General features: G+C 72.8%; 101 protein-coding genes and 3 pseudogenes (2 of these 104 running past the window's edge). 55 read left to right on the forward strand and 49 right to left on the reverse strand.

All coding sequences use genetic code 11. The features are described from left to right. The 5 genes from ACFPZJ_RS32665 to ACFPZJ_RS32685 form a co-directional block, all read right to left on the reverse strand. Positions 1-1652: the 5' portion of an NHLP bacteriocin export ABC transporter permease/ATPase subunit gene (locus tag ACFPZJ_RS32665; protein ID WP_381029249.1), read on the reverse strand. It extends 1162 nt beyond the left edge of the window; 1652 of the gene's 2814 nt are visible here — the first part of the coding sequence; its start codon is at positions 1650-1652; its stop codon lies off the left edge, out of view. Between the two features lies 1 nt (position 1653). Further along, positions 1654-3876: an NHLP family bacteriocin export ABC transporter peptidase/permease/ATPase subunit gene (locus ACFPZJ_RS32670; RefSeq protein ID WP_381029252.1), complete on the reverse strand. Its 2223-nt coding sequence runs from the start codon at positions 3874-3876 to the stop codon at positions 1654-1656. Further along, positions 3873-4679 (reverse strand): biotin/lipoyl-containing protein, encoded by an 807-nt coding sequence (locus tag ACFPZJ_RS32675; protein ID WP_381029254.1) that lies wholly within the window; start codon positions 4677-4679, stop codon positions 3873-3875. Before ACFPZJ_RS32675 ends, ACFPZJ_RS32670 begins: the two co-directional genes overlap by 4 nt. A gap of 95 nt (positions 4680-4774) precedes the next feature. After that, positions 4775-4990 carry a type A2 lantipeptide gene (locus tag ACFPZJ_RS32680; protein WP_381029256.1) on the reverse strand — a complete coding sequence of 72 codons (216 nt, stop codon included), beginning with the start codon at positions 4988-4990 and terminating at the stop codon, positions 4775-4777. A gap of 455 nt (positions 4991-5445) precedes the next feature. Continuing rightward, positions 5446-5859 (reverse strand): PaaI family thioesterase, encoded by a 414-nt coding sequence (locus ACFPZJ_RS32685; protein ID WP_381029259.1) that lies wholly within the window; start codon positions 5857-5859, stop codon positions 5446-5448. 186 nt (positions 5860-6045) lie between these two features. Between ACFPZJ_RS32685 and ACFPZJ_RS32690 the strand changes: the two genes are divergently transcribed. Then, a complete protein-coding gene (locus ACFPZJ_RS32690) occupies positions 6046-7455 on the forward strand; it encodes a S1 family peptidase (RefSeq protein ID WP_381029261.1) in 1410 nt (469 codons plus the stop codon). A 219-nt stretch (positions 7456-7674) separates the two neighbouring features. Here the strand turns inward: ACFPZJ_RS32690 and ACFPZJ_RS32695 are convergent, their stop codons facing one another. Then, positions 7675-9861, reverse strand: a complete 2187-nt coding sequence (locus ACFPZJ_RS32695) for a SpoIIE family protein phosphatase (protein WP_381029592.1) — start codon at positions 9859-9861, stop codon at positions 7675-7677. A 231-nt stretch (positions 9862-10092) separates the two neighbouring features. On the opposite strand from ACFPZJ_RS32695, the pseudogene ACFPZJ_RS32700 reads away from it, so the two are divergent. Beyond that, a pseudogene (locus ACFPZJ_RS32700) lies at positions 10093-10713 on the forward strand (response regulator transcription factor); the annotation flags it as partial. Here the strand turns inward: ACFPZJ_RS32700 and ACFPZJ_RS32705 are convergent. The 4 genes from ACFPZJ_RS32705 to lanKC all read right to left on the reverse strand — a co-directional run bounded on the left by ACFPZJ_RS32705 (position 10636) and on the right by lanKC (position 17356). Further along, positions 10636-12540 (reverse strand): ATP-binding cassette domain-containing protein, encoded by a 1905-nt coding sequence (locus ACFPZJ_RS32705; protein WP_381029263.1) that lies wholly within the window; start codon positions 12538-12540, stop codon positions 10636-10638. The pseudogene ACFPZJ_RS32700 and the gene ACFPZJ_RS32705 overlap by 78 nt on opposite strands. Next, on the reverse strand, positions 12537-14366 hold the full coding sequence (locus ACFPZJ_RS32710) for an ATP-binding cassette domain-containing protein (protein ID WP_381029265.1): 1830 nt from the start codon (positions 14364-14366) through the stop codon (positions 12537-12539). Before ACFPZJ_RS32710 ends, ACFPZJ_RS32705 begins: the two co-directional genes overlap by 4 nt. 95 nt (positions 14367-14461) lie before the next feature. After that, on the reverse strand, positions 14462-14578 hold the full coding sequence (locus tag ACFPZJ_RS32715) for a SapB/AmfS family lanthipeptide (protein ID WP_381029268.1): 117 nt from the start codon (positions 14576-14578) through the stop codon (positions 14462-14464). A 165-nt stretch (positions 14579-14743) separates the two neighbouring features. Further along, on the reverse strand, positions 14744-17356 hold the full coding sequence (gene lanKC, locus ACFPZJ_RS32720; protein WP_381029271.1) for a class III lanthionine synthetase LanKC: 2613 nt from the start codon (positions 17354-17356) through the stop codon (positions 14744-14746). A gap of 184 nt (positions 17357-17540) precedes the next feature. Between lanKC and ACFPZJ_RS32725 the strand changes: the two genes are divergently transcribed. Beyond that, positions 17541-19991, forward strand: coding sequence for a SpoIIE family protein phosphatase (locus ACFPZJ_RS32725; RefSeq protein WP_381029274.1), 2451 nt, complete (start codon positions 17541-17543; stop codon positions 19989-19991). A 67-nt stretch (positions 19992-20058) separates the two neighbouring features. Here ACFPZJ_RS32725 and ACFPZJ_RS32730 read toward each other — a convergent pair whose 3' ends face one another. Next, a complete protein-coding gene (locus ACFPZJ_RS32730; RefSeq protein ID WP_381029277.1) occupies positions 20059-20754 on the reverse strand; it encodes a type 1 glutamine amidotransferase domain-containing protein in 696 nt (231 codons plus the stop codon). Between the two features lie 126 nt (positions 20755-20880). Between ACFPZJ_RS32730 and ACFPZJ_RS32735 the strand changes: the two genes are divergently transcribed. From ACFPZJ_RS32735 to ACFPZJ_RS32765, 7 genes are all read left to right on the forward strand, one after another. After that, positions 20881-21807 carry a LysR family transcriptional regulator gene (locus ACFPZJ_RS32735; RefSeq protein ID WP_381029280.1) on the forward strand — a complete coding sequence of 309 codons (927 nt, stop codon included), beginning with the start codon at positions 20881-20883 and terminating at the stop codon, positions 21805-21807. A 125-nt stretch (positions 21808-21932) separates the two neighbouring features. After that, positions 21933-22352, forward strand: a complete 420-nt coding sequence (locus ACFPZJ_RS32740) for a CBS domain-containing protein (protein ID WP_381029283.1) — start codon at positions 21933-21935, stop codon at positions 22350-22352. 348 nt (positions 22353-22700) lie between these two features. Then, positions 22701-22880, forward strand: a complete 180-nt coding sequence (locus tag ACFPZJ_RS32745) for a hypothetical protein (RefSeq protein ID WP_381029285.1) — start codon at positions 22701-22703, stop codon at positions 22878-22880. 85 nt (positions 22881-22965) lie between these two features. After that, on the forward strand, positions 22966-24033 hold the full coding sequence (locus ACFPZJ_RS32750; RefSeq protein ID WP_381029287.1) for a glucose-1-phosphate thymidylyltransferase: 1068 nt from the start codon (positions 22966-22968) through the stop codon (positions 24031-24033). Beyond that, a complete protein-coding gene (gene rfbB / locus ACFPZJ_RS32755; RefSeq protein WP_381029290.1) occupies positions 24030-25010 on the forward strand; it encodes a dTDP-glucose 4,6-dehydratase in 981 nt (326 codons plus the stop codon). Before ACFPZJ_RS32750 ends, rfbB begins: the two co-directional genes overlap by 4 nt. Further along, complete coding sequence (gene rfbD, locus ACFPZJ_RS32760) at positions 25007-25879, forward strand: dTDP-4-dehydrorhamnose reductase (RefSeq protein WP_381029292.1); 873 nt, start codon at positions 25007-25009, stop codon at positions 25877-25879. Before rfbB ends, rfbD begins: the two co-directional genes overlap by 4 nt. Next, complete coding sequence (locus tag ACFPZJ_RS32765) at positions 25876-26679, forward strand: class I SAM-dependent methyltransferase (RefSeq protein ID WP_381029294.1); 804 nt, start codon at positions 25876-25878, stop codon at positions 26677-26679. Before rfbD ends, ACFPZJ_RS32765 begins: the two co-directional genes overlap by 4 nt. 49 nt (positions 26680-26728) lie before the next feature. Here ACFPZJ_RS32765 and rfbC read toward each other — a convergent pair whose 3' ends face one another. The 3 genes and pseudogenes from rfbC to ACFPZJ_RS32780 all read right to left on the reverse strand — a co-directional run. After that, on the reverse strand, positions 26729-27337 hold the full coding sequence (rfbC, locus tag ACFPZJ_RS32770) for a dTDP-4-dehydrorhamnose 3,5-epimerase (RefSeq protein ID WP_381029297.1): 609 nt from the start codon (positions 27335-27337) through the stop codon (positions 26729-26731). 4 nt (positions 27338-27341) lie between these two features. Beyond that, the gene (locus ACFPZJ_RS32775) at positions 27342-29282 is read right to left on the reverse strand and encodes a glycosyltransferase family 2 protein (RefSeq protein ID WP_381029300.1); all 1941 of its coding nucleotides are present in this window, start codon (positions 29280-29282) and stop codon (positions 27342-27344) included. Positions 29283-29471: 189 nt separating this feature from the next. Next, positions 29472-30210, reverse strand: a pseudogene (locus tag ACFPZJ_RS32780) (TerD family protein); the annotation flags it as partial. Between the two features lie 66 nt (positions 30211-30276). Here ACFPZJ_RS32780 and ACFPZJ_RS32785 point away from each other — a divergent pair. After that, entirely contained in the window at positions 30277-30780 is a 504-nt protein-coding gene (locus ACFPZJ_RS32785) for a metallophosphoesterase family protein (protein WP_381029304.1), read from the forward strand. A 208-nt stretch (positions 30781-30988) separates the two neighbouring features. Here the strand turns inward: ACFPZJ_RS32785 and ACFPZJ_RS32790 are convergent, their stop codons facing one another. Next, a complete protein-coding gene (locus ACFPZJ_RS32790) occupies positions 30989-32113 on the reverse strand; it encodes an XdhC family protein (protein WP_381029306.1) in 1125 nt (374 codons plus the stop codon). A gap of 217 nt (positions 32114-32330) precedes the next feature. Between ACFPZJ_RS32790 and ACFPZJ_RS32795 the strand changes: the two genes are divergently transcribed. Both ACFPZJ_RS32795 and ACFPZJ_RS32800 read left to right on the forward strand, forming a co-directional pair. Further along, positions 32331-34319 carry a GTP-binding protein gene (locus ACFPZJ_RS32795; RefSeq protein ID WP_381029309.1) on the forward strand — a complete coding sequence of 663 codons (1989 nt, stop codon included), beginning with the start codon at positions 32331-32333 and terminating at the stop codon, positions 34317-34319. 58 nt (positions 34320-34377) lie between these two features. After that, positions 34378-36237 carry a cellulase family glycosylhydrolase gene (locus ACFPZJ_RS32800; RefSeq protein WP_381029311.1) on the forward strand — a complete coding sequence of 620 codons (1860 nt, stop codon included), beginning with the start codon at positions 34378-34380 and terminating at the stop codon, positions 36235-36237. Between the two features lie 3 nt (positions 36238-36240). Here ACFPZJ_RS32800 and ACFPZJ_RS32805 read toward each other — a convergent pair whose 3' ends face one another. Beyond that, on the reverse strand, positions 36241-37494 hold the full coding sequence (locus tag ACFPZJ_RS32805) for a YncE family protein (protein WP_381029314.1): 1254 nt from the start codon (positions 37492-37494) through the stop codon (positions 36241-36243). Between the two features lie 177 nt (positions 37495-37671). On the opposite strand from ACFPZJ_RS32805, the gene ACFPZJ_RS32810 reads away from it, so the two are divergent. After that, positions 37672-38337 (forward strand): TetR/AcrR family transcriptional regulator, encoded by a 666-nt coding sequence (locus ACFPZJ_RS32810; protein WP_381029316.1) that lies wholly within the window; start codon positions 37672-37674, stop codon positions 38335-38337. 201 nt (positions 38338-38538) lie between these two features. Here the strand turns inward: ACFPZJ_RS32810 and ACFPZJ_RS32815 are convergent, their stop codons facing one another. Together ACFPZJ_RS32815 and ACFPZJ_RS32820 are read right to left on the reverse strand one after the other, a co-directional pair. Next, positions 38539-38904, reverse strand: a complete 366-nt coding sequence (locus ACFPZJ_RS32815; protein ID WP_381029319.1) for a nuclear transport factor 2 family protein — start codon at positions 38902-38904, stop codon at positions 38539-38541. 113 nt (positions 38905-39017) lie between these two features. Beyond that, positions 39018-40772, reverse strand: a complete 1755-nt coding sequence (locus tag ACFPZJ_RS32820; RefSeq protein WP_381029322.1) for an ABC transporter ATP-binding protein — start codon at positions 40770-40772, stop codon at positions 39018-39020. A gap of 206 nt (positions 40773-40978) precedes the next feature. Here ACFPZJ_RS32820 and ACFPZJ_RS32825 point away from each other — a divergent pair, with 206 nt between their 5' ends. The 4 genes from ACFPZJ_RS32825 to ACFPZJ_RS32840 all read left to right on the forward strand — a co-directional run bounded on the left by ACFPZJ_RS32825 (position 40979) and on the right by ACFPZJ_RS32840 (position 44920). Next, positions 40979-42064, forward strand: a complete 1086-nt coding sequence (locus tag ACFPZJ_RS32825) for an S-(hydroxymethyl)mycothiol dehydrogenase (RefSeq protein WP_381029325.1) — start codon at positions 40979-40981, stop codon at positions 42062-42064. Continuing rightward, positions 42064-42693 (forward strand): MBL fold metallo-hydrolase, encoded by a 630-nt coding sequence (locus tag ACFPZJ_RS32830; RefSeq protein ID WP_381029327.1) that lies wholly within the window; start codon positions 42064-42066, stop codon positions 42691-42693. The genes ACFPZJ_RS32825 and ACFPZJ_RS32830 overlap by 1 nt, the downstream gene beginning before the upstream one ends. Before the next feature lie 86 nt (positions 42694-42779). Continuing rightward, positions 42780-43694, forward strand: a complete 915-nt coding sequence (locus ACFPZJ_RS32835) for an SDR family oxidoreductase (protein ID WP_381029329.1) — start codon at positions 42780-42782, stop codon at positions 43692-43694. A gap of 530 nt (positions 43695-44224) precedes the next feature. Beyond that, positions 44225-44920 (forward strand): L,D-transpeptidase family protein, encoded by a 696-nt coding sequence (locus ACFPZJ_RS32840; protein ID WP_381029332.1) that lies wholly within the window; start codon positions 44225-44227, stop codon positions 44918-44920. A 38-nt stretch (positions 44921-44958) separates the two neighbouring features. Here ACFPZJ_RS32840 and ACFPZJ_RS32845 read toward each other — a convergent pair whose 3' ends face one another. The 4 genes from ACFPZJ_RS32845 to ACFPZJ_RS32860 are packed head-to-tail and all read right to left on the reverse strand — an operon-like array spanning position 44959 to position 49429. Beyond that, positions 44959-46161, reverse strand: coding sequence for a Gfo/Idh/MocA family protein (locus tag ACFPZJ_RS32845; protein ID WP_381029595.1), 1203 nt, complete (start codon positions 46159-46161; stop codon positions 44959-44961). Positions 46162-46175: 14 nt separating this feature from the next. Next, positions 46176-47516: an ABC transporter substrate-binding protein gene (locus ACFPZJ_RS32850; protein ID WP_381029334.1), complete on the reverse strand. Its 1341-nt coding sequence runs from the start codon at positions 47514-47516 to the stop codon at positions 46176-46178. A 9-nt stretch (positions 47517-47525) separates the two neighbouring features. Then, positions 47526-48446 carry a carbohydrate ABC transporter permease gene (locus ACFPZJ_RS32855; protein WP_381029336.1) on the reverse strand — a complete coding sequence of 307 codons (921 nt, stop codon included), beginning with the start codon at positions 48444-48446 and terminating at the stop codon, positions 47526-47528. Between the two features lie 17 nt (positions 48447-48463). Beyond that, positions 48464-49429, reverse strand: a complete 966-nt coding sequence (locus tag ACFPZJ_RS32860) for a carbohydrate ABC transporter permease (RefSeq protein WP_381029339.1) — start codon at positions 49427-49429, stop codon at positions 48464-48466. A 165-nt stretch (positions 49430-49594) separates the two neighbouring features. Here ACFPZJ_RS32860 and ACFPZJ_RS32865 point away from each other — a divergent pair, with 165 nt between their 5' ends. From ACFPZJ_RS32865 to ACFPZJ_RS32875, 3 genes are all read left to right on the forward strand, one after another. After that, positions 49595-50755 (forward strand): ROK family transcriptional regulator, encoded by a 1161-nt coding sequence (locus ACFPZJ_RS32865; RefSeq protein ID WP_381029341.1) that lies wholly within the window; start codon positions 49595-49597, stop codon positions 50753-50755. Between the two features lie 112 nt (positions 50756-50867). Continuing rightward, on the forward strand, positions 50868-51041 hold the full coding sequence (locus ACFPZJ_RS32870; RefSeq protein ID WP_381029343.1) for a hypothetical protein: 174 nt from the start codon (positions 50868-50870) through the stop codon (positions 51039-51041). A gap of 56 nt (positions 51042-51097) precedes the next feature. Next, positions 51098-52027, forward strand: coding sequence for an EamA family transporter (locus tag ACFPZJ_RS32875; RefSeq protein ID WP_381029345.1), 930 nt, complete (start codon positions 51098-51100; stop codon positions 52025-52027). Positions 52028-52044: 17 nt separating this feature from the next. Here the strand turns inward: ACFPZJ_RS32875 and ACFPZJ_RS32880 are convergent, their stop codons facing one another. Then, the gene (locus ACFPZJ_RS32880) at positions 52045-53421 is read right to left on the reverse strand and encodes a S1 family peptidase (RefSeq protein ID WP_381029347.1); all 1377 of its coding nucleotides are present in this window, start codon (positions 53419-53421) and stop codon (positions 52045-52047) included. Between the two features lie 134 nt (positions 53422-53555). Further along, the gene (locus ACFPZJ_RS32885; protein WP_381029350.1) at positions 53556-54584 is read right to left on the reverse strand and encodes a hypothetical protein; all 1029 of its coding nucleotides are present in this window, start codon (positions 54582-54584) and stop codon (positions 53556-53558) included. Positions 54585-54608: 24 nt separating this feature from the next. Between ACFPZJ_RS32885 and ACFPZJ_RS32890 the strand changes: the two genes are divergently transcribed. The 3 genes from ACFPZJ_RS32890 (at position 54609) to ACFPZJ_RS32900 (ending at position 57639) form a co-directional block, all read left to right on the forward strand. After that, the gene (locus ACFPZJ_RS32890) at positions 54609-55793 is read left to right on the forward strand and encodes a MalY/PatB family protein (protein ID WP_381029353.1); all 1185 of its coding nucleotides are present in this window, start codon (positions 54609-54611) and stop codon (positions 55791-55793) included. A 53-nt stretch (positions 55794-55846) separates the two neighbouring features. After that, on the forward strand, positions 55847-56233 hold the full coding sequence (locus ACFPZJ_RS32895; RefSeq protein ID WP_381029356.1) for a PPOX class F420-dependent oxidoreductase: 387 nt from the start codon (positions 55847-55849) through the stop codon (positions 56231-56233). Between the two features lie 62 nt (positions 56234-56295). Further along, entirely contained in the window at positions 56296-57639 is a 1344-nt protein-coding gene (locus ACFPZJ_RS32900; RefSeq protein ID WP_381029358.1) for a Gfo/Idh/MocA family protein, read from the forward strand. A 7-nt stretch (positions 57640-57646) separates the two neighbouring features. Here the strand turns inward: ACFPZJ_RS32900 and ACFPZJ_RS32905 are convergent, their stop codons facing one another. Both ACFPZJ_RS32905 and ACFPZJ_RS32910 read right to left on the reverse strand, forming a co-directional pair. Beyond that, positions 57647-58060, reverse strand: a complete 414-nt coding sequence (locus ACFPZJ_RS32905; protein ID WP_381029360.1) for a Zn-ribbon domain-containing OB-fold protein — start codon at positions 58058-58060, stop codon at positions 57647-57649. 171 nt (positions 58061-58231) lie between these two features. Next, complete coding sequence (locus ACFPZJ_RS32910) at positions 58232-58969, reverse strand: TetR family transcriptional regulator (RefSeq protein WP_381029363.1); 738 nt, start codon at positions 58967-58969, stop codon at positions 58232-58234. A 179-nt stretch (positions 58970-59148) separates the two neighbouring features. Here ACFPZJ_RS32910 and ACFPZJ_RS32915 point away from each other — a divergent pair, with 179 nt between their 5' ends. Beyond that, positions 59149-59790 (forward strand): peptidoglycan-binding protein, encoded by a 642-nt coding sequence (locus ACFPZJ_RS32915; RefSeq protein WP_381029365.1) that lies wholly within the window; start codon positions 59149-59151, stop codon positions 59788-59790. Positions 59791-59917: 127 nt separating this feature from the next. Continuing rightward, the gene (locus ACFPZJ_RS32920; protein ID WP_381029368.1) at positions 59918-60406 is read left to right on the forward strand and encodes a flavin reductase family protein; all 489 of its coding nucleotides are present in this window, start codon (positions 59918-59920) and stop codon (positions 60404-60406) included. A 483-nt stretch (positions 60407-60889) separates the two neighbouring features. Here ACFPZJ_RS32920 and ACFPZJ_RS32925 read toward each other — a convergent pair whose 3' ends face one another. From ACFPZJ_RS32925 to ACFPZJ_RS32940, 4 genes are all read right to left on the reverse strand, one after another. Continuing rightward, the gene (locus ACFPZJ_RS32925; RefSeq protein ID WP_381029371.1) at positions 60890-63295 is read right to left on the reverse strand and encodes a SpoIIE family protein phosphatase; all 2406 of its coding nucleotides are present in this window, start codon (positions 63293-63295) and stop codon (positions 60890-60892) included. 250 nt (positions 63296-63545) lie between these two features. Further along, positions 63546-64112: an antibiotic biosynthesis monooxygenase gene (locus ACFPZJ_RS32930; RefSeq protein ID WP_381029373.1), complete on the reverse strand. Its 567-nt coding sequence runs from the start codon at positions 64110-64112 to the stop codon at positions 63546-63548. A 50-nt stretch (positions 64113-64162) separates the two neighbouring features. Then, complete coding sequence (locus ACFPZJ_RS32935) at positions 64163-64537, reverse strand: hypothetical protein (RefSeq protein ID WP_381029376.1); 375 nt, start codon at positions 64535-64537, stop codon at positions 64163-64165. A gap of 432 nt (positions 64538-64969) precedes the next feature. Further along, positions 64970-65887: a MurR/RpiR family transcriptional regulator gene (locus ACFPZJ_RS32940; protein ID WP_381029378.1), complete on the reverse strand. Its 918-nt coding sequence runs from the start codon at positions 65885-65887 to the stop codon at positions 64970-64972. Positions 65888-66085: 198 nt separating this feature from the next. On the opposite strand from ACFPZJ_RS32940, the gene ACFPZJ_RS32945 reads away from it, so the two are divergent. Together ACFPZJ_RS32945 and ACFPZJ_RS32950 are read left to right on the forward strand one after the other, a co-directional pair. After that, positions 66086-66259: a hypothetical protein gene (locus ACFPZJ_RS32945; RefSeq protein WP_381029380.1), complete on the forward strand. Its 174-nt coding sequence runs from the start codon at positions 66086-66088 to the stop codon at positions 66257-66259. 53 nt (positions 66260-66312) lie between these two features. Continuing rightward, a complete protein-coding gene (locus ACFPZJ_RS32950) occupies positions 66313-66714 on the forward strand; it encodes a DUF3662 domain-containing protein (protein WP_381029381.1) in 402 nt (133 codons plus the stop codon). 26 nt (positions 66715-66740) lie between these two features. Here the strand turns inward: ACFPZJ_RS32950 and ACFPZJ_RS32955 are convergent, their stop codons facing one another. The 3 genes from ACFPZJ_RS32955 to ACFPZJ_RS32965 all read right to left on the reverse strand — a co-directional run bounded on the left by ACFPZJ_RS32955 (position 66741) and on the right by ACFPZJ_RS32965 (position 71542). Beyond that, positions 66741-68429 (reverse strand): phospholipid carrier-dependent glycosyltransferase, encoded by a 1689-nt coding sequence (locus tag ACFPZJ_RS32955; RefSeq protein ID WP_381029383.1) that lies wholly within the window; start codon positions 68427-68429, stop codon positions 66741-66743. 92 nt (positions 68430-68521) lie between these two features. Continuing rightward, positions 68522-70450 (reverse strand): phosphatase PAP2 family protein, encoded by a 1929-nt coding sequence (locus ACFPZJ_RS32960; protein WP_381029386.1) that lies wholly within the window; start codon positions 70448-70450, stop codon positions 68522-68524. A 192-nt stretch (positions 70451-70642) separates the two neighbouring features. Continuing rightward, on the reverse strand, positions 70643-71542 hold the full coding sequence (locus ACFPZJ_RS32965; RefSeq protein ID WP_381029389.1) for an N-acetylglucosamine kinase: 900 nt from the start codon (positions 71540-71542) through the stop codon (positions 70643-70645). Positions 71543-71780: 238 nt separating this feature from the next. Here ACFPZJ_RS32965 and ACFPZJ_RS32970 point away from each other — a divergent pair, with 238 nt between their 5' ends. From ACFPZJ_RS32970 to ACFPZJ_RS32990, 5 genes are all read left to right on the forward strand, one after another. After that, positions 71781-72902, forward strand: a complete 1122-nt coding sequence (locus ACFPZJ_RS32970) for an ROK family protein (RefSeq protein ID WP_381029392.1) — start codon at positions 71781-71783, stop codon at positions 72900-72902. Between the two features lie 292 nt (positions 72903-73194). Further along, positions 73195-74526 (forward strand): ABC transporter substrate-binding protein, encoded by a 1332-nt coding sequence (locus ACFPZJ_RS32975; protein WP_381029395.1) that lies wholly within the window; start codon positions 73195-73197, stop codon positions 74524-74526. A 45-nt stretch (positions 74527-74571) separates the two neighbouring features. After that, entirely contained in the window at positions 74572-75552 is a 981-nt protein-coding gene (locus tag ACFPZJ_RS32980) for a carbohydrate ABC transporter permease (protein WP_381029397.1), read from the forward strand. A 47-nt stretch (positions 75553-75599) separates the two neighbouring features. After that, complete coding sequence (locus tag ACFPZJ_RS32985; RefSeq protein WP_381029400.1) at positions 75600-76472, forward strand: carbohydrate ABC transporter permease; 873 nt, start codon at positions 75600-75602, stop codon at positions 76470-76472. A gap of 6 nt (positions 76473-76478) precedes the next feature. Further along, positions 76479-78308, forward strand: a complete 1830-nt coding sequence (locus ACFPZJ_RS32990) for a hypothetical protein (RefSeq protein ID WP_381029402.1) — start codon at positions 76479-76481, stop codon at positions 78306-78308. A 4-nt stretch (positions 78309-78312) separates the two neighbouring features. On the opposite strand, the gene ACFPZJ_RS32995 is transcribed toward ACFPZJ_RS32990, so the two are convergent. Together ACFPZJ_RS32995 and ACFPZJ_RS33000 are read right to left on the reverse strand one after the other, a co-directional pair. After that, positions 78313-78816: a GNAT family N-acetyltransferase gene (locus tag ACFPZJ_RS32995; RefSeq protein ID WP_381029405.1), complete on the reverse strand. Its 504-nt coding sequence runs from the start codon at positions 78814-78816 to the stop codon at positions 78313-78315. 353 nt (positions 78817-79169) lie between these two features. Next, the gene (locus ACFPZJ_RS33000; RefSeq protein WP_381029408.1) at positions 79170-79832 is read right to left on the reverse strand and encodes a nucleoside/nucleotide kinase family protein; all 663 of its coding nucleotides are present in this window, start codon (positions 79830-79832) and stop codon (positions 79170-79172) included. Positions 79833-80020: 188 nt separating this feature from the next. On the opposite strand from ACFPZJ_RS33000, the gene ACFPZJ_RS33005 reads away from it, so the two are divergent. From ACFPZJ_RS33005 to ACFPZJ_RS33030, 6 genes are all read left to right on the forward strand, one after another. Then, on the forward strand, positions 80021-80758 hold the full coding sequence (locus tag ACFPZJ_RS33005) for an HAD family hydrolase (RefSeq protein ID WP_381029411.1): 738 nt from the start codon (positions 80021-80023) through the stop codon (positions 80756-80758). After that, positions 80755-83109 carry a glycoside hydrolase family 65 protein gene (locus ACFPZJ_RS33010; RefSeq protein WP_381029414.1) on the forward strand — a complete coding sequence of 785 codons (2355 nt, stop codon included), beginning with the start codon at positions 80755-80757 and terminating at the stop codon, positions 83107-83109. The genes ACFPZJ_RS33005 and ACFPZJ_RS33010 overlap by 4 nt, the downstream gene beginning before the upstream one ends. A 152-nt stretch (positions 83110-83261) precedes the next feature. Next, a complete protein-coding gene (locus ACFPZJ_RS33015) occupies positions 83262-84758 on the forward strand; it encodes a hypothetical protein (protein WP_381029416.1) in 1497 nt (498 codons plus the stop codon). A 233-nt stretch (positions 84759-84991) separates the two neighbouring features. Next, a complete protein-coding gene (gene prcB, locus ACFPZJ_RS33020) occupies positions 84992-85768 on the forward strand; it encodes a proteasome subunit beta (RefSeq protein ID WP_381029418.1) in 777 nt (258 codons plus the stop codon). A gap of 155 nt (positions 85769-85923) precedes the next feature. After that, entirely contained in the window at positions 85924-87060 is a 1137-nt protein-coding gene (nicT, locus tag ACFPZJ_RS33025) for a Nickel transporter NicT (RefSeq protein ID WP_381029421.1), read from the forward strand. Positions 87061-87178: 118 nt separating this feature from the next. Next, the gene (locus ACFPZJ_RS33030; RefSeq protein ID WP_381029424.1) at positions 87179-87682 is read left to right on the forward strand and encodes a DUF5709 domain-containing protein; all 504 of its coding nucleotides are present in this window, start codon (positions 87179-87181) and stop codon (positions 87680-87682) included. A 98-nt stretch (positions 87683-87780) separates the two neighbouring features. On the opposite strand, the gene ACFPZJ_RS33035 is transcribed toward ACFPZJ_RS33030, so the two are convergent. The 3 genes from ACFPZJ_RS33035 to ACFPZJ_RS33045 form a co-directional block, all read right to left on the reverse strand. Beyond that, a complete protein-coding gene (locus ACFPZJ_RS33035; RefSeq protein WP_381029427.1) occupies positions 87781-87993 on the reverse strand; it encodes a hypothetical protein in 213 nt (70 codons plus the stop codon). A 230-nt stretch (positions 87994-88223) separates the two neighbouring features. Further along, positions 88224-89342, reverse strand: coding sequence for a PP2C family protein-serine/threonine phosphatase (locus ACFPZJ_RS33040; protein WP_381029430.1), 1119 nt, complete (start codon positions 89340-89342; stop codon positions 88224-88226). 44 nt (positions 89343-89386) lie between these two features. Beyond that, a complete protein-coding gene (locus tag ACFPZJ_RS33045) occupies positions 89387-90592 on the reverse strand; it encodes a glycoside hydrolase family 64 protein (protein ID WP_381029432.1) in 1206 nt (401 codons plus the stop codon). Positions 90593-91078: 486 nt separating this feature from the next. Between ACFPZJ_RS33045 and ACFPZJ_RS33050 the strand changes: the two genes are divergently transcribed. Beyond that, positions 91079-91966 carry a GNAT family N-acetyltransferase gene (locus ACFPZJ_RS33050; RefSeq protein ID WP_381029435.1) on the forward strand — a complete coding sequence of 296 codons (888 nt, stop codon included), beginning with the start codon at positions 91079-91081 and terminating at the stop codon, positions 91964-91966. A gap of 113 nt (positions 91967-92079) precedes the next feature. Here the strand turns inward: ACFPZJ_RS33050 and ACFPZJ_RS33055 are convergent, their stop codons facing one another. The 3 genes and pseudogenes from ACFPZJ_RS33055 to ACFPZJ_RS33065 form a co-directional block, all read right to left on the reverse strand. Next, the gene (locus ACFPZJ_RS33055) at positions 92080-92967 is read right to left on the reverse strand and encodes a Gfo/Idh/MocA family protein (RefSeq protein ID WP_381029438.1); all 888 of its coding nucleotides are present in this window, start codon (positions 92965-92967) and stop codon (positions 92080-92082) included. Positions 92968-93099: 132 nt separating this feature from the next. After that, positions 93100-93531 (reverse strand): HIT family protein, encoded by a 432-nt coding sequence (locus ACFPZJ_RS33060; RefSeq protein WP_381029441.1) that lies wholly within the window; start codon positions 93529-93531, stop codon positions 93100-93102. Positions 93532-93712: 181 nt separating this feature from the next. Further along, positions 93713-93865 (reverse strand): annotated as a pseudogene (locus ACFPZJ_RS33065) (LLM class flavin-dependent oxidoreductase); the annotation flags it as partial. A gap of 204 nt (positions 93866-94069) precedes the next feature. Between ACFPZJ_RS33065 and ACFPZJ_RS33070 the strand changes: the two are divergent. Continuing rightward, positions 94070-94816, forward strand: a complete 747-nt coding sequence (locus ACFPZJ_RS33070) for an SAM-dependent methyltransferase (RefSeq protein WP_381029443.1) — start codon at positions 94070-94072, stop codon at positions 94814-94816. 467 nt (positions 94817-95283) lie between these two features. On the opposite strand, the gene ACFPZJ_RS33075 is transcribed toward ACFPZJ_RS33070, so the two are convergent. Then, entirely contained in the window at positions 95284-95574 is a 291-nt protein-coding gene (locus tag ACFPZJ_RS33075; RefSeq protein WP_381029445.1) for an HAD family hydrolase, read from the reverse strand. A gap of 86 nt (positions 95575-95660) precedes the next feature. Here ACFPZJ_RS33075 and ACFPZJ_RS33080 point away from each other — a divergent pair, with 86 nt between their 5' ends. The 3 genes from ACFPZJ_RS33080 to ACFPZJ_RS33090 all read left to right on the forward strand — a co-directional run bounded on the left by ACFPZJ_RS33080 (position 95661) and on the right by ACFPZJ_RS33090 (position 99109). Then, complete coding sequence (locus ACFPZJ_RS33080) at positions 95661-96326, forward strand: class I SAM-dependent methyltransferase (RefSeq protein WP_381029448.1); 666 nt, start codon at positions 95661-95663, stop codon at positions 96324-96326. Between the two features lie 759 nt (positions 96327-97085). Then, on the forward strand, positions 97086-97400 hold the full coding sequence (locus tag ACFPZJ_RS33085) for a DUF3040 domain-containing protein (RefSeq protein ID WP_381029451.1): 315 nt from the start codon (positions 97086-97088) through the stop codon (positions 97398-97400). Between the two features lie 491 nt (positions 97401-97891). Beyond that, entirely contained in the window at positions 97892-99109 is a 1218-nt protein-coding gene (locus ACFPZJ_RS33090; RefSeq protein ID WP_381029453.1) for a cation:proton antiporter, read from the forward strand. 115 nt (positions 99110-99224) lie between these two features. Here ACFPZJ_RS33090 and ACFPZJ_RS33095 read toward each other — a convergent pair whose 3' ends face one another. Then, complete coding sequence (locus ACFPZJ_RS33095) at positions 99225-99695, reverse strand: cation:proton antiporter regulatory subunit (RefSeq protein ID WP_381029456.1); 471 nt, start codon at positions 99693-99695, stop codon at positions 99225-99227. Between the two features lie 346 nt (positions 99696-100041). On the opposite strand from ACFPZJ_RS33095, the gene ACFPZJ_RS33100 reads away from it, so the two are divergent. The 3 genes from ACFPZJ_RS33100 to ACFPZJ_RS33110 all read left to right on the forward strand — a co-directional run bounded on the left by ACFPZJ_RS33100 (position 100042) and on the right by ACFPZJ_RS33110 (position 103503). Beyond that, positions 100042-100899 carry an aldo/keto reductase gene (locus tag ACFPZJ_RS33100; RefSeq protein WP_381029459.1) on the forward strand — a complete coding sequence of 286 codons (858 nt, stop codon included), beginning with the start codon at positions 100042-100044 and terminating at the stop codon, positions 100897-100899. Between the two features lie 471 nt (positions 100900-101370). Next, on the forward strand, positions 101371-103140 hold the full coding sequence (locus ACFPZJ_RS33105; RefSeq protein WP_381029462.1) for an ABC transporter ATP-binding protein: 1770 nt from the start codon (positions 101371-101373) through the stop codon (positions 103138-103140). A 111-nt stretch (positions 103141-103251) separates the two neighbouring features. Then, positions 103252-103503, forward strand: a complete 252-nt coding sequence (locus tag ACFPZJ_RS33110) for a DUF5133 domain-containing protein (protein WP_381029464.1) — start codon at positions 103252-103254, stop codon at positions 103501-103503. On the opposite strand, the gene ACFPZJ_RS33115 is transcribed toward ACFPZJ_RS33110, so the two are convergent. Next, a complete protein-coding gene (locus tag ACFPZJ_RS33115; protein ID WP_381029467.1) occupies positions 103439-104518 on the reverse strand; it encodes a GlxA family transcriptional regulator in 1080 nt (359 codons plus the stop codon). The genes ACFPZJ_RS33110 and ACFPZJ_RS33115 overlap by 65 nt on opposite strands. A 183-nt stretch (positions 104519-104701) precedes the next feature. Here ACFPZJ_RS33115 and ACFPZJ_RS33120 point away from each other — a divergent pair, with 183 nt between their 5' ends. Beyond that, positions 104702-105211 (forward strand): hypothetical protein, encoded by a 510-nt coding sequence (locus ACFPZJ_RS33120; protein ID WP_381029470.1) that lies wholly within the window; start codon positions 104702-104704, stop codon positions 105209-105211. A gap of 152 nt (positions 105212-105363) precedes the next feature. Then, the gene (locus ACFPZJ_RS33125; protein ID WP_381029471.1) at positions 105364-105579 is read left to right on the forward strand and encodes a hypothetical protein; all 216 of its coding nucleotides are present in this window, start codon (positions 105364-105366) and stop codon (positions 105577-105579) included. Positions 105580-105604: 25 nt separating this feature from the next. Here ACFPZJ_RS33125 and tgmB read toward each other — a convergent pair whose 3' ends face one another. From tgmB to ACFPZJ_RS33150, 5 genes are all read right to left on the reverse strand, one after another. After that, positions 105605-106594 carry an ATP-grasp ribosomal peptide maturase gene (gene tgmB, locus ACFPZJ_RS33130; RefSeq protein WP_381029474.1) on the reverse strand — a complete coding sequence of 330 codons (990 nt, stop codon included), beginning with the start codon at positions 106592-106594 and terminating at the stop codon, positions 105605-105607. Positions 106595-106610: 16 nt separating this feature from the next. Next, entirely contained in the window at positions 106611-106802 is a 192-nt protein-coding gene (tgmA, locus tag ACFPZJ_RS33135) for a putative ATP-grasp-modified RiPP (RefSeq protein WP_381029475.1), read from the reverse strand. 184 nt (positions 106803-106986) lie between these two features. Continuing rightward, positions 106987-107298 (reverse strand): YkvA family protein, encoded by a 312-nt coding sequence (locus ACFPZJ_RS33140; protein ID WP_381029478.1) that lies wholly within the window; start codon positions 107296-107298, stop codon positions 106987-106989. Positions 107299-107444: 146 nt separating this feature from the next. Beyond that, positions 107445-108641, reverse strand: a complete 1197-nt coding sequence (locus ACFPZJ_RS33145; RefSeq protein WP_381029481.1) for a hypothetical protein — start codon at positions 108639-108641, stop codon at positions 107445-107447. A gap of 106 nt (positions 108642-108747) precedes the next feature. Then, the gene (locus ACFPZJ_RS33150) at positions 108748-109071 is read right to left on the reverse strand and encodes a hypothetical protein (protein WP_381029483.1); all 324 of its coding nucleotides are present in this window, start codon (positions 109069-109071) and stop codon (positions 108748-108750) included. A gap of 321 nt (positions 109072-109392) precedes the next feature. Here ACFPZJ_RS33150 and ACFPZJ_RS33155 point away from each other — a divergent pair, with 321 nt between their 5' ends. The 6 genes from ACFPZJ_RS33155 to ACFPZJ_RS33180 form a co-directional block, all read left to right on the forward strand. Beyond that, the gene (locus tag ACFPZJ_RS33155; RefSeq protein WP_381029486.1) at positions 109393-109797 is read left to right on the forward strand and encodes a hypothetical protein; all 405 of its coding nucleotides are present in this window, start codon (positions 109393-109395) and stop codon (positions 109795-109797) included. After that, positions 109794-110552, forward strand: coding sequence for a hypothetical protein (locus ACFPZJ_RS33160; RefSeq protein WP_381029487.1), 759 nt, complete (start codon positions 109794-109796; stop codon positions 110550-110552). The genes ACFPZJ_RS33155 and ACFPZJ_RS33160 overlap by 4 nt, the downstream gene beginning before the upstream one ends. A gap of 38 nt (positions 110553-110590) precedes the next feature. Further along, on the forward strand, positions 110591-111205 hold the full coding sequence (locus ACFPZJ_RS33165) for a roadblock/LC7 domain-containing protein (RefSeq protein ID WP_381029490.1): 615 nt from the start codon (positions 110591-110593) through the stop codon (positions 111203-111205). Positions 111206-111288: 83 nt separating this feature from the next. Next, on the forward strand, positions 111289-111663 hold the full coding sequence (locus ACFPZJ_RS33170; protein WP_381029493.1) for a roadblock/LC7 domain-containing protein: 375 nt from the start codon (positions 111289-111291) through the stop codon (positions 111661-111663). Between the two features lie 143 nt (positions 111664-111806). After that, on the forward strand, positions 111807-112208 hold the full coding sequence (locus ACFPZJ_RS33175; protein ID WP_381029597.1) for a PadR family transcriptional regulator: 402 nt from the start codon (positions 111807-111809) through the stop codon (positions 112206-112208). After that, positions 112205-113204 carry the 5' portion of a hypothetical protein gene (locus ACFPZJ_RS33180; protein ID WP_381029495.1) on the forward strand. It continues 2 nt past the right edge of the window, so 1000 of the gene's 1002 nt are visible here — the first part of the coding sequence; the start codon lies at positions 112205-112207; the stop codon is cut by the window's right edge — 1 of its three bases falls inside, at position 113204. Before ACFPZJ_RS33175 ends, ACFPZJ_RS33180 begins: the two co-directional genes overlap by 4 nt.

Below are 113204 nucleotides of genomic sequence, written 5' to 3' on the forward strand. Positions count from 1 at the left end.
ACCTGCCACAGTCCCAGCCCGAGGAACACCGCGGCGATGACGACCAGCATGCCGATCGCGGCCAGCGCCATCGGCACGCTGAACCACAGCAGCAGACCCAGGTTCATCGCGCCCACCGTGACCGACTGGGCGACCGTGGGCCCGGCGCCCGCCAGCAGCCGGCGGATCGCGCTGATGCCCATCGCCGCGCTCGCCAGCTCGCCGGTGGAACGCTCGGTGAAGAACGTGGTGGGCAGCCTCAGCAGCCGGTCCCACACGGCCGGCTGGAGCGTGGCCTCGATCCGGCCCTCCAGACGCAGCAGCGTCAGGTTCTGCAGCAGCATGAACGCCGCCGCCACCACACTGCTGAGGATCACCGCCAGACAGACCTGCACGATCAGACCGGTCTGCGCCTTCGGCACGAACTCGCCGAGCACCTTGCCGGTGGCGATCGGCACCAGCGCCCCGATCGCCACCGTCACCAGGCCGCTGACCAGCAGGCTGACGACATCGCCGCGCGTGCCGCGCAGGCAGAACCTCAGCAGCCGCAGCGGGCTGAGCCGCCGGTCGGGCAGCGGCCGGTAGAACATCACCGCACGCGGCTCGAACTCCTCGGCGTTGGCCTTCTCGATCGGCGTCTCACGGCCGGTGGACGGGTGGACCGCCACGTAGCCGCCACGCCGCCACAGCAGCGCGACGGGCGCACCGGACAGGGCGCGGTGTCCCACCAGTGGGCCGACGTCGTCCCGCCACCAGCGGCCGTCGAGGCGTACGGCCCGGGTACGCACCCGGGAGGCCAGCGCGATCCGCTCCACCGGGTCGAGCCGGTCACCGCCGGTGCCGGACTGCGCGGGCTCGGCCAGCGTGATCCCGGCCGCCCGGGCGACCAGCTTGCACGCCGCGTACGTCGCGTCGGCGTCGGCCGCCGTGGTGCGCTGCCCGGACCGCTTGCCGATGGACGCCAGGAGGGTCCGGTCGGCCTGGGCGCGCACGGCCTCGCCGGCCTTGATGCCCTCCGCCGTGCGGCTCTCGTGGGTGCGCTCCAGTTGCTCGATCCAGCGGTCCAGCGTGGTCAGCAGCCGGTACTGCTGGTCGACCATGGACTGCCACAGCGCCGGATCCATCAGCAGGTCGGCCGCGGCTTCCGCGCCGTACAGCGAGCCGTACTGCACGCTGCCGGGCGGCACCTGCATCCAGAACACGTCGTCGTCGGTGACCTCCTCCGCCCGCTCCGCCATCGGCGCCTGGAACAGGATCGACAGACTGCGGCCCACGCCGAGCGCGAGGGCGTACTCCAGCGGGCTCGTCGTCGGCGGGACGTACTGGGGGTTGCCGTACTCGTCGTACGACCAGGTCTGCGTGCTCGCGGGCTGGTACAGCTCGCGCAGTCCGATGCGGTGGACCACGCAGTCCCTGAGCGGACGCGCGACCAGGGTGTGCTGGGGTCCGGACGCCGGGCCGAGCAGCAGTGAGCCCGCCTCCAGGCGGCCGAGGTGGTGCCACTGCCCCTGCTGCTCGGCGTCCACCGCGAACAGGTCCACGGCGCCGGCCGCGACGAGCCACAGCACCTGCGGGCCCTCAAGGTCCAGGCGGCTGAACCCGGCGCAGTCGATCCGGGTACCGAGCGATCCGAACGCGCCGAGCACGTAGTCGTCGCCTTGCACGGTCGTCATCTCACCGCTCCCTGACCAGCGCCGCGTACGCGCCGCCGCGCGCCACCAGCTCCTCGTGCCGCCCGCGCTCCACGATCGTGCCGTGCTGCAGGACGACGATCTCGTCGCTGTCGCGCACCGTGCTCAGCCGGTGCGCGATCACCACACACGCGCAGCCCCGCTTGCGCAGGTTGTCCATGACGACCAGCTCGGTCTCCGCGTCCAGGGCGCTGGTCACCTCGTCCAGGACGAGGATGCTCGGCCGGCGCACCAGCGCCCGCGCGATCTCCAGGCGCTGGCGCTGCCCGCCCGAGAAGTTGCGGCCGTCCTGCTCGACCCTGCTGTGGATGCCTCCCGGCCGGCGCATGATCACGTCGTACAGCGCGGCGTCCCTGAGGGCCTCCACCACGGCGTCGTCCGGGATCGACGGGTCCCACAGCGCCACGTTGTCGCGGACCGTGCCCTCGAAGAGGAACACCTCCTGGTCGACGAAGGAGACGGAGGCGGCCAGCGCCCCGCGCGGGATGTCCTCGATGCGCTGCCCATCGATGCGGATGACGCCCTCCCACGGCGTGTACAGGCCCGAGATCAGCCGGGACACCGTGGACTTGCCGCTGCCCGAGCCGCCCACCAGCGCGACCTGCTGACCCGGCCCGACGGACAGGTCGAAACCGCTGAGCAGGGGCTTGTCGAGCGGGTTGTAGCCGAAGGTGAGGTTCTGCAGCTCCACGTGCCCGGCCAGGCGGCGCGTCGAATCGCCGGAGCCCGGTCGGCCGTAGAGCGGGTCGGCCTGGAAGTTCTCCACGTCCTTCAGCCGGGCCACGTCGGCGGCGAAGTCCTGGATGCGGCCCGCGACGCCGTTCAGCCGGGTCAGCGGCGCGGTGAAACGGGTGACCAGCGCCTGGAACGCCACCAGCAGGCCCACCGAGATGTGGCCCTCCACCGCGCGCATGCCGCCGATCCACAGGATCAGCGCGCTGTTGAGGGTGGCCAGCGTCGGCGCGACCACACCGAGCCAGGCGCTCGGCACCCCCAGCCGCTGCTGCTCCTCCAGTGTGGTGGCGTGCTGCCCGGCCCACTTGCGGAAGTAGCCGTCCTCACCGCCGGTCGCCTTCATCGTCTCGATCAGCTGAAGGCCGGTGTAGGAGGTGTTGGTGAGCCGGGCCGTGTCGGCGCGCAGCTTCGCCGTGCGCGTGGCCCGCAGCCGGATGACGACCCGCATCGCCACGATGTTCAGCAGCGCCACGCCGATGCCGACGAAGGTCAGCTGCGGGTCGTACGTGTAGAGCAGCACCGCGTACAGGACGACGACCACCGCGTCGACGCCCGCCGCCGCCAGGTCGCGGGCCAGCGTCTCGGCCACGGCGTCGTTGGACTGCAGGCGTTGCACCAGGTCGGCCGGGCTGCGCTGGGAGAAGAACGTCACCGGCAGCCGCAGCAGATGGCGCAGGAAGCGGGCGCTGGACAGCGTCGAGGAGATGATGCGGCCGCGCAGCAGGTTGGCCTGCTGGAGCCAGGTGAGCACGACCGTGAGCAGCACGCACGCCGCCATCGACGCGAACAGCGTGCCCAGCAGTGAGGTCTTGTTCCCGATCAGGAACTCGTCGATGTAGGTACGGCTCAGCGCGGGCACCGCCGCGCCGACCGCGACCAGCAGCAGACTCGCCAGGACGGCGGCGGGCATGGTGCCCGCGGTGCCGCGCAGCCGGGCGGGCATGGCGCCGAGGACACCCGGCTTGCGGCCGCCCCGGGTGAAGTCCTCGCCGGGCTCCATGACGAGGACGACGCCGGTGAAGCTGCCGTCGAAGTCCTCCAAGGGCACGAAACGGCGGCCCTTGCCCGGGTCGTTGATGTAGACGCCCCGGCGGCCGAAGCGGCGGCCCATGCCGTCGTAGACGACGTAGTGGTTGAACTCCCAGAACAGGATGGCCGGTGCCTTCACCTCGGCGAGGGCGGCCAGGTCCATCTGCATGCCCTTGGCGGTCAGGCCGTAACTGCGCGCCGCCTTCAGCAGGTTGCTGGCGCGCGAGCCGTCGCGGGAGACGCCGCAGGCGATGCGCAGCTCCTCCAGCGGGACGTGCCGGCCGTAGTGGCCGAGCACCATCGCCAGGGAGGCGGCGCCGCACTCCACGGCCTCCATCTGCAGCACGGTGGGCGTACGGACCGTCGTCGCCCGCGCCTTGGGCACCTTGCGTTTCGGCGGGGCGGCACGGCGCCTGCCCCGAGTCTCCTGTGCGGTGGTCACGGCAGCAGCCAATCGACGGGATGCTGGTCGGCCAGCCGGATCGAGCCCGTGGCCAGGGTCATGGAGGTCAGCTTGTACGGCGGTCCGTCCGCGGACGACCACTCGTAGCCGCTCTTGGTGGCGGAGGACCGGTCGAGCCTGACGGTGACGGCCACCGGCCTGCCCTTCTTGGTGAACTGCTCGCCCAGCTGGCTGTCCCCGAGGAACGCGCCGATCTGCTGGGCGGACTGGGCGGAACGGTCCACCGACTTCACATGGCCGCGCAGCACGCCGTACTCCTGGCTGGGCACCGACTGCACCGTCAGGTCGACGGAGGCGTGGTCGGGGATGGAGGCGGCGTTCTCGGCGGGGACGTACACCGTCGCGTACAGGGGATCCTCGGCGCGGGCGACCTTCTCCACGGCGGCGACGTTCGCGCCGGTCTGGATGATCTGCCCGACGCTGGCGGCGAGCGCGGACACCCGGCCCGCGTCCAGCGAGCGGACGACGGTCTCGCCCTTCGCGGTACGGACCTTCAGGACGGGGGAGCCGGCGGGCAGCCGCTCGCCCTGCTCGGCGAGGACCTCGGTGACCTGGCCGGCGACGGGGCTCTGCAGGACGTAACTTCCCTGCCCGTGCGTGAGGATGGCGGGCGCGCTGACCGTGGAGGCCACCGAGCCGGTCACCGCCCACAGCGAGGCGGCCGCCATCGCGACCACCGTCACCGACAGCACGAGCCAGCCCTGCGGGCGGGCGAAACGCACCGGGAGGTCGAGCTCCTCCGGTGACTGGAGCTTGGCGAGGGCCTGTTGGCGGAACTGCAAGGAACTTCCCTCACCCGTAGAAGAGAGTGTTGCTGCACGGGAGAATCCCGGAACCGCCGGCTGCGGCTCCGGGACTCAGTGGCGCGAAGGCGCGATCAGAGACCGGCGACCAGGTTGGTGACCGGGGCCGTGTTCAGGCCGGTGGTGCCCTCGACGGTGCCGACGACGGTGCCGACGATGCCGGAAACCGGGGCGATGCTGTCCACCGCGCCAGTAACGGTGTTCACGGCGTTCACGGACAGGCCACCGGAAACGGCGTCGAGCTCGGCGTCGGCGATCTCGACGGTCTCAACCTGGGGGGTGGAGTTCATGATGGAACTTCCCTTCGTATGGGTATTTCACAAGGGGGGAGCGGCCCCCTCTGGGGACAGATGGACGGCCGCGACCGCGGGTGCCGGGCGCCCGTCTCCGGAAGCCCTGGGGCGGCCCCCGCGGTGCGATGGATCAAAGCACGGTGCGGGTCCGAGCTTCCAATCAACCACCTGTCCCACCAGGGCACTTGCCTCCCACGGGCCTCGAACCGTGCAGGTGTGCGCACACCTCGGTGGCGAGTCCTTCACATGCGTCACGGCATCGGCTCACGCGGCCTGTTGAACCCCTGACAGCGAATCCGGCACTCCCTCACCAAAGGCGTGCCCGATGTCGTGGGCGGCGCCGTCCATGCCCTCTCCCGTGACCGGGTTGAGCATTCGATGTGCAGATTCGCTGAAGCCAGGCATCGTTTCAGTGATCGCGACAGATCGTTCACGATCGATTGCGGAGCGTGTCAGCCCAGCAGCGCGTACACCGCGCTCGCGCGTGCAGCCAGGAGCCCCGTCCGTTCGTCCGTCATGTCGATGTCGGCGAACGCCATGCGCCGGCCCAGCTTGGTCAGCACCGCTTCGATCAGGACATCCGAACCGGTCACCGCGCGCTGGAACGACGTCGACTGCTGAACGGTCGTCATGGGCCCGTAGGAGCCCCGCGCCGCCGACACGGCGATCACGGCCGCGGTGTCGGCGGCGGCCATCAGCGCCTGCCCCGACAGCGCGCCGCCCTCCCGTGCCAGCCGCTGTGACCAGGCAAGACGCAGAGTCGCGCGGTCGTCGCCGACCGCCTCGACCGACAGTCCGAGGTCGAGCACCCAGGGGGCGAAGCCCGCGGAGAGGATCTTGTCGGCTTCGGCGGTGGTCATCGTCATATGGGGGATTGTTCCCGCGAATCCCTCGGCCGATACGGGAGTTGGCCGATTCGCTGTCGCGACGCCCGTACCCGGAAACGGAATTGAACGCCCCGAACGGTCCGTGCGTACCCACTGCCATCCAGGCGCCCCGACGGCAGCCGAACGGCGGCCCACAGACTCCGGTCCCTCAGGAGGATGAGAAGTTTGAGTCACAAGCGAATTCCGAAGCGCAAGGCCGCGATAGCGGCGGGCGGCGTGGTGGCGCTCGGCGCGGCCGCGATCCTGCTCCCCAACGCCAACGCGTCACAGGACGGCGCGTCGGCAGGTGCCGCGGCCGCGCCGAAGACCCTCAAGGCGGCCGACGCCTCGGATCTCGCCTCGCAGCTCGCCGGGCTCCTCGGCGACGCGTTCGCCGGGTCCTACTACGACTCCGACAGCCGGCAGCTCGTCGTCAACGTGGTCAACGGCGACGACAACAACGTGGTCGTGCAGGCGAAGAAGGCGGGCGCACAGGTCCGCGAGGTCGACAACAGCATGGCCGAGCTGGAGGCCGGTGCGCAGACCCTCAAGGCGAAGGCGACCATCCCCGGCACCTCGTGGGCGGTCGACCCGCGCACCAACAAGATCCTGGTGACCGCCGACAGCACCGTCACCGGCGCCAAGTGGGACAGACTGGAGTCCACCGTGCGGAGCCTCGGCTCCGGCATGGCGACCATCAAGAAGTCCCAGGGCACTTTCAAGACGTTCGCCTCGGGCGGTGACGCCATCTTCGCCGGCGGCTCCCGCTGCTCGCTCGGCTTCAACGTCACGGCCGGCGACGGCTCTCCCGCCTTCCTGACCGCGGGGCACTGCGCCCTCGCGGGCGACCAGTGGTCGGACGCCGAGGGCGGCCAGCCGGTCGCCACGATCGACCAGGCCGTCTTCCCCGGCGACGGCGACTTCGCGCTCGCCAAGTACGACGACCCGGCGACCGCGGCCCCGAGCGAAGTCAACCTCGGCGACCAGACCGTCCAGATCACCGAGGCCGCCGAGGCGACGGTCGGCCAGCAGGTCATCCGGATGGGCAGCACGACGGGGCAGGACGCCGGCACGGTCCTCGGCCTCGACGCCACCGTGAACTACCCGGAGGGCACCGTCACCGGCCTCATCCAGACCGACGTCTGTGCCGAGCCCGGCGACAGCGGCGGTTCCCTGTTCACCCAGGACGGCCTCGCGATCGGCCTGACCTCGGGCGGCAGCGGTGACTGCACGGTCGGCGGCGAGACGTTCTTCCAGCCGGTCACCACCGCCCTGGAGGCGGTCGGCGCCACGCTCGGCGACGGCGGCGCGGCGGGCGGCGGCGAGGAAGCCGGCGCCGGCGACCAGGGCATCGGCAACGGCCAGGGCGCGGAGAACGGCCAGGGTGCCGAGAACGGCCAGGGCGTCGGCAACGGCCAGGGCGTCGGCAACGGCCAGGGCGTCGGCAACGGCCAGGGCGTTGGCAACGGCCAGGGCGTCGGCAACGGTGAAGAGGCCGGTGCCGGGGACGGCGTCGGCGAGGAGGCCGGAGCAGGCGCGGACGACGGCACCGGCGCGGGCGCGGACGACGACTCCGCTCTGACCCAGACCCGCTGACCCGACGGGTTCCCCCCACCCCGTCTCCCCCCACGGCGCCCACCGGCCCCGGTTCCGCTTCTGTTCCGGCGGAGCCGGGGCCCGACCCCGGGCGCACCCAGTCACCGTCCGGCCTCACCCGCGGTTCCGGTCGGCGGTGGACCGGGTCGGTCCTCCGGCGGGAGGACCGACCCGTCGCGCGTGACAGTTCCGTTCCGTCTCTGTCCGCGCCGACCGTGATCAGCGACCCGGCAGGTGCTGTGCACCACTGTCCGGCCGTGCCCTGAGCAGCAGCAGGGCGGTGTCGTCGAGGCGTTCCTCCCCGTCCGTGTCGGGCCGGTTGTGGTGGATGAGGCTGTCGGCGAGTTCGTCCAGCGGCCGGTCCCCGGTCTCGGCCAGCCGTCGGCTCAGGGCGGCGACGGCGTCCTCGAAGTCGACGCCCGGCGCCTCGACCAGCCCGTCCGTGTAGAGGACCAGCAGACATCCCGGGCCGAGATCCACCTCGGTCGTCGGATACGTGGCCGAGGCGTCGATGCCGAGCAGCGGACCGCCCGCGAGGTCCAGCACCCGCACCCGCCCGTCCGGCTTGCGCAGCAGGGGCGGCGGATGCCCCGCCCGGGACATCACGGCCCGTCCGTGCGCGGGGTCGAGCCGCAGGTACAGGCAGCTGGCGAACAGGTCGGACCCCAGGTCGAGCAGCAGCCGGTTGGTGCTGCGCATGACCTCCTCGGGCGCCTGCCCGACCGCCGTGTACGCGCGGACAGCGGTACGCACCTGCCCCATCAGCCCGGCCGCCGTCACGTTGTGCCCCTGCACGTCCCCGATCACCGCGGCCGCCTGCCCCTGGGCCGACACCAGGTCGTAGAAGTCGCCGCCGATGTCCATGCCCTGGGTGGCCGGCAGGTAGCGGGCCGCCGCCTCGATGCCCGGCAGTTGCGGCAGCGAGTGCGGCAGCAGCGCCTCCTGAAGGCCGTGCGCGAGCCGGAGCTTGGTGTCGTACAGCAGCGCCCGCTCCAGCGCCTGCGCGATCAGCCCGGCCAGACTGGTCAGCACCGCCCGCTCCTCCGTCGGGAAGGGATGCGGCTCGGCATAGGCCAGCACACAGGTGCCCACCGGCCGCCCGGAGGCGATCAGCGGCAGGCAGGCCCAGGCCGCGTAACCGTCCCGGTCGGCCTGCCGCGTCGGATACAGGTACTCCAGCCGCTCGCGCGACTCGAAGAACGCGGGCACCCCGGTGCGCAGCACCTGCGTCCACGGGGCCCGCTCCGTCAGCGGCATCCGGTCGAACCGCTCCACCATCCGCGGGTCGGGATAGCCGCGATGCCCGAGCACGCGCAGCCGGCCCGTCTGTGACCCGAGCACGACCAGGCCCTGGCTGCCCACGGCCGGGGCGACCTCGTCCGCGACCAGCTGCACCACGTCCTGCACCCCCACCGCCTCCGTCAGCGCCCCGGCCAGGCTCAGCACCTGGGAGATGGTGACCAGCCGGGACGGCGCGCCGCCGGGCGCCGCAGCGGTGCGGTTCATCTCCGACACCGCCCGCGCCCTGTTGATGCGGACGGTCAGTCCGGTCGTACTCGGATACAGGCGGAACGACAGCCAGTCGCCGGGCGGGCGCAGCGCCACGAACGAGGTGGTGTGCTGGCTGAACAGCGCGGCGCGGTAGCGGTCCTCGTACACGGGGTCGTTCAGCCAGGGCACCGACGCCCACAGCTGCGTGCCGAGCAGCCGGCTGACCGGAACGCCCAGGAGCTCCGCCACCGCCGAGTTGGCGAAGCCGACCCGGCCGTGCAGATCGAGCGAGCACAGCCCGTACGGCAGCCGCCCCACCATGCGGGCCGACTCGACCGTGCCGAGCGTGCCGGCCACCCCGCCGACCAGCGGTCCGCCGATCAGATCCGGTTCGGGATGCGGCGGAAGACTGTGTTCCGCCGCGCGCTCCAGCCGCACGGCCAGCCGGTCGCAGGCCGCGGTCAGGTGCTCCCGCTCCCGGTCCGACAGCTCCGGCGGATGCGAACCCGGCCAGGTCACGAAAACGGCGCCGTACACGGTCGTGCTGGTCGCCACCGGCAGCGCGGCCAGCGCGAACGGGTACGGCAGCACCACGGCGATGCGCGGGTAGCGGCGCGCCATCTCCTGTTCGCCGCCCACCCAGACCAACCGCCTCTCGCGCACCGCGTCGGCCACCGGGATCGGCGCGTTCAGCCCGACCCGCTCCCACGGCGCGGCGAAGGCCCGGGGCAGTCCCGCCATCACCGCCATCTGCAGCACCGGCTGGTCCGGCGCCAGCAGATAGACCGCGCCGGAGTGGGCGTGCACCTCGTCCATCATCGAGGCCAGCGCCAGGGACAGCAGGGGACGTCCGACCGGCACCCTGGCGGCCGCCGGTGCCTGCGGAGACGACTGCCCGTCGGACACGGCGACCACCTCCTCGCGCACGGCCGGGCGACGTGTCCCAGGGTCAAATCTCCCCCCTGTCGGCTCGTCGCGCACGGCGAGCCGCACAGGAGTCCGCCCGGGACCGCCCGGTCGTGGGTCCACGGGGCACCCACGCCACGGTGAAGGGACCGCGCGTACCCCCTTCGCCCCGACCCATGCCGCCGCAGTCGATGCGCGCCACGGTGCACGGGCGCCGCGTATGCGCCCCCGCGCACCCTGATGGCCGGTTCTTCGTGTCCGCCGACGGTCACGATCGCGAACAATGGGGCACGCGCTCAACACGATGAAGTCCTACGGCGAGCTGAGGGGGTGGCGGTGATCCGGGTGCTGCTGGTGCACGACGAGAGTCTGGTCCGCTCGGTGCTGGCGGAGTGGCTGCGGCGGGAACCCGACCTGGTGGTGGACGACACGCCGTGGCGCGGCGCACCGGGCCGGGTGCGTTCCGAGCGGCCGGACGTCTGCGCGGTGGACCTGGAGTCCTCGGAGTCGTACGGCATCCCGCCCCTGGCTGAGCTGTGCCCGTGCGGGCCGGGTGCCGTGCGCCCGAGACTGCTCGTGCTCGCCGGCGCCAACCGGCCGGGCCTGCTCAGACGGGCGGTGGAGGCGGGGGCGCTGGGTTATGTGGACAAGGAGGGCTCACCGGAGAACCTGGTGCGCGGCATCCGCCGCGTCGCCGAGGGGGAACGTTTCATCAACGACTCACTGGGCTTTGCGTTCCTCAAGGCCGCGGAGATGCCGCTGACCCGCCGCGAGCTGAGCGTGTTATCCCTCGCCGCCGAGGGAGCGTCCATCGCGGAGATCGCCGGGAGCCTGCATCTGTCCCACGGGACCGTGCGCAACTACATGGCGGCCATCACCCGCAAGACCGGCGCCCGCAACCGCATCGACGCCATCCGCATCTCGCAGGGGCAGGGCTGGCTGTGACCGCGCCGGCAGGGGTACGAACGTCCAGCCGCCGACGAGATCCCGGTACGGGGCCGAGGACCGCATCAGCTCGTCATGGGTCCCGTACGCCGTCTCCCCGCCGTCCATCACCAGGACGTGGTCCGCGCGGCGGGCCGAGCTGATGCGGTGGGCCACGACCACCAGGGTCCCGCCGGGCCGGGCCGCGAAGGCCCGCTCCGCGCGCGCCTCCGTCTCCGGATCCAGATGGCAGGTCGCCTCGTCGAGCAGGGCGAGCGGGGCGGGCGAGAGATAGGCCCGGGCCAGCGCGATCAGCTGCCGCTCGCCGGCCGACAGGGCTGCCGGGTCCACCGGGGCGTCGGGTCCGCCGAGCCTGTCCAGCAGGGGCGCGAGCCCGACCGCCTCGGCCGCGGCGAGCACCTCCCGCACGGCCAGCGGGCCCGGCCGCAGGTGCCCGAGGTTCTCGGCGAGGGTGCCGCTGAAGACGTACGCCTCCTGCGGGATGAGTACGCGCAGGGCGGCGGCCGCGGGGCCGGGCACCGGGTGTCCGCCGATCCGGATCGCGCCGCGCGCGGGCGCGAGCAGCCCGGCGACGAGCGCCGCGAGCGTGGACTTGCCGACGCCGCTCGGCCCGACGACGGCCAGGTGGCCGCCGGAGGGGACCTCCAGGTCGAGGTCCTGGACCACGGGGGCGCCGGCGGGGCCGTAGGCGAAGGTGACGCGGGAGAGGGAGAGGGCGGGGGCAGTGGTGGAGCGTGGCGGGGGCGGCTCGGGGGACGGCGGAGCGGCGGACCGCGTGGGGACGCTGGGGGCGCGCGCGGAGGCGTCATCCGGCTCCGGCGTGTCGGGCACCAGGCGGTGCAGGACCACCGCCAGGCGGGAACCGCTGACGCCGACGCCGTGGACCAGGTTGCGCAGGGCGGGCAGGAGGGACTGGGTGACGTAGGCGAGGGCACCGACCAGGGCACCCGGGGTGACTCCGTGGGCGAGGAGCCAGGGAGCGGCGGCCGGCAGCAGCACGATCGGCAGCTGCCCGCCGAGCGCCAGGGACGCCACCCGCAGCACACCCCAGCGGGCGAGCGAGCGCGCCGCCCGCAGCTCGGCCTCGACGCGGCGGCCGGTTCCGTCGGCGATCCGCGTCTCGGCACCGGCCGCGGTGATGTCCCGCAGCCCCGGGCAGACGCCGCCCAGGTGCCCGGCGAGGGCCTCGTCCGCGACGAGGAACGCCTCCTGCCGGCGGGCCAGCGGCCGCAGGGTCGACGCGAACAGGACCGTCCCGGCGGCGAGCGGTGGCCCGACGACCAGCAGCAGCGGCGGGGCGAGCGACATCAGGCCGGCGAGCGCGCCGACGGCGGTGAAGACGAAGGAGCGGGACACCATCACCAGCCCGGCGAAGGTGTCGCGGGCGATCTCCACCTGCTGGGTCAGACCGGACAGCGCCCCCGCGTCACCCGTGCGCACCCCGCGGGCGACCACATGCGTGACGAGCCGGTCCCTGAACGGTTCCACGAGCGCGGCGACCGCCGCGTACACCCGCGCGGTGCCGTACGCGCCGACGAGGACACCGGCACCGGCCACGGCCAGCCAGGCGAGCCCGGTGCCCGGCTCTCCGCGCAGGAACCCGTCGTCCACGGCTCGGGCCGGCGCGTACCCGAGGAGAAAGGTCTGCCCGGTCTCCAGCACCGACCAGCCGCCCAGCCGCAGCAGAACCCGCCACCGCTCCCGCAGGAAGCGCAGGCCGCGGGGGCCGACCGCGCCGCTCATGGCCGGGCTCCCTCCGGGGAGGCCGGGTCCGCGGAAGCCCACGAGTCCGGCGCGGAACCGGGACCGGTCGACGCCGACGGGGCCGGCCCGGCCGCCCTGGAGGCCGTTTCCTCCCCGAACACCGCCCGGTACTCCGCCGTCCCCCACAGCTCCTCGTGCCGGCCCAGGGCCCGCACCCGTCCTCCGTCCAGCCAGGCGACGGCGTCCGCGCGGGCGGCCGTGGCGGCGCGGTGGGCGACCAGCAGCCGGGTGCCGTGCGGGCCGTCACCATCGCCGTCGCCGAGCAGGGCCCGGGTGATGTGGTGTTCGGTCACCGTGTCGAGGCTGGAGAGGGCGTCGTCGAGGATCAGCAGACGACCGCCGTGGGCGAACGCGCGTGCCAGGCCGAGCCGTTGGGCCTCGCCGCCGGAGCGCGGGGCGTCGGCGACAGGGGTGGCGTAGCCGTCGGGCAGGCGGCGCACGAAGTCGTCCGCACGGGCCGTACGGGCCGCTTCCCGGACGCGGGCGGGGGACGGGCACAGCAGGCCGAGGCCGATCGTCTCCTCGACCGTGGTTCCCAGCAGGGCGGGGCGGGCGAAGGCGTAGGCGACGGAGTGCCGCAGCTCCTCGTGGGTGAGGTCGCGCAGCGGCACCCCGTCGAGCAGGACCTCGCCCGCGTCCGGGTCGGCCAGCCGCCCGGCGAGTGCGGCGAGCAGGGACTTGCCCGCGCCGGACCGGCCGACCACCGCCAGGGTCGTCCCGCCGGGAACGACGAGGTCCACGCCGTCGAGCACCGTGCGTCCGCCGCGCCGGGCGGTCACGCCGCGCAGCTCCAGCAGGCCGGGGCCCGTCGGCAGCCGGCGGGCGCCGTACGCGGTCACGGGCTCGGCGAAGACCTCGCCGAGCCGGGCGGCCGCCGCCCTGGCCCGGGCCAGACCCGCCAGGTGCCCGACCAGCACGCCGACTCCGGTCGCGAGGACCGCGTACCGCGAGGCCGCGAGCACCTCGCCCACCGACAGCCGGTGCCGGGTGAGCAGGACACCGGCGACGGCGACGACACCGAGCTGGAGCAGCGGCGCCACGGCGACGGCCTGTCCGGCGGCCCGCCCCTGCACCCGCCACATCCGGTGGCCCGCGCCGGACAGCTCGGGCAGCGGCCGCAGGATCCGCCGTGTCTCCCGGTCCGCCGTACCCGCCGCACGCACGGTGCGGAACCCGTCGACGGTCTCCGCCAGCGCGGCGGCGATCCGCCCCTGGACGCGCTGGTAGTGCGCCGCGCAGTCGGCGGTGTCGCGGGCGACGGTGCGCAGCAGCAGGGTCAGCACGGGCGCTCCGGTGAGGAAGACGGCCGCGAGCCGCCAGTCCACGAGGGCGAGGGCGACCACTCCGCCGACCGGGCCGGCGAGCCCGGCCGGCAGCGCCGCCCGGGCCGCGGGGGTCGTCCCGGCCTGGGCGGCCGTGCCGACCAGGCGCGCGACGAGGTCACCGGAGCCGAAGCGCTCCGCGGCCCGGGGGCCGACGCCCAGGACGTGCCGGGTCAGGCGGCGGCGCAGCCACGCGGTGGTGCGGGCGTCCACGGTGCCGGTGAGGACGGTCTGGGCCGCGTCGAGGCCGGCGAGCAGCAGCACGAGTCCGGCGCAGTACAGCACCCAGCGGTTCGCCGGGGCGTGCGCCAGCAGAAGGTCCAGGGTGCGGCCCAGCAAGGCGGGCAGCAGCAGGCCGGCGCCCGTCGCGGTGATGCTCACCAGGCACAGGGCCGCACAATGGGGCCCGCTGTGCCGGGTGGCCGCACGCAGCAGCGCGCGGGCGTGTCCGGGCGCCGGGTCGGTGTCGGGCGGCGTCGTCATGCGGCCCCTTCGCGTCCGGGTTCGGGCGGCGTGCACGGACCCCGGGCGGCCCCTGTCGAGGGAGCGGGCCGCCCGGAGCCTGGTCGCGCTGTGCGTCAGAGACAGAGCAGGACGCTGGCCGCGCTGATGCAGGACAGCAGGCTCACCGTGCTGTTGCCGCCGCCGTCCGTCCGCTCCTCGGACTCCAGGGTCTGCAGGTCGAGAAGTGCCATGGTGTTCCCTTCCTTTGGGTGTCCGTCCGTCCCTGTCCATCCGTGGGGACGGGGTGGTGTCACGGCTCCGCGCGGACGCGAAGCACGTGGGTGGTGTCACGCTCCGCCGGGAGGCGAAGCGCGTGGGGTGGTGTCACGACTCCGTCAGGTCGCGGAGCCGCGTCTTCAGGGCCGCTGTCGCGGCGGGGGGAGGAACGGCAGGTGGGCGCCGGACGCGGGGTCGAGCGCCGCGCCGAGTGCCAGCAGGCACCCTGCCGTGCCGGTGGCGAGGTCCATGGACAGCCGCATCATCTGGTGGCCCGGGAAGGCCAGCTGTCCCTCGTACGCCATCGCGAACCAGCCGAGTCCGGCGATCTGTCCGGCCAGCCGCTCGGCGTCGGCGCCCGGCGTGGTCGTGCGGCTGAGGTGCAGGATCATGCCGGCCCGGCCCTGGAAGAGCCCGGGCTGCGCGTAGAACCGGGAGGTCGCGGCGGTCAGGATCCCGGCGCGGGCCGCCTCGAACTCCCCGCCGGGGTCCGGGGCGTGCGCGAGGTGGTCGTCGAGGACCAGGCCGAGTCCGACGCTGCCGTCGCCGAGGTAGGGCAGGGTCCGCCAGCCCTCGTCGACCTCCACCGCACCGTTCTCGCGCGTCACGCAGCACGCCAGGTCCCGGCGCAGTGCCACGCCGGCCGCCTCCAGCAGCTCCGGCTCGCCGGTCCGCTCGTACTGCCGCAGCAGGAACAGCGCGGGCCCGCTCGCGCCCCGCAGCAGCCCGGCACGGCGCCGGGACGAGGGCGAGGGCGAAGACGAAAACGGGGCCGGGGGCGGCTCGGCGAGCCGCCGGAGGAGGATCCGCGCGGCCTCGGCGGCCCGGTGCCGCAGTTCCCTCTCGCCGGTCGTGTCCGCCAGGTGTCCCAGGACCAGGCCCAGTCCGGCCAGTCCGCCGTGCAGGTCGGAGGAGAGGCGCTGCCACCGCTCCGCGAGGATGCCCTCCAGCAGGTCCAGTGCCCGCTGCCGGTGCCCGAGCCGCTCGAGGACGTACGCCACGCCCGCCAGACCGTCGTACAGACCGAGCGGCGTTCCGGCCGGGGCCGGTCCGGTGCGGGCCAGCAGCCAGCGCTCGCCCTCCTCGTACCGCTCGGCGCCGGCCGCGTCCAGCGCGTACAGCACACCGGCCGCGCCGTGCGCGAGGCCGAGGCCGCCGCCGTCGGAGAACTGGGCGATGTCGCCGGGGAAGAGCCGGTCGGCGCGCTCCGGGGTGGCCGAGGCGAGGATCGCCTTGACCATCGAGTCGCGGCTGTAGGGCCAGTCTCCGGGCTCCACCAGCGAGGAGGGCACGGCCGTGGCACGGCCGGACACCTCCCGCGTGATCTCCGCGACCGCCTCGTCCAGGAAGGCGCGCGGCACGTCCGGGAACTGCTCCGCGATCACCTCCGCCAGATGGGCCGCCTTGCCGCGGTCCACCACGAACAGCGTGGTGACGGGCAGGAACAGCGCGAGCCTCAGACAGGCCAGCGCGTACCGGTCGACGTCGGCGCCCCGGCGGTCCGGCGGGGCGAAGAAGCCGGGGTGGGCGACGACCTGGCGGCCCCGCTCCTCGGCCGGGGCCCCCGCCTCGAAGTCGATCAGGAAGACCGACTCCTCGTCGGGGGCGACCATGATGTTGAAGACGTGCAGGTCGTTGAAGACGATGCCGCGCGCGTGCACGGCCGCCACCGCCTCCTCCACCTTGCGGTGCACGCGCAGCGCCCACCGCGTGTAGGCGGCCACCGCGTCCGGATCGGGGTCCGGGGCGAGCAGCGGGTGCCGCTCGGCGAAGAAGGAGTTCAGCGGGCGGCCCTCGACGAAGTCCATGACCAGGAAGCGGTGCCCGCCGAGCTCGAACCAGTCGCGCACCTCCGGCACCACACCCGTGCCCGCCACCCGCTCCAGCGCGGCCTTCTCCCGCTGAAGACGCGCGATCGCGTCCGCGCCGTCGGCGGCCAGGCCCGCGTGCGGCCGGCCCTCCTTCAGGACGACCTTGCGCCCCGTGCGGGTGTCGGTGCCCGCGTACACGCCGCCGCCGTTGGAGAAGTGCAGCGCCTTCTCGATGCGGTACGGCAGCTCGCCCACCGTCGTGGTGTTGCGCGCCTGAAGATGCGGCCGGAGGAACTCCGGCAGCGTCACCCACTCCGGGACCTGGAACGACGGGGTGCGCCGGTCCGGCACCAGCCGGCCCTCGCCGTCCCGCACCGCGGGCACCAGCGAGCCCCGCTCGTCGACCACGAACGAACGCGCGAAGGCGCCGTAGCGGACGTACAGCGGACCGTCGTGCCAGCGCAGATCGGTGAGGATGTACGGCCCCTCGAAGCCCTCCAGCAGCGCGCCCAGCTCGCGCAGCACCCGGTGCAGCTGTTCCTCGCCGTCCGGGTAGACGGTGACGAACTTGCCGCTGCCCTCGCGCGGCGCGTACTTGGTGTTGCGCAGGTGCAGCAGGTGCGGGCCGGGCACGAACTTGAACGGGATGCGGCGCGGGACGCAGTAGTCCCACACGGCGGCCGCGATGGCGTCCGCGTTCGCGCGGGTGGCCGAGGCGTGGATCTTCCAGCCCTGGGCCGGACCCGGCCGAGGGTCGCCGTCCGGGCCGAGCGGCGTCAGCGTGAGCCAGTCGCCGATCCGCGCCGCGTCCCAGCCCGCGGGCACCGGCCGGCGCGCCGTCTCGAACAGCGGTGCCGCCTCCTGCCCCTCACCGGAGAGCCGGTCCGGCGTGTCGTAGAAGTGCCGGTCGGCGAGCGCGTACACCTCGTACCGCTTGTCCATGCGTCCCCCTCCGTGACGGCACCGAGCCTTCCAGCCGCCGACGGGCCCGGACAGTCACGCCTGTCACGTCCTCCCCGTGCGGAACGCATGCGTCAAGACATGTTCGGTGCGTTTCGAGCGGACGCGCTCCCGTGCTTCCACGGAACGCGCACAGGGGCTGCGCAGGTGTCTCATAAGCGCTGTAATGGCCAACGTGGTCAATGAGGGCGCCGAAGGACGCGGAACGCGCACACTGCGTGCCGAAGGTGCCCTCAGAGCGATCGCAGCCGATCAGGACTCACCCGAGCGGGTACGCCGCGTCCTCGAACAGGCGCTCGTCTTCGCCGGGGCGGCGTTCGTCGCCGTGTACGCGCCCGGTGACGGCGGCGAGCTGCTGTGCCTGGTGGAGTCGGTCGGCGTGCCCAGGACGCTGTACGGGGTGCGCGACAGCTACCCCGTCGCGGGACGCTCCCCGGCGGCCGAGGCGCACCGCTCGGGGCGGCCCGGGTGGCTCGGCCCGCGGGAACTCGCCGCGCACGCCCACGCGCGCCGGGCACCGTCGGGGGACTTCCACCTCGCCGCGCTGCCCGTGCGCGGGGACGGAGGCGGGAGCCTGCTGGCGGTGAGCGAGCGCCCGGAGGGCTTCGACACCGACGACCGCAAGTGCCTGGAGCTCATCGCCGAGGCCGTCGCCTTCCCGGTCCCGGCCGTCACCGCCGAGGGCGCGGAACTCCCGCCCAGCGCCTTCAGCCTCGCCATGGACACCGGCCGCGTCCGGGTCGGCGACGACATCCTGGAGTTGTTCGGCCTGGACCCGGCCGAGTTCGACGGCCGGGTCGAGACCCTGCTGGGGCTGACCGTGCCGGAGGACCTGCCGGCGCTGATGTCCGTGGTGGAGGCCGACCACATGTCCATCGGCGACCGCGAGCTGGAGTTCCGGGTGCTCCGGCCCGCCGGCCCGCCGAAGTGGCTCCGGCTCAGCGGCCGCATGCTGCCCGGCGGCGAGGGCCGGCCCGCCCGTCTGGTGGGCACGGTCGTCGACGCCTCCAAGCTGCGCCCGGACATCACCGACGTGGCCCGCGTGCAGCGCCTGGCCGCCGCGCTCGCCACCGCCGTCACCGTCCGCGACGTCGGCAAGGCCGTGGTCGCCGCCCTGCGCAGACCGCTGCGCGCCGACCGGATCGCGCTCGCCGAGCTGGAGAGCGACCGGCTCGTCGTCACCGTCCTCGACCCGCCCGAACCGGAGTCCTGGCCCGAGCTGTGGCGCACCGAGTGGCGCACCGAGTGGCCCGACGCGCCCGTGCGCGCCATGCCCACCCTCGCCGCCGCCCTGCGCGAGGGACGCGCCCGGATCTGGCCCGCGGGAACCCCCCTGGAACCCGCCCTCGCCGACGTCGGCCGCGGCGGCATCGCCGTCCTGCCGCTGCCCGCCGGCAACCGCATGGCCGGCATCTGCCTCCTCGGCTGGGACACCCCGCACGACTTCGGCCCCGACGAACGCGCCCTGCTCACCGCCTCCGCCGGCCTCGCCGGGCAGGCTCTCATGCGTGCCCGGGCCTTCGACGCCGAGCACGAACTGGTCGGCATGCTCCAGCGCCAGCTGCTGCCGCGCCGCCTGCCCCGGCTGCCGGGCGCGGTCGCTGTCGCCCGCTACCTGCCCAGCACCGCGGGCCTGGAGCTCGGCGGCGACTGGTACGACGTCATCCCGCTGCCCGAGAACCACGTCGCGCTCGTCATCGGCGACGTGCAGGGCCACAGCGCGGGCGCCGCCACCCTCATGGGCCAGATGCGCACCGCGCTGCGCGCCTACGCCGTGGAAGGACATCCGCCGGACGTGGTGGTCTCCCACGCCAACCGGCTGCTCACGGACATGGAGACCGACCTCTTCGCCACCTGCGCCTACGTCGACGTCGACCTGGAGGAGGGCTCCGCCTGGTGCGTGCGCGCCGGGCACCTGCCGCCCCTGCTGCGTCACCCGGACGGCGGTACGGAGATCGCCGAGACCGAGGGCGGACCGCCGCTCGGCGTGGTGCGGCAGGCGGACTTCCCGATGAGCCCGCTGCGGCTGCGGCCCGGCACGGTCGTCGTCCTGACCACGGACGGCCTCGTCGAGTCCGCCGGTACCGACATCGACGAGGGCGTGGACCGCCTCGTCCGGCACCTGTCCGCCTCCGACCCCGCCCACCTCGGACTCGTCGCCGACAGCCTGCTCGGCAACGCCCCGCGCAGCGACGACGTCGCCCTGCTCCTCATGCGCTACGACGGCATGGAACTGCGCCCGCTGCGGGAGAGCTGGACGGTGTGGCGGGTGCCGCAGGCGGTCGGGCACGCGCGCCGCTTCACCCGCCGCACGCTGCGCTCCTGGGGCGTCACCGAGGGGATCGACCCGGTCCTCCTGGTCGTCTCCGAACTCGTCACCAACGCGCTGGTGCACACCGACGGACAGGTCCGCCTCGACCTCACCCTCGTCAACGACCGGATGCGCGTCGCGGTCGCCGACGCCTCGCCCCGCTCGCCGGTCAAGCCGACCAGCATCGGCTGGGAGGCCACCGGAGGCCGTGGCATCCTCCTCGTCGAGGCGGTGTCCACGGCCTGGGGCACGGTGCCGGCCAGCGGCGGCAAACACGTGTGGGCCGAGCTGGCGGTGCGGCGCTGAGAGCCCGGCTCGGCCGGGCGCCTTCAGCGGTGCCTCGCACAGCCGGGCGTCTTCACCGGTTCCTCGCTCAGTCGAGCTTCTTCAGCAGTTCCTCGGCGAGCGGCGCGGAGGACGCCGGGTTCTGGCCGGTGACCAGGTTGCGGTCCACGACCACGTGCGGAGCCCACGGCTCACCGGCGCGGACGGAGACGCCCGCCTCGGTGAGACGGTCCTGCAGCAGCCACTTCGCCTGGCCGGCGAGGCCGCCCTGGGTCTCCTCGGCGTTGGTGAACGCGGCCACCTCGTAGTCCGCGAAGGCGTTGCTCCCGTCCTCCCGCACGGCGGCCAGCAGCGCGGCCGGGCCGTGGCAGACCACACCGAGCGGCTTGCCCGACTCCAGGGCGAGGACGAGCAGCCGACCGGAGTCGGCGTTCACGGCGAGGTCCTCCATCGGGCCGTGGCCGCCGGGGTAGAAGACCGCCGCGTAGTCGTCCAGGCGCACGTCCTCCAGACGGACCGGCTGCCGGAGCTCGGCGAAGGAGTCCAGCGCCTTCGCGATCCGGTCGGCGTTCTCCTGCCCGCCGTTCATCTCGGGGGCCAGCGAGGCCCGGTCGACGGTGGGCACGACACCGCCGGGCGTGGCCACGACGACCTCGTGACCGGCCGCCTTGAACGCCTCGTAGGGAGCGACGGCCTCCTCGGCCCAGAACCCGGTGGGGTGCTGCGTGCCGTCCGCCAGGGTCCAGTGGTCGGCGCCGGTGACGACGAAGAGGATCTTCGACATGGTGGTGCTTCTCCTTGCCTCGAGCGATGCCTCGACGGTAGGGCCTCACCCCCTCGCGTTTCCAATGTCAAAGCCTATGGCTGCCATAGGGATGTTCATGGATCGCTTGTCCTAGGCTCAGGTCCTGTGAGCCACAGCGACCCGCCCGTGTCCCCCGCGCAGCCCGACCTGAACCTGCTGCGCACGTTCCTGGCCGTGTACCGGTCCGGGTCCTTCACGGCCGCCGCGCAGCTGCTGGGACTGTCCCAGCCGACCGTCACCACGCAGATCCGCTCGCTGGAGCGGCAGATGGCCCGCGAGCTGTTCGAGCGGCTGCCGCGCGGGGTGGCTCCCACGGCCGTCGCCGACGAGCTCGCCACGCGGATCGCCGCCCCGCTCGACGCGCTCGCCGCCGCCACCGGGCACGGCACGCCCGCCCGGACCCGGCCGGCACCCGTCCACCTGGCCGGGCCCGCCGAGCTGCTGTCCACCCGGGCGCTGCCCGCGCTGGCCCCGCTAGTGACGCGGGGGGTGCGGCTGCGCGTCAGCATGGGGCTGACGGACCCGCTGCTCGACGAACTGCGCGCGGGCCGTCACGACCTCGTGATCGCCACGACCCGGCCACGCGGCCGCGCGCTGTCCGCGACACCGCTGACGGACGAGGAGTTCGTCCTGGTTGCCGCGCCCGTCTGGGCCGGCCGCGTCCGGGACCGCCTGACCGCCGACGGACCCGGTGCGCTGCACGACGTGCCGCTGATCTCCTACGCCGAGGACCTGCCGATCGTCCGCCGCTACTGGCGGCACGTCTTCGGCAGACGCCTGAACTGCCGGGCCGCCGTCTCCGCGCCCGACCTCAGGGCCGTCCTCGCCCTCGTCACGGCCGGTGCCGGATTCAGCGTGCTGCCCCGCTACCTGTGCGCCGGCGAACTGGCCTCCGGCGCCCTCGTCCTCCTCGACGAACCCGCGGACGCGCCCATCAACACCGGCTTCCTGGTGCAGCGGCCGGGCACCTCCGACAACCCGCACGTCGCCCTCGTACGCGACCGCCTGCTGGAAGCGGCCCGCGCCTGGTGATCCGGACGCGCCCACGGGTACCCGGAGCCCGCATCCGAGAGAACACGCGGAGATCCGCGGGAGCCCGGGAGCAACCCTGCGGGCACCGTGGGACCCAGAGGAAGACCGAGGAAAGAGAGCACGTCATGGCTCAGCACGTCCGCGACATCATGACCAGCGACCCGGTGACCGTCGAGCCGCAGACTTCCGTCGCCCAGGTGGCCCGCATCATGCGCGACGAGGACCTCGGAGCCGTCCTGGTGACGGACGGCGACGAGCTGCGCGGCCTGGTCACCGACCGCGACCTGGTGGTCCGGTCCCTGTGCGAGGGCGGCGACCCGGAGCAGACCACCGTGGCCGGCGCCTGCAGCGACGACCTGGTGACCGTCACGCCCGACGAGGACCTGGACCACGCGGTGGAGCTCATGCGCGAGCACTCCGTACGCCGCATCCCGGTCGTCGACCACGGGCACCCGGTCGGCATCGTCTCCCTCGGCGACCTGGCCATGGAACGCGATCCCGAGTCGGCACTGGGTGACATCAGCGCGGCCCGGCCCAACACCTGACAGCGGCACCCGGTCCCGCACACCTGCCCCGCCGGGCGGTGTGCGGGACCGCCGCGTCGTACGGCCCGCACCGGAGCCCCAGGACCGCACGACGCGGCGGTCCTGGGACTCCGGAGGAAAGGACCGCCGCGTCGCGCGGTCCGCACCGGAGCCGCGGAGCCGGCCGGGCGAGCTCGGTGGTGCTCGCCGGGCCAACTCGTTCCGCCGGTCCTGCCGTTGCCGCACCGACGGTGTGACCGGGGCTTTTCCCCGAGCCGGAGCCTGTTGAACGGCCCCGCCCCGCAGGTTTGTCCGGGTCGGCGCCGGGGACTCGAACGAGCAGCGGATGCAGAAGGAAGATGATGAGTCGTGACCTCACAGACGAGTGAGAAGCCCGTCGCCCGCCGACCCGAGACAGGCTGGGCGAGGGCCCGCCGGCTGCGCGGCAAGGACGCGCTGCGGACCTGCCTGCCCGCCGTGGAGGACCGCGGTGCCCCCGGCACGCCCCTCCCGGGACCGGACGGGAACATCGTCAGAGGCGAGGACTGACGGCCGACGGCCGCGACAACCCGCCGTAATCAACAAGTAAACAGGCGTTGTTCCGTTCCGCCGTAGTGCGGCTAAGGTGAGGCAGATGAAGGCTCTCGTGCTCGCCGGCGGCGCCGGAACACGGCTCAGGCCGATCACCCACACATCGGCCAAACAACTCGTGCCCGTCGCCAACAAGGCGGTGCTCTTCTACGGGCTGGAGTCACTCGCCGAAGCGGGGATCACCGACGTCGGCATGATCGTCGGCGACACCGCGGCCGAGATCGAGGAGGCGGTCGGCGACGGCTCCGAGTTCGGCCTGAAGGTCACCTACATCCCCCAGGACAAACCCCTGGGGCTGGCGCACGCGGTGCTGATCGCCCGGGACTACCTCGGCGACGACGACTTCGTGATGTACCTGGGCGACAACTTCATCGTCGGCGGCATCACCGGCCTCGTCGAGGAGTTCCGCCGCAACCGGCCCGACGCCCAGATCCTGCTGACCCGCGTGGCCGACCCGCGCGCCTTCGGGGTCGCCGAACTCGACGCGTCCGGGCAGGTGATCGGCCTGGAGGAGAAACCCGACCGGCCCAAGAGCGACCTCGCCCTGGTCGGGGTCTACCTGTTCACGCCCGTCATCCACGAGGCGGTGCGCGCCATCGAGCCCTCCTGGCGCGGCGAACTGGAGATCACCCACGCCATCCAGCACCTGATAGACACCCGCGCAGACGTGCGCTCCACGGTCATCCAGGGCTACTGGAAGGACACCGGGAACGTCGGCGACATGCTGGAGGTCAACCGCACGGTTCTCGAAGGCCTCCCACGCCGTATCGACGGTGACGTGGACGACGCCTCCGAGACCATCGGCCGGGTCGTCGTCGAGGCGGGCGCCCGGGTCGTCAACTCACGCATCGTCGGTCCCGTCGTCATCGGGTCGGGAACCGTCGTCGACAACTCCTACGTCGGGCCCTTCACCTCCATCGCGGAGAACTGCCGGATCACCGACAGTGAGCTGGAATTCTCCATCGTGCTGCGGGACTCCTCCATCCTCGGCGTCGGCCGGATCGAGGCCTCGCTGATCGGCCGGCACGTCGAGGTGACGCCGGCACCCAGCGTCCCCAGCGCCCACCGATTCGTCCTCGGAGACCACAGCAAGGTGCAGATCCATTCATGAACCTCCTCGTCACCGGCGCCGCCGGGTTCATCGGCTCCCGCTACGTCCGCATGCTGCTCGACTCCGACGCGCCCGACGCGCCGCGGATCACCGTGCTGGACAAGCTCACCTACGCGGGCACCCTCGACAACCTCGAACTCGGCCATGAGCGGCTGGAGTTCGTACAGGGCGACATCTGCGACGCCGCCCTCGTCGACAAGCTCATGGCCGACGCCGACCAGGTGGTGCACCTCGCCGCCGAGTCCCATGTGGACCGCTCCATCGAGGGCGCCGCCGACTTCGTCCGCACCAACGTCCTCGGCACTCAGACGCTGCTCGACGGCGCCCTGCGCCACGGCGTGCGGACCTTCGTGCACGTCTCCACCGACGAGGTCTACGGCTCCATCGCGTCCGGTTCCTGGCCCGAGACCCACCCGCTGAGCCCCAACTCGCCCTACTCCGCCTCCAAGGCCTCCTCCGACCTGCTCGCCCTGGCCTACCACCGCACCCACGGCCTGGACGTGCGGGTCACCAGATGTTCCAACAACTACGGACCGCACCAGTTCCCCGAGAAGGTCATCCCGCTGTTCGTCACCAACCTCCTCGACGGCAGGAAGGTCCCCCTGTACGGGGAGGGCCTCAACGTCCGCGACTGGCTGCACGTCGAGGACCACTGCCTCGGCATCGACCTCGTACGCACCAAGGGCCGCCCCGGCGAGGTCTACAACATCGGCGGCGGCACCGAGTTGAGCAACAAGGAACTGACCGCCCTGCTCCTCGAGGCGTGCGGGGCGACCTGGGACATGGTCGAGCACGTCGAGGACCGCAAGGGCCACGACCTGCGCTACTCCGTCGACTGGAGCAAGGCCCGCGACGAACTCGGCTACCACCCCCGCCACGACTTCGCCACGGGTCTCGCCCGGACCGTCGCCTGGTACCGCGACAACCGCGCCTGGTGGGAACCGCTGAAGCGGCGCGTCGCCGAGGAGCGCGCATGAGGTGGCTGGTCACCGGCGCGGGCGGCATGCTCGGCCGGGACGTCGTCGACGAACTGAACCGGCGCGGCGAGCACGTGACCGGCCTCGACCGCGCCGCCCTGGACATCACCCGGTCCGAGACGCTCGATGCGGCCCTGCGCGAGCACCGCCCCGACCTCGTCGTCAACTGCGCCGCGTACACCGCCGTCGACGACGCCGAGACCGACGAGGCACGCGCGCTGCGCGTCAACGGCGACGGGACGCGCCTGCTCGCCCGCGCCTGCGCCGTACACGGTGCCCGCCTGGTGCACGTCTCCACCGACTACGTCTTCCCCGGCGATGCCCACACGCCCTACCCGGAGGACCACCCGCCCGCCCCGCGCACCGCGTACGGCCGCACCAAGCTCGCCGGAGAGCTGGCCGTGCGCGAGGAACTGCCCGAGTCCAGCGTGATCGTGAGAACCGCTTGGCTCTACGGGGTGCACGGCAGTAACTTCGTCCGCACGATGATCGGCCTCGAAGCCCGCCGTGACACCGTCGACGTCGTCGACGACCAGCGGGGGCAGCCGACCTGGAGCGCGGACGTCGCCGAGCGGATCGCCGACCTCGGCCCCCGCGTCGGACCCGACGTGCACGGCGTCTTCCACGCCACCAGCTCCGGCGAGGCCACCTGGTACGACCTGGCCCGGGAGGTGTTCCGCCTGATCGGCGCCGACCCGGAGCGGGTGCGGCCCACCACCAGCGCGGCCTTTCCCAGGCCCGCGCCGCGCCCCGCCTACAGCGCCCTCGCGCACGAGAGGTGGCAGGAGACCGGCCTGCCCCCGCTGCGCCACTGGCGCGCCGCCCTGGACGAAGCACTGCCCCGCATCCGCAAGGAGTCCCCTTCGTGAAACGCCACGAGTTCCTCCGGGAACTGCACAAGGTCAGCGCCAACCGCAACTACCTGGAGATCGGTGTCAACGACGGCCGCAGCCTGCGGCTGTCCCGCGTGCCCAGCATCGCGATCGACCCCGCCTTCAAGGTGGTCTCGGAGCTGAAGTGCGACGTCCACCTGGTGAAGGCCACCAGTGACGACTTCTTCGCCCGTGACAACCCCCTCCAGCACCTCAAGGGCGGCCGTCACCCCCTGCGCAACCTGCGCCGGGGCCGCAGCCCCTTCGGCTACTGGCGCCGCACCACGCTCGACCTGTCGTTCATCGACGGCATGCACCTGTTCGAGTACGCGCTGCGCGACTTCATGAACGTCGAGAAGCACTCCGACTGGGCCAGCGTGATCGTCTTCGACGACATGCTGCCGCGCACTGTCGACGAGGCTGCCCGCGACCGGCACACCAACGCCTGGACCGGCGACGTCTACAAGATCATCGAAGTTCTGCACCGGTACCGCCCCGACCTGGTGGCCGTCCAGGTCGACACGCAGCCCACCGGCCAGCTGGTGGTCTTCGGCGCCGACCCGAAGAACACCGTGCTGCACGACAAGTACGACGAGATCATCGCCGAGTACGAGGTGCCCGACCCGCAGAAGGTGCCCGAGGCGATCCTGGAGCGGGCGGGGGCCGTGCCGCCGGAGGCGCTGCTGCAGGCCGGGTTCTGGCGTGCGCTCATCCAGGCCCGCAACCGGGGCCTGCCCCGTTCCGTGGGCTGGGAGCCGCTGCGCCGCGCCCTGGAACAGGTCGGCGTCAGCCGCTGAGCCCGCGCGCTGCGGCAGGACATCGCCGTCCTGCCGCAGCGCGGTGCCGTCAGCCGGCGGACCGCCCGCCGCGCAGCTCCTCGTAGTACGCGCGGCAGGCCTCGTACGACGGCAGCAGACCCGTCCGCTCGGCCTCGGCCAGTGACGGCGCCTGCTCGTCCTTCGGGGACAGCACCGGCGTGATGCCCTCGGGCCACTCGATGCCGAGGGCCGGGTCCAGCGGGTGGATGCCGTGCTCGCGTTCGGGCGCGTAGCCCGTCGAGCACAGGTACGCCACCGTCGCGTCGTCGGTCAGCGCCATGAACGCGTGTCCGAGGCCCTCGGCGAGGAACACCGCGTGCCGGGTGTCCTCGTCGAGCCGTACCGCTTCCCACCGTCCGTAGGTGGGGGAGCCCACCCGGATGTCGATCACCACGTCGAGGACCGCGCCGCGCAGGCACGTGACGTACTTGGCCTGGCCGGGCGGCACGTCGGCGAAGTGCACGCCGCGCAGTACGCCCCGGCGCGAGACGGAGCAGTTCGCCTGCGCGAGCTGAAGGTCGTAGCCGAGGGCCTCGCGGAACTCGGTACCGCGGTACCACTCGTGGAAGCTGCCCCGGTCGTCCGGGAAGACCTTGGGCTCCAGCACCCAGGCGCCTTCGATTCCCAGGGGTCGCATTGCCTTACCGTCCTTTGGAGTTGACGCCGGACATCACTTTTCCACGGGCGGCGCCGAGCACGCGCCGTGCCCTGCGCACCAGCCGCCGTACGACACCCGGCTGCGGCACCGGCACCACCCGCAGCCCGCCGGGCACACCGCGCAGCGCGAACGGCAGCACCGCGAAGCGCGGTTCGGCGGCGTCCGGGGCGAGGCACAGCGCGGGCCGCCAGGTCCCGCGGGCCCGGGCGGAGGGCAGCCTGGCCACGAGGAGCGCGCCCGGTCCCTCCGGGGCGGGGGAGAGGGTGCCGGACACGTGCGCCGACCTGCCGGCCGACGTGAGCCTGAGCCGTACCTCGGTGTCGCCGGGGACGTACAGCGGCAACAGGGCCGTGAGGCGGTCGCCGGAGACGGTGACGTCCGAGCGCCTCACGCGGCCCATGCCGAGACGCTTGCCGTCGGCCGAGGCGTCCAGGGAGAGATTGCCGTGCGGCTCCGTCCAGTACGGCAGGACCGCGCGGCCGTCGACGACCCCGGCGGGCGGGGTGGGGCGGCTCGCGCGCGGGGCCGGGCCCAGGCGGCACTCCTTGGTCCAGCCGCCCAGCTTGACCCGGACCACGGCGTCCCAGACACCGCCTTCCGGCAGGGCGGCCGGATCGACGGTGGCCGTCGCCCGCAGCACCAGCCGGACCTGCTCGCCGTCGTCGACGGCAACCGTCTCGCGGGTGAACTCGACCGGCTGGAAGTACTGGGCTGCGCTGGCGCGTTCGCGCAGCAGCAGGTCCGCGGTGGCCTGGCCGAAGCGGGCGGCGGTCTCCGCGCCCACCCAGGCGACCGCCTCGGAGACGTCCTTCGGGGTGTCCTCCAGGGGGGTGCGGGCAGCGTCGGCGGGGAACGTCATCGGCTCACCGGCGGAGGCGTACTCGGCGGTGAAGCCGATCCGCAGCGTGCCGCCGTCCCATTCCACGGTGCGGGGGGCCGCCTGGGGCGCGACACCGGCCTCCCACTCGGCGAAGGACACGACGTCGTCGTAGCGGTCGGCGGCGGTCAGCGCGGCGACGACCTGCTGCGTCGGCTGCAGCCCCGCCGCGACGCCCGGTCCGAACCGCTCGACGACGACCTTGTGGATCTCCGTGAACAGTTCCCTGCGGTAGTCGTCCGGCAGCGCCAGCAGCCGCCGTCCGCGCAGCCGCTCGGCCATCTCCACGCGCAGCCAGCGGCGGAACAGTTTGTCGCGCAGCGGACCCGGCTCGGTGTAGCGCTCGACGACGTCGAGGGCCTCGCGCAGGTTGGTGAAGTAGCCGACGGGGTCGAAGCGCTGGAAGCCGGCGTTGGAGGCGTCGTCGCGCCTGATGTGGTAGTAGCAGACGTAGTCGCTGAGCACGGAGATGTTGTCCGCGCGCAGGAACGCCTCCGTGACGAACACGTGATCCTCCAGGCGCCGTCTGCCCTCGGGGAAGCGCAGGCCGATGCGGTCGAGGAACGCGCGGCGGAACATCTTGTGCGGGGTGAGGCTGTCGATCAGCGGCGCGTTGTCGACGGTGGCGCGTGGGTGGTTGCGGCGGAACAGCTCCACCGGCACCCCGCGGTTCTTGCCGGCCATCTTGCCGATGACGACGTCGGCGTCGTTGGCGACGCCGTAGTCGTACATCCGCTCCAGGGCTTCGTCGCCGAGGTAGTCGTCGTTGTCGACGAACATGACGTACTCGCCGCGGGCGGCCTCGATGCCGACGTTGCGGGGCTTGCCCGACCAGCCCGAGTTCTCCTGGTGGATGACCCGCATCCGGGGGTCTTCTGCGGCGAGCGCGTCGAGCCGGGCCGGGGTCTCGTCGGTGGAACCGTCGTCGACGAAGATCGCCTCGTACTCGTCGGGCGGCAGGGACTGCCGCTGCAACGAGGAGATGCAGTCCTCGATGTACGTCCCCGGGTTGTAGACCGGGATGATGACGCTGACCTTGACCGGCATCGGAATTCCGGGCCCCTTCGGGTCGCTTGCCGTTGACGTGCGGGTTTGGTGCGTGTTGCCTGATGCTAACCCTGCACGCGGTCCCGCCTCACCTTTCCATCGCTCCCCGAGACCGTGCCGTGATCATCGCCGACCGGGTCCCGGGCCGCGCAACTGCCCCCCGTCCGCGCCGCGTTGGGCGCCGGGCCAGTCGGCGACGTCGACGCCGTAGGCCCGCGCGAGGGCGTCGTCCAGGCCGTGATCGTAACCCTGGCCCACGGTGCGCAGCCGCCACAGGGGGCCGCGCCGGTACAGCTCGACGAGGAGCAGTGTGCGCTCGGTCGTGGCGGCGTCCAGCGTCGCCTGGGCCAGCGGCGCGGAGCTGGTGCCCGGTCCGGAGGCGATGTGGATCGCGCCGATGTCGCCGAAGGTGGCCGCGCCGTCGACGGCGGCCGCGACGACGACCTTGCGGGCCGCGGGCGGCAGCGCGGTGAGGTCGACGCCGACGGTCTGCTCGGTCGGCCCGTCGCTGTGCAGCCGCACCGTCCCGGCCGGGTTCTCCGGCGCGCCGTAGAACACGAAGTCCTCGTCGCACGCGACCTGTTCGTCGTCGTCCACGACGAACGCGACGACGTCGATCCCGCACGAGGTCTGCTGGGCCCATGACGCGGTGACGGTCCATCGCGGCGCCGGGGCCGGGCCGTTGGGCCGGAGCAGGTCGACGACGCCGCCGCGCGGCAGGACGTGCAAGGGCGCCGCCCGCACCTGCGGTGCGGCAGCGGGGCGACGGCCGGGGCGTCCAGCCAGGCGGCGCCGTACGTGGGGACCTGCAGCGCGGTGATCCGCTTCATCCGGCGGTCCCGTTCGCCCCGTCGAGGAGGACGACGTCGGTCACGCTCGCGGAGAGGTTGATGGCCGCGGCGCCACCGAGTTCGACGATCCGTGAGCGGACGCCCACGGCATGCCGATTCGTCCGCATGAGTGCGGGACGGTCGCCACCCTCTAGGCTGATTCCGTGCGTCTGCTCCTGATGTCCGACACCCACTTGCCGAAGCGGGCCAGGGAACTGCCCGCCCCGCTGCTGGCCGAACTCCCGCACGCGGACGTCGTCCTGCACGCCGGGGACTGGGTCGACACGGCCACTCTCGACCTGCTGGAGAGCCGCAGCCGCCGGCTGGTGGCCGTGTACGGCAACAACGACGGACCGCAGCTGCGTGCCCGGCTGCCCGAGGTGGCGTACACCGAACTCGGCGGCCTGCGTTTCGGCGTCGTGCACGAGACGGGCCCCGCGCAGGGCCGCGAGGCGCGCTGCGCCGCCCGCTTCCCCGATCTGGACGTGCTGGTCTTCGGGCACAGCCACATCCCCTGGGACACCACCGCCCCCACCGGTCTGCGCCTGCTCAACCCGGGCTCTCCGACCGACCGCCGCCGTCAGCCGTACTGCACGTACATGACCGTCACGGTCGCCGACGGCCGCCTCGGCGACGTGGAACTGCACCGGCTGCCGCCGCGCCGGTGACCGACGCGGTTCCGTTGCCGTACGGGGAGCGTGATCACAAAGGGCCGGGCCGCTTCATGTCGGTGGAAGCGGCCCGGGCGCTGCGAGAGTGCGCTGTCACGGACCTCCTTCCCACGCTCGGAGGTGTCGCTGAGGACATGCATGCCTCATCCGATGAGGCGCCACCTACCCACCGCAGGGCGGCTCACACCCCCTGACGGCATCCGGCTCACGTTTCCTGGCCGGGGCCCCGCTCGCGGGGCGGATGGACGGCCCCCTGCGTCGCGGTGAGCGGGGCACCGCTGCCGCCCCAGCGCAGCGCGACGATCTCGGCGGCGACCGACACGGCCACCTCCTCGGGCGTACGGGCGCCGAGGTCGAGCCCGACCGGAGAGCGCAGCCGGGACAGCTCGCGCTCGCCGAGCCCGGCCTCCACCAGGCGTTCCACACGCTCGGCGTGGGTCCGGCGGCTGCCCATCGCCCCGATGTACGCGGCCGGCCGGCGCAGCGCCTCCTGCAGCAGCGGCACGTCGAACTTCGGGTCGTGGGTGAGGACGCAGATCACGGTCCGCTCGTCGGTGCCCGTCCCGCGCAGGTAGCTGTGCGGCCACTCGGCTACCACCTCGACGCTCTCCGGGAAGCGGCGGGGCGTGGCGAACACCGGGCGGGCGTCGCAGACGGTGACCCGGTAGCCGAGGAAGTCGCCGATGCGGGCCACGGCCGCCGCGTAGTCGATCGCGCCGAAGACCAGCATGCGCGGCGGCGGCGCGAACGACCGCAGGAAGACGCCGACCGAGTCCTCGCGGCGCTGACCGCGCGGCCCGTAGTGCCGCAGCACCGTGGCGCCGAGCGCCAGCTCGCCGCGCGCGTCCGCGGTGACGGCCGCGTCCAGGCCGGTGGCGCCCAGCGTGCCGGCGGCCCGGTCCGGCCAGACGGCGAGCGTGGCGCCGCGCGGTGCCGGGCCGCCGGTCACCGTGGCCACCGTGACCGGCTCGCCCGCCAGCACCGACGCGGCGACGGCCCCGAAGGACGGGTCCAGCTCCGGCGTCACCGGACGCACCAGCACGGTGATCTCGCCGCCGCAGGTCAGCCCGGCCGCGAAGGCGTCCTCGTCGCTGTAGCCGAACGTCTCCAGCCGCGCCTGGCCGCTCGCCACGGCCTCCTTCGCCAGCTCGAACACGGCGCCCTCGACACACCCCCCGGACACACTGCCCACCACCTCGTCGTCCGGGCCGACGGCCATCGCCGCGCCCGGGTCGCGCGGCGCGCTGCGGCTGACGTCGACGACGGTCGCCAGGCCGAACGGCAGCCGGGCCGCGTACCAGCGGCCGAGCACCGGGAGGATGTCACGCACGATCCGCTCCTTCCGCCGCGCGGGCACGCCTGCCGGGTACCCCGCCGGGCGCCGGCACCTGGCAGCCGCCCGTCGCGCGTAAATCCGTTGTGATCGTCCCCGCCGGTCTGGTGCACTGCACGGGACGACGTCGTCGAGTCCCGAGGAGCACAGATGCGCGCACCGTTCATGTCCCCCCAGGAAGGAACGGCCCACTCTCCGAAGGACATGACACGTCGTGCACGTACTCAACCTCGGGATCCTCGCGCATGTCGACGCCGGTAAGACCAGCCTGACCGAGCGGCTGCTGCACTCGGTCGGCGTCATCGACGAGGTCGGCAGCGTCGACGACGGGAACACCCGTACCGACACCCTCGCGCTGGAGCGGCAGCGCGGCATCACCATCAAGTCCGCCGTCGTCTCCTTCCCCCTCGACGACGTGACGGTCAACCTCATCGACACCCCCGGCCACCCGGACTTCATCGCCGAGGTGGAGCGCGTGCTCGGCGTCCTCGACGGCGCCGTGCTCGTCGTCTCCGCGGTCGAGGGCGTGCAGGCGCAGACACGGGTGCTGCTGCGGACGCTGCAGCGGCTGCGCATCCCGACCCTGCTCTTCGTCAACAAGATCGACCGGCGTGGCGCGCGGACCGAGGAGGTGCTGCGGGCGGTCTCGGCGCGCCTCACACCGGCGGTCGTGCCGATGGGCACGGCCACCGGCCCCGGCACCCGCGCGGCCCGTTTCGTCCCCGGCCTGGACCCGGCCGCCGCCGTCGACGTCCTCACCGGGCACGACGACGACCTGCTCGCCGCGTACGTCGAGGACACCGTCACGGACACCCGTCTGCGCGCCGCGCTCCGCGCACAGACCCGGCAGGCCCTGATCCACCCGGTGTATCTCGGCTCGGCCATCACGGGCGCGGGGGTGGCCGCCCTGCTGTCCGGCATCAGGGACCTGCTGCCTCCGGCGGGCGGTGACCCGGACGGGCCGGTCTCCGGCACCGTCTTCAAGGTCGAACGCGGGCCGGCGGGGGAGAAGATCGCGTACGCGCGGATGTTCTCCGGCACGCTGCGCGTCCGCGACCGTATTCCCTTCGGACCGGACCGCGAGGACGGCCGGATCACGGCCGTCAGCGTCTTCGACCGCGGTACCGACGCCCGTGCCGAGGCCGTGCCGGCGGGCCGGATCGCCAAGCTGTGGGGCCTCGCGGACATCAGGATCGGCGACGCACTCGGCGAACCCCGCAAAGCGCACGAGCCCTTCTTCGCGCCGCCCACCCTGGAGACGGTCGTCGTCCCCGGCCCGGGCGTGCCGAAGCCGGCGCTCCACCTCGCGCTCACCCAGCTGGCCGAACAGGACCCCCTGATCGGTCTGCGCCACGACGAGGCACGGCAGGAGACGTCCGTGTCCCTGTACGGCGAGGTGCAGAAGGAGGTCATTCAGGCCACCCTCGCCGACGAGTACGGCCTGGACGTCACCTTCCGCGAGACGACGCCCCTGTGCATCGAGCGTCCGGTGGGCACGGGAGCGGCCGTGGAGTTCAACCAGAAGGACCCGAACCCGTTCCTCGCGACCGTCGGCCTGCGCGTCGACCCCGCCCCGGTCGGCTCGGGCGTGCGCTTCCGGCTGGAGGTGGAGCTGGGATCCATGCCGTACGCCTTCTTCAAGGCCGTCGAGGACACCGTGCGCGAGACCCTCGGGCAGGGCCTGAGCGGCTGGCAGGTCGCCGACTGCACGGTCACCATGACCCACAGCGGCTACTCACCCCGCCAGAGCCACGCCCACCAGGGCTTCGACAAGAGCATGTCGAGCACCGGCGCCGACTTCCGCGGCCTGACCCCACTGGTCCTGATCGAGGCGCTGCGCCGGGCCGGCACCCGGGTGCACGAGCCGATGCACCGGTTCCGCGTCGAGGCCCCGGCGGACACGGCGGGTGCCCTGCTGCCGGCGCTGGCCGGGCTCGGGGCCGTGCCGCGGAGCACCGAGACGCGGGGCGACACCTGCGTTCTGGAGGGCATGGTGCCGGCCGCGCGGGTCCACGCGGTGGAGCAACGGCTGCCCGGACTGACCCGGGGCGAGGGAGTGTGGGAGAGCTCCTTCGACCACTACGCGCCCGTCACGCACGGCAGCGTCCCCCGGCGGCCACGCACCGACCACAACCCGCTGAACAGGAAGGAGTACCTGCTGAACGTGACGCGCAGAGTGGGGGGCCGAGGTGGCCGAGACTGAACTTACTCCGGGGTCAGAGGTGTTGACGGTGTCCTGATATCGCCGGACTGTAGTGGACATGCCGAATATACGTACGCGGCTGTCTGGTGTCCTGGTCGTCCTCTGCGGATTCCTGACGGCGGGGGGCGGGTCGCCCGCCACCGCCGCCACGCTGCCCGGCTCCCTCTGGTTCGACGAGACCCCGATCACGGTGCGCGACGGCCGCTTCACCGACGCCCACGGTCGCGAGATCGTGCTGCGCGGATACAACGTCTCCGGCGAGACCAAGCTGGAGGAGAACGGTGGCCTGCCCTTCGCCTCGGTCGCCGACGCGAGGAAGTCCGCGCGGGCCCTGCGCGCCCTCGGCGGCGGCAACACGGTCCGCTTCCTGCTGTCCTGGGCCCACGCCGAGCCCGTACGCGGCCAGGTGGACACGGCCTACCTGGCCGCCGCCACCGACCAGATGCGCGCGTTCCTCGACGCGGGCGTCCGCGTCTACCCCGACTTCCACCAGGACCTCTACTCCCGCCACCTCTTCGACGCCGACAGCTGGTACACCGGCGACGGTGCCCCCAAGTGGGCGGTGGACGCCGGGAATTATCCCGACGAGGCCTGCGGCATCTGCTTCTTCTGGGGCCAGAACATCACCCAGAACGAGGCCGTGAAGCGGGCGTCGTACGACTTCTGGCACAACGCCCACGGAGTGCAGGACGCCTTCCTCGCCACCGCCGAGCAGACGATGGCGTACATCCGGCGGCATCTGACCGCCGCGCAGTTCACGAGCGTCGTCGGCTTCGACCCCTACAACGAACCGCACGCCGGAACGTACGATCCCGGCCAGACCAGCCGCGCCTGGGAACGGGACGTGCTGTGGCCCTTCTACGAGAGGTTCCGGGCGCGCATGGACGCCGCCGGCTGGCGGGACAAGCCCGCCTTCGTCGAGCCCAACCTCTTCTGGAACGCCAACCTCGACTTCCAGAAACAGCAGGGCGGCCTGCTGGACGCCGGCACGCTGGGGCCGCGCTACCTGTTCAACACCCATTTCTACGACCAGAAGGCCATCTCCGGGATCTTCATGCCCGGCAAGGCGGGGGACGGCCAGTACGCGGGCGACTTCGGCACGGTCCGCGACCGGGCGGCGGCCGCCCGGACGCCCGCCGTGGTCAGCGAGTTCGGCCATCCGCTGGCGGGCGCCGTCTCCGACAAGGCGCCGACCGTCCTCAAGGCCATGTACCAGGCGCTGGACTCCCGCCTCGAAGGGGCCGCTTGGTGGTCCGATCCGGCGTCCTCCGGTCCGGTGCTGTCCGGCACGCAGTGGCAGTGGGACATCTACCACGGACGCCACCACGAGCTGATGAACGGCAACCCCGACAAGGTGCTCACCGCCGGCGACGCCTGGAACGACGAGGACCTGTCGGCCGTACGCCTCGACGACTCGGGGAATCCCGCACTGCGTCAGGACGCCCGGCTCCTGGACCGCCTCTACCCGAGCGCCACGGCCGGGACGACGCTCGCCTTCACCTACGAGGACCGCTCCCGCGACGGCTCGACGACCCTGACCTGGAACCCGGTGCCCAGTTCACTGCCGAACCTGCGCAAGCTCGTGGGCTCCGGCCAGTACGGGCTGCTGCTGTGGCGCTCGGACGGCGGCGACGCGCCCACCGAACTGCACCTGCCGGCGTCCTTCCCGGCCTCGTCGACCACCGTCGTCTCCGACCTGGGCGCCGTGCACGCCCCGCCGCCGTACACGGCACGGACGCCGATCGGCGTGGCCGCGGAACCGGGCGGTGCGGGGAGCCGCCGCCTGCTGCTCACCGCGCCCGACTCGGGCGTGGCGCACTTCGCGCTGGTGACCAACGGGGCGGCGGCTCCTCCGGCGGAGCTGATGGACGCGGCCCGCGCCGAACTGTCGGCGTGGGCCGCGAAGGAGGCCGACTAGGGATCAGCGGGTGGACGGTCCGGTCCAGCCGGCCTCCACGTGACCCAGACGCACGCGCTGGGGGTGGTCGCCGACCGGCACGGACACGGTCTTCTTCCCGGTGGCGAAGTCGATGGCCGTGACCTGGTCGGTGCCGCTCTCGGAGACGACGCAGCTCCTGCCGTCGCCGCTGACCGTGGCCCAGTAGGGCTTGGAGGTGGTGACGAGCGGGCCCTCCTTCAGGGTCGCGCGGTCGACGACCGTGGCGTAGTCGTCCATCGTGCCCGCCACGCACAGTTTGCCGCCGTCCGGGCTCATCGAAATGCCGTGGTGGCGCGAGTCGTTGACCCAGGTGGTGCGGTCCTCGCTGGTCGCCGGGTTCTTCGGGAGCGTCTTGGTCCGGGTGATCTTGTCGGTGGCGACGTCGTACTCGAAGAAGCCGTTGAAGAACGACACCTGGAAGTACAGCTTGGACTCGTCGGGCGAGAAGGCGGCGGGCCGGACGGCGTCGGAGTGGTCGCCCAGGCCGATCGCGTCCAGGCGCTCGCGCATGTCGATCACCTTGACCTGCCGGTACGTCCTGGCGTCGACGACGGTGATGCGCCGGTCGCCCTTCGTCCAGTCCAGCCACGGGGCGTCGAGCGCGGTGTTCACGTCGCCGATGGACATGTTCCAGATGTACGCGCCGTCCTTGGTGAAGATGTTCTCGTGCGGCTTGTCGCCCGTGGCGAAGGAGCCGAGCTGCTTGCCGGTGGTGATGTCCAGGACGTGCACGGTGTTGGCGGTCGAGGCGGAGACGGCGACCCGGGTGCCGTCGGGGGAGACCGCCATGTGGTCGGAGCGGTAACCGGACACGGGGAAGCGCCAGTTGATCCGCCCGGTGGCGAGGTCGATCGCGACGACGTCGGCGAAGCTCGGCCGGGAGACCACCACCGACCTCCCGTCCGGCGTGGAGTACATGTCGTCGACGAACTGGTCGTGGCCCTCGCCGACGCTGTTGCGGATGGCCATGAAGTAGGCCCAGCGGACGGGGTTCGCGTGGATCTCGGCCAGCCGCTCCTCCTTGTCGGGGACGACGTTGATCCGGCCGAGCTTCGCGAAGTCGCCCGAGGAGCGGATGACGTCGGCGGTGCCGTCCCAGTTGTTGCCCACGAACAGCACCTCGCGCAGGCCGGCGGGGGAGTCCGGTGCGGCCGTGGCGGCGGTCGCGGGGGCGGTCACGGTCAGGGCGAGGGCGGCGGCTACGGAGCACAGGTGCCTGGTGGTGAAGGCAGGCATGACTGCTCCCTCCTCTGGAGTGGGCGGTGTCGTGACTAGGACATGCCAAAAGTGGAGCCGAGAAACTGAATAGGGATGCTTTCAGAATCAACTTACTGCAAAGTAAGGAAGGGTGGGCCTTCTGCACAAGACTGCGTACACGACAAAATTGACCTTCATCGAAGGAAGGGAGGGCGGGTGCCGGGCAGACTCAAGGCGCCGACCGGCCGCTACGCCGGGAAGACCGCGGAGGAACGGCAGGCCGAACGCCGTCGGCGGTTCCTCGACGCCGCGCTCCGGATGTTCGGCGACAGCCCCGGCTACCGCTCCACCACGGTCGCGGCGCTCAGCGAGGCCGCCGGGCTGTCGACGCGCCAGTTCTACGAGGAGTTCCGCACCCTTGAGGACGTCCTGGCCGCACTGCACCTGCAGGTCAACGACTGGGCCGAGGAAGCGGTGCTGAAGGCGGCGGCCGACGCGGCCGACCTGCCGCTCGTCGAACGCGCCGCCGCGATCTTCCACGCGTACGCCGGGAACGTCACCGCCGACCCGCGCAGGATCCGCATCACCTTCGTCGAGATCATCGGCGTCAGCCCGCGCCTGGAGCAGCAGCGCCTCCAGCGCCGCGCCCGCTGGATCGACCTCATCGTCGCCGAGGCCCAGGCGGCCGCCGAGCGCGGGGAGGCGGCGGCGCGTGACTACCGTCTCGCCGCGACGGGCTTCATCGGCAGCGTCAACGGCCTGCTCCACGACTGGAGCGCGGGCTGGGTGGCCGCGACGCTGGACGAGGTCGTGGAGGAACTGGTCCGGCAACTGCTCGGGATCCTGCGGCCGCCGGGGTGGAGCCCGGACCCGACCACCTGACCGTGCGCCCGGACGGGCCGGGCGGCACCGGTGGCACTCAGCCCTCGTCAGATGATCCACTCCCGGGCTGGTGGCCCACGCCCAGCCGCACGGCATCGCTCCGCGCGGCCGCTCCCCGGTGGTGCTCCACCTCAGCGCCCTTCACGGCCCGGCCTCGGCCCGGCCTCGGCCTACCGAGGCCGGCCGTGAGGGCCCGCCTCCCTACTCGTCCCAGGCCTGGATCAGGGTCTGTTCGGCGATCTTGCCGCCCCGCAGCGAGAGCATCGACTCGGAGAGCACCCGCACCCCGTCCGTGTACAGGCAGGACTCCGTGTAGGCGGCCCGATCGCCCTGGACGACGCACTGCTCCAGCTTGTGCGTCATGTCCCGGCTGTAGACGTCCTCCAGCATCCGGGCGATCTCGTCCCGGCCGCGCAGGACCTTGGGGTGGCTGGGCTGGCTGGTGTGGTCGACGATGCGGAACTCCGCGTCGTCCGTGTAGAGGGAGAGAAGGATCTCCGGGTTCTCGCCTTCCACCGCGCGGCGCAGGGTCTCGGTGTCGAAGGCGGGGTCTGCCGCGGTTGCCATGGTGACCTCCTACGGGGGCGCGGCCCGACGAGGAGCGGGCCGCTGCGGGCCTCTCCTTCCGAGGCTCCTCCGGCCCGGCGGGCTCGGCAAGCGCAGCCGGAGCGCCGCGGCGGTCAGTCGTCCGCGCCGAGGAACTGGGTCGCCGCCAATTCCGCGTAGAGCGGGTCGGCGGTCACGAGTTCGCGGTGGCTGCCGACGGCCCGGACCCGGCCCGCGTCCATCACCACGATCCGGTCGGCCATCGTCACCGTGGACAGCCGGTGCGCCACGACCAGGACCGTGGTCGTACGGGCCACGTCGGCGACGGTGTCGCGCAGGGCCGCCTCGTTCACCGCGTCCAGCTGCGAGGTGGCCTCGTCCAGCAGCAGCAGCCGGGGGCGGCGCAGCAGGGCGCGGGCGATGGCGACGCGCTGCCGTTCACCTCCGGAGAGCTTGGTGCCGCGGTGCCCGACGAGCGTGTCGAGGCCGTCCGGCAGCCGGGCGACCAGATCGTCCAGCCGAGTCGTCTTCAGCACGCGCGCGAGGGCGTCGTCGTCCGCCTCCGGGTTGCCCAGCAGCAGGTTCTCCCGCAGCGACCCCGACAGGACCGGAGCGTCCTGCTCTACGTAGCCGATGGCGGCCCGGAGCCGGGGCAGATCCCAGTCGGCCAGGTCACGGCCGTCGAGCGTGATCGTGCCCGAGTCGGGCTCGTAGAACCGTTCGATGAGGGAGAAGACGGTGGTCTTGCCCGCGCCGGACGGGCCGACGAACGCCGTCATGCCGCGCGCGGGCACCGCGAACGTCACCCCGTGGTGGACGTACGGCAGGTCGTCGGCGTACCGGAAGCGCACCTCCTCGAAGGCGACCGCGGCGGGTTCGACGCCGGCCGAGGGCAGCGCGGCGGGCGGCGCGGCCGGTTCCGCGGGCAGGAGCAGGGCCTCCTGGATACGGGCGAGGGCGGCCGAGCCCGTCTGGTACTGCGTGATCGCGCCGACTACCTGCTGTATCGGGGACATCAGGTAGAAGACGAACAGCAGGAACGCGACCAGTGTGCCGATGTCGATGGCCCCGGTCGCCACCCGCGCGCCGCCCACCGCGAGCACCGTGATGAAGGCGACCTGCATCGCCAGCCCCGCCGTGTTGCCCGCCGCCGCCGACCACTTGGCGGCGCGCACGCTCTGCCGCCACGACTCCTGCGCGGCCTCGTGCAGCGTCCGCTCCTCCCGGTGCTCGGCGCCGGACGCCTTCACGGTGCGCAGCGCGCCGAGAATCCGCTCCAGCGAGGCACCCATCACACCGACCGCGTCCTGCGCCTGCCTGCTCGCCCGGTTGATGCGCGGCACGATCACGCCGAGGACCGTCCCCGCGCCCAGCACCACGGCCAGCGTGACAGCGAGCAGCACCGGGTCCACCAGGCCCATCATCGCCACCGTGGCGGCGAGCGTGAGACCGCCCGTGCCCAGCCCGACGAGCGAGTCCGTGGTGACCTCCCTTAGCAGGGTCGTGTCGGAGGTGATGCGGGCCATCAGGTCGCCGGGCTCGGTGCGGTCGACGGCGGTGATCCGCAGCCGCAGCAGATACGACGACAGGGCGCGCCGCGCCCCCAGCACCACCGACTCCGCGGTGCGCCGCAGCACGTACGAACCCAGAGCGCCCACCGCCGCGTTGGCGATGACCAGGGCCGACATCGCCAGCAGCGCGCCGGTGATGGCCCGGTCGTGCGCGAGGTCGTCGATGAGGTCGCGGGCCACCAGCGGCAGCATCAGCCCGGTCGCCCCCGTCACCAGCGAGAGCACGGCTCCCGCGATCAGGGACCGGCGGTGGGGCCGTACGTATCCGAGGAGCAGCCGCCAGGCGGGCCGGCCGGTGTCCGTCGCTGCGATGCTCACGTCTCTCCTTCGGGGCGGGCGGAGCCCCCAGGCTATGTCGGCGGCAGCGGGCGGGGCCCGCGAATAACGCGCCCGGCGACGGCCGCCTGGCGGGTACGCCGCAAGGGGCCGGCACCGCGCCCGGACCGGCGTGATCGGGGCCCGTCACCGATCACTCGCGCGTAGGGTCGAGGAGACGGACACCGGCGGACGAAGGAGTCAGCACCATGGCGCAGCAGGTACGGGGTGTGATCGCACCGGGGAAGGACGAGCCGGTGCGGACCGAGACGATCGTGGTGCCCGACCCGGGCCCGGGCGAGGCCGTCGTGCGCGTCCAGGCCTGCGGGGTGTGCCACACCGATCTGCACTACAAGCAGGGCGGCATCAGCGACGACTTCCCCTTCCTGCTGGGCCACGAGGCCGCGGGCGTGGTGGAGTCGGTGGGCGACGGGGTCACCGAGGTCGCGCCCGGTGACTTCGTGATCCTCAACTGGCGTGCGGTGTGCGGGAAGTGCCGCGCCTGCCTGCGTGGCCGCCCCTGGTACTGCTTCGACACCCACAACGCCGAACAGCGGATGACCCTCACCGACGGCACCGAGCTCTCCCCGGCCCTGGGCATCGGGGCCTTCGCGGAGAAGACGCTGGTGGCGGCCGGGCAGTGCACCAAGGTCGATCCCGCCGTCTCCCCGCAGGCCGCCGGACTGCTCGGCTGCGGTGTGATGGCCGGCATCGGAGCCGCCATCAACACCGGGAACGTCGGCCGGGGCGACTCGGTCGCGGTCATCGGCTGCGGCGGTGTCGGTGACGCGGCCATCGCCGGATCGCACCTGGCCGGAGCGGCGCGGATCATCGCCGTCGACATCGACGACCGCAAGCTGGCCACCGCCCGCGCGATGGGCGCCACCCACACCGTCAACTCCCGCGAGACCGACCCGGTCGAGGCGATCCGCGAACTGACCGGTGGCTTCGGCGCCGACGTCGTCATCGAGGCCGTCGGCCGCCCCGAGACCTACCAGCAGGCCTTCTACGCCCGCGACCTGGCGGGCACGGTCGTCCTCGTCGGTGTGCCCACTCCCGAGATGAAGCTCGAACTGCCGCTCCTGGACGTCTTCGGCCGCGGCGGCGCGCTGAAGTCGTCCTGGTACGGCGACTGCCTGCCCTCCCGGGACTTCCCGATGCTGGTGGATCTGCATCTGCAGGGGCGTCTTGACCTGGAGGCGTTCGTGACGGAGACCATCGCGCTGGACGAGGTGGACAAGGCGTTCGAGCGGATGCACCACGGCGACGTGCTGCGCTCGGTGGTGGTGCTGTGATGACCGCCCGGATCGAACGCCTGGTCACCTCCGGACAGTTCACACTCGACGGCGGCACCTGGGACGTCGACAACAACGTGTGGCTCGTCGGCGACGACCACGAGGTGATCGTCATCGACGCCGCCCACGACGCCAACGCCATCGCCGAGGCGGTCGGTGACCGTCGCCTGACCGCGATCGTGTGCACCCACGCCCACAACGACCACATCGACGCCGCGCCCGCCCTGGCCGAGCGCACCGGCGCGACCGTCTGGCTGCACCACGACGACCTGCCGCTGTGGAAGCAGACCCATGCCGACCGGGAGCCCGACGCGTGGCTGGTCGACGGCCAGGTGATCGAGGCCGCCGGAGCCGACCTGAGGGTGCTGCACACACCGGGCCACGCACCGGGCGCGGTCTGCCTGTACGACCCGGGCCTGGCGACCGTCTTCACCGGCGACACCCTCTTCCAGGGCGGGCCCGGCGCCACCGGACGCTCCTACTCCCACTTCCCGACCATCATCGACTCGATCCGCGACCGGCTGCTCACCCTCCCACCCGAGACCGACGTCCTCACCGGCCACGGCGACCCCACCACCATCGGTGCCGAGGCGCCGCACCTCCAGGAGTGGATCGACCGGGGGCATTGACGGATGCCCACCGGAAAAGACGACAGAAGATGTCCGGCTTGCCCGCCACCCTGAAAGCGGACCCAGGCAATCAAGGGAGGCCGGACATGCCGGAACAGCCGCTGAAGGGCAAGGTCGCACTGGTCGCCGGAGCGACCCGGGGAGCCGGACGCGGCATCGCCGAACTCGGAGCGGCCGGTGCGACGGTCTACGTCACCGGCCGCACCACCCGCGCCCGGCGCTCCGCGTACGACCGCCCGGAGACCATCGAGGACACCGCCGACCTCGTCACCGAGGCCGGCGGACACGGCGTCGCCGTCCCCACCGACCACCTCGACCCGGCGCGGGTGCGCACCCTCGTTAACCGGATCACCGACGAGCAGGGCCGCCTCGACGTCCTCGTCAACGACATCTGGGGCGGTGAGACGCTCTTCGAGTGGGACACCCCGGTCTGGGAGCACGACCTCGACAACGGCCTCCGCCTGCTGCGGCTGGCGGTCGAGACGCACGCCATCACCAGCCACCACGCCCTGCCCCTGCTGCTGCGCACCCCAGGCGGCCTGGTCGTCGAGGTCACCGACGGCACCGCCGACTACAACCGCGACCGTTACCGCAACTCCTTCTTCTACGACCTGGCCAAGGCGTCCGTGCTGCGCATGGCCTTCGCGCTCGGCCACGAACTCGGCCCGCGCGGCGCCACCGCCGTCGCCCTGACTCCCGGCTGGCTGCGCTCGGAGATCATGCTCGACCACTTCGGGGTACGGGAGGAGAACTGGCGCGACGCCCTGGACCGCGTGCCGCACTTCGCCATCTCGGAGACCCCGCGCTACGTGGGCCGCGCCGTCGCCGCGCTGGCCGCCGACCCGGACGTGGCCCGCTTCAACGGGCAGTCCCTCTCCAGCGGCGGCCTGGCCCAGGTGTACGGCTTCACCGACCTCGACGGCAGCCGCCCCGACGCCTGGCGCTACCTCGTCGAGGTCCAGGACGCGGGCAAGCCGGCCGACACGACCGGGTACCGGTGAGCCACGCGGACGGACGGCCGGCACGGCCGTCGCGGGTGGCCTCGGCCTGCTGACCGGCGCCCGCCACGTCCGCCCGCGGGCGGGGCGTCGGCCTCGGCCGCACGCAGGGCCGGCGGGGGCGGTCCTGGCACCCGCATCGGGAGCGGTCCTGGCACCCGCCGGGCTGCTCGTACCGCTGATCGCTCGACGCCGCCGCGTCGGGCCTGATCGGCGAGCCGCCCCGGGGCGCGCGCCACGCTCGGTCGGCGCGGGGCCCTGCTGGCAGCCGCCTTCCGCCGGGTTCCTTCCCCCAGTGCCCACCCGCCGCGCGCTCCCTGGCCGCCACCCGGCACCGGTCCACCGGAACCGGTACACCCAGCCCCTGTCCACCCGGCCCCTGGCGACCACACCCCGCGACCGTGCGCGGCGAGTGCCCCGAACGCGGGAATGTCACCGTTTCGTCGCGACCCGGCCCGGCCCTACAACCGATGCCCCCGCACACCGGTCTAGCTCGCGGAAGAACACACCGCACACGCAGGGGAAGGCCGACCATGGGGGACATTCGCAGACGGGGCGCCGTCGCACTCGGGATCACCGGGCTGGTGGCACCGCTCACGCTCGCGCTCGGCGCCGCGCCGGCGCAGGCCGCGAGCTGCACCACGCAGACCGGCCCGTACCAGAAGCAGGTGGAGAAGTTCCTCGGCCGCCCGGTCGACGGCAAGCAGTCCGCCGCCGACTGCAAGGCCATCCAGGCGTTCCAGACCAAGCACGGCATTACGCCGAACATCGGCTACGCGGGTCCGGTCACCTGGGGCGTGATGGACCTGATGAACAAGCAGAAGGCCGTCGGCGACAAGCCCAACAAGGACGGCAAGTGCCCGGTGAACAAGGGCCGCATCGCCTGCGTGAACCTCACCCTCCAGCTGAGCTGGATCCAGGACGGCGAGAAGCTGGTCTACGGCCCGGTGCCGGTGCGCACGGGCCGCGACGGGTACGAGACCCGCACCGGCCTGAAGAAGATCTACTGGCGCAACATCGACCACGTCTCGTCCATCTACGACGTGCCGATGCCCTACGCCCAGTTCTTCGACGGCGGCCAGGCCTTCCACTCGGTCGGTGTCAGCATGTGGAACCCGCCCGGCTCGCACGGCTGCGTCAACATGACCAAGACCCACGCCAAGAAGTACTGGTCGCTGCTGAAGAAGGGCGACGACGTCTTCGTCTACGGCCGCAAGCCGGGCACCTGACGGCGGTCAGGCACCCGGCCGCGGCCGGCACCGGAGTGTCAGGCCTCCGGCGCGTCTCCGAAGTCCGGGATCTCCAGCCGTACCCCGCCCTGCCGCGCGGACTCGTGGGCGACGATGCCCGGCAGGGTGTAGCGGGCCGCCACCCACGCGTTCACCGACGGCAGAGTGCGGGTGTTGACCGCGGTCACGAAGTCGTCCACCAGGAAGTGGTGGCTGCCCTCGTGGCCGTTGTGCAGGTGGTCGAACTCCCGCGGCAGGCGCGCGCGGTCGTGCACCGGCGCCGAGCCCGAGGTGAAGGCGGCCCGCAGCTCCGGCGCGATGTGCTGGAGCGAGGGGTCGTCGGGCGACATGGTGGGCTTGGGCTCCAGCAGTTCGCTGATGTCCTCCACCCCGTTCTTGTCCTGCCACAGGGCGACGGTGGCGAGCTGCTCCATGCTCGCCTCCGTCCCGAAGAAGCGGAAGCGTGACTCCCGTATGTGTGAGGGGTAGCCGACCCGCCGGAACTCGTTCGTACGGAACGACCCGCCGCCCGCCACCTCGAACAGCGCGGTGGCGTTGGAGACGTCGTTGTCGAACTGGCTGACCGACCTGTCGAAGACGCCGTCGCCCCGGTCGTCGACCACACCGATCGCGGAGACGCTCACCGCGTGCGTCTGCCAGGCGCCCAGCACTCCGCCCACCGCGTGCGTCGGGTACAGCAGGGGCGGATAGCTGGCGGTGGCCTTCCAGTTCTCGCCGCCGCTGTACTGGTACGCCTCGTAGAACCCCAGGTCCATGTCGTGGACGTAGTCGCCCTCGGCGTAGAACAGCCGCCCGAAGGCGCCCTTGGCGATCTGGTTGCGGGCGTGCACCGTCGCCGGGTTGTACTGGCTGGTCTCGCCCATCATGTACGTCAGCCCGGTCGCCTTGACCGCGTCGATGATGGCCGCGATCTCCTCGGTGGTGATCGCCATGGGGACCGCGGAGTACACGTGTTTGCCCGCGTTCAGCCCCTGGAGCACCAGCGGACCGTGCGTCCAGCGCTGGGTGAAGATCGCGACCGCGTCGACGGCCTTCGACTCCAGCATCGCCTCGTAGGAGGGGAAGACGCCGGCCAGCCCCTGGGCGGCGGCGAGCTGCTCGGCCCTTTCGGGCAGCAGGTCGGTGACGTAGACGTCGCTGACGCCGGGGTGGGCCTGGAACAACGTGGCGAACTGGCCGGAGAACTGGCCGGCGCCGACGATGCCGAGCGAGAACGTCATGAAATGCGTGCCCTTCACTGGGAGAGAATCAGGTTGATCTGGTCGTTGGTCTGGTCGAGACTGCTCACGGGCTTGCCGTTGCCGTAGATGTCCTGCATGGCGGGCTTCATCAGCGCCGTCACGTCGGCCGCGTAGTTGGTGATCGGGTACGTGAAGGTGGTGAAGTCCTTCTTGTCGGCGACCGGCCGGGTGAACGCCGTGACGTCGATGCCCTTCTTCTCGTAGGCCGCGATGGCGGCGTCGGTGCCGGCCGGCGTGGCGGGGAAGACGATCCCGTAACGTCCCACGATCCGCTGGCACTTGTCCGACGACAGGTACTTCACCCACTTGACGGCGCCCTGCTTGTTGCGGGCGTTCCTGGTGATGGAGTCGGCGAGGCCGTTCATCATCGTGGCCCGCTTGCCGGTGGGGCCGACGGGGGTGAAGGCCGTGCCGACCTTCAGGCCCTTGGACCCGTAGTACGTCGAGATCATCCAGGCGCCGTCGAAGGCCATCGCGGCCCGGCCGGAGGCGAGTTGGGCGTTGGCCGGGTTGGCTCCCTCGCTGTAGTCCGACAGCGGCGCCATGTACCCCTTCTTCGCCAGTCCGAAGTACCAGTCGATCGTGGACTGGAAGGTTTTGTCGTCATACCGGTACTCGGTGCCCCACCGCTTCTTGTCGGTGTAGTTCCAGCCGACCGACGAGGTGAAGGGGCTCCACTGCGTCTGCCCGTCACCGGAGCCCTCGCCGCCGCTGGCCAGGCCGTACACCTTGACGTTGTTCTTGTCGAAGCCGGGTTCGTCGCCGCGCCTGCCGTTCGCGTCGACGGTGAGGTGGGCGATCGCCTTCTCGAAGCTGCCGCCGTCCTTGGGGTTCCAGTCGAGGCTGTTGAGCTCCTCGCCGGTCAGCCCCGCCTGGTCGGTCATCTTCTTGTTGTAGAAGAGCGCGACCGTGTCCCAGTCCTTGGGGGCGCCGTAGCGGTGGCCGTCCTGGGCGATCCAGCTGTCGGCGAGTCCCGCCTGGTAGTCGGACGGCTCGATGCCGAGGCCGTCCAGCGGCTCCAGCACCTTCAGGTCGGCGAACTGGCCGAACTTCTGGATGTGGTCCGTGAATACGTCCGGCTGGGTGCCCGCGATGAAGCCGGCGGTCAGCTTGGTCCAGTAGTCGTTCCAGCCCAGCTGGGTGATCCTGACCTTCAGGCCGGGGTTCTCCTTCTCGAAGCCCTTCGCGCAGGCCTGGTAGGCGGGGAGCTGGTTGGCGTCCCACAGCCAGTAGGACACCGTGTCGGCGGACGCGGCGGTACCGCCGCCCTGCGCGCACCCGGTCAGGGACAGCGCCAGCGCACCCGTCATCGCCACCACCGTACGAATTCGCATGACGTTCCCTCACTTGATCCCGGTGAAGCTGATGGAGCCGACGATGCGGCGTGCGAAGCAGCCGAAGAGCACGAGCATCGGGAGTGCGGCGATCAGCGTCGCCGCCATCAGACCGGACCAGTCGTAGCCGGTCTGCGGGGTCTGCGCCCGGAAGATCGCCAGGGCCACGGTCAGCACCCGTGAGCTGTCGCTGTAGGAGACCATCAGCGGCCAGAAGTAGTCGTTCCAGGCGGTGATGTACGTCAGCACGCCCAGGGTGAGGACCGGGGTGGACGCCATCGGCAGCATCACCCGGAAGAAGACCCGGATCTTCCCCGCGCCGTCGAGCAGCGCGGCCTCCTCGACCTCACGGGGGACGTTCATGAAGAACTGCCGCAGGAAGAACACCGCGAACGGCGTCATGAACATCGTCGGCAGCGCGATCCCCAGCAGGCTGTCCACCAGGCCCAGTTCCTTGATGAGCACGAAGTTCGGCAGCAGCGTGAAGATGGAGGGCACCATCAGGCCGGCCAGGAACAGCGCGAACACCTTGTCCCGGCCGCGCCACCGCAGTCGTGCGAAGGCGTACGCGGCCATCGCGGAGAAGAAGACCTGGCAGACGGTGATCAGCGTCGAGACGGCCACCGAGTTGAGCAGGTAGCGCCAGAAGCGCAGTCCGCCGCCCGCGCCGCCCTGGGCGATGGCCTCCTCGGTGGACTGCAGACCGAGGGCCCGTTCGAAGCCTCCGAGTGTCCAGTCCACCGGCAGGGGATCGCCTGGGTGCGCGGCGAGCGCGGTGTTGGTGGACAGGGCCGTCCTGAGGATCCAGTAGAACGGCAGCAGCGTCATGAGGACGATCGCGCCCATCACGGTCCAGGCGGCGATCCGGCCGGCGGACGGCCTGCGCCGCACGCGCGCGGGCGTTGTCGTGGTGGTGGCAACGGCAGCCATGCCGGTACTCCCTTCCGTCAGCCGAGGTCGGTCCGGCCGGCCCGGGTGAGCCGGTACTGGAGGATGGTGATCGCGGTCAGCACGACGAGCAGGGCGACCGACATCGCGGAGGCGTAGCCGAACTGGAAACGGCCGAAGGCGGCGCCGTAGATGTAGTACTGGAGCACGTTGGTGGCGTTGGCCGGACCGCCCGCGGTGGTGACGGCGACCGTGTCGAACACCTGGAACGAACCGATCACCGTCATGATCAGGACGACGGCCAGCACCGGGCGCAGCAACGGCAGCGTGATCCGCCAGAACATCCGCCACTCGCTCGCGCCGTCCACCTTGGCCGCCTCGTACACGTCGTGGGGAATGGCCTGGAGGCCGGCGAACAGCAGCAGCGCGGTATAGCCGACGTGCCGCCAGACGTTGATCAGCGCGATGGTCGGGATCGCCCAGTGCTCGTCGGCGAGGAACGGGATGTGGTCGAAGCCCAGGGCGCCGAGGATCTGGTTGCCGATGCCGAGCTGGGTGTCGAGGATCCAAAGGAAGACGACACCCGCGACGACGTTCGACATCAGGTACGGCGTGAGCACGATCCCGCGCAGGAGCGCCGACTGCGACAGCCGCTGGAGCAGGACGGCGATGGCGAGCGCGGCGACCGTCTGCACCCCGATGTTGATCACCACGTACTCGACGGTGACGCCCAGGGAGTTCCAGAAGATGGGGTCGTTGACCATGCGGACGTAGTTGTCCAGGCCCACCCACTCGGCCGGGGTCAACAGGTTGTAGCGGGTGAAGCTCAGATAGATGCCGCGCAGCGTCGGCCAGAGCAGGAACACCAGGAAGCCCAGCATCGCCGGGGCCACGAACAGCGCCGCGAGTCGCCCGTCCCCCCGGTTCTCCCGGGCCGTCGCCCCACGGGTCCTCGGTGCGGTCAGGCTGCCCTCCGTGCCGCTGAGCGGCAGACTCGGTGGAGGGCTGCTGGAGGCGATGGTCATCGAAGACTCCCTCGTCTGCGGCGGCTCGTCCTGGTGGCCACTTACTTTTGGCGCGGAATAATCTCTGCGTCAAGGGGTGTGCGGATATCTTTTGTCTGGCGGTAGGCCCGCCGTAGAGTGGCCTTGTTAGTTCTGGGATGGAAAAAACTGGGGGGTCCGACATCCATGACTGCAGGTGCTGCCAGCTGGCTGCCGCTGAGTCCCGGCGAACGCGCGGTGGCGATCGAGGTGCTCGTCCACGGACCGTTGTCGCGCGCCGAGCTGGCGCGGCGGCTGGACCTGTCGGCGGGCAGCCTGACCCGTCTGACCAAGCCGCTGATCGAATCGGGCCTGCTGGTCGAGGTACCCGACAACGGCGGTACGGTCGCCGCGCGCCAGGGCCGCCCCTCCCAGCCCCTGGACGTCGTCGCCGACTCGCGCTCCTTCCTCGGGTACAAGATCACCGAGGACATGGTCTACGGCGTCGTCACCACCCTCCGCAGCGACATCGTCGCCCGCCACGACCGGCCGCTCACCACCCACGATCCCGCCGAAGTCGCCGCGCTGCTGGGCGAGATGACCGCCGAACTGGTCCGCGACCACCCGCGTGTCGCCGGCATCGGGATCGGCGTGGGCGGCCTCGTCGAGGACCGTGCCGTGGTCGGCGAGTCCCCGTTCCTGCGCTGGCGGGACGTCCCGCTCGCCCGCCTCGTCGAGGAGCGCACCGGACTGCCGGTGGTCGTCGAGAACGACGTCGCCGCCCTCGTCGAGGCCGAGACCTGGTTCGGCGCCGGCCGCGGCCTGGACCGCTTCGTCGTCCTCACCATCGGCGCCGGCATCGGCTACGGCTTGGTCCTCGGCGGCAAGCGGGTGCCCTGCGCCGAGGAGGACCGCGGCTTCGGCCGGCACTGGATCCTCGACCCCAACGGCCCGCTCACGCCCGACGGTCAGCGCGGCAGCGCCGTCTCGCTGCTGACCATCCCCAACATCCGCTACCAGATCCAGGCTGCCACCGGCCGCGCCCTCGACTACGAGGAGATCCTCGCGCTCGCCGCCGCCGGGGACCCCATGCCCGCTCGCGTCATCGACGAGGCCGCGCGCGCCCTGGGCACCCTGGTGGCCCAGATCGCCAACTTCGCCATGCCGCAGAAGATCCTGCTGGCCGGGGAGGGGGTCGGCCTGATGGACGTGGCCGGCGAGACGGTCGAGGAAACCATCCGGGTCAACCGCCATCCACTGGCGGCGCCGGTCGATCTGGAGACCAAAGTGTCCGACTTTCACGACTGGGCGCGGGGCGCGGCGGTCCTGGCCATCCAGGTGCTGGTCCTGGGGGCGGCCGATGCGTGAACCGGCCCGCATTCCCTGCCAGATGGACGTGAGCAGCAACACGGTCCGAAATGTCCACTTAGCTCATGATTACTCACATCGTCTTCACGCCGGGGGCCGTAAGATTCACACCATGTCCACCACTGTTGAACCCTCCTCCGAGCGATCGGCTGCCGAGGTCAACGAGGAGATCCGGGCCCTGTGGCTCCGGTCGGGCGGGACACTGAGCACCGAGCAGCGCGAGGAGTACCAGCGGCTCGTCCTGGAGTGGGCCGCCGCCCTTCCGCAGCCGGTGCAGGCCGCCTGAGCCCCTCGTAGCCCGGCCGACGCATCACCCCACCGTCCCGGGGCACCCCCGATCCAATGGGTGCCCTTCTCGCACTGGCCTCGGCTCTCTGTTACGGCGTCGTCGATTTCGCCGGTGGCCTGCTCTCCCGGCGCGTCCACCACACGGCCGTCACCTTCCTCGGCCAGCTCGGCGGGCTCCTGCTCGCCTGCGCGGCGGCGCTCCTGTTCCCGGCGGAGGCCGTCCGCACGTCCGACCTGCTGTGGGGCGCGCTGTCGGGCGTCGGCAGCGGCACCGCCATGCGCTTCCTCAACCGCGGACTGAGCCGCGGTGCGATGAGCGTGGTCGTGCCGGTGAGCGCCGTCACCGGCGTCGCGCTGTCCGTGCTGTGCGGGGTGGCCGTCCTCGGCGACCGCCCCGGCGGACTGGCCTGGGCCGGCATCGCCGTGACAGGACCCGCGCTGTGGCTGGTCTCCCGGAGTGACGCGGGCCCTGGTGACGGACGTCTCGGCAGTGGCGGTGACGAAGATGGCAGTGGCGGTGACGGAGATGGCGGTGGTGGACGTCTCAGTGACGGAGGTCTCTCCGGCGCGCCGCCGGGCCGGAGCACGGCGGACGGTCTGCTCGCCAGTGTGGGCGTCGCCGTCCAGTACTTGGCCCTCGGTCAGGCCGGTGCCGCGAGCGGGCTGTGGCCGGTGGCCGTGGGCCGGATCGCCGCCGTCCTCCTCATGCTGCCGGACGCCGTCCGCCACCCGCGGCGCCTGAGACTGCCGCCCGTACGGTGCGCCCAGGCGCTCCTGGTGGGCGCGGGCGCCGCCCTCGGCCTCGTGCTGTACCTGCTCGCCGCGCAGCAGCAGATGCTGGCCGTCGCCGTCGTCCTGGCCTCCCTCTACCCGGCCCTTCCCGTCGTGCTGGGCCTCGCCCTGCTGCACGAGCGGATCACCCGGGGACAGGCCGCGGGACTGCTGGCTGCCGGCCTCGCGACCGTGCTGCTGACCCTGGGCTGAGGCGGCGGCCCGCCGGCTCAGCCCCAAGTCGCCGAGTAGTGCTGGCGATAGGCCTTGCGGTCCTGCTCCGCCCTGATCCACCGCGTGGCCACCAGAGCGACGAGGCTGCCCGCGATGACCAGCAGACCCGGCCCGATGTTGCGTGGGTCGGCGAGCCTCGACAGCACCGTGGACGGATCCGTGCCGCCCACCGGCGCCGATGAGCCGGGCCCGGCGGCGCCCGGAGCGGCGGCGCCCTGATCGGCCGACGGGGCCGGGGAGGGTGCGGCGCTCGTACCGTCACCGCCGCGCGGCGCGGACACGATCAGCTTCATGCCGAGCTCGGTCAGCGCCTTCGTCACCGGCTGGAAGAACGTCGTCCCGCCCGTCGCGCAGTCCCCGCTGCCGCCCGACGTCACACCGAGCGCGATGCCCTCGGAGAACAACGGGCCGCCGCTGTCGCCGGGTTCGGCGCACACGTTCGTCTCGACGAGCCCGCTCACGGTGCCCTCGGGGTAGTTCACCGTCGCGTTGAGCGCGGTCACCTGCCCGTCGCGCAGCCCGGTGGTGCTGCCGCTGCGGAACACCCGTTGCCCCACGGTCGGGTCCGCCACGCCCGTGATACGGACGCCCTTGCCGTCGCCGACCGCGACGACGTCGGCGCCCGCGCCCGCCCGGCCGCTGTCGTACTTCACCAGGGAGTAGTCGTCGCCCGGGAAGCTGCGCTCGACCGTCGTACCGACCTGCTGCCGGGCCCGGTTGTCGGCGAACCAGACGGAGCCGTCGGGCCCGCAGTGCCCGGCCGTGAGGATGAAGTCGCTCCGCCCGTCGGTCACGTTGAACCCCGCCGAACAGCGCCCGGCCGTCGACAGGATGGGCTGCGCCCCGTTCAGGCGGGTTGTGAAGGTGCCCTTCGTACGCTCCATGCGGACGAAGCCGCCGATGCCGTCCGCCACCTCGGTCAGCCGCGCCCAGTCGGCGGCGGAGACGGTGATGTCACCCCGTACCACCACCTCGTTGGCCCGGTAGTCCATGGCCCATGCCGTCCCGGCCACCCGGGGCGCCGAACGCAGCGTCACCGTCGCCGACTTGAGGTCGCGCATGCTGTGGCGCACCATCTTCGCCTGCGCGCCCGCCTCGCGGACCTCGGCGGCGGCTTTCTCGTCGGTGACCGCCACGACCGGCCGCCCGTCGTCGTCGACCCAGCTGCCCGCCGTACGGGAGGTGCCGAGCCGTGCCACGAGGTCGGCGCCGGTGCCGCCGTCGGCCCGGGCGGAGGTGTAGGGGACGGCGGACACCTCGGGAGGAGGCTCGCTCGCCACCGCGCGGGTGACCATCGCTCCTCCGAGAAGGAGCCCGCCGACCGCCGCCAGCCGCGTCACTCGCCGGACGACCCGTCGTCGTGCGTGCCTCATGCAAGACTCCTGAACTTCACCGGCGCGGCGACACCGCCGCGGGGCCCTCCCTGAGTTGAGCACCGTCCTTCCATACGGGACCGGACGTGCCGGTGTTCACCTGGCGGGTGATCCGCTGCCCGGTGGCCCCGGCGTCAACCGGCCACGCACGCCGACGGGTCGGCGCCCGGCAGGGGAGCGGCGAGCAGGGAGCGACTGCGTGCGTCACCCCACACGGACGCCGGGTCCACATAGGGCCGCAGCAGCGCGGTGAGCGCCGGGTCGCCACGGCCGTTCAGCTCGTCGGAGGCGATCTTGCGGGCGATCCCGGCGAGGAAGTCGGCGAGCTGCACCCGCGGGTCCAGCCGCGAGTGCACCAGCCGCAGCCCGCCGAGGCCGATGCCGTCGCGCCGGGCCGTCTCCTCGATCCACGCGATGCGCTCCGGCGTCAGCATGTTCTGCCGGTCGTGCACCAGACGCACACGGCGTCCCGTGGCGCTCCAGTGTGCGGCCGTCCGGACGATCGACGGCAGCAGCGGATTGAGGACGGGAACCAGGATCGGCCCGTCCAGCAGCCGCGCCCGGTACGCGACCGCGCGCGGCCGGTGATCCGCGAGCCGGTCCAGCACCTCCGCACCGGCCGCACCGGGGTGCGCGCGGCGCAGCGCGTCGACGGTGGCGAAGAACAGGTCGACGGGCACGTCCGGCCGCCCGTCGTTGCGTACCCGCAGCAGCTGGTTGGCCGCGGTGAGGAAGTCACGCCACCCCTCCTCACCGAAGGTCCGCCGCCCCGCGCGGAACAGCGTGACGGCCGCCGCCGGATCGTCGTCCAGCAGCAGGGCGACGGTCCGGTCCACCACGAAGAACGCCTTCTCGACGAGGTGCACCCGGGCGTGCCCGTGGATCGGCCCGGCCGGTGCGAGCAGCCACTCCAGCACCGCCCGGTGCTTCTCCCGCAGCAGGTGGTTCGCCTTGTACTCCTCGGCCGGGGAGCGGATCCGGTCCCGGATCTCCTGCACGGACGCGGCCGAGGCGGCCACCGACAGCCGCACGCTCGCGTGGGCGAACACGTCGGTGTTCCCGCCGGTGAGGTTCTCGCCGTCCGACCCCGACTCGTCGCAGGCGACCTCCAGGAACGGCCCGTCCGGCACTCCCCGCGCCGCGTTCTCGTCGTTTCCGCTCACACCACGGCCCCCTATCGTGTGCCCATGACCAGGATCCCGCACGAGACGTCCGGTGAACCGAACCCGCTGCTCGCCCTCAGCCTCGACCAGCTGAAACGCCGTACCAGCATGAAATGGCGTACCTACCCCGAGGACGTTCTGCCGCTGTGGGTGGCCGAGATGGACGTGCCGCTCGCCGAACCCGTCGTGCGGGCCGTCACCGACGCGCTGCGGCGCGGCGACACCGGCTACCCGGCGGGCACCGCCTACGCCGAGGCCCTGGCCGCCTTCGCCGCCAAGCGATGGGGCTGGGACGGGCTCGCCGTGGAGCGCACCGCGGTCGTGCCCGACGTCATGCTGGGCGTCGTCGAGATGCTCAAGCTGGTCACCGGGCACGGTGACCCGGTCGTGGTGAACCCGCCGGTGTACCCGCCCTTCTACCGGTTCGTGGCGCACCTGGACCGGCAGGTGGTGGAGGCCCCGCTCGGCGCGGACGGGCGCATCGACCTCGGCGTCCTGGAGGAGACCTTCCAGCGGGTCGCCGGCGGCGGCCGGCGGGCTGCGTACCTGCTGTGCAGCCCGCACAACCCGACCGGCACGGTGCACACCGCCGAGGAGCTGTCCGCCGTCGCCGCCCTGGCCGAGCGGTACGGCGTGCGGGTCGTCGCCGACGAGATCCACGCGCCGCTCGTCCTCGGCGGGGCGGAGTTCGTGCCCTACCTGAGCGTGCCGGGCGCGGAATGCGGCCTGTCGCTGATGTCGGCCTCCAAGGCGTGGAACCTGGCCGGGCTCAAGGCCGCGCTCGCCCTCGCCGGACCCGGTGCCGCCGCCGACTTCGGACGGCTGCCCGAAGAGGTCGGGCACGGCCCGAGCCACATCGGCGTCATCGCCCACACCGCCGCCCTGCTCGACGGCACCGCCTGGCTGGACGCCCTGCTCACCGGCCTCGACGAGAACCGGCGCCTGCTCACCGGCCTGCTGGCCGAGCAACTGCCCGCGGTCCGCCACCGCCCGGGCGAGGCCACGTACCTCGCCTGGCTCGACTGCCGCGCGCTCGGCCTCGGCGACGACCCGGCCGAGACCTTCCTGCACCGGGGCCGGGTGGCCCTCACCTCCGGGATCCCCTTCGGCACGGGCGGGGCCGGGCACGCACGCCTCAACCTGGCGACCTCGCCCGAGCTGATCAGGGAAGGGGTGCGCCGGATGGCGGCGGCCCTGGAGGAGGACTGAACGCGGACGCACCCGGGGCCGGGCCGCGCCGGCACTGACCTAGACTGCCCGCCATGAACGACACGCCGCTCGACCGGCTCGGCGCGGGCAAGTACCTGCTGCTGACCACCTACCGCGGGAACGGTACGCCGGTCGCCACCCCGGTGTGGGTGGTGCGCGACGGGGACGGCCTCGGGGTGTGGACCGCCGGCGACTCCTGGAAGGTGAAGCGGATCCGGGGCCGCGCCGACGTCCTGGTCGGCCCCTGCGACCTGCGCGGCAACCCGACCGGCGAGCAGCTGCCGGGCACCGCGGAGATCTGCGACGCGGCCACCACCGCCCGCTACCGCCGGCTGATCGCCCGCAAGTACGGCGTGGTCGGCCGGCTCAGCCTCCTGGGCAGCCGGCTGCGCCGGGGCACCCACGGCACCGTCGGGATTCGCGTCACCCTCACGCCCTGAAGCCTGGAAAGCGGTTACCGGACACGGGAGTGGACGGCGCGTCGACGGGAAAGGCCACCCCCATGAGCCGAATCCCCCGCCTGCGGGCCGCGATCGTCGGCACCGGCCACCGCGCCCAGATGTTCACCCGGGCCCTCGCCGCCCGCCCCGGACACCTCGTCGCCGCGCTGTGCGACCCGAGCCCGACCAGGATGGCCTTCCACAACCGGCTGCTGGCCGAGGCCGGCGCGCCGGCCGCCTCCCGGTGGGAGCCCGACCGCTTCACCGACATGCTCGCCGAGGAGGACATCGACGAGGTCGTCGTCACCACCGTCGACGCGGAGCACGACCGCTCCATCGTCCCGGCCCTCGAGGCGGGCTGCCGGGTGGTCACCGAGAAGCCGATGACCGTGGACGCCGAACGCTGCGCCCGCATCCTCCACGCGGTCCGTGAGACCGGCAACTCCCTGACCGTCGCCTTCAACTACCGCTTCAACCCGGTGCACGAGAAGGTCCGCGCGCTGCTCGCCGACGGCGCGATCGGCGAGGTGCTGTCGGTCCACTTCGAGTGGCTGCTCGACGTACGGCACGGCGCCGACTACTTCCGCCGCTGGCACCGCGAGAAGCAGTGCAGCGGCGGCCTGATGGTGCACAAGGCCTCCCACCACTTCGACCTGGTCAACTGGTGGCTCGCCGACGTACCCGAGCAGGTCTTCGGCCACGGACGGCTCGGCTTCTACGGCCGGGAGGCGGGCGAACGCCACGGGCTGCGGCGGGACTACGCCCGCGCCCACCGTGCCGAGGAGGCCGCCGACGACCCCTTCGCCCTCCACCTCGAGGCCCACGACACCCTGCGCGCCCTCTACCTGGACGCCGAGCGGGACGACGGCTACCTGCGCGACCGCAACGTCTTCGACGGCCCGATCACCATCGAGGACGACATGGCGGTCCTGGTGAGGTACGCGCGCGGTGCGACGATGACGTACCACCTGACCGCGTACGCCCCGTGGGAGGGCTACCGGATCATGTTCAACGGCAGCGCCGGGCGGCTGGAGCTGGACGTCGAGGAGAGCCGCTGGCAGCGGCCCCTGACCCGGGTCGCCTCGTCGGCCGGTGCGCCGCACGGGGACGCGGCGGCGGAACGCGCGGGCGGCGCCCGTCTGACCCTGCGTCCGCTGTGGGAGGCCCCGAGGGACATCCCGCTCACGGTCGCGCACGAGGCGCACGGCGGCGGCGACCCGCGCATGCTCGACGCGCTCTTCGGCCCCGCCGGTCCCGCTTGCCCTGCGGACACCGGCGCGGCGACCCACCCCACGGCCACCGAACGCGACGGAGCGCTCGCCCTTGCCGTCGGTCTCGCCGCCAACCGCAGCTTCGAGACGGGCCGTCCGGTGTGGACCGGGGAAGTGCTGCCGGGCATGGGGTGACTGCCCGTCAGCTCCAGGCCCGGTACGGCTCGTCGACGAGCTGGAAGACCGGCTCGCCCCGGACCGGGTCCTTGGCGGTGGACAGTCGCACCCGGTCCCCGCTGTGGATGCCGATGGGCGGGCCCATGACCCGGCCGCGTACGACGAAACCCTCGGCCATCTCGACCAGCGACACGTTGCGCGCCGCGGGCGTGTTGCGGTGCACCACCGTGGAGTGGCGCACGGTCCCCACGCCCTCGCTGCGCTCGGTCCGCAGGTCGCTGCCCCGGCAGACCGGACACAGCACCCGGTGGTACATGGCCGTGCCGCACCAGGTGCAGCGCTGGAAGAGGATGGCCTCCGTGGCCGGTCCGTGGGGATCGAGCACGCCCGTCGCGGAGCCGGCTGTCTGCTGAGCGACGCTTCCTGAGTGGTGGTACACGCTGGTCAACTCCCTGCACTCGGCCGGAATCCGCGTGCGCGGTCACCCGTGCACGCGCGTGCGCGGTTCGCCGTGCCACCGTGCACGCCGACAGAGTATGGCACTGAGTGCCACTCGTAAAGGCACTGCGTTCCCTGAGATCCGGACAGGCTCCGTCGTGGGCTCCCGCGATCAGTAGCCGCGTCCGAGCGTGGACTCGATCTCCTGCACCACACGCCACAGCGGCGCGCCGCGCCGGGAGACGACCACCACCACGTCCTCGGGCCGCTCGTCGGCGGGCGGCGCGGGCCCGTCCCCGAACGCGGCCTGGACACAGCCCAGCGCGTGGTCCACGGCCGCGCTCGCGTCGCCCTGTCCGTCCGACCGCAGCCAGGAACGCAGCGCGTTGTTGTGCGCCGCGACCACGGAGGCCGCGATCACATCGGCCCGCAGCGTGCCGTCGCGGCGGCCGGCGAAACGCCCGCGCAGGTACTCGGCCAGGGCGCGCTCGTAGCGCCAGACCACCGACAGTTCGTACGCGCGCAGTCCCGGCACCTGCTTGGTGAGCCGGTAGCGCTGCACGGAGAAGGTCGGGTTCTCGGCGTACATCCGCAGTACCAGCCGGGCCGCGTCGCAGACCCGGCGCACCGGTTCGGCGTCCTCGGGGCTCGCGGCCAGGAAGGCCGTCATGTCGGCCAGGCACCGCTCGTGGTCGGGGAAGACCACGTCCTCCTTGGAGGGGAAGTAGCGGAAGAACGACCGCCGTCCGACCCCGGCGAGCGCCACGATGTCGTCGACGGTGGTCTGCTCGTAGCCCCGCTCCAGGAACAGCTGGAAGGCCGCCGCGACGAGCGCCTCCCGCATCGGCGGCCTGGCCGTTCCCGCTTCCGCCTTGTCGCCGCGGCCGGGCGCCGCACTGCTGGAGCTCATGGACGGGAACGTAGCACCCGACCGGCGCGAATGGCACTCAGTACCCCCTGAGAGGTGCACTCGGTGCTGTCCGTCCCACGGCCGTGCCGCCGGGCGCCGCTGAACCCCCGCTCCACCGGCCCCGTATCTCTCCTCGGAAAGCGGGTCAGCCCCGCCGCACGGCACGGAAGGAGAGCAGCGTGTCGACACCGTCCGAGCCCGGGCAGCCGCACGACGGCCCGGCCCTCGAACCCATCCGCGTACTGCGCCCGCGCCGCACGGACGCGCTGGCGGAACTGTTCAGGGAGCTGACGCAGGACGCCGCCGGCTACGAGTCCGTCGCGGCACCGGCACCGAGCCGGGCCGGTGCCGAGGACGAGACGCGGGAACTGCCGCCCGTCGGGCGGCGCGTCCGGCCGCCGGAGGGAAAGGCGCTGCGCCGGGCGGCCGTCGTGGTCGCCGTGACCGCCGCCGCGCTCATCGGCTTCGGCGGCGCCCTCCTGCTGTCCGGCCGGAACACCGAGGACCGCGCGGCGCCCGCCCCGCAACCCACCGCCACACCACCCGTCCCGCCGCCGACCCCCACGCCCCCGGCCGGTCCCGCCGGCCCGGGCATCCTCCGTGAGGGAGACAGCGGCCCGGAGGTGACCGAACTCCAGGAACGCCTCCTGCGCGTCCCGGACGTCTACCGGGACGGCTCCACCAGCGGCCGCTACGACGCCACCCTGACCGCCGCGGTGGCCCGCTTCCAGCTCTGGTACGGCGTCAGGGGCGACGAGACGGGCGTGTACGGCGACGACACCCGCCTCGCGCTGGAGTCCCGCACCCCACCGGGCGCGTGACGTCGCGCGCCGGACGCATGAGGAGGCCCCGACGTGGTGAGGTGACACAGGGACGGAGACAAGGGACAAGAGACACCACGAACCGGGCACGGGACGACGGGACCGTGGGGACGGGAGCGGCGCGAGCATGGCGGACATCGACGCGTTCATGGGACGGCTCGACCCGGACATGTGCGTGGTCACGGCCGCCGCGGGCGGCGAACGGGCCGGCTGCCTGGTGGGGTTCGCCTCGCAGTGCTCCATCCGGCCCGTGCGGTTCGTGGTGTGGCTGTCCGAGCTCAACCACACCTTCCGCGTGGCGCGCTCCGCCGAGTTCCTCGCCGTGCACCTGCTGACGCGGCAACAGTACGGGCTCGCCGAGCTGTTCGGCGGGCGGACCGGGGACCGGGAGGACAAGTTCCGGCACGCCCGCTGGCGGGAGGGACACGGCGGGGCCGTGGTGCTGGAGGACGCGGCGGCCTGGTTCGTCGGCCGGATCGTCACGCGCGCCGGCGGCGGCGACCACGTCGGCTTCGTCCTCGACCCGGTCGACTGGGGCCGGGGGAGGGCGTACGAGGGTCCCCTGCTGCGCCTGCACGACGCGCGGAGTATCGCCCCCGGTCACCCGGTGGACTGATCCGCGGGCGCCCAGTCGAACGCCGGGCAACGGCTGGGAAAAGGTGCGGCGCGGCGGTGGCCGCGGGGCGGCACCCTGGAGCGGGGCCGCGCACGAGGCGCCCCGTCCGCCGCGAACCGAAGGCCACGCCGATGAACGGCTCCCGCGTTCCGGGCCTGGTGCTGCCCGTCCTCTTCCTGTTCGCCCTGGTCGTGGGGCTTGTCTGGTACTGGCGCCACCGCGACGACGAGTGAGGAAGCGGCCCAGGGCCCGTCCGGCCGTTCCCGCCTGCCCGGCGACGCCTGGCAGGCACCGCCCACGCCCGGCTTCGCTCGCGCGGGGGACTCCCCATGCCGCGTGGTGCCGAACCGTCGCCGAACCCTCCACGTGGGCTCCGCCACGAGGGCGCACCTGCGCCCTTGCGACCGCACGCACCCGACGCCGCGGAGCCCGCCCTTCGGGCGGACGACGGGACGGGTCGAACGGGCCTGGCGCTCCGGAGGCCTAGCGCTCCGGGTCCTGCGGAACCCGGATGTCCAGGACGCACACGTCGTCCCGCCGCTCCTCCTCCAGCATCGCCTCCAGCAGCGGATCGAGGGAGCCGGACCCGTCCGTGTGGTGGGCGGCCACGGCCGCGGCGAGACGCTCCAGTCCCCGGTCGATGCTCTCCGGGGGCCGCTCGACCAGGCCGTCCGTGTACAGGAGGAGCCGGTCGCCCGGTTCGAGGTGGCACTCGGCCTCCTCGAAGGAGGGCGTGGCGCTGGCGCCGAGCAGCAGGCCGTACGGGCGGGTCAGGTAGCGCACCTCGCCGTCGCGCAGCAGCAGTGGCGGCGGATGCCCCGCCTGTGCCCAGACCAGGCGCCGCGCACCGGGGTTGTAGCGGGCGAGCACCATGGTGGCGGTGCCGTGGGAGTCACGGGAGTGCAGCAGCAGTGTGTTCAGGCGGGCGAGCGCGCCGGTCAGCGACGAGCCGGTGATGACCATGCCCTTGGCGGTGAAGCGGAGCTGCGCCATCGTGGCGACGGCGTCGACGCCGTGTCCGGCGACGTCCCCGACCACGAACAGGGCGTCCCCGTCAGGCAGTTCGATCGCGCTGAACCAGTCGCCGCCGACGTGCACCCCGGACTGCGCGGGCAGGTAGGCGACCTCGACGCGCAGTTCGGCCAGGTTCACCACCCGCTTGGGCAGGGGCAGCAGCGCGTGCTGCAGCCGGGCCGCCAAGGCGCGCTCGGCCTGGAGCACGTCGTGCTGGGTGAGGATCTCCCGCTCGCTCTCGACGAGGGCCAGTTCCGCCCGCCGCCGCGCGGTCAGGTCCTGCACGAAGCCGTGCACCTCGACGGGCGTGCCGCGGCTGTCCGCCACGGCCTCGGCCACCAGCCGCAGATGCCGGACACCGCGCGCGGTCCGGATGCGGAACGGCACGTCGAACGGCCGTCCGTCATCCACCAGGTCCTCGATCGCGCCGGACAGGGCCGGCACGTCGTCGGGCAGCGCGAGGGCCGGCAGGTCGGTGAGACGGACCGGGCCGCGCGCGGGGTCCCGGTCGAAGAGAGTGAAGACCTGGGTGGACCAGGACGCCTCCCCCGTGGCCAGGTGCCAGTTCGCCCAGCCGAGGCTGCCCAGCCGCTGCAGGTCCGCCAGCCGCTGCTCCTGCCGGTCGGAGGAGCCGTGCCGCACCCAGGTGACGACCAGTTCCCCGCCCAGCCGCGCCACCCGCACCGCGTAGGTGGACAGCTCCGTCACGCCGTCCACGACCTCCTGGTGGGCGAACGGCTCGCTCTCGTACGGCTCGCCCGTGGCCAGCACCCGAAGACAGCCCTGCCACAGCGGCTCGTCCGCCAAGGGGCCGAACTCCAGCAGCCGCCGCCCGGCCAGGTCGGCGTCGCCACGGCCCAGCAGGCCGGCCGCCTGAGCGGTCGCCGCGTCGATGCGGAAGTCCTCGACCTCGCCGGACCGGCCGCGCAGCGGGGCGAGCAGCATCGCCGCGACCGGCAGCACCTCGAACACCGTCTGGACGGCGTCCGCCGGGCTGTCGGCGGAGTCCGCGGGCCGGGCGTGGAAGGCGCGCAGCCAGCCGGCGCACAGTCGTGTGATGCCCCGCAGATGGGAACGGTCACGCGGGGTGAACGCCCCGGCTCGGCCGCGCAGCACGCCGATGCACACCTCAGCGGAGCCGTCGGGGCGCACCGGCAGCCAGGCCCGGGACCGCCAGCGCTCCGGCGGATCCCCGATCAGCAGGTACCGCTTGCGGTCCTCGGCGAAGTCCTCCAGCCAGCGCGGCTCACCGGCGCGCAGGGCGTCCAGCGCCGCGACCCCGCTCAGCGGCGGCACCTGGCGCCACTCGGTGGCCAGGGCGTCCTCGACGCCGGCGTGCCCGGCCAGTTCGAGTCCTCCGGAGGGCCTGCGGGTGTAGATCATGACCGCGTCCGCACCCATGTCCTGCGCGAGGTGCTCCAGCAGGCACCGGGCCAGGTCCTGAGGCGTGCGGACCCGGACGAGGACCTGACCGAAACGGCCGAGAGCGGCGGAGACGTCGTCGGGCGCGGTCGCGTCGGGCAGCACGTCGGCGCCGGGCACGGCGGACCCGGTGCCGGTGCACGCCCCTGCGGTGGGCTGCTGGGCGGCTACCCGGGAGAGTGGGGTCGTCAGGCTGCCGAGGGTGATCCAGCACTCCTCCAGCAGCGTGCGGCGAGCCGCTTTGGCCCGCTGGAGCAGATGCTCGCCCGCCGCGTCCGCGGAACACCCCGACAGCGCCATGACCGCGCCCTTGGCCCGCTCCACGACCGCCGACGTCGCGGCGTGGTCGCGCAGCCGGTCCATCTCGGCGCGTTGCCGGGCGACGACCTTGGCCAGTTCGGCCAGGTCAGGCGCGGCCCCGGTCTCCGCAGGGGTGGCGGGCTCCCTCGTCACGCGTTGAGCATCGCACACGAAACCGGGTTCGATGACCCGCTTGTGCCCATGAACTGGGCCGGTGCCCGCGTCACACGCGTCCCGCGAGCCCCGTGCGGCGCGCGTGCTGGTGGGGTCGTGCCGGTCACCCGGCCTCCGACCGGCCGACTGGATGCGGATGATCGGACCGGGGCGCGCACGGCGCTCGCTCCCGCGCGCGGCACATCCCACGAGCCCCACCGAGTGGTCGTCGAGCCGGTCCGGGCGGCGCTCAGTGGTCGACGGGCCGGTACAGCCACTGCCGCAGCAGTCGGCTCAGGCGGGGCATGACCAGGTAGGTCAGCACGGGCAGCAGGATCAGGGGGAACACCGCGGCGCGCAGGGACAGGGGCCAGTCGGTGGTGCGGGGTGTGATCAGCCACTGGACGAGAAAGGTGAAGGGATAGGCGCCGAGGAAGGTGGTGAGCACCATCTTCCACCGGGGCGGGGACTGCACGGTGGTGCCCGGCAGGCTGAACCAGGTCTCCATGCCGGTCGTCGACTGGCGCTCGCTGCTGACCTCCGTGGCGATGTCCCGGATACGCCGGTGCCAGTGAGCGCGCTCCGGGGAGTCCAGCCAGGCGGTCAGCCGGCGCGGATCGGACCAGCGCAGCACCGCGTGGTAGCGGTGGCCGTCCTCGGGATGCAGCCAGGAAACCCCCTCGTTGCCCGGGAACTGCCGGGCGCACTGGGTGATCCCGCGCGTCCACTCCTCGAACTGCTCTTCGTGGCCGGGGCGCACCTGCCAGGTGAGGACCGTGGTCACCGGCTCGCCCCGCCGGACTGGTGTGGTGCTCATCCACCCCTGTGTGCCACGCGAGGCGCGGGTCATGCCCCTGAGGTACGGGGTCAGCGTCCCGCGTTGCGGTCGACCAGGGCCTCCGTGACGGCCCGCACGCTGCGCGCGATGTGCTGCAGCTGCAGCAGCTCCGCCGCGTACAGCTTGATCGTGTGCTCGATGACCGACTCGGGCAGACCCAGCCGGGGCAGGTCGGCCCGCGCGGTCTGCAGGGCGGTCCGGGCCACCCTGATCTCCTGCTGGACCTGGATCTGCGCGTGCCGGGCGAGCAGCACGGGGTGGCGCAGGAACGCGGGGTAGCCGGCGTAGCGGGCCGGCACCAGCTCGCGCAGCCACTTGGCCGCCGAGCGCTCCCAGTCGTAGCTGCCGGGGGTCTTGACCTGGCAGGGCCAGTCCGGGCTGATGCGCGTGGACGTCAGGGGCATGGTGATCGCTTCCGGGTGTACGGCGTCGCAGGGGTGGACGACGAGGGTGGGGCGGCCCCGGCCTAGGGGATGACCGGGGCCGCCACGGGCGGTCGCGCAGGCGATGCCCGATCGAACCCCCGGGACGCCGGAGCGGGTAGGAGCCGGCGGCGTCGGGTGTCCGTGCAGGAGCCCGGTGGCGACAGGCGTCGACCGTGCGGCGGGTGGTGCAGGGTGCGCATGGCGGACCGTCGGCTTTCCGGGCGAAGCGGGTGGTGCGTGAGCAGTATTTATATATGCCATCTGGTTTGCAAGCCGTATGAAAACATTCATGCGTGCTTTGATCGCATGACGCCCGTGCGCCCCTTATACATGGGGGTACGGGTGGGTGCGGGTCGGTACGGGTCGGTCCGTGCCGGTGTCCGTCCCCGTCGGCCGGTGCCTCCTGCCGGGTCAGTCCCGGAGGAAGAACTGGAGCTGGTCGGCGACCTGCTCGTACTCCTCCAGACGGGCCTGCGTGCGCTCGGGGTCCGCGTCGGTCATGGCCTGCAGGAGGGCCGCGCACATCACGCCCGGCGCGGCGTAGGAGTCGAAGACCAGGCGTGAACCGGTGCCCGTGGCGAAGACGACGTCGGCCTCGTCGGCGAGCGGTCCGAGCGCCAGGTCGGTGACCAGCGCGACCTTGAGCCCGGCTCCCCGCGCGACGCGTACGGCGGTCAGCGTCTCCTGCGCGTGCCGCGGCATCGAGAACGCCAGCACCCAGGTGCCGCCGGCCTCCCGGGACTGCAGCAGCGCGTCGTAGGCGACGCTGCCGCCCCGCGTCACCAGCCGCACGTCCGGGTGGATACGGCGGGCGGCGTAGGCGAAGTACTCGGCGAGCGAGACCGAGATGCGCAGCCCCAGCACCGTCAGCGGGGCCGACGCCGACAGCCGGCGGCCGATGTCGATCACCAGGTTGGGGTCGGCGAAGTCCCGCCGCAGGTTCTCCAGGTTCTCGATCTCGGCGTCCACCGCCGCCTGCAGCTCGTTGCCCCGGATCTCCTCGGCCGCGCCGCCGGCGAGGGTCCCGAGCGCGATCGACTGGAGCTTCTCCCGCAGCGCGGGGTAGCCGCTGAAGCCGACCGCCGAGGCGAACCGCGTCACCGACGGCTGGCTCACGCCGACCCGGTCCGCGAGATCCGTGATCGACAGGAACGCCGCCTCGGTGATGTGCTCGATGAGGTACTGCGCGATGCGGCGCTGGCCCGGGGAGAGCCGGGGCCCGTCGAACAGCGTCCTGAGCTGCGACGTCGGGGAAGCCTCGGTGTCCGGGGCCGCCTTCCCCGAGGTGATCGCGGATGCCTGTGCGCGTGCCTGCTGCGGCGATGGCACCGGTGCGCCTCCTTCGTCTCCCACGAAGGTTCAACATAGCCCACCCACCGTGGTGACCAGGGGCTTGAGCGCGGAGCACATCCGGTGCCCGGTGCAGGGATAGCCGCGCGGCGGGCGGGAACCCGCCGCCGCAGAAGATCCCGACCGAATGCGGCGCAGGCCGCGACGACCGTACGGAGACGGAGGAGGAATCCCGTCATGACCGTCCCCGAGGAGAACCGGCCCAAGACCGGAACCACCGACGACGTCCTGGAGAACACCGTCGAGGACCAGCAGCAGAACGAGTCCCGGACACCGGGCGCCACCGGCCGCACCCTGCGCGAGGCGCTTGAGGAGGCCGAGGTCCGGCCCGACGACTACGACGAGCGGTAGGCCCACGCCGCCACCGCATCCCACCCACGACCTTTCCGGCAGGTGAGAGCCGTATGAGCGCACTCAGTGCGCTGGAAGAGACCCTGGAGAACCGATGGGAGGCCCTGTGGGCGCGGGTCTTCGACAAGGAACCCGTCGAACTCCTCGACGCCCTGCGCCGTGCGTGCGACGACAACGCCGTGGTGTGCGCCGAGGGCCGGGTCCTGGTCCCCAATGCCTATGACGTGGAGCTCGCCGACTCGGTGTACGAGGAGCTGACGCGCCGCGGCAGCCGGGTGGGCCAGGAGCTCACCGACCGGCTCGCCCGGCACGGTGAACGCCACGGCTACGAGTGGGCCGGCCCGCTCGCCGTGCATGTGACCAGGTCCGCCGACGTGCCCAACGGCCGCTACCGCGTCGCGAGCCGGGTGATGCCCCATGTGAGCGCGGAGGGCTTCCAGGACGAGGCCCCTTAGCGGCACGCGGGGTGTGCGGGGTGCCGTCACCGGCGGCGGATCGTGATCGAGTGACCGACCGAGTCGACCGGACGGCTGCTGTCGAGCAGTTGGGCCAGCCGCCCCGTCGCCTTGGCGGCCGCGGAGTCCGACACGACCAGCAGCCCGCGCACCTCGCGGGCGGGCACGTGGCGCGGATCGCGGGCGTCGATGCCGTAGAAGGCCGGCACCCCGCTGCCCTTGTACACGAGCCAGATCCGCTCACCCCGGTACCGCTCGCGCAGCCGGTCGGCGAGCCGACCCAGGTCCTGGCCCCAGTCGACGTTGGAGTCGTGCAGCCGCAGATGGGTCCTGGCCGGCCCGCCGAACGCCTCGTTGGAGTAGGGCAGATAGAAGGGGTACGTCCGCAGCGAACTGACCGCGACGAACGCCACGAGCGCCCCCGTCACCAGCGGCGCCCACCGCCACCGCACCGTCGGCGCCCACCGCCACCGCACCGCCGGCACACAGCCCGCCGCCACCGCCAGGAACATCGGCAGGAACAGCGCGTACCGCGTCCCGAAGTCCCGTGAGGCGTGCATGGCCGCCGCCAGCAGCACGGCGGGGGCCGTGAGCAGGTACGGTGCCGCGGGCCGCAGCCGCCGTACGGAGACCACCGCGACGGCGCCGGCGGCCCACAGGGCGAGCATGCCGAGCGGTGTCTTCACCAGCAGCGCGGCCGGCAGGTAGTACCACAGAGAGCCGGTGTACACCCGGCCGAAGAGGAAGCCCTGCCACGGCCTGTCCTCCAGGCCGAACTGGACGCGCATCCCGTCCCGGTACGCCTCCGGGAACGGCAGCAGCTCCACGAGCAGCCCGCGCAGCCCGTGCACGGTGGGCACATGCTGCTGCGGCGACCAGCGCAGCCGCGGATCGACCACCAGGTACGCCGCCCAGACGACGGCCACCGCGACCAGCGCCGCGCAGCCCGCGCCCGCCACCGCCCGCAGCAGTCCCGCGCGCCGGCCGCCGCGGCAGGAGCAGCCCACCGACACGGCGGTCAGGAGCAGCAGCACCGGCACCACGGGCAGCGTGCTCATCTTCGTGGCCAGGGCCGCCCCGAGCGCCGCGCCGGCGAGCGGTACGTACCGCCGCGGCCGGCGGCGCGCCCGCCACACCAGCCACGCCGAGGTGAGGACGAACCCGGCGGCGGGCACGTCGAGTGTGGCCAGGGAACCGTGGGCGACGAGGTCGGGGGAGAAGCAGTACAGGGCGAGCGCGGCCAACGCGCCCATTGATCCGGCCAGTTCACGGGCGAAGGCGAACACCACCAGGCCGAACAGCAGCGTCAGCGCGATCACCGGCAGACGGGCCCACAGCATCAGCCGCCACGGGTCGTTGCCGGACTCGTACAGCAGACGCCGGCCCATCACGCCCTGGTCGCCGGTGAAGGAGGGATCGACGTGCGGGTCGGCGACCGCCACCCCGGCGCCGATCACCAGTTTGCCCAGCGGCGGGTGCTCGGGGTTGTGGCGCAGGCGGTGCTCGCGCAGGTACTCGGCGGCCGTGCCGACGTACACGGGTTCGTCGATGGTCGGCGTCTGCCGGACGGCGGTGCTGACCATCGCGAAGGCCATCAGGGCGAGCAGCACGGCGACCAGGAGCGGCACTGGCCACCGTCTGCCGGGCGACCGCGCCTCGCTCCCGCCAGGGAGCGAGGCCGGGTCCAGGACCGAGTGCTGTGCGCGTGTCATCATCCGCCCCGCGGTGACAGCGGCCGGGCGGCGGCGGGAGGGAGCGAGAGTCGCCGCACGGGCCTACTCTCGCATCCGTGCCCGCCCGGAGGGCGTCACCGCTTCACGAGTCGCACCGACAGACCTTCCGCCGTATACACGGGTACGGCCCGCAGCACGTCCGAGTTCACCTCAATCCGGTCGAACCGGCCGCGCAGCCGCGGTGCGCGCAGGACGGGCACGACGTCCCCGGCGACGGGCGGGCGGTCGGCGTCCAGTCGCAGCGCCAGCACGCTGCCCCGGCCCAGCACGGCCCGTCGCGCCACCGACAGCGCCGGGCCGTGGTTCTCGCGCAGCGGCAGCTCCAGGGTGGTGTCGCCGTCCTGGAGGTACGTGCCGCGCAGCCGCAGGACCTCGGCCACGCGGAGCGTGCCGCCGACCACGCGGACGTCGCCCTGGCCCAGGGCGTCGGGCGATCCGGCGACCAGCGCGCCGTCCTCGACCACGGTTGCGCCCTTGTACCGGTTGTGGCCGCTCAGGGTGAGGGTGCCGGTGCCCCGCTTGGCGAGCCCGCCGTCGCCCCTGATGTCGTTGCGCCAGCTGTCGGCCGCGCCGAAGCCGCCCGCCCGCGCGTCGAGCGTGACGGTGACGTCGGAGTCGAAGGCGCCGTAGCCGTCCGCCGCCGCGAACAGGTTGAGGCGGCCCCACTGCTCGAAGCCGTCGAGCAGGACGTACCCACCGGGCAGCGCGGTCGTGCGCAGCACCTCGCGCCGCTGGGCCGCGGTGAGGTAGGGCTGCCGGGTCTCCAGCAGCACCTCCGCGCCCTTCGGCACGGTCAACGGCTCGTCGCGGCCCTGCCGGGGCAGCACGTACGTCAACCGGGGCCGGACCGCACGGGCGTTGGCGTCCCGGTCCGCGTAGGGGTCGGTGGCGGTGTCCGCCGCGTGGGCGTAGGCGTACAGCGTGTCGGCGGTCGCGCCGGTCTCTTCCAGGAAGTAGGCGAGGGCCTGGGCGCGGGCGGCGGCCTTCAGTTCGGCGTTGGCCGGGTCCGCCAGGGTGGCGGCGGCCAGGGCGGTGGCCATGATCCGGCCGCCGATGACGTCGACGGGGGAGTGCATGCCGGCCACGATCCGGGTGTGGCTGAGGTCGAGGGCACGGGTCACGAGCTCCTGGAACCGCTCGGGGACCGCGTACGCGTAGGCCAGCGACGCCAGGTTCAGGGCGTTGCTGTGGCCGCTCGGGAAACCGCCGTCCTCGGAGGGCTTCTCGGCGCGCTGGCGCAGCAGCTGCGGGGCGACCACGACCTGCGAGTCGTACACCGGGTAGCCGAACTCGTCCGTCGCGCCGGTGTCGACGACCTCGCTGTCCTCGTTCATCCGCCACGGACGCGGGTACTGGTAGGCGAACTTGGCCGGGTTGCTGGAGGCGAAACCGCCGCGCACGGTGTCGACCAGCTTCGCCACCTTCCCGAGCTGCGAGTCGTAGGAGCCCGCGCCGAGCGCCGAACCGGGCGGGGCGTCGGCGGGCACCGCGTCGTTGATCTTGCCGGGCGGGGTGCCGTCCGGGGCGGCGGTGATGGAGGTGACCGCCTTCGCGCCCGACCTGTACAGGTCGGCGAGCGGACCGAGACCGCCGATCATCGCGTAACTCTGGTGCTGGCGGTCGACGACGAAGGCTTCCTTCGCCTGCGCCTCGGTGCGCGTGGCCGTGATCCGCGCGCAGTAGCGCATGTTGGCGCGCAGCACGTCCGGACGCAGCACCGTGCCGGTGTTCCAGGCGTCGCCGGTCTTCCACACCTCGGCGAAGCCGCCGAGGATGCGGACGACCGCGTTGGTCTCGGGCGTCTGGTTCGCCAGGACGTTGGTCCGGTAGTCGTCGACGAACGCGGCCGGGGCGGTGGCGGCCTTGGCGTCCGCCGCGGCCAGCCAGGAGGCGAAGGTCGGGGCGGTCACCAGCGCGGCGGAGCCGCCGAACGAGGCCTTCAGGAAACGCCTTCTGTTCACGGCGGGGCGCGTGGGGGAGTGGTGCCCGGCGGTTGACGGCATGCGTCTGCCTCTCTTGAGCTCTGCTGGGTTGCGGCCGTGTGGCCGGGGGTCGTGCGAACTGGCGTGACTGCGCGCGTGGCGGCCTGCGAGCCACGTGGTGCGTACGAGTGAAGATCTACGACCGGGTCGTGTCCCGTCGGCGAGGCCCCGGTGACCCGAGTCCGTCCCGCGGGTGAACGCGGGTCCGCCGGCTCACAGCAACGAACGGGCCAGCGCCACCGCGCCCTCGACCGGCGGCACCCGCAGCGGCCGCGGCCGGGCCCCGGGCAGGTCGGTGGCGAGCGAGGAAGCGAACGCCTCGTACAGCGCGGGCTGGGCAAGGACCGTACTGCCCGCCACCACCACGTCGTCCACCACGACCCCGCGCCGGGCGAGCCGTACGACGAGCGCGGCGAGCGCCCGGCCGCCCTCGGTGATCACGGCCCGGGCGAGCGGCGAGCCCGCCCCGGCCGCCGCGAAGACCAGCGGCGCGTGCCGGCCCCACTCGGCGGAGACGTCCCTCGCGGTCTCCAGCGCCGCGCCGAGAGCGGGCACCTCGGGCACGCCGAACGCGGCGAGGAGCCCGGCCGCCAGCGCGTCGGGCTCCTCGCCGCGGTCGTGCGCGGCCCACACGGCCCGCGCGGCTTCGCGGACGAGTCCCGCTGCGCCGCCCTCGTCCCCGAGCACCGCCCCCCAGCCGCCCACCTGAACCGGCGTACCGTCGGGCAGTCTGCCCACCGCGACCGAGCCTGTTCCGGCGACCAGGCCGACGCCCTTGTCCAACCCCGCGGCGGGGACGAGGAGTTCGGCGTCGCCCACGACCAGCGCGGGTGCGCCGAGACGCCGTTGGAGCGCGGCCCGGATCGCGGCGCACTGGCGGGGTGTCTCACAGGCGTGCCCGCCCACCGCGACGGCCGACGGGCGGGCGCCCGCCGGCCGTGTGTCGTCGACGAGCGCGGCCAGCCAGTCGGCGGCGGCCGCGGGGTCGTGCGGCCGCCAGCCGCCGCTGGCGCGGACGTGGTCGGCGACGCGCTCGCCGCCCGCGAGGGCACGCAGTCGCGTCTTCGTGCCGCCCACGTCGATACCGACCACGTAAGGCGTGGAGTCCTGCACGGATCCTCTTTCGTCGGTGCGCTGTCCCCGTGCGGACGGCGGGCGAACCGTACGACGGAGAACGGCGGTTGAAGAGGTCGGGAAGCCCCGGGACGGGCTTCGTGCGGCCACGGCAGGCGAGTACCGTGAAGTTCGTTAGGAAGTTAACTAACGAAGTAGGGTGCGTCAAGAGGCACGGAATTCCCGATGCCGCGCCACCCTTGCGGCCACCGCCGCCGCAGCACGACCTGGGGAGAGCATGCACCTGAGTGAGAGTGCCCGAGTGGTGTTCGCCGTCCTGGCCGCGGCGGGTACCGCCACCCGCCCCCAACTGGCCACCGGCGCCGGTCTGTCCAAGCCGACCGTCTCCTCCGCCGTGGCCGAGCTGGAGGCCGCCGGGCTCGCCGCCCACTCCGGCACCGCCTCCGGCGCCACCGGCCGGTCCGCCGCGGTCTACCGGCTCGGCCCGGCCGCCGGGGCCGTGCTCGCCGTCGACCTGGGCCCCAGCCAGACCCGGGTGCGCGGCTGCGCGCTCGACGGCACCCTGCTCGCCGAGGGCACCGGCTCCCGGCCGGACGCCGCCGACACCGTCCGCGCCGTCCTCAAGGCGCTGCCCGGCAAAGCTCCGCTGCGGGCCGTCGTCGTCGCCGTCGGCGACGTCACCGTCCGGGACCGGGAGGGCGCCGGGGAGCGTCCGGCGACCGCCAAGGCCGGGCCCGTCTTCGACGCGATGGCCGTCGCGCTGCCCGAGGGCGTCCCCGTCCACCTGGAGAACAACGTCAACTGCGCCGCGCTCGCCGAACTGCACGAGGGCGCCGCCCGGGGCCGCGACACCTTCGGCTACCTGCGGATCGGCGTGGGCATCGGCCTCGCCGTCGTCATCGGCGGCCGGGTGCTGCGCGGCGCCAACGGCGCCGCCGGCGAGGTGGCCCGGCTGCCCTACCCCTGGGACGAGGGCCGCGACCCGCGCCACGAGGGCCTGGAGCGGCACATGGGCGCGCGTTCCCTGCTGCGCCGGGCCTCCCGGGTCTGGCAGGACGGCGACGGGCCGTGCCCCCGCACCGCCGAACGGCTCTTCGCCCTCGCCCAGCAGGGCCATGCCGCGGCCCGAGCCGTGGTCGCCGGTCATGCCGCCGACGTGGGCCGCCTCGCCGCCGCCGTCACCGCCGTGCTGGACCCCGGCCTCATCGTGCTGGGCGGGGCCACCGGGTCCGATCCGCAGCTCCTGCCGGGGGTACGGGCCGAGCTGGCCAGGCTGAGCTGGCCCACCGAGGTGGTCAGCAGCACGGTCGGCGACACCGGCACGGTCGCGGGCGCCAGCCGGCTGGCGGTCGCGCACGGAATCCAAACCGTGACCGGAGCGACGGGGATGAAGCATTGACGGCTTCCCGGTCGGTCTGCCAATGTCCGGACAAGCGCTTTCTGAGCCGGCGGGACCCGGCTCGGGTGAGCGTCCCGCCGTGCCGACGCGCACGGCGACCGCACGAGGGCGTGCTCGTACGGTGACGGCCGGAGTGACGGCCGGGGACCACCCACCCCCGAGGCGACGCGGCCGGGCGAGGCCGCGCCCCGGGAAGCGTGTACCAGCTCGCGCCCGACGGCGCACCCCAGGGACGTGACCCGCGCTGCTCGAAACGGCCGGGGAGCCGACACGCACATCCAGGGAGGACCCCGTGGGTCACCACATCTCGCGCAGGACCCTTTTCCGCACCGCGAGCGGCCTGGCGGCCGCCGGAGCACTCGGCGGCACGCTCAGCGCCTGCGGCGGAGGCACCGGCGCCGGCACCAAGACCGACGAGCTGACCATGACCTGGTGGGGCAGCGACGAGCGTCACGCGGGCTACAAGAAGGCGCTGACGTACTTCCAGGAGAAGAATCCGAAGATCAAGATCCAGGAGACCTACTCCGGGTACGACGGGTACTTCAACAAGTTCAACACGCAGATCGCCGGTGGCAGCACCCCCGACCTGCTGCAGATGGACACCGCCCTGGTCGCCCAGTACGCGCGCAAGGGCGTCCTCGCCCCGCTCGACGAGTACGTCGGCAAGAGCCTCGACCTCACCGGTTTCTCCAAGACCCTGCTCGCCGCCGGCACCGTCGACGGCAAGCTCTACGGCGTTCCGTCCGGCATCGGCACCAACCAGCTCACCATCAACCGCAGCGGTCTGGAGAAGCTGGGCCTGAAGTTCCCGGACGCCGAGTGGACCTGGGCCGACCTGAAGTCGATCTCCCAGCAGGTCCACAAGAAGAGCGGCGGCAAGATCTTCGGCGTCGACGACGGTGGCGGCGGCACCCTCAACGCCTTCGAGATCTTCGCCCGCGAGCACGGCCAGAACCTGTTCACGGACGACGGCAAGAAGCTCGGCTTCACCCCCGAGACGCTCCAGGCCTGGTGGGAGTACTGGGCCGAGATGCGCAAGACCAACGCCTGCCCGGCGGCCGCCGTCACCTCCGCCGCGCACAACGACCTCACCAAGAACGCCGTGGTCATCGGCAAGGCCCTGTTCACCTTCGACATCGGTGTCTACGGTGCGGGCGGCTCGATCACCGACGCCACCCTGGACTTCCTGCCCACCCCGCAGGGCGACTGGTCCGGCGCCCGCGAGGGCAACTTCCTCAACGGCGGTGTGCTGCTGAGCGCCACCAAGTCCAGCAAGCGGGTCGCCGACTCCGTGAAGATCATGTCCTTCTTCGCCCAGGACCCGACGGCGATCAAGGACATGCAGCTGCTGCGTGGCATCCCGCCGACGGAGAAGGCGCGCAGCCTCATCGCCGAGGGCCTGTCCGACACGGACAAGCGCAACATGGCGAACGCCGACTACATCTCCAAGCGGGTCGCCAAGGCCACCAACGCGCTGCCCGCCCCGCCGCCCCCGCCCGCGGCCGCCACCCAGATCTGGGACCTGCTGTTCCAGTCGAACCTCGCGATCGCCTTCGGCAAGGCGACGATCAAGGCGCAGCTCGGCAAGTTCTTCGACCAGGCGGAGCAGATCCTCAGCGCCTGACCGGCGCCGCACGACGAACACCGGGAGAAGGCCAGGGAGATGAGTATGACCACCGCGAAGAGCGACGCGGTCGTGAAGGGGCCATTGGCACCCGCGACCCCGTCCGACGAGCGGGAACGCGACCGCATGCGCCGCCGCCTCGCCAGACGGCGGGGCGGCGGGTGGTGGCCGTACCTCTTCCTGGCCCCCTGGTTCGCCGGGCTGTTCGGGCTGACGATCTACCCGATGCTCGACTCGCTGTACCTGTCCTTCACCAAGTTCGACCTGCTGACGCCACCGGAGTGGATCGGCACCGAGAACTACAAGAAGATGTTCACCGACGACCCGATCTTCTGGGACTCGGTGCACGCCACGCTCGTGTACGTCGTCGTCTCCGTCCCCCTGAAGCTGGCGCTCGCGCTCGGCGTGGCGATGCTGCTCAACCGCAACCTGAAGGGCATCGGCCTGTACCGGGCCGCCTTCTACCTGCCCTCGCTGCTCGGCGGCGCGGTGGCCATCGCCATCGTGTGGCGGCAGGTCTTCGGCGGCGACGGCCTGTTCAACGACTTCCTCGGCTGGTTCGGCATCACCACGAACCAGGACTGGGTGTCCAGCCCCGACAGCGCTCTCTACACCATCGTGCTGCTGGCCGTCTGGCAGTTCGGCACCCCGATGGTCATCTTCCTGGCCGGCCTGAAGCAGCTGCCGAAGGACGTGTACGAGGCGGCGGCGATCGACGGCGCGAGCCCGGTCACCCGCTTCTTCAGGATCACCCTGCCGCTGCTCACCCCGATCGTCTTCTTCAACGTGGTCCTGCAGATCATCGACGCGTTCAAGACGTTCACGCCCGCGTTCGTCATCAGCAACGGCACCGGCGGACCGCTCAACTCGACCATGCTGTACTCCCTCTACCTGTACAAGAAGGGCTTCGCCGACCTGCAGATGGGGTATGCCTCGGCGCTGGCCTGGGTGCTCTTCCTGGTGATCGCCCTCTTCACGGCGGTCAACTTCATCGCCAGCCGCTACTGGGTGCATTACGACGACTGACGTCGTCACAGTCCACTACGACGACTGAGCGAGGAGTCCTTCACACCATGTCCGCCCTGAACGCGTCGCCGCTTCAGAAGATCCGCTCGGCCACCGGCACCCGCCGCATCTTCATCCACACGCTGCTCATCGGCGTGGCCCTCGTCATGCTCTACCCGCTGCTGTGGATGCTCAGCAGCTCCCTCAAGCCCGACACCGAGATCTTCACCCACCCCGGGCTCATCCCCGACAAGCTGAACCCGGCGAACTACTCCGAGGGCTGGAGCGGCTCCGGCAACTCCTTCTCCCTCTACATCACCAACTCGCTGATCGTCACGATCGGCGCGGTGATCGGAAACGTGATCTCCTGCTCGCTGGCCGCGTACGCCTTCGCGCGCTTCGAGTTCCGCGGCAAGAAGATCTGGTTCGGCCTGATGCTCGGCACGCTGATGCTGCCGACCCAGGCCGTCCTGATCCCGCAGTACACGATCTTCTACAACCTGACCTGGATCAACACGTTCCTGCCGCTGATCGTGCCCAAGTTCCTCGCGGTGGACGCCTTCTTCATCTTCCTGATGGTCCAGTTCATCCGGTCCATCCCGCGCGAGCTGGACCAGGCGGCCATGGTGGACGGCGCCAACCCCTGGAAGATCTACTGGCGGATCATCCTGCCGCTGATGCGGCCGGCCCTGATCACCACCACGATCTTCACCTTCATCTGGACGTACGACGACTTCCTCCACCAGCTCGTCTACCTCCAGCAGAACGACAAGTTCACCGTCCCCCTCGGCCTGACCCTGTTCCTGGACCAGACCAGCGGTTCGTCCTACGGCGCGATGTTCGCCATGTCGACACTCGCCCTCCTGCCCACGCTCATCTGCTTCCTCGTCTTCCAGAAGAGACTGGTGGAAGGCATGGCGACTTCCGGTATGAAGGGCTGACGACACGTGCATCTCCTCCACCAGCGCGGCCCGTTGCACGACCTGCCGGACTCCCCGGAGGCGTACGACGCGGTCCTCGCCGACGTCACCGAGCAGGCCCTGGCCCGCATGACGCCGGAGGGCAACCTCGAACACCCCGCCGCCGGCGACGACATCGGCGACACCTCCCTCGGGATCACGTCACTGCTGGCCCTGGCCTGGCAGCGCACCAAGGACCCGCGCCTGCCCGACGCCGTCCGCCGTGGCCTCGCCTTCCACCTGCGCGAGCGCGTGTACACCGAGGACAACCCCGGCTACCCGAACCTGAGGGTGCGCGACTCGGGGCTGCCGTATGCCCGTTACGTCCTCCAGCCCGGCGCGCACCCCATCGGCGACTGGCCGAGCACGGTGTGGGCCCTGCTGCAACTGGTGAACGTGCTCGACACGGCGGACGGACTGGTCGACGACGAACAGCGCGCCGCGCTGCTGGAGTTGGGGCACGGGTACTGGAGGTGGCTGACGGAGGCGACCTTCTTCAACCCCCAGGAGGCGGGCAACCAGGCGATCGGCTGTGTGGTCGGCGGACTGATGCTGGCCCGCCACCTCCCGCCCGGCCGGGGCGAGCCGGTCCGTGCCCGGGCGATCGGCCTGTACACCGACGAAATCCGCGCCCACCGGGTCCGCGACCGGGGCGCGCTGCTGCCGCCCGAACACGGCGGAGCGTACGACAACAACTACGGCCCGATCTCGCTGTCCTTCCTGGCCCAGGCCCACCGGGTCAGCGGTGAGGAGATCTTCGCCGAGGACGGCGACGCGCTCGCCCGCTACATCGACGCCCGCCTGACCAGCGGCGGCTTCGACAACGGCGGACCGCGCTACAGCGAACAGCACTCCGGCTTCGAGGCGGTCCTCGGCCTGCGCTACTTCAGCCGGCGTGTCGGCTCCGACCTCGGCCGCTACCGGGGCGACACCCGCTGGGGCCGCCACGCCGTCAAGTCCGACGGCGGCATCGACGGCCACTTCGCCTTCATGCTGGTCTGGCAGATCCAGGACACCACCCCCTGGCACCGCACCCCGTCGGGCTCCCCGGCCCGGCACCAACTGCGGGCGGGCGGGGTGTCGGTGGCGTTCGACGACCGCATGACCCCGTCCCTGGTCGAAGCGGGGGGACGGTACTACCTGCCCGCCGCCGTCAACCGGCAGCACGGCTTCGGCCCCGTCACGGACGGCTTCCTCCTGTGCCGCCCCATGGGCGAGGTCCGCGTCCGCGACGTCCGCGCCGGCGCACTGGCCGCGAAGCTGGTCACCAAGCCGGTCGTCGGCCGCGACCACGTCCTGCGGCACGTGCAGTCCCTGTACGTCACCGACGGCACCCGCCTGTGGATGACGGTCGCGGTCGAACGCCTCCCCGGCAGCCCCTACCTGCTCGCCGGGTTCCCGTACGCCGCGGACGACGGCGACCGCGTCCGCAGGACCGCCGACGCCGAGGTCCTGGCGGCCGGGGAGCTCCGCCTGACCCACCCGGCCACGGACACCGCCGACCACTTCGACGCCCGCTCGGAGACGACCCAGGAGCAGGCCGCGTTCGCCCTGGCCGCCGACCCGCGCGGCTATGGCAACCCGGACGAGGGCTGGCGCCACCTGGTCGCCTCCACGGCCCTGGAGGCCGAACCGGCCCCCGGCGCGCCGCAGGACCTGCACGTCTTCGCCGTGCGCTACGGCCAGGACGGCCCGTTCAGCCCCGCCTTCGACCGGGACGGAACGGGCCTGCGGGTCCGTACGGAGGCGTTCACCGCCGTGATCGGCGAGCCGGCGGGCGGCGCCCACGCGGAGCCGGAGCTGGCGCTGACCGGCTGAGGGCTCAGTCGGCGGTGTCGTGCACGGGCGGTGCCTGGGCGGCGAGTGTCTTCAGGGGCTCGCCGTTGAGCCGGCACACCGTCCACTCCTCCAAAAGCTCGACCCCGAGCGACCTGTAGAACTCGATCGTCGGCTCGTTCCAGGCCAGCACCCACCACTCGAAACGCTCGTAGCCGTTCCGCTCGCACAGCGACGCGAGGGCGGCCAGCAGGGCCTTGCCGTGTCCGCCGCCCCGGGCGTGCGGGCGGACGTACAGGTCCTCCAGGTGCATGCCGCATCTGCCGGTCCAGGTCGCGAACCGCGGGAACCACAGGGCGAAGCCGACGGTGGTTCCCGTGTCGTCGTCCTCGGCGATCAGCGCGTGGGCGGCGGGATGGGCGCCGAACAGCGCCTCGCGGAGCTGTTCCTCGGTGGCCCGGGCCTGTTCCTCGGCCCGCTCGTAGGCGGCGAGTTCGCGGATCATCGCGCGGATCTCGGTGACGTCGTGCACGGTGGCGGCCCTGATCATGCCGGAGAGCATGGTCGACCGCGCCGAACCGCGTCCACCCGATAAGGCGGTTGGCCACCGGTCACCCGGCCGCGACCATCCGCGTACCCGGAGGCGGGGGAGGGTGCGGACGTCTTCGCGTGGGTGGCGTGCGGGCCGTGCCGACCAGTCCCGCGGCGCGAATCGCTTCCCGTGCCGGCCAGTCCCGCGGGCAGATCGCTTCCGGTGCAGGCCGGCCGTGGCGGGCTCGCCCCGCTGACGCCCTGACCTTCGGGCTCCCTCAGCGGTCGGCCGCCTGGGCCTTGGCGGCGGGACGGCCCGAACCCCGCCTGCGTGCGGTACGGGCGGGCGGCACCTCCGAGGCCCCGGTCGGCTCAGACGTCCGCGTCCACGCGTGGCAGCGCCGACGCCGGTACCACGAGGTCGGCCCGGTCCCGGGTCGTGGCGACCAGTTCGGCGTTGCGCTGGTCCGAGCGCCGGACCCAGGCCACCGCCTGCTCGTGGCTCTTGCCGAACTCCTCGTGGCGGGCGACCAGCCGGCGGACGCGCTCGGACTCCTCCAGCTCGCAGAACCACACCTCGTCGAGCTGCGACCGCACCCGGGCCCACGCGCCGGTGTCCAGCAGCAGGTAGTTGCCCTCCGTCACGACCAGGCGGGCCGTGGGCGGCACCGGCACGGCCCCGGCGATCGGCTGCTCCAGCACCCGCTCGAAACCGGGCGCGTACACGATGTCCCCGTACGCCTCCTCGCGCAGGCGCCGCAGCAGCGCCGCGTACCCGGCCGCGTCGAAGGTGTCGGGCGCGCCCTTGCGGTCCCGGCGGCCCAACCGGTCCAGTTCGGCGTCGGCGAGGTGGAAGCCGTCCATGGGCACGTGCGCCACCCACGGCTCCCCGCCCGCGTTCAGTTCCCGCACCAGGTGCCCGGCCAGCGTCGACTTGCCCGCGCCGGGGCTGCCGGTGATGCCGAGGATCGCGCGCCGGCCGTCCCCGGTGAGGCCGCGGGCGCGCGTCAGGAGGTCGTCGAAAGTGAGCGGCACACAGGAGAGTGTGTCACTCTGCGCCCGGAGGCACCGGGGGCAGGAGGGAGCCGTATGTGTCCGAGCCCGACGACCAGGCGTACAAGGGAGCGAGAGCCTCGGCGTCACCGCGTCACCGACCGCGTCCGCCCGGGTCGGTGTGGCGTGCGCCACAAAGTGGACGGTCCCGCCCGGGGAACCGGTCCAGTATGACGGAGCTCGGTCTTCCCGCAGACGTTCAGGCCTGCCTCTTCGACCTCGACGGGGTCGTCACCAGGACGGCCGTGGTGCACGCGGCCGCCTGGAAGGAGATGTTCGACGCCTTCCTGCGCGAACGCGACGGCGAGGACTTCCGGCCGTTCGGCGACGCGGACTACGACGAGTACGTGGACGGCCGCCCGCGCGCCGACGGCGTGCGCACCTTCCTCGCCTCCCGCGGCATCCACCTGCCCGAAGGGAAACCCGACGACCCACCCGACGCCCCGACCGTCCACGGGCTCGGCAACCGCAAGAACGACCTGCTCCTGGAGAAGATCCGCACCCAGGGCGTCGAGGCCTACGACGGCACCCTGCGCTACATCGAGGCCGCCCGCGCCCGCGGGCTGCGCACCGCGATCGTCTCCTCCAGCGCCAACTGCCGGGACGTGCTGCGCTCGATCGGCGCCGAGCACCTCTTCGACGTGCGGATCGACGGCGTGGTCGCCGCCGAGCGCCGTCTGCCCGGCAAACCCAGCCCGGACACCTTCCTGGCCGCCGCCCGCGACCTCGGCGTCGAGCCGTCCCGGGCCGCCGTCTTCGAGGACGCGCTGGCCGGCATGGACGCGGGCCGCGCAGGCGGTTTCGGATACGTCGTGGGCGTCGACCGGGTCGGACAGACCGACGCGCTGTACGCGCACGGCGCCGACGTGGTGGTGAAGGACCTGGCCGAACTGGGGGGCAAGGAGTGATCACACAGCGGGCGTACGCCGTCGAGCCGTGGACCGTGCGGGAGACGCAGCTCAACCTCGACGTCCTGGCGCAGAGCGAATCGGTGTTCGCGCTGTCCAACGGGCACGTCGGCTGGCGCGGCAACCTCGACGAGGGCGAACCGCACGGCCTGCCCGGCTCCTACCTCAACGGCGTCCACGAACTGCACCCGCTGCCGTACGCGGAAGCGGGCTACGGTTACCCGGAGTCCGGCCAGACGGCCATCAACGTCACCAACGGCAAGGTGCTGCGGCTGCTGGTCGACGACGAGCCGTTCGACCTGCGCTACGGGCGGCTGGTACGGCACGAGCGGACCCTGGACCTGCGCCGGGGCGTGCTGGAGCGGTCCTGCGAATGGACCTCCCCGGCCGGTTCGACGGTACGGGTGCGCTCCACGCGGCTGGTGTCCCTGACCCAGCGGGCGATCGCCGCCGTCGCCTACGAGGTGGAGCCCGTCGACAGTCGCACCCGCGTGGTCGTGCAGTCCGAACTGGTCGCCAACGAGAGCCTGCCCGAGCCGGACGGCGACCCGCGCGCGGCCAGGGCGCTGAAGTCGCCCCTGGAGCCGGAGGAGGACCTGGCCTCCGGGAACCGGCTGCGCCTGGTGCACCGCACCCGCCGCAGCGGCCTGCGGGTCGCGGTGGCCGCCGACCACGTCGTCAGCGGACCCGAGCGGACCACGACGGACAGCGAGAGCAACGTGGACGTGGCCCGGCTGACGGTCACCTCCGTCCTGGAGCCGGGGCAGACGCTGCGCGTGGAGAAGCTCGTCGCGCACGGCTGGTCCGGCGCCCGCTCCCGCCCCGCGATGAGCGACCAGGTCGAGGCGGCCCTGGCGGCGGCCGGGCACAGCGGCTGGCAGGGCCTGCTGGAGGACCAGCGGGCCTACCTCGACGACTTCTGGGCACGCGCCGACGTCGTGGTCGACGGCGACGAGGAGATCCAGCAGGCGGTTCGCTTCGCCCTGTTCCACGTCCTGCAGGCCGGTGCCCGGGCTGAACAGCGCGCGATCCCCGCCAAGGGCCTGACCGGCTCCGGCTACGACGGGCACGCCTTCTGGGACACCGAGGCGTTCGTGCTGCCCCTGCTGACGTACACCGCCCCGGACGCCGCCGCCGAGGCCTTGCGCTGGCGCCTGAACACCCTGGACGCGGCCCGGGAGCGGGCGGCCCAGCTGGGCCTGCGCGGAGCCGCGTTCCCCTGGCGCACCATCGAGGGCTCGGAGGGCTCCGCGTACTGGCCGGCCGGCACGGCCGCGTTCCACGTCAACGCCGACATCGCGGACGCCGTCGTACGGTACGTGGCCGCCACCGGGGACGAGGACTTCGAACGCGAGGTCGGCGTGGAACTGCTGGTGGAGACCGCCCGCCTGTGGCGCTCCCTCGGCCACCACGACGACCGGCGCGTCTTCCACATCGACGGTGTCACCGGGCCGGACGAGTACAGCGCGATCGCCGACGACAACACGTACACCAACCTCATGGCGCGTTCGAACCTGCTGGCCGCCGCCGACGCCTGCAAACGCCACCCCGACGAGGCGGCCCGGCTCGGCGTCGACGACGAGGAGAGCACCGCCTGGCGGGACGCCGCCGAGGCCGTCAACGTGCCCTACAACGACGACCTCGGTGTGCACGAACAGCACGCCGGCTTCACCCGCTACCAGCGCTGGGACTTCGCCGGCACCGGCGCGGACCAGTACCCGCTGATGCTGCACTTCCCGTACTTCGACCTCTACCGCAAGCAGGTCGTCAAACAGGCGGACCTGGTGCTGGCGATGTACACCTGCGGCAGCTTCTTCCAGGAGTTCCACGACGAGGAGCAGATCGCCCGCAACTTCGCCTACTACGAGCCGCTGACGGTCCGGGACTCCTCCCTGTCGGCGTGCGTCCAGGCTGTGATCGCCGCCCAGGCGGGCCACCTGGAGCTCGCGTACGACTACACGACCGAGGCCGCGCTGATGGACCTGCACAACCTGCAGCACAACACCCGCGACGGGCTGCACATCGCGTCCCTGGCCGGGACGTGGCTGGCCCTGGTCGCCGGGTTCGGCGGCATGCGCTGCCAGGACGGCAACCTGCGCTTCGCCCCGCGCCTGCCACAGAGGTTCGGCCGGCTCGCCTTCACCGTGCAGTTCCTCGGCCGGTGCCTGCGCGTGGAGATCGCCGCGGACGGGGCCACGTACACGCTGCGCTCCGGCCCGCCGCTGACGATCCGCCACCACGGCAGCGAGCTCACTGTGCGCGAGGACGCCCCCGCCACCCGCCCCGTACCACCGGCCGAGCCCCGCCCGGTCCCCGACCAGCCGCCGCACCGCAGGCCCAACGCCCGCTGATTCCACGGGGGTGCCCGGTTGGCCGTATATCGCCCTGCACACCCGTCTCACCAGGGTTAGTTTGTCCGTGTTTTCCCTGACTTGAGCCTTCGGTTCCAGTGGCCGGTGGGGCCGGGGAAACCCTGCGACGTGCAGAGGTGAGGGGCAGAGGGATGACCAACGGTGCCAACGCCATCCTGGTGAGTATGCGACGCCGCGACCACCCGGCCGTGCCCGGCATGTCCGGCCGCACCGGCGGCACCGGTCCGCTGGCGGCGGTGGCCGGGCTCTTCACGCTGGCGCAGCTGCTGCTGGTCCGCCCGGTGCTGGGCCTGGGCTGGGACGAGGTGGTGTACGTCAGCCAGGTCGGCGAGCAGGCGCCGGCGGCCTTCTTCAGCGCACCGCGCGCCCGGGGCGTCTCGCTGCTCGTGGCGCCCGTCGCGTCCTGGTCGACGTCCACGCCGCTGCTGCGCGTCTACCTCGCCGTGCTGTCCGGCCTCGCCCTCTACCTGGCGCTGCGCGCCTGGCGGGGCCTGTTCCCGACCCGGGTCCTCGCGGTCGCCGGCGCCCTTTTCGCCTCCCTGTGGATGACCCTCTTCTACGGTCCGCAGGCCATGCCCAACTACTGGGTGGCCGTCGGCGCCCTGATCTGCGTCGGCTGCTTCCTGCGGTACCTGTCCGACCCCACCGCGCGGGCGGCGCTGTGGGGCGCCGGCGCCGGAGCCATGCTCATGGCCTGGATGCGGCCCACCGACGCGGTCTGGGTGACGGTGCCGCTGCTCGCCCTCGCACTGCTGCGGCGCCACGGGCGGCTTCTGCTCGCGCTCGTGGTGGGCCTCGCGGCGGGCGCCGTCGAGTGGGTGATCGAGGCGTACGTCGGTCACGGCGGCCTCACACAGCGGCTGCACGACGCCTCCGAGATCCAGGGCGGCCTCGGCTGGCAGTTCGCCGTCGACGACCAGCTGCGCAGCCTGGGCGGCCGGGCCCTGTGCCGCCCGTGCACCGGGTCGATGCCCCATCCCCTGGTCACCCTCTGGTGGTTCGCCCTGCCGCTGCTGGCCGCGCTCGGGCTGGCCGTCGCGGTCCGGGCCGGGCGCACCGCGCGCACGCTTCTGCCGCTGGCCTGCGCCGCGACGGCGGCCGTGCCGTACCTGTTCATGATCGGTTACGCGGCGCCCCGCTTCCTGATGCCCGCCTACGCCCTGTTGGCGATCCCGGTCGCCGACGCGCTGTGGCACCTGGTCAGGACACCGGGGGGCCGCTGGCGGCCGGTCGTCGCGACGGTGGTCGCAGTGGGGCTGGCCGGGCACCTGGCGGTGCAACTGGTCGTGCTCGACCGCGCTGTGGACCGCAACACCGACAGCCGCCGCGACTGGGCGCGCACCGCCGCCGAGCTGCACCGCCTCGGCGTACGGCCACCGTGCCTGATCACCGGTCACGAGGCCATCCCCATCGGCTACTACGCAGGCTGCGCCTCCGGCGCGACCGCCGGCCACAACGAGAACACCACCCCGGCCGAGATCCAGGGCACCGCGCGCCGGATCCCCGTCGCCCACCTCACCACGACCGGCGGCACGCCGCCCCGCTACGCCCGGCCGTGGACCCCGCACCGGATCGGCGACCTGGAGCTCCGCATCGCACCGGCGGCCCTGCGCGACGGGCCGTCCTGACTTGGAATTCGGCGCCCGGGCGGGGCGTCCGCCGCCGCGCGGTGCGACCCCGGGCCGGTGTTTCCGGTCCGTCCGGCTCAGGTAGGAGTCGGGTGTCGGTCGACGAACGAGGGGGGAGCGGCTGGCGGTCAGCGACCAGGACGGCCGGCTCGGGGAGGAGTTCTTCACTCCGGGCACGTCGTCCTTCACCGAGTTCCTGGCGGCCCACCGGCCCGAGCCGCTCGGCACACGCCGTGTCCTCCCCGACGGCGTGCGCGCCGAGGGGCGTCCCGCACGGCACGACCGTCCTCGCGCTTACCTACCGCGACGGCGTGCTGATCGCCGGAGACCGCGGGACCACCAGGGGCAACCTGATCGCGCGGCGCGACCTGGAGGAGGTGCACCCCGCCGACGACCACGCCGCGGTGGTCTTCGCCGGCTCCGTCGGGCTCGCCCTGGACCTGGTGAAGCTGTACCAGGGCGAACTGACGCACTTCGAGAAGGCCGAGGGCATCCCGATGACCCTCGCCGCGAAGGCGAACCGGCTGGCCGGCGGGATTTGGCAGCACCTCGGCCCAGGCCATGCAGCACCTCGCCGTCGTCCCGCTGCTGGCCGGCTACGACGTGACGGCCCCGACGGCGAACAGGGCAGCGTCTTCGGCTTCGACGTGGCGGGCGGCACCTACGAGAAGTCCGGCTTGCACGCGGAGGGCTCCGGCTCCCCGTACGCCCGGGGCGCGCTGAAGAAGCCGTTCCGGCCGGGCATGTCCCGGCGCGAGGCGGCCCTGGCCGCCCTCCAGTACGACGCGGCCGACGACGACTCCGCGGCCGGCGGCCCGGACATCACCCGCCGTGTCTTCCCGATCGTTGCGGTCATCACCGAGGACGGCTTCGAGCGGCTCGCCGAGGCGGAGACGGAACAGCTGAGCCGCGAGATGGTCGAGCAGCGCGGCGGCCGGACGGGCCGAACGCGGCCGTGTGAGCCGACGGGACGGCCCGATGCCGCCGTGGGAGCGGGCCGGACGGCTTGAGCGCCCCAGGTGAGAAGCCCCGCCATTGGTTTCCCGATCCATGGGCAAGACCTGCCGCGGCCTTTACTGCACATGATTTGCACATACCGCAGGATGGCACGAGGCTGTTTCCCGCAGCCGTCCAGTCGAACTCCCGCCGGAAGGTCCCTCCCCCGATGACGGCCGCCCCTGACTCCACTGCGACCCTCCCCGCCCAGCGCACGGCCCGGCACCGCGTCGGCACCTCGATGACGCGGCAGGAGTGGATCAGGGCAGGGGGGATGGCGGGCTTCATCGTGGCCCTGCACGTCGTCGGCTGGGTCACGCTCGTCGCCGTCGTCGTCCCGGAGCACCACCGCGTCGGCGCCCAGTCCTTCGGCGTCGGCATCGGCGTGACCGCGTACACGCTCGGCATGCGGCACGCCTTCGACGCCGACCACATCGCCGCGATCGACAACACCACCCGCAAGCTGATGGGGGAGGGGCGACGCCCGCTGTCGGTCGGGTTCTGGTTCTCGCTGGGCCACTCCAGCGTCGTGTTCGCGCTGGCGCTGCTGCTCGCGCTCGGGGTCAAGGCCGTGGCCGGGCCGGTCCGCGACGGCGGCTCCTCCCTGCACGACATCACCGGCCTGATCGGCACGACCGTCTCCGGCACCTTCCTCTACGCCATCGCGGCCGTGAACCTCGTCGTCCTGGTGGGTGTCTGGCGGGTGTTCCGCCGGATGCGCTCCGGCGTCTTCGACGAGGCCGCGCTGGAGGAGCAGCTGAACAACCGCGGATTCATGAACCGCCTGTTGGGCCGTGTCACCCGGTCGGTCTCCAGACCCTGGCAGATGTACCCGCTCGGGCTGCTGTTCGGCCTCGGCTTCGACACCGCCACCGAGATCGCCCTGCTCGTCCTGGCCGGCTCGGGCGCCGCCTCCGGTCTGCCCTGGTACGCGATCCTGTGCCTGCCCGTCCTCTTCGCCGCCGGGATGTGCCTCCTGGACACGGTCGACGGCTCGTTCATGAACTTCGCCTACGGCTGGGCCTTCTCCCGGCCGGTCCGCAAGGTCTACTACAACCTCACGATCACCGGCCTGTCCGTCGCCGTGGCCCTGCTCATCGGCACCGTCGAGCTCCTCGGCCTGCTCGCCGGGCAGCTGGGCCTGCACGGGGCATTCTGGGACTGGATCTCGGGGATCGACCTCAACACCCTCGGCTACGCCGTCGTCGCCCTGTTCCTCGCCACCTGGATCGTGGCCCTGCTGGTGTGGAAGCTCGCCCGCGTCGAGGAGCGGTGGACGGCAGACCTGTCGCAGCCCGCCGAGTAGCGCCGGCACCCCCGCCACCAGCCGGAACGCAGGGCCCGAGGTTAGAGGCCGCGTAACGGGAAACGCGGAAGGGGCACGTGAGACGAGACGAGTCGACGCAGCCCGACAGGAGGCAGTCATGGGCACGGAACCGCTGGGCCCCGAGGCGATGGCGGACGACGCGTACCAGCCCACCGGAAGCAACGAGGAGCAGGAGGACGCCGCGCCCCTCGACCTGCAGGACGCCGTCGACGAACGCACCTACGACGACACCCTCGACGAGGGCTACTCCCCGCCGGAGAAGCCGCTCGGCGTGACCAAGCACGGCACCACGGCCGCCGAGCAGCACGACGGCGAGAGCCTCGACGAACGGCTGTCCCAGGAAGTGCCCGAGGTGTCCGAGCCGATCGGCGACGGCATCGGCGACACCCCGGAGGGCGAGGGCGAGCCGGTCGACCCCGAGGCGGGCAGGGAGCGCGCCGGCCGCCTGGTGGCCCCGGACGAGGGCGTTCGTACCGACACCACGAAGGAGAGCGTCGCCGCCGACGTCGGGATCGACGGGGGAGCGGCGGGCGCCGAGGAGGCCGCCGTGCACGTCGTCGAGGACGACACGGCCCTGCCGGAGGGCGAACGCGGGACCTGATTCCGGCCGGGCTGCCCGGTGCCGCCGGGGTCGACTCCCCCACACTCACCGACCCACTCGGTGATCTCGGTGACCGGGGGAGTCGGCCCCTTGGCGCCTCAGGGCAGCAGCTTGTCGAGGGCGGCGGGCCCCTCCGCGGCGAGCTTGCGCCTGGCCCATTCGAGATTGCGCGGGGTCAGGTCCTTGCCGGAGGCAAGCACCAGATCCTCCGGGGACACGTCGGTGCCGGTGCGGGCGTGGAGCAGGCGGTCCGGGGTGGTGCGGTCCTCGGGCTGCCGGGACGCGGACGCGTCGGGTTGGGACGTCGACATCTTCTCTGCTCCTCGGGTCCGGATGTCTGTGGCGGCCCCGGTGCTGTCATCGGGTCCGATATCACCATTCAACGCGCGGGCGCGCCGTGCATCCGGAGGGCTCTGCCGCGCCGCTGCCGGGGCCGCTCCTTACGGTGCGGGGAAGTACCTTTCCAGGGCTCGGGGAAACCTGATCGTCTCGTGGGCCGGACCCGGTGCGGGGCCGGGTGCGGGGCCGCGTGCGCGACTGGTCACGGGGGCGCGGCGCCGTCGGGGCCCGGCTCGGGAGCGAGCACGAGCATGGTGACGTCGTCCCGTACGTCGGGGCAGTGACGGACGAGATCCGCCCACACCCGTTCGGCCAGCCCCGCGGGATCCTCGTCGGCGAGGCCCGCCAGCCGCTCGCCGAGCGGATAGAAGGCCCCGGCGGCGTCCCTGGCCTCGGTGACGCCGTCGGAGGCGAGGAAGAGCCGGTCTCCGGGGCGCAGCCGCACCGCGCAGCCGCCGGGCGGGGCGGCGTCGGCCAGACCCAGGCCCAGCGGCGTGCCCGGCTCGACCTCCAGCTCGACGGCCGCACCGTCCCGCAGGAGCAGCGGACCCGGCTGCCCGCACGCCACGACCCGTACCGACCGGGCGTCCCGAGCGAACGCGAGCAGCACGGCGGTGGCGAACAGCTCGCCGTGCTGCTCGCCCGCGGAGTCCGTCAGGAGCCTCCGGTCGAGCCGGGCGGCCACCGTCTCCGGGTCGGGATCGTCCAGCACCGCCTCCCGGAAGGCGCCCAAGAGCGACGCGACCGTCGCGACCGCCGACAGCCCGTGCCCCTGTACGTCGCCCATGACGGCCTGGACCCCGTGCGGGCCCGCGCGTACGTCGAAGAAGTCCCCGCCCACCAGCGTGCCGCGCTGCGCGGCCCGGTACAGGCCCGCGCAGCGCACCGGCCCGACCCGCTCCGGCAGCGGCGGCACGACGGCGCGCTGCGCGGCCTGGGCGACGGCGCGCTCGGTCACCAGCTGGGCGTCACGGTGGCTGCGGACGAAGGACAGCAGCACGCTCAGCACCGCCACGAAGCCGACGGTCAGCACATCGGTGTTGCCCGGGTCGTTCAGCCGGAAGGCCGGGCTGATCAGCACCAGCACCGCCAGGGCACCGAGGACCGCGGTCATGGCCGGCCCGCAGGACAGCACCGCCAGTGGCGGGATGGCGCCCAGCAGGAAGCCGATGTCCAGCGGCTCGGGGCTGATCAGTTCCGCCGCGCACACCGCCGCCAGCAGCGCGGCCGGCAGCACCCGGAACCAACCCGGCGGCGGGCCCCACAGCCAGCCCCGCCGGTCCTGGTCCCGGCGGGGCGCCCGGGTGCCTGCTCCGCTCACACCACCACGCTGCTACACCCGTCCGGGGGCCGCACGCCGGGCCGTCACGCGAAGGGCGTGAGCGTCAGCCGCAGCCCCGTCTGGGCGGTGTCCTGGATGTACGAGGCGAAGTCGGCGACGTCGTCGAAGGCGAAGCCGTACGCCTTGCCGTCCCGGGACGCGGCGTGCAGGGCCCTGGCGTAGTGGTTGGTGAGGGCGGTCCGGTAGAACGTCGAGGCGTCGGTCGTCGGCTGGGCCGGGTGGCTCAGCAGCGTCGAACGGTTGAAACCGGCGCCGAGCACGGCGGCCACCGGCCCGGTCGTCCCGTCGTTGGGTGCGGCGAGGGCGCCGTCGCAGAACAGCACGTCCCGGGTGGACGGCTTGCCGAAGGAGACCTGCGCGGGCCCGTCGAAGGTGAGCCGCTCACCGCGCACCCGGCCGGTGAACGTACCGGCGTTGGTGGTGACGGTGAGGTCCCGGCCGGTGTACGTGCTCCACACCTCGTCGATGTAGGGGGCGAGGTAGTCCTTCGGGAACAGGCCGGCGTCCAGGCCGTGGCCGGGGGCGATGATCCGGGTGTCGTCCACGACGAGCCGCGCGAACTCCTCGACCTGCCGGACGGCGGCGAACGCAGCGGCACGCCCGCCGTCCCTCAGCGTGCCCGTCGTCTGCTCCTTCGCGCCGGTCAGCCGGATGCTCAGCGGCACGCTGAACATGTCGACCATGGTCGTGTTGCAGAACATCCCGGAGGAGTTATACGTGAACTCGGCGCAGTCGTGCAGCACGCCGTAGTTGGGGTCCGAGGTCACCCAGCCGGCCGGGTACTGCAGCGCGGGGTTGCCGTTGCCGTCGGAGACCACCTTGAACTTCAGCTTGGCGCCGAGCGACACGTAGATCCTGCCGGACATGTACGGCAGGGACAGCCGGGTCTCGCCGCTGCCGGCCAGGGCGATCGCGTAGTCGGTGAAGCCGTCGGAGCCGTTGTCCGACAGGGCCACCGGCGCCAGGGTGCCGTCGGGGGTGACCCGGACCTGCCGGCCGTCCTGGTTGCCGACGATGTAGACGCGCACGCTGGTGTTGGCGAAGGAACCGCTGTCGTTGACGATCGTCAGCGGGAGGGAGCCGGCCGCCGCGCTGCTCCGGTCGCCCCCGGTCGTGCCCGCGAGAGCGTGCGGGCCCAGCGCGGCGACGGCGGGCGCGGCGACGACCGCTCCGCCGAGGGCGACGAGAACGCTGCGACGGCCGGGGCGGCGTGTGTGACGGGGAGTCATGTGGGGGGTCTCCTGTGGTGCGGGTGCGGGTGGGGACGCGGCGGCGAACGAACGTGGGGCCGGGGGGAGAGACCGCCTTGGGGGGTGAGAGCGCTCTCAGGCCGTACGTCGACGCCGCCGCGAGGCCCGATGCTACGCACGGGCGGCGCCCCCGCCAACCGGTCCCACATGCCCCCAACTCGCTGTGACCTGCGGCGACTTGGCGAGGCCGTTGGTCACGAGACTCGCTTAACCGCTGTTTAAGGATCACTTAAGTCGCGCCGCCCGGCCGAGTGCTCTCCACGCCGGCCTGGCGGGTGGCGCGACAATCGCTGGACGGGCCAGCGCGCCCTGACGTAGCGTGTGTCGCCACGCCCTTGGACCCAGGGAAGGAGGGCAGAGCCGTGCAGTCCACATCGTTCTCGCGCTCCCTTCCCCGTTGCCCCGGCGTGCAGGGTACGACCTGACCGGGAGCGCTCCACGCAGGCATGCTTCCCGGAGGAACCCGTGACCGACCTGGTCATCCGCGCGCTCGACGCGAGCGACGCCCCTGACTTCGACACCCTGCCCGACCCGCTGGGCGCCCGTGAGGTGCACCGCCTGACCCGGTACCGCCCCGCCTGGAAGCGGGTGGCCCTGCGAGACGGCCGGGTCGTCGCCCGCGGCGCCTGGTGGGGCGGCCCCGAGGACACCGAGCCCGTCGTCCTCAACTGGTTCGACGTGGCCGAGGGGGAGGAGGAGGCCGGAGCCGAGCTCCTGCGGACCGCTCCCTGGCAGGTCGGACTGGAGGTGAACCTGCCCCCGGGCTGGCGCGCCGAGCCCGCCCTGAGCACCGCCGCCGAGGCGCGTTTCACCGCCGCGCGGGCGGCCGGCTACGACCTGCTGGTGGAACGCTTCCTGTACCGGTGGACCCCCGCGTGCCAACTGCCCGAGCGCCCCGCCCGGCTGGTGTTCCGTGCCGAGCCGGACGACGCGGTGTTCTTCGACGCGCTGCGCCGCATCCACTCCGTCACCCTCGACGCCCACGCGCTGAGGGCCGTCGAGCAGGGCGGCCTCGACCGGGCCGCCCAGGAGGAACTCGACTTCTTCCACTGGTGTCCCTCGCCGCGCGAGTGGTGGCAGGTGGCGTACACACCGACCGGAGAGCCGGTGGGCATCCACATCCCGGCGCACAATCCGTCGGGGCCGTGCATCGGCTTCATCGGCGTCCTGCCCGGGCACCGCGGACGCGGCTATGCCTACGACCTGTTGGCGCAGTGCACGCACTTTTTGGCCGAGCGGGGCGCGGAGTTCATCGCCGGGGCGACGGACCAGGGCAACTTCCCGATGGCCGCCAACTTCGCCAAGGCAGGTTTCCCGATGATCGGGGAACGCCTCAACTTCCACCTGCCGTAAAGCGATTGGCCCGGCCCGGGGCGGGCGAGCGAGGCTCAGGCAGGGCCGGCTTCCCTGCCGTCCTGCGACCTGCTCGTCCGCGAACGCTCCCGGGCCGGTGGACGGATGGATTGCTAGAGGGCGCGGCCGTTCAGGGCCGCCTCCGCCGTGGCGAGTATCTCCGTGACCCGGAGGGCGAACGCGGCGTCGCACGGGTGCGGGCGGCCCGTGCGGGCGGCGGTGAGCAGGGCGCCGGCCGCCCGGACCAGCGCGGGTACCGCCCCCTCGGAGCTGTCCGGGAGGACGGCGACCCCGGCCTCGCCCCGGAGTTCCACCGCGGCACCGGCAGCCGCGGGCGGGGCCGTGAGACTCAGGGTGAGCGTGCTCGACGCGCCGCCGACGTGGTCGAGGACGAGATGGACGGTGTCACCGGGGCCGTGCGCCGCCGCCGTCACCCGCCGCGCGTCGCCGAGCACGGGCAGCAGCACGGACAGGGCGTGGGGGCCCACGTCCCACAGGGCGCCCTTCTCCCGCCGCCACGGCGAGGCCGCGAACGGGCTGTCGCCGGTGAACACCGCGCCGAGCCACTGCGCCCGCGCGGTGAACCAGCCGCGCACGGCGGCCTGTTCGGCGATCCACGCCTCCGGCTCGGGCTGGAAGCGGGCCGTGAAGAAGACCACGGAGGCCACTGCGGACTCCCGCACCGCCTCGACCACGGACCGTCCCTGCTCCACCGTAGGAGCGAGCGGCTTGTCGAGCAGCAGATGACACCCCGCGCGAGCCGCCCGCGCCGCGAGGCCGGCCTGGACGTCCGGCGGCAGGGCGACCGCGACCGCGTCCACGTCGGAGAGCAGGGCGTCGACGTCGTCGTAGGCACGCACGCCGTGCCGGGCGGCCAGGTCCCTGGCGGCGTCGGGGCGGCGGCCCCACACACCGGCGAAGTCCAGTTCCTCGTGCAGGCTCAGGGCGGGGGCGTGCGCCGCCCGCGCCCAGGGGCCGGTGCCGAGCAGTCCGATGCGCATTCCGCCGCCTCTCGATGGTGCCGCGATCTGGTGCCGGCGGGTGGGCCGCTGGTGTGGCCTCGCCGACCGTAGGCGCCGAGCCTGTCACACGGACCCGGCGGTTGAGCACTCCACCCGTGGCGCGTACGCCGCTCAGGTCTGCGCGGGGACGTGCGCGCCGAAGCCGAGTTCGCGCAGGGCGCCGCGCAGCCGTACCGCCGCCTCGTCGAGCGCGGCCTCGTCCTTCTCCACCTCGGTCCCGGAGAAGTCGAGGTCGCCCATGCCCCAGGCGGGAGCGACGTGGATGTGCAGGTGCGGAACCTCGAAGCCCGCGATGACCAGTCCGGCGCGGGGCGCGTCCCAGGCGCGCTTCACACCCCGGCCGATCGCCTGCGCCACGGTCATGCAGCGGGCCAGCAGTTCACCGTCCGCGTCGGTCCACTGGTCCAGCTCCCGGCGGGGCACGACCAGCGTGTGACCGGGCGTCAGCGGGGCGATGCTGAGGAACGCGGCCACCTCGGGTTCCTGCCAGACGAACCGTCCGGGCAGTTCCCCTTCGAGGATCCGCGAGAAGAGCGTAGGCATGCGGTGAGTATCACATCCCGAGGTGACGGGGCTCGGCCGGGGGAGGCCGAGGCGGTCGCAGGTGCGGCGGCGACTGCCGTGGCCGGGGATGTGCGCCTGTGACATGAGCCTTTCCGCCTGCTGCCTGCCCTCCGCCGTCCGCTGCCAGCCGCCTGCCGTCCGCCGTGCGGCGTCCGGTGCCTCAGGCGAACGCCGGCATGATCCGGTCGTGGACTAGGCGGAGCTGGGTGTTCACGTCGGCCACCTCCATGACGTCCCGGCCGGTGAAGGCCTTGACGAGCGCGCGGTCGGTGATGGCGCAGATCATGTGGTGCACGCCGCTGGGAGCGATCTCCCCGCCTGTCGGGGACGCCCGGCGAAAACCCTTGGACACGCGCGTCCGCCCCGGACTAGCTTCACCGGGGCTCGATGCCCACCAGGTCCAGGACCCTACGTCCGAGCGGGGTGCTTTTGATGACGGTCCGAGCAACGGCGGCCGGTCACGGCCGATTGCCCTCCGAGCGCGTCACGACGTCATCGAAACCAAGGGATCTCTCCTGTGGATCTTCCACGCATCTTCACGCTGCGCGAAAGCAGCCACCGCATCCACAATCCGTTCACCCCTGAGAAACTCGCCACCCTCGGCCGGGCGCTGCACCTGACGCCCGGCACACGCGCACTCGACCTCGCCAGCGGATCGGGCGAGATGCTGTGCACCTGGGCGCGTGACCACGGCATCACCGGCACCGGCATCGACATCAGCACGGTAGGCATCGCGAAGGCGCGGGCCCGCGCCGCCGAACTCGGCGTCGCCGACCAGGTCGACTTCGTGCACGGCGATGCCTCCGGCCATGTCGCGGACGCACCGGTGGATCTCGCCGCGTGCATCGGAGCCACCTGGATCGGAGGCGGCGCGGCCGGCACGGTCGAGTTGCTCGGCCGCAGCCTCCGTGCAGGGGGCCTGATGCTGATCGGCGAACCCTACTGGCGTCGCGAACCGCAGGACCAGGAAACCGTCGAGGCGTGCCACGCCCGCGACAAGGCCGACTTCCTGCCGCTGCCGGACCTGATCGAGCAGTTCGGCACACTCGGTTACGACGTCGTGGAGATGGTCCTGGCCGACCAGGACAGCTGGGACCGCTACCGCGCGGCGCAGTGGCTCAACCTCCGCCGCTGGCTCGACCGGAACCCGGACGACGAACTGGCCGCGGAGGTACGGGCGGAACTCACCACCGCCCCCGGCAGGTACGCGCGGTACGAGCGTGAGCATCTCGGGTGGGGAGTGTTCGCGCTGATGGCTCGCTGACGGCCTCAGGTCGCGGTCGGCTGTGTGACGGCCCTCTGCACGGCCGTCTGATCGGCTGCCTGACCGGCGGTGCGACCGGCCGATGGGGGGTCGGTCGACGGCCGACCAGCCGCGGGTCCGGACCCTCGGGCGGGTCCGGGCCTCCCTCCGGCCCGGACATTCGGCGGTCCGGACTCTTCGGCGGTGCGGGCCCTTCGGCGGTCCGGGCCCGCACCGCGCGACACGTCCCCGCGGCGGGCGCCCGCTCCCGACGGAGGGGGCACAGCCTCCGCCGCCGGGCAAGGCGGCGAACCCCCGCATCACCCGCCCGCCGCGTCCTCCGGGCGCCGAAGGCGCCGTACGAGTGGGGGAGCCGACGGCGGTGCGCGGCCGTCTCCTGCGGTGCGGGAGCATCTCCGTCGACCGGGCCGACGCGGCTCTCCTCCACCGGGGGCGAGCCGAGCACGTGCACGATCGCCGAGGTGACGTCATCGGCGACATGGCTGGGCCGGTGCGACGGCGCCCCGGCCAGGGCACCGGCCCCCGGACACCCAGACGCTCCGCAGTCCGAGCAAGCAGCCACCCGCGATGTCCGCGCGGGGCGTGTAGCCTGCCGCGTCGACTGCCATCACCCAGGGCAGGTCCGATCCGGGCAGGCCGTGCTCGCGGAGGAAGGCGGCGACGCCGTCCCGGAAGGCCGCGTCGCGGTCGACCAGGGTGTTGTCGAGATCCAGCAGCATCAACGGCACGTCCGGTGGCAGAGCACGACCGTCGGCCACCCGGCAGACAGTGTCCCGTACGGTCGGCCCAGCCGGACCGGCGGCCGGCACGGTGGCGAGGCACCATCTCGTACGAGGAGGCGGACATGGCGGAGGACCGACCCGAACTGGGGCGCGCCCAACGGCGCCACTGGCAGGACACGTACGCCACCCACCCCGGCATGTACGGCGAACGCCCCTCCGCCGCCGGAGTCCACGCCGCGGAGGTCTTCCGCCGGGCCGGGGCCGAGGACGTACTGGAGCTCGGCGCGGGACACGGGCGTGACGCGCTCTACTTCGCCCACGAGGGTTTCACCGTCCGGGCCACCGACTTCAGCGTCAAAGCCCTCACCCAACTCAGCGCCGCCGCCCGCGCGCAGGGCGTCGCCGACCGGATCACCACCGTCGAGCACGACGTCCGGGAACCCCTGCCGTTGCCCGACGCCTCGGTGGACGCCGTGTTCGCCCACATGCTGTTGTGCATGGCCCTGTCCACCGAGGAGATCCACACGGCGGTCCGCGAGGTGCGCCGCGTTCTGCGCCCCGGCGGCACCTTCGTCTACACCGTCCGGCACACCGGCGACGCCCACTACCGCGCCGGCGTCCCGCACGGCGACGACATCTACGAGCACGGCGGTTTCGCGGTGCACTTCTTCACCCGCGATCTCGTCGACGCCCTGGCCGACGGCTGGATCCTGAACGAGGTGCACTCCTTCGAGGAGGGCGATCTGCCACGCCGCCTCTGGCGTGTCACCCAGACGCTGCCCAGCTGACGCCGCCCTCCCCCTCGCGTGACGCGGTTCCTTCCCCAAGCCGGCTCTCCGCCTGCCCATTGGTCGTCGGTGAGCAGGAAACGGGTGGGTGGACGCGGACGGTTGAGGCAGGTAAGCGGTTCCGGTGGGGGACCGTGAGACGCACGCCTGCGCCGCCCGCAGGACCGGGCCCGGGGCCAAACCGGGTCACCACGTTCAGGGCGCGCGCTGGGGGACCGTCCGCCCTCGGTGACAACACCTGTCCGATGTTGTCTACGGCGGCCCGGCCCGCGGTGTTTGTAGGGGCCACGGGACAGGAATCATCGGGATGGGCCGGATGGCGGAAGCCGTGGCGGAGCGGGGACCCTGATGGTCACCTGGCGCGCACGACGATGCGGCAGGTGACGTCTTCCGGACTGCTCGGTGACCGCCATCGACCGGGGTCGCGCCGGCTCCCGTCGGACCATGCCCTCCGCGGCAGGCGTCGACCGGCCGCCGCCAGCGCACCATTCAGATGCCCGCCCGCACCGCCTCCGCTCGGTTGTCCCCCGCCCGCCTCCGTTTTGCTCTCCGTCGCCTCCGCACCTGCCTGCTTCCCCGCCACCCCGCTCCCGCTCGGCTCAACGCCGCCCCCGCACCCGCCTGCCTCTCCGCCCCACCCACCCGCCCAGTCCGCCACCACCGCACACGTGCAGTTCGCCGCCACCGTCGCGCCCGCTGCGACCGCCCCGTCACGGCACCCGTTCAGCGGGAGACGGGTCCCGCCGCGAAGGAGGAACCATGCCCCAGTCGGACGACGAGCGCCTGGTCGCTCTCGAGGCACGGCTCGAGCGGGACGATCCCCGGTTCGCCCACGCGCTGCGGACCGGCCGCCCGGCCCGGCCCCGCGAGTACCGGCGCAACCGCGCCTGGTCTGCACTGGCGGTCGCCCTGACCGTGCTGGTCACGGGGATGGCTCTGGCCGACGGGCTGCTCATCGCCACCGGCCTGGTTCTCACCGGGATCGCCGTGGAGTTGTTGGACCCTCACCGGGTTCACCGAGGACGGCGTAGGCGGCCGACCCGCGAGGTGGACGACGACCGCACGCCCGATTGATCTCGCCGCGCTTGTCGTTTTGTGAATATCGACATTTGAGCTGCGCTAGAATCCTTATCGAGCGCTTACGCTCCGCTGAGCGTTTTTCAGCTCATTCGTTCAAGTGCTGGTCGTGAGACACCGGGCCGACGTGATGGGGGCGTGACATGAGTGGAGTCTTCCACGTGCGCGTCGAGAACCCCGCCCGCGACGGCGTCCCCGATACCGGCACGGCGGCCTGAGCCGCCCCCTTCGCTGACGCACACCGCACCCGAACCCACGCGGCCGACGGCACAGGAACGGTACGCCGACCTCGCCCGGGCCACGCCGCACGAAGCCAGCACCGGTCGCTGCGAGCCCTGCCATCCGGCTCGGCCCCCTCATGACCGGTCCCGACGGGAACCCCACGCACCTGTGGCGACCCCCACGAACCGCCCGTACCCGAGCGGACCGCGGGCACCCGCAGAGGCACAGACGCCGCCACCGAACCGATCAACGGAGGTCAGACGCCCGTGCACGACACCACCGCCATGCTCATCGAACTCGGGGCGATCATTCTCGGCCTGGGGCTGCTGGGACGGCTCGCCGGGCGGGTGGGCTTCTCGCCCATCCCCCTGTACCTCCTGGCCGGACTCGCCTTCGGGCATGGCGGCATCCTGCCCCTGCAGGCCAGCGAGGAGTTCATCGCCACAGGCGCCGAGATCGGCGTCATCCTCCTGCTGCTCCTGCTCGGTCTGGAGTACAGCGCGTCCGAACTCGTCACCACCCTCAAGACCCAATACCCGTCCGGCGCGGTCGACTTCGTCCTCAACGCGGTCCCCGGCGCCGCCCTGGCGCTGCTGCTCGGCTGGGGGCCGGTGGCCGCCGTCGCCATGGCCGGCGTCACGTGGATCTCCTCCTCCGGCGTGATCGCGAAGGTACTCGGCGACCTGCGCCGTCTCGGCAACCGGGAGACCCCGGTCGTACTCGGCGTGCTGGTCATGGAGGACCTGGCCATGGCCGTCTACCTGCCGATCCTCACCGCCCTGCTGGCCGGGGTGAGCCTGGCGGGCGGCGCCGTCACCCTGCTGATCTCCCTCGGCACCGTCGGCGCGGTCCTGTACGTGGCGCTGCGCCACGGCCGACTGGTCAGCCGCGCGGTCTCCTCCGACAACGCCGAGATGCTCCTGCTGGTCGTTCTCGGCGTCACCCTCCTCGTCGCCGGTGTCGCCCAGCAGCTCCAGGTCTCAGCGGCCGTCGGGGCGTTCCTGGTGGGCATCGCGCTGTCGGGCGAGGTCGCCGAGGGCGCCAGCAACCTGCTGACCCCGCTGCGGGACCTGTTCGCCGCCGTCTTCTTCGTCTTCTTCGGCCTCAACACCAACCCGGCCGACATCCCGCCGGTCCTCGCTCCGGCCCTGGCGCTGGCCGTCGTCACCACCCTCACCAAGATCGCCACCGGCTACTGGGCCGCGCGGCGCGCCGGCATCTCGGTCAAGGGCCGCTGGCGGGCGGGCGGAACCCTGGTGGCCCGCGGCGAGTTCTCGATCGTCATCGCCGGTCTCGCCGTCGGCGTCGAACCGCGCATCGGCCCGCTGGCCACCGCGTACGTCCTCATCCTGGTCATCCTCGGCCCCCTCGCCGCCCGCTGGACCGAGCCCCTCGCCCGCCGCATGCCCCGCCGCTCCCGGAACAAGCAGCTCGACGCCCCGCAGACGACCGAGCCCTTGGAGGCCGCGCGCGTGATCGGCTGAGCCCCGGCGCCCAGGCGCCTGCGGGCAGGCGCTGGGGCAGCCGCTGAGGGGGCGGCAGTGCCGCGGGCCGGGCGGGTCGGGCCACGAGGCCCGGGCGGAACGGACGGGATCGCCCTCACTCCCGCCCGAGGATCGCCGCCGCCGCATCCACACCCTCACGTGTCCCGATCACGATCAGCACATCCCCGCCGGCCAACCGGAACCCCGGCCCGGGGGACGGAATGGCCTCCGCGCGGCGCAGCACCGCCACGATCGACACACCGGTCTCCGTGCGCATCCGCGTGTCGCCCAACTGCCGCCCGTTCCAGTGCGACGTCGAGGACAGTTCGATCCGCTCGGCCACCAGCCCCAACTCGGTCGTCGACAGCAGGCTCGGGCTGTGGTGGGCCGGCATCAGCGCGTCGATGAGGGCCGACGACTCGCCTTCGGTCAGTCGTACCGACAGGGCGCAGGCGTCCGGATCGTCCTCCTGGTACGCGTTCAGCGTCCGGGAACCGTCCCGGTGAGCGACCACCGACAGGCGGCGCTGCTCCCGCGTGGTCAGGTCGTACCGGACGCCGATCCCCGGCAACGGCGTGCTGCTCATGCGTGCGGCGCCCACTGCTGTCCCCCTGTACCCTCGGATGTTTTTCCAGCACAACGTTGATGACACCCTAGCGAGCTCCCGAAACCAGCCGACGGGGCCCGACCACGGCGTTCGCCCCGCCCGGGAGGAGACGCGTGTCCGGCGGGCCGACCGTCACGACCACCGCCCCCGCCCGGCCCGATTCAGCTCCCCCAGTGCTGAATGCGTTCTCCTTCTTCTATTGGACCTCCGGTCCCTCTGCGGCCAGTCTGGAGTGCGCCGGTGCCGCCGTGATCGCGGTCCGTGCGCCGGCCACCAGCGGTGCCGCGCGACAGCCGAAACAACAGCCGGAAGAGGTCACGAGCACATGCACACCCGCCGCATCGGTGACGTCGACGTCAGCGCGATCGGTCTGGGCGCGATGCCCATGTCCATCGAGGGACGACCGGACGAGGCCCGTTCCCTCGCCACCCTCCACGCCGCTCTCGACGCCGGCGTGACCCTGATCGACACCGCGGACGCCTACCACCGTGACGCCGACGAGGTCGGCCACAACGAGACCCTGATCGCCAAGGCCCTCGCCTCCCACGACCGGGGCGCCGACGTCCTGGTCGCCACCAAGGGCGGCCATCTGCGCCCGGGCGACGGCAGTTGGACGCTGGACGGCAGCCCCCGGCACCTCAAGGAGGCCTGCGAGGCGTCCCTGCGCCGGCTCGGCGTGGAGGCCATCGGGCTGTACCAGTTCCACCGCCCCGATCCCCGGGTGCCGTACGAGGAGTCCGTCGGCGCGATCCGCGACCTGCTGGACGAGGGGAAGATCCGCATGGCCGGGATCTCCAACGCCGACCCGCAGCAGATCCGGCAGGCCAACGACATCCTCGGCGGCCGGCTCGTCTCCGTCCAGAACCAGTTCTCCCCGGCGTTTCGCTCCAGCGAGCCGGAACTGCGCCTGTGCGACGAACTCGGCATCGCCTTCCTGCCCTGGAGCCCGCTCGGCGGCATCTCCCGGGCCGGTGAACTCGGCTCGGCGCACGCCCCGTTCGCCCGTATCGCCGAGACGCGCGGGGTGAGCCCGCAGCGGGTGTGCCTGGCGTGGATGCTCGCCAAGTCGCCGGTCGTCATCCCGATCCCGGGCGCGAGCCGGCCGGAGACCATACGGGACTCGCTCGCCGCCACCGACCTCGTCCTGACGGACGGGGAACTGGCGGAGTTGGACGCCGCCTGAGTCCGAAGCCGGGCATCCGCCGCCCTGGAATCCGTTGCACCGGAACCTGAGTCCGTCGCCCTGGATTCGATGCCCCTGGATTCCGCTGTACCGGAGATCCGGAACCGCTGCCCCTGAACCCGCCCGCGCTGCGGCCTCCCCCCGGCCGCGGCGCGGGCGGTCGGCCCCCGGCCGGTCGTCAGCCCCCTGGCCGGTCGTCAGGCCCCGGCCCGTCGTCAAGCTCCTGGCAGTCGGCCCGGTAATCCGACCCGCCCGAGCCCCCGGGACCCGGCGCCGGGCATCGGCCGCCCCGGGGGCTCCGGTCCGGTCGTCAGCCACCGTGCCCGTCCCGCCCGGTCGTCCGGACCGCCGGCCGTCGTCTCAGGTCGCGGACGCCCCCGAGGACGCCCGTGACCGTCTGGTGTACTCCACGCCCGCAAGGGAAGTAGAAAGCGCTTGCCATCCGTTCGGCACCAGGGGAGGACACCGCCGATGGCGTCGCCGTTGGAAAGACCGCTCGACCACCGCTACCGGGGCGAGCACCCGGCCCGCACGCTCGCGTACCTGTTCCGCGCCGACCGTGGCCGCCTGGCCGCGGCCGTCGCCGTCTTCACGGTGAAGCACAGCCCCATCTGGCTGCTGCCGCTGATCACCGCGTCCATCATCGACACCGTCGTCCAGCACCAGCCGGTCGTCAGACTCTGGACCAGCACCGGGGTCATCCTGTTCATCCTGGCGATCAACTATCCGCTGCACGTCCTGTACGTCCGGCTCCTGTACGGCAGCGTCCGCCGTATGGGCACGGCCCTGCGCTCCGCGCTGTGCACGCGGATGCAGCAGCTGTCCATCGGCTACCACTCGCGCGTGAGCGCCGGTGTGCTCCAGGCCAAGGTCGTCCGGGACGTGGAGACCGTGGAACAGATGGTGCAGCAGACCGCCGAGAACGGGCTCGGCGCGCTCACCGTGCTCACCGGCGGCCTCGTCATCATCGCCGTGCGCACCCCCGAGTTCCTGCCCGTCTTCCTCGTCGTCGTACCCGCCGCCGCCCTCCTCGTGGCGCGGCTGCGGTCCCGGCTGCGCACCCACAACGAGCACTTCCGCCACGAGGTGGAGACCCTGTCGTCCCGCGTGACGGAGATGACGCGGCTCATTCCGGTCACCCGCGCCCACGGCCTGGAGGGCAAGGCGCTGCGCCGCATGAACGGCACCCTGAACCGGCTGCTGACCTCCGGGCTGCGCCTGGACCTGGTCAACGGCCGGTTCGGCTCGCTGGCGTGGGTCGTGCTCAACGTGATCGGCGTACTGGTCCTGGCGGGCGCCGCCCTCGTCTCGTACTACGGCGTCTGGGGCGTAACCCCCGGCGACGTCGTGATGCTCAGCGCCTTCCTGACCACCCTCACCAACTCCACGACAACATTGGCAGGGCTGGCTCCGGTCATCACCAAGGGGCTGGAGTCCGTCCGCTCGGTCGGCGAGGTGCTCCAGGCGCCCGAACTGGAGGACAACGAGGGCAAGGCCGAACTCAGCGCGCTGCGCGGCGCCGTCACCTTCCAGAGCGTCGACTACGCCTACGAGACCGACGGACGCCGGGCCATCAGCGACTTCACCCTCGAGGTGACACCGGGGGAGACCATCGCGCTCGTGGGGGCTTCCGGGGCCGGCAAGTCCACGGTGCTCAACCTGGTCATCGGCTTCATCCGCCCCACCTCGGGCCGGATCCTGCTCGACGGCACCGACATGGACACCCTCGACCTGCGCACCTACCGGCGGTTCCTGTCGGTCGTGCCGCAGGAGTCGATCCTCTTCGACGGCACCGTGCGCGAGAACGTCGCCTACGGCATGGACGACGCCGACGAGGAGACGGTGCGCGCGGCGCTGCGGGACGCCAACGCGCTCGAGTTCGTCGACGGGCTGCCGCAGGGCCTCGACACCCTCGTCGGGGAGCGCGGCGCCCGGCTGTCCGGCGGGCAGCGGCAGCGCCTCGCCATCGCCCGTGCCCTGATCAGGGACCCCAGGGTGCTGGTCCTGGACGAGGCGACCTCGGCGCTCGACACCCGGTCGGAGGCGCTCGTCCAGCAGGCGCTCGCCCGGCTGCTGCGCGGACGCACCACGTTCGTCGTGGCGCACCGGCTGTCCACCGTGCGGGGCGCGGACCGGATCGTGGTGATGGGCGACGGGCGGATCCAGGAGATCGGCACGCACGAGGAGCTGCTGCGCCGGGGCGGGGCGTACGCGGCGCTGCACAGCGGACAGGTCGCCTGACGGCCGGTCGGCGACGACACATTCTCGCCGTTTCCGCCCACGTGAGAGAAAGGTGTGAATGTTTCTGCCTGGTTCGGGCATACGCAGCGAAAATCGAGAGAGGGGCGCTACGTGCTCGTACCGGACCCGAAGGTCGTCAGAAAAATGCTGACGCGGTACGCGTCGCTGCGGATCGCTCAGGCGGAGAGGCACACGCCGGCGGCCGCGCGCGAGCTGGAGGACGTCAGCTACACGCTGTGCGTGATGTTCGCGACGTCCAGCATCCACGACGCGATCGCCAAGGCGGACGCTCTGCTGCTCAGCAAGGGGCGGACCGAGACCGCGGACCCGGAAGGGGAGAACGGCCTGTCGCTGGCCGTGTGACACCCCGCGCGCCCGGGCGCGGACCGGGCGCTGCCTCGGCGGCCTGTGAAGGGGCCGCCGAGGCAGTCGCCTTTCCGTGGAACGCCGTGCGGTAGGCGTGCGGTGTGGTGCCGACCACCTTGCGGAACCGTTCACGGAACGCCGTGGGTGACCCGAACCCCGCCTGGCGCGCGATCCGTTCGACGCAGTGGTCGCTGTTCTCCAGCAGGTACTGGGCGCGTCGCACACGCGCCCGCAGCAGCCACTGCAACGGTGTCGTGCCGGTCTGCTCGCGGAAACGGCGGCTGAAGGTGCGCTCGCTCATCCCGGCGCGCGCCGCCATCGCCCCCAGCGTGATCTCGCCCGCCAGGTTGTCCTCGATCCACTCCAGCAGTGCTTCCAGCGCGGAGCCCCGTGGCACCGGCGGGTGTCGGTGCACGATGAACTGTGCCTGCCCGCCCTCGCGTTCCAGTGGCATGACCGACATCCGCGCCGTGTTCGCGGCGACCGCCGACCCCAGGTCCCGCCGGATCATGTGCAGGCACATGTCCAGTGCGGCGGCGGCACCGGCCGAGGTGAGGATCTGCCCGTTGTCGACGTACAGCACGTCCGGCTGCACCTCGATGCGCGGATAACGGCGGGCCAGGTCGTCGGCGGCCACCCAGTGGGTGGTGGCGCGCAGCCCGTCCAGCAGTCCGGCCTCCGCCAGCACGAACGCCCCCACGCACACCGACGCGATCCGGGTGCCCGCCCGGGCCGCCTGCCGCAGGGCCTCCAGCGCGCGCGCCGAGGGCGGTCCGGCGTGCGGGGAACGCCCCGGCACGATGATCGTGTCCGCGTCGGCCAGCGCCCGCAGCCCCCGCTCGACCCGCAGGCCGAAACCACCGTCCGCCCGCACCTCCGCCGACTCGGCGCACAGGCGCACCCGGTACGGATGCCGACCGTCCGGCAGCCGCGTCCAGTCGAACACCTGCATGGGCGCCGCCATGTCGAAGGGCACCACATCGTCGAGAGCCAGGATCGCCACGGAGTGCATGGCGGCCACGATAGGTGGGTTCCCGCCAGACGGCCGACCCGGTCGGTGCCGGTCGGTCGAAGAGCCATGCTGGTCGGTCCTGTTGGCGGGAACCCGTTGCAAGCTGTCGTTCCAGCCCATGGGCGGACGCGTCCCGGCTGCCTAACGTGAGGCACCGCTGATCACCTCACGGAAAGGATCCCGGTGACCAAGCTCCTGCTGTCCCTGCACGTCCTGGCCGCCATCGTCGCCGTCGGCCCCGTCACCGTCGCGGCCAGCATGTTCCCGCCGGCGGTGCGCCGCGCGGCACCCAAGGCCGAGGCGGTACCCAGAGCCGAGGCGGGACCCGCCGCCGAGGAGGGACCCGATCCGACGGCGGTCGGCACGGTGGCGCTGCTGCACCGCATCTGCCGCGTCTACGCCGGCATCGGACTGACGGTGCCCCTGTTCGGTTTCGCCACCGCTGCCGCGATGGACGTCCTGGGCAGCGGATGGCTCGTCACCTCCATCGCCCTGACCGCCGCGGCCGCAGGCGTGCTGATCGCCTTCGTCCTGCCCCGTCAGGAGGAACTCCTCGGCCAACTGAACGGACAGAAGCCCGTCGAGCGGGCGCACACCGCCCAACTCGCCATGTTCACTGGGGTGTTCAACCTGCTGTGGGCGACCGTCACCGTCCTGATGATCGTCCGCCCCGGCTCCACGACCGGCGCCTGACCGCCGCGCGCCGTCGCCCGTTTCGTCCCGGCCCCGGGCACCCGCCCGACGTCAAGGGCGACGGGGGAACTCGCACCCCCGGGCTGCCGGGCGCCTAGACTCGCAGTCGTGCCTCCGTGCGGAGGCCGACGAGCAGAAAGGCACGTTGACGGGTGTTCCAGGATTCCCCCATCTACGACCGACTCATCGCGGAGTGCGGCGATGTGCCCGCACAGGTTCGCCGGGAGGCCGAACGCGTGAGCAGGGAACTGGAGCTGGTCATGCGGCCTCTGCAGTCTCCCGGCCACGCACCGGGCCTCGACCGGCCGCACAATCCAGGGGCGGGCTGGCAGCGCTCCGCCCTGCTGCCGGGGCAACTCCCGCACTGAGCGCGGCAGCGGCGGCTCGCGGTCCTCAGGAGACCGCCGAGTTCCTTCCGTTGAGGTGGGCCGTCCCCTCCTCCCCGGTGGCGGGCAGCGCCAGCCACTCGGCGATGGTGCGCGCGATGGGCTGCCCCGTCTCCACCTCTACGAAGCCGAACTGTCCCGACTGGTTGCACTCAAGAAACCACCAGGTCCCGTCGGCGTCCTCGACGAAGTCGAAGGCGCCGTATGCCAGTTCGGCGTCACGGAGGTAGGCGCGAACGGCCTCGGCGGTGCGCGGCGGGACGTCGACGGGCTGCCAGGGCAGGCCCGGCGCGGCGAACCGCACGTCGACCTCGTCGGCGTCGGCGTCCGGCGAGGCCGCCTTGCGGGCCGCCAGTAGTCGGTCGCCCACGGCGGTGAGCCGGATGTCGGCCCGCTTGGCGATCCGCCGCTGCAGCAGCGTCGGCCCGAACGCCACGGCGGAGAAGTCTGCGTCCGGCGCGACCCGGCTGGTCGGCACCGCCCGCGGCGGATCCTGCGGGTGCGCGCCCGAGACCGGCTTGACCACCAGATCCGGGTAGCGTTCCGCGAACTCCCGCGCCGCCCGCGGGAAGGTGGTGATCAGCGTGGCGGGCACCGGCAGACCGCGGCGCTGGGCGAGGCGCAGCTGCCACGGCTTGTGGCGGGCCCGGCGAGCCGCGTCGGGATGGTTCATCCAGCGCGCGTCCGAGCCGCGCAGCATGCCGTAGAGCGCCTGGGAGGCCTCCTCGGTCAGCCACGCGGACGGCTGGGCGGCCCGGCCGGCCGGAGTGCCCGGCCGGCGCACCCAGACGGACCGCAGCCCGCCGATGCTCACCAGGCGGCCGCCCGCGGACAGATGGCCCCGGAAGGAGCCGTGGACGTACTCGCCGGACAGCGAGACCCCGCCGGTCAGGTCTGCGGGATCGAGGCGCACGACCGGAACGCCCGACGCGTTCAGGTGCACGACCACCATGTCCGCGGTCACGTCCTCCTCGGAGGTGAGGATCAGTACGGTCATCGTCGACGGTCCGCGGTCAGTCGTCGAAGTGCGTCTTCGAACCCGCCGTGGACGTCGTCGTCCCCAGTTCTCTCAGCAGCGCGTGGTCGCAGGCGGCCACCCGGCCGTCGCGAAGGACGTTCAACTGCAGCCCGGCGTCGTACACGTACGGAGTGGCCGCTTCCAACTGCGCTGCTGGGCGTGCGTAGTTGAGCGCGAACGGTTGCATCGTCTCTCCCTCGTCGGTGCTGCGCCGACCGAGCGGCGGCCCAGAGCGCCCTCGCCCGGTCCGCCGGCTCGCTTCGGCTTCCAGAGACTTATACGAATCGAACGGGTGGTTGGTTTCCTTACGGTCCGTAGTCAATGCGGGGGCTGAGATTCCGCTGCCGTCGCGCTGCGTGCGTTTTTCGGACTCAGCGCGCGGCCACGCCGTCCGGCCGCCGAGTCGCTCTGGGGTCCCGCTCGCCGAGGGAGCCGCGGACGGAGCGCAGCGCGAGGAGGAGGACGCCGACGTCGTCGAGGTACACCGGATCGGGCACCAGATCGGTGGGCAGCACGAGATACAGCACGGCGCCCCAGAACACCCAGCGCGGCCCGGTGGGCAGGCCCGCGCGCCGCAGGGCACGGCGGGTCCGCACCAGCCGCACCAGGACACCGACGGCGAGGGCGAGTACGACGGCCGCGAGGACCGCGGCCACGGTGATCACCGCTGTGGTCGCCTCCACGGAGGACCTCCTCCCGCGTGCCGTGACACACGCGTCCCTACCTGGATTCCCGATTACGGCGGCGGTATGGCGTCCAGGACCGGACAAGTACACGTCCGCCCGGTGGCGGGCGAACGCGCCGGGAGCGCGCGGTGGGCGGGAGCGGCCTACCGCTCGGACCTGGCCGGCTCCGCCCCGGTGTCCGTGTCCGCGCCCTCGCCTGCCGTCTCCGTGCCTCGGGAGGTGTCCGCGCCGTCCGCGGGAGCTGTGGGCCGCAGCACCTTGGCGGTGCCCTTCAGTCGTTCCAGTGTCCTCGTCAGCTGCTGGAAGGGAGACGCGCCCGGCATCCCGGACGGGCGGGCCTGGGCGGGGACGGCCTCGGCGGTCTCGCGGTAGACGGCCAGGGCCTCGTGGGCGCGCTCGGCCGCCTCGCGGTACAGGTCCCGGGAGCGGGTCATGGCCTCCAGCGCCTCGGCGTACATGGCCACGAGCTCGCGTTGACGGGCGAGTTCCTCCTCCAGGGTGAGCAACTGCCACTCCTCCCGCAGCGCGGTGAGGGCCTCCTCCGCGCCGTCCGGCAGCGGCCTGGGCAGTGCGGCGAACCGCGTCACCGCAGCGGTGAGGTCGGCCGGCTCCGACCCGTCCAGGAAGACGGCGCGCACGGAGAAGTCCGCGGCGTCGTAGCCGGGCGGCACCGGGCTGCCCGGCAGCACCACGGCACCGCCGCGCGGCACCTCCACACCGTGGTCCCGCAGGGCCCAGTTCACGACCCTCAGCTGCTGCGGAGTCGCACGGTGCTCCACCACGCGGTGCCGCAGGCCGGGCGGGAGCCACCGGGTCAGCGGCACCTGCCCGCGCTCGTCGGTGGTCATGGCCTCGTGGACGACCACGTGGACGGCCCACGCGCCGCGCGCGGCGTTGCGCAGCAGACGGCGAACGGCCTTGTCGTCCTGGGGGAGCCGGCTGATCCCGCCGAGCGGCAGTCCCGTGTCGGTGTCGCGGTCCCAGGCGGTGTCCGGTTCGCCCGGCCAGAACTTGACGGCCGGGGAGGGCCAGGCCTGGTTCCAGGGCTGCTCGGCCTCCGCCACCAGCGTCCACTCGCTCGTGTCACCCGAGCCGGGCACCAGGCTCAGCCGGGCGCGTACTGTCACCCGATCGGGGACCCGCCAACGGGCCTCGAAGACCCGAACCGGGGACTCGCCCCCGGAGGCGGGCGCTTCGCGGAAGTCGTCGATGGTTCGGCTGTCCTTGAGCCGGTGGAGTGAACGCCGCAGGACGTCCTCGGCGGCGGGACCGACGTGGCGGCCGCGAGCCAGCCACACCGTGGCGGGAGTCGCGGGGCGGACGGTGGGGGAGGTCGGCATGAGTCCATCTAGGGGTGGGGGCACGTGCGCATGCCAGTATCGTCGCCGCAGGCCGGCGGCGGTCACGCGGGGTTTGCCCCGGTGCCGGCCGCCGTCCGGTACGCGCCTACCTCTCGTCACCTCCCCGGTCGGGGTGCGGCTCCCGTCCCGACACGATGTCGGTCACGCCCGACTCATCGGTCGTGTCCTCGCCGGGACGGGGCGTGCTGCGCCCGCCCGCCTGGCCGCCGCCCGTGCTGCCGTAGCCGCCGGGCACACCGGGGACGCTCTCCGCGTCGGCCTGTTCCCGGCTGATGTGCCGGGTGGCGCGCACGCCCGCGCGGCGCTCGGGATGCGGATAGCTGAAGGGACGGGCGGCCGCCCGCTCCTCCTCGGCGTTCTCCGCCGCGTTGGTCGTCTCGTGCGGTTCCGGGGTCTTGCCGTCAGTCATGCGCTCCGCGTACCCCCACCGGGCGGAGGCATGTGGCCCGGACCGCCGGGAGCGCGCGGGGTGTGCTCGGCGCACGCGAGACGGGGGGTCTTCACCCGTGGTCCGGGCGGCGGACGCTCACCACAATGGTGCGCGAGCAGGGCCCGCCCACCATCCGCATCGGGGCGGGCCCTGCTCGTGCGCGGCGGGGCAGGCTAGCGGATCACCATCCCTTTCCGTGCACATTCCACGGGAAAATGCCAAACCCCCCACCTGCGGTGAGCACGTTCCGTAGTCTCGTTCTCACGTTCGCGGTACGGCCGTTCAGGGAGGGGATCCGGCGTGCCCGGAATCGACGAGAGTCTGCTGGAGGCCATGCGCCTGCCCGGTGCGCGGGGTGCTTCGGTGGTGGACTGGATCAGCGGTCTGCCCCTGGGCGCGGTCGGCGACGCACCGGGCGGCGACATCGAGGCGACGGCGGCGGAGACCGCCGAACTGGCCCGCCTGGCCGCCGAGAGCGGCGCCCTGGCCCCCGCCGGACGCGACGAGGCCGCACCCTCCGGCAAGGAGCCGCCCGTGCAGGACCTGATCCTGACGAACACGGACTCCTACCACGTGCTGCGATTCGTCTCCACGCCGTTCGACAGCACCGTCTTCCTGCACCTGTGGCTCGACCGACGCGACGGCAACCTGGCGCTGGCCCGCATCCGGCTGGCCGAGATGGCGGACCGTCTGGTGCTCGGATGACCACCGCGTCCCGCACGGACCAGTCGGCCTCCGCCTTACTCGCCGGCCTCGCCGCCGAACGCGCCACCGGCGCCCTCTCGACCGGATCGGGGATCGTCTACCTCTCGGACGGGCACGTGGTCCACGTCGAGTCCGCCTTCACCCCCGACCTGGGCACCCTGCTCATCGGCGGCGGCGCTCTCGCCCCGGACGGCTGGCGGGACGCGGTCGACCGGGCGGGCGCCCGGAACCGGGTCGGCCGGCACCTGGTGGACAGCGGCCACCTCAGCGCCGGCGCGCTCGAACTGGCCCACCTGGGCGCTCTGTTCGACGCGGCGTACTTCGCCCTCGCCCACGACGCACCGGCCGTGCGCTTCCGGCGAGGCGCCGCGCACTGGCTCGGCGCGGTCCGTCCCGTACCGGCCGACACGGTGCTGCGCGAGTCGCGGCGCCGCCGGGCCCTGCTGGGGCGCATCTGGCCCGAGCCCGCCGTCGACACCGCGCCCCTCGCCCGCGCGCCCGGCGCCGACCCCGCGGGCCTGCCCGCGCGTCGCCGCAGGACGCTGGCCCAGGTCGACGGCGTCCGCACCGCCGCGCAGATCGCCGCGCACCTCGCCTGCCGCACCTTCCACACCCTCGTCGAGCTGCGCCGCCTCGCCGCCGACGGACTGGTCATCCCCGAGCCGCAGCCCCGGGAGCGGCCCGCGGCGCCGCCGCCGGACGAGCCCGACACCGCCCTGCTGCGCCGGCTCCTGCACGCCTTGGAGGCACTGTGATCCGCGCGCGACGACAGCGTGCCGAAAGGAGACTGCTCATGGCCGTCCAGACCGACGTCCTGGACGAACTGCGTCGGTTGCGCACCCGCGTCCCCCAGCTGACGGGATCGCTCGCGGCCACCGTCGACGGGCTCGTCCTCGCCCACGACGTGCCCGAGGCCGAACCGGAGGGACTGGCGGCGCTCACCGCCGCGGCACTCGGCGTCGCGCACCGCATGGCGGACGCCGCCGCACGCGGCGAGTTCCGCGAACTGCTCGTGCGCGGGTCCCTGGGGTACGTCGCCACGTACGCGGCCGGCCCGACCGCCGTCCTCACCCTCCTGGCCGGCGACCGCGTCAACGTGGGCCGTCTGCACCTGGAGGGCCGGCGCGGCGGCGCGAGGATCGCGGAGCTGGTGGCCGCCCGCATCGGCCCCGGCAGCGGCCGCCACGCCGACCGCCCGGCGCCCGCCGGCCACACGGCCCCCGCACCCCCCGACCCTCCGGCGCCGGCTCCTCCCGGCCGCTCCTCGACGGCGCCTGCCGACCACCCCGCCCCGGCCCCTCCCCACCCCGTGGCGGCGCCCGCGGACCCCGGACGCCCCATCGGCACCCTCCCGGTCCGCACCCCGCAGCGGCCCGCCCACCAGCCGCGCATCCAGCCCGGCGGCTGAGCCCCGCTCCCGCCCCGACCACGGACGCCCGGACCGACCCGGACATCCGCTCCGACCCACCACCGACGGAAGGAATCCCTCGCATGGCCAACCTGGAGACCTCGCTGAAGGAGTGCCTGAGCTCCATCGACGGAGCCACCGCCGCCGCACTCGTCGACTACACGAGCGGCATGGCCCTCGGCACCCTGGGCGGCAGCAAGGACTTCAACCTGGAAGTCGCCGCCGCCGGCAACACCGACGTCGTGCGGGCCAAGCTGCGCACGATGGAACTCCTCGGGCTGCAGGAGGAGATCGAGGACATCCTCATCACGCTGAACAGCCAGTACCACCTGATCCGCCTGCTCAAGGGCCGCGGTGGCAACGGGCTCTTCCTCTACCTGGTCCTGGACGGCGGCCGCGCCAACCTGGCGATGGCCCGCCACCAGCTCCGCAGGATCGAGAACGAGCTGGAGGTCTGACCCGGCCGAGACAACCGCGAGGACGAGGTGGGCCCTCCGCGTGAGCGTCACGCGGAGGGCCCACGGCGTGCCCGGACCCGGGCGTGTCGGTGCCCGAAATATATCGGCTCCCGAGATATCGTGTCCGCATGGCAACGAGGAACATGCCCCAGGCGGCGTTCTTCGTCCTGACCGCCCTGGCCGACCAGCCGAGGCACGGGTACGGGATCCTGCGTGAAGTCGAGGAACTGTCCGGCGGCACGGTGCAGTTGCGCGTCGGCACCCTGTACGGCGTGCTCGACCGGCTCACCGCGGACGGACTGATCGTCCTGGACCGCGAAGAGGTGCGGCAGGGCAGGCTCCGGCGCTACTACCGCCTCACCGACGAGGGTGTCCGGGCCCTGGACGCGGAGGCCACGCGGATGGCGGCCGGGGCCGACGCGGCCAGGGAACGCATCGCCGAGGGCCGCCCCGCCTCCGCCGACGCCACTGCCGCCGATCCCGCCGGGCCCGCCCAGCCGACCAGGCCCGGCGCCGGTCCCGGACTCGCCGGAGGTCTCGCATGACGACGCTGCTCGAGGCGCGCTACCGCACGGTGCTCCGCCTGCTGCCCGCCTACTACGGCCGGGCCCGGGAGGAGGAGATGGTCGAGACGTACCTGGGGGACACCGACCAGGAGACCCAGGACCAGAGCAGGCCCACCCTGGGCGAAGTGGCGAGCGTCGCCGCCCTCGCGGTGCGCAGCCGGCTGGCCACCGCCGGCGCGCCCCGCCCGTACGTCCGACTCGGCTCCGCCGTACGGCTCTTCGCGCTGTTCGGCGTGCTGCTCCAGGCGGCCTCCGCGGTCGTCGGCCGCGTCCTGGAACTGACCTGGGCGTCGACCGGCGGCGCCACCCGCTGGGAGATGTTCACCGCGAGCTTCACCGGTCACGGGCCGGTCACCGGCGTCGTCACGGCCGTCACCTGGATTTTGCCCCTGCTGTGGACGGCCGGACTCTTCGCCCTGCTGCACGACCGTCGCCGCCTGGCCCGGCTGTCCGCCCTGGCGGCCGCGCTGCCCACCCTCTGGCCGCTCCTCGCGCCGCTGGTGGACACCTCGTTCCCGCCGGACCCCGCGTACGCCGTCGCCTGCGCACTGCTCGCCTGGCTCTCGGCGCTCGCCGTGTGCGCGGGCTACCACCGAGACGCGCCCCCGGCCGCCCTCCCCGGTGGCGCTCCGGGGCTGCTCTTCCTGGCCTGCTGCGTGGTGATGGGCGGCTCGGTCGTACTGCTGCCCGCGGCGGCCGACGCGGTGTGGGCGCCGACCACCGGCTTCGTCGTCGGCGCCGTCGGCTGGCTGCTGTGGCGGGTCCGCCGCCGGGACGAGGGCACGGCCTGCGGGACCGTCGCCCTCGCGGTCCTCGGCCTGCTGATCCTCGCGGCGCGTGTCGCCGCGCTGTACCCGTGGCTCGACGTGCCGGTCCCCGCCGCGTTCCTCGGCGGCGCGCTGGGCCAGACGGCGGCGCTCGTCCTGCTGGTCGCGGCACTCGCCCTGGTGGGCCGACGGGGCCTGCTCACCCGCT

Origin of the sequence: Streptomyces bullii (assembly GCF_042657145.1) — a bacterium.
Taxonomy (GTDB): domain Bacteria; phylum Actinomycetota; class Actinomycetes; order Streptomycetales; family Streptomycetaceae; genus Streptomyces; species Streptomyces bullii.

Bases quoted from the DNA above. Each gene is read 5' to 3' on its own strand.
- ACFPZJ_RS32680 (WP_381029256.1), bottom strand. From the start codon at position 4,990: ATGAACTCCACCCCCCAGGTTGAGACCGTCGAGATCGCCGACGCCGAG.
- ACFPZJ_RS32685 (WP_381029259.1), bottom strand. From the start codon at position 5,859: ATGACGATGACCACCGCCGAAGCCGACAAGATCCTCTCCGCGGGCTTC.
- ACFPZJ_RS32705 (WP_381029263.1), bottom strand. From the start codon at position 12,540: ATGAGCGGCGCGGTCGGCCCCCGCGGCCTGCGCTTCCTGCGGGAGCGG.
- ACFPZJ_RS32710 (WP_381029265.1), bottom strand. From the start codon at position 14,366: ATGACGACGCCGCCCGACACCGACCCGGCGCCCGGACACGCCCGCGCG.
- ACFPZJ_RS32715 (WP_381029268.1), bottom strand. From the start codon at position 14,578: ATGGCACTTCTCGACCTGCAGACCCTGGAGTCCGAGGAGCGGACGGAC.
- lanKC (WP_381029271.1), bottom strand. From the start codon at position 17,356: ATGGACAAGCGGTACGAGGTGTACGCGCTCGCCGACCGGCACTTCTAC.
- ACFPZJ_RS32725 (WP_381029274.1), top strand. From the start codon at position 17,541: ATGGCCAACGTGGTCAATGAGGGCGCCGAAGGACGCGGAACGCGCACA.
- ACFPZJ_RS32730 (WP_381029277.1), bottom strand. From the start codon at position 20,754: ATGTCGAAGATCCTCTTCGTCGTCACCGGCGCCGACCACTGGACCCTG.
- ACFPZJ_RS32740 (WP_381029283.1), top strand. From the start codon at position 21,933: ATGGCTCAGCACGTCCGCGACATCATGACCAGCGACCCGGTGACCGTC.
- ACFPZJ_RS32750 (WP_381029287.1), top strand. From the start codon at position 22,966: ATGAAGGCTCTCGTGCTCGCCGGCGGCGCCGGAACACGGCTCAGGCCG.
- rfbB (WP_381029290.1), top strand. From the start codon at position 24,030: ATGAACCTCCTCGTCACCGGCGCCGCCGGGTTCATCGGCTCCCGCTAC.
- rfbD (WP_381029292.1), top strand. From the start codon at position 25,007: ATGAGGTGGCTGGTCACCGGCGCGGGCGGCATGCTCGGCCGGGACGTC.
- rfbC (WP_381029297.1), bottom strand. From the start codon at position 27,337: ATGCGACCCCTGGGAATCGAAGGCGCCTGGGTGCTGGAGCCCAAGGTC.
- ACFPZJ_RS32775 (WP_381029300.1), bottom strand. From the start codon at position 29,282: ATGCCGGTCAAGGTCAGCGTCATCATCCCGGTCTACAACCCGGGGACG.
- ACFPZJ_RS32800 (WP_381029311.1), top strand. From the start codon at position 34,378: ATGCCGAATATACGTACGCGGCTGTCTGGTGTCCTGGTCGTCCTCTGC.
- ACFPZJ_RS32805 (WP_381029314.1), bottom strand. From the start codon at position 37,494: ATGCCTGCCTTCACCACCAGGCACCTGTGCTCCGTAGCCGCCGCCCTC.
- ACFPZJ_RS32815 (WP_381029319.1), bottom strand. From the start codon at position 38,904: ATGGCAACCGCGGCAGACCCCGCCTTCGACACCGAGACCCTGCGCCGC.
- ACFPZJ_RS32825 (WP_381029325.1), top strand. From the start codon at position 40,979: ATGGCGCAGCAGGTACGGGGTGTGATCGCACCGGGGAAGGACGAGCCG.
- ACFPZJ_RS32830 (WP_381029327.1), top strand. From the start codon at position 42,064: ATGACCGCCCGGATCGAACGCCTGGTCACCTCCGGACAGTTCACACTC.
- ACFPZJ_RS32835 (WP_381029329.1), top strand. From the start codon at position 42,780: ATGCCGGAACAGCCGCTGAAGGGCAAGGTCGCACTGGTCGCCGGAGCG.
- ACFPZJ_RS32840 (WP_381029332.1), top strand. From the start codon at position 44,225: ATGGGGGACATTCGCAGACGGGGCGCCGTCGCACTCGGGATCACCGGG.
- ACFPZJ_RS32845 (WP_381029595.1), bottom strand. From the start codon at position 46,161: ATGACGTTCTCGCTCGGCATCGTCGGCGCCGGCCAGTTCTCCGGCCAG.
- ACFPZJ_RS32850 (WP_381029334.1), bottom strand. From the start codon at position 47,516: ATGCGAATTCGTACGGTGGTGGCGATGACGGGTGCGCTGGCGCTGTCC.
- ACFPZJ_RS32855 (WP_381029336.1), bottom strand. From the start codon at position 48,446: ATGGCTGCCGTTGCCACCACCACGACAACGCCCGCGCGCGTGCGGCGC.
- ACFPZJ_RS32860 (WP_381029339.1), bottom strand. From the start codon at position 49,429: ATGACCATCGCCTCCAGCAGCCCTCCACCGAGTCTGCCGCTCAGCGGC.
- ACFPZJ_RS32865 (WP_381029341.1), top strand. From the start codon at position 49,595: ATGACTGCAGGTGCTGCCAGCTGGCTGCCGCTGAGTCCCGGCGAACGC.
- ACFPZJ_RS32870 (WP_381029343.1), top strand. From the start codon at position 50,868: ATGTCCACCACTGTTGAACCCTCCTCCGAGCGATCGGCTGCCGAGGTC.
- ACFPZJ_RS32875 (WP_381029345.1), top strand. From the start codon at position 51,098: ATGGGTGCCCTTCTCGCACTGGCCTCGGCTCTCTGTTACGGCGTCGTC.
- ACFPZJ_RS32880 (WP_381029347.1), bottom strand. From the start codon at position 53,421: ATGAGGCACGCACGACGACGGGTCGTCCGGCGAGTGACGCGGCTGGCG.
- ACFPZJ_RS32890 (WP_381029353.1), top strand. From the start codon at position 54,609: ATGACCAGGATCCCGCACGAGACGTCCGGTGAACCGAACCCGCTGCTC.
- ACFPZJ_RS32895 (WP_381029356.1), top strand. From the start codon at position 55,847: ATGAACGACACGCCGCTCGACCGGCTCGGCGCGGGCAAGTACCTGCTG.
- ACFPZJ_RS32900 (WP_381029358.1), top strand. From the start codon at position 56,296: ATGAGCCGAATCCCCCGCCTGCGGGCCGCGATCGTCGGCACCGGCCAC.
- ACFPZJ_RS32910 (WP_381029363.1), bottom strand. From the start codon at position 58,969: ATGAGCTCCAGCAGTGCGGCGCCCGGCCGCGGCGACAAGGCGGAAGCG.
- ACFPZJ_RS32920 (WP_381029368.1), top strand. From the start codon at position 59,918: ATGGCGGACATCGACGCGTTCATGGGACGGCTCGACCCGGACATGTGC.
- ACFPZJ_RS32930 (WP_381029373.1), bottom strand. From the start codon at position 64,112: ATGAGCACCACACCAGTCCGGCGGGGCGAGCCGGTGACCACGGTCCTC.
- ACFPZJ_RS32935 (WP_381029376.1), bottom strand. From the start codon at position 64,537: ATGCCCCTGACGTCCACGCGCATCAGCCCGGACTGGCCCTGCCAGGTC.
- ACFPZJ_RS32945 (WP_381029380.1), top strand. From the start codon at position 66,086: ATGACCGTCCCCGAGGAGAACCGGCCCAAGACCGGAACCACCGACGAC.
- ACFPZJ_RS32950 (WP_381029381.1), top strand. From the start codon at position 66,313: ATGAGCGCACTCAGTGCGCTGGAAGAGACCCTGGAGAACCGATGGGAG.
- ACFPZJ_RS32955 (WP_381029383.1), bottom strand. From the start codon at position 68,429: ATGATGACACGCGCACAGCACTCGGTCCTGGACCCGGCCTCGCTCCCT.
- ACFPZJ_RS32960 (WP_381029386.1), bottom strand. From the start codon at position 70,450: ATGCCGTCAACCGCCGGGCACCACTCCCCCACGCGCCCCGCCGTGAAC.
- ACFPZJ_RS32970 (WP_381029392.1), top strand. From the start codon at position 71,781: ATGCACCTGAGTGAGAGTGCCCGAGTGGTGTTCGCCGTCCTGGCCGCG.
- ACFPZJ_RS32980 (WP_381029397.1), top strand. From the start codon at position 74,572: ATGACCACCGCGAAGAGCGACGCGGTCGTGAAGGGGCCATTGGCACCC.
- ACFPZJ_RS32985 (WP_381029400.1), top strand. From the start codon at position 75,600: ATGTCCGCCCTGAACGCGTCGCCGCTTCAGAAGATCCGCTCGGCCACC.
- ACFPZJ_RS32995 (WP_381029405.1), bottom strand. From the start codon at position 78,816: ATGATCAGGGCCGCCACCGTGCACGACGTCACCGAGATCCGCGCGATG.
- ACFPZJ_RS33005 (WP_381029411.1), top strand. From the start codon at position 80,021: ATGACGGAGCTCGGTCTTCCCGCAGACGTTCAGGCCTGCCTCTTCGAC.
- ACFPZJ_RS33015 (WP_381029416.1), top strand. From the start codon at position 83,262: ATGACCAACGGTGCCAACGCCATCCTGGTGAGTATGCGACGCCGCGAC.
- nicT (WP_381029421.1), top strand. From the start codon at position 85,924: ATGACGGCCGCCCCTGACTCCACTGCGACCCTCCCCGCCCAGCGCACG.
- ACFPZJ_RS33030 (WP_381029424.1), top strand. From the start codon at position 87,179: ATGGGCACGGAACCGCTGGGCCCCGAGGCGATGGCGGACGACGCGTAC.
- ACFPZJ_RS33035 (WP_381029427.1), bottom strand. From the start codon at position 87,993: ATGTCGACGTCCCAACCCGACGCGTCCGCGTCCCGGCAGCCCGAGGAC.
- ACFPZJ_RS33045 (WP_381029432.1), bottom strand. From the start codon at position 90,592: ATGACTCCCCGTCACACACGCCGCCCCGGCCGTCGCAGCGTTCTCGTC.
- ACFPZJ_RS33055 (WP_381029438.1), bottom strand. From the start codon at position 92,967: ATGCGCATCGGACTGCTCGGCACCGGCCCCTGGGCGCGGGCGGCGCAC.
- ACFPZJ_RS33060 (WP_381029441.1), bottom strand. From the start codon at position 93,531: ATGCCTACGCTCTTCTCGCGGATCCTCGAAGGGGAACTGCCCGGACGG.
- ACFPZJ_RS33080 (WP_381029448.1), top strand. From the start codon at position 95,661: ATGGCGGAGGACCGACCCGAACTGGGGCGCGCCCAACGGCGCCACTGG.
- ACFPZJ_RS33085 (WP_381029451.1), top strand. From the start codon at position 97,086: ATGCCCCAGTCGGACGACGAGCGCCTGGTCGCTCTCGAGGCACGGCTC.
- ACFPZJ_RS33095 (WP_381029456.1), bottom strand. From the start codon at position 99,695: ATGAGCAGCACGCCGTTGCCGGGGATCGGCGTCCGGTACGACCTGACC.
- ACFPZJ_RS33100 (WP_381029459.1), top strand. From the start codon at position 100,042: ATGCACACCCGCCGCATCGGTGACGTCGACGTCAGCGCGATCGGTCTG.
- ACFPZJ_RS33105 (WP_381029462.1), top strand. From the start codon at position 101,371: ATGGCGTCGCCGTTGGAAAGACCGCTCGACCACCGCTACCGGGGCGAG.
- ACFPZJ_RS33115 (WP_381029467.1), bottom strand. From the start codon at position 104,518: ATGCACTCCGTGGCGATCCTGGCTCTCGACGATGTGGTGCCCTTCGAC.
- tgmB (WP_381029474.1), bottom strand. From the start codon at position 106,594: ATGACCGTACTGATCCTCACCTCCGAGGAGGACGTGACCGCGGACATG.
- tgmA (WP_381029475.1), bottom strand. From the start codon at position 106,802: ATGCAACCGTTCGCGCTCAACTACGCACGCCCAGCAGCGCAGTTGGAA.
- ACFPZJ_RS33145 (WP_381029481.1), bottom strand. From the start codon at position 108,641: ATGCCGACCTCCCCCACCGTCCGCCCCGCGACTCCCGCCACGGTGTGG.
- ACFPZJ_RS33150 (WP_381029483.1), bottom strand. From the start codon at position 109,071: ATGACTGACGGCAAGACCCCGGAACCGCACGAGACGACCAACGCGGCG.
- ACFPZJ_RS33160 (WP_381029487.1), top strand. From the start codon at position 109,794: ATGACCACCGCGTCCCGCACGGACCAGTCGGCCTCCGCCTTACTCGCC.
- ACFPZJ_RS33165 (WP_381029490.1), top strand. From the start codon at position 110,591: ATGGCCGTCCAGACCGACGTCCTGGACGAACTGCGTCGGTTGCGCACC.
- ACFPZJ_RS33170 (WP_381029493.1), top strand. From the start codon at position 111,289: ATGGCCAACCTGGAGACCTCGCTGAAGGAGTGCCTGAGCTCCATCGAC.
- ACFPZJ_RS33175 (WP_381029597.1), top strand. From the start codon at position 111,807: ATGCCCCAGGCGGCGTTCTTCGTCCTGACCGCCCTGGCCGACCAGCCG.